Origin of the sequence: Borreliella japonica (assembly GCF_900099615.1) — a bacterium.
Classification (GTDB): Bacteria; Spirochaetota; Spirochaetia; order Borreliales; family Borreliaceae; genus Borreliella; species Borreliella japonica.
This window is the reverse complement of sequence record NZ_FMTE01000002.1, coordinates 289,415-404,757: the sequence shown is the minus strand read 5'-3', so window position 1 is coordinate 404,757 and position 115,343 is coordinate 289,415. Positions and strand designations below refer to the sequence as shown.

Below are 115,343 nucleotides of genomic sequence, written 5' to 3'. Positions count from 1 at the left end.
GAAGAAGAGGTGGTGGACATAAGAGAAGATATAGGTTAATTGATTTTAATCGAAGAGATAAATTTAGCATTCCCGCTCGAGTTGCTTCTATTGAATACGATCCTAATAGAAGTGCTAACATAGCGTTGCTTGTTTATAAAGATGGAGAAAAAAGATATATCATTTCTCCTAAAGGCATTAAGGTTGGAGATGTTTTGGAAAGTGGTCCGAATGCCCCAATTAAAATTGGCAATGCCTTGCCCCTTGAAAATATTCCTATTGGAAGAACTGTTCACAATATTGAACTTAATGTAGGAAAGGGTGGACAGCTTGTAAGAAGTGCTGGGGGATATGCTATGATACTTGCTTCTGATGGAAATTATGTCACTGTAAAATTGTCGTCTGGTGAGATGAGATTAATTTTTAAAAAATGTATTGCAACAATTGGTGAAATTGGAAATGAAGATTATGTAAATGTTTCTATAGGTAAAGCTGGCAAAAGTAGGTGGCTTGGTAGAAGACCTAAGGTTAGAGGTGTTGCTATGAATCCTGTTGACCATCCGCATGGTGGTGGTGAAGGAAAAACTTCTGGAGGTCGTCATCCCGTGTCTCCTTGGGGACAACCTACTAAAGGTTATAAAACTCGTAAGAAAAAGAGATATTCAGATAAATTTATTATTAAAAAAAGAAATAAGTAGGAGAATATAGTGGCAAGATCTATTAAAAAAGGACCTTTTATAGAAAAGAGTCTTTATCAAAAAGTTTTATCGTCTTTTGGAAGTGAAAAAAGGGTTGTTATTAAAACCTATTCCAGATCTTCAACAATAATTCCTGAAATGGTAAGTCTTACTATATCTGTATACAATGGGAAGACTTTTATACCTATTTATATTACTGAGGATCTTGTGGGGCATAAGCTTGGTGAGTTTTCACCTACAAGGATTTTTAGAGGACATGCCAAGTCAGATAAAAAGGGAAGGAAGTAAAGTAGTTATGTTATTAGATAGAAGATATACAGCAAAGGGCAAAAATTTACCCTCTTCTCCAAAAAAGGTTAGGCCAATAGCTGACAATATACGGGGAAAGTCTTATCTTAAAGCTATTGCAGTGCTTTGTTCTATGCCTAACAAAGGAGCTAAGCTTTTAGAAAAAGTTGTTAAATCAGCAGCATCAAATGCGATGTATCACAATAAAAATCTTTCCGAGGACATGATATTTGTTAAAATAGTTATGGTTGATGATGGACGTCGTCGTAAAAAGATTTGGCCTAGAGCTAGAGGTAGAGCTGATAGGCTTGTTAATAGAAATTGCCATATTTTTGTTGAAGTTGACGAAAAAAAAGGTATTAAAGGATAAAGCATGGGCCAAAAAGTACATCCATATAGCTTAAGGTTGAAAATTAATAAGGATTGGAAATCAAAGTGGTATTTTGATAAAAAATTGTATTCTACAATTCTTCATGAAGACTTTTTAATAAGACTAGAAATTATGAAGTTTCTTAAAGGGATCAAATTTGATATTTCTGATATAGAAATAATTAGAAATAATCCTCAAAAAGTAACAGTAGTAATTGTTACTCCAAGACCTGGCTCTGTAATAGGGCTTAAAGGTTCTAATCTTGAAAAGATTGGTCAATTGTTGACTAAAAAGATTTCTAAAAAGATTAGTATTAAAATTAAAGAGGTTAAAAGACCGGAGCTTGATGCTAAAATTATTGCTAATGGGATTGCAAAACAAGTAGAAAATAGAGTGTCTTATAGGAAAGTTCTAAAATCGTCTCTTTCTACTTCTATGTTGAAAGGTGCTCAAGGGCTAAAAATTAAAATTGCTGGTAGACTTGGTGGAGCTGAGATTGCAAGAAGCTTTGAAGTTAAGGAAGGTCGGGTTCCTTTGCATACTCTTAGAGCTAATATAGATTATGGGTTTTCTGAAGCTCAAACTACTTATGGCATTATTGGAGTTAAAGTTTGGTTGTTCAAAGGTGAAGTTTTAGGTAGACAAACCAATTCTGATGCTGGTCAGGTAATAAATAAAAAACCTTTTAGGGAAAGAGGTGGGACTGTTAAAAATTTTGATAAAATTTTAAATAACAGAGAGAAGGCCACTAATGAAAAACAAATTAGAACTTTAGATAAAAAAGATGGATTGTCTAAAGACGAAGTAGGTCTTTTAAATAAATTTAATTCGTCTTTCTCTAAAGAAAGGGTAGATTCTAATTAGCAGAATATTGGAGGATAATTAGATGTTAAGTCCAAAAAAGGTTAAATATAGAAAAAAGCAAAGGGGAAGATTATCTGGAGAGGCTCAAAAGGGTAATAAAATTTCTTTTGGTGAATATGGACTTGTTTCTTTGGAAACAAATTTTATTACTGCTCGACAAATTGAATCTGCTCGTATAGCAATGACTCGTAAAATAAAAAGAGGCGGGAGAGTTTGGATAAGAATATTTCCCGATATTCCTTATACCAAAAAACCGGCTGAAACTAGAATGGGTAAGGGCAAAGGGGGTGTTGATCATTGGAATGCTCCTGTTAAGCTTGGCACTGTTATGTTTGAAATGGCTGGAGTTGTGGAAGAGCTTGCTCAAGAGGCTATGTCACTTGCTAGTTCTAAGCTTCCAGTAAAAACCATGTTTGTTGTAAGGCGAGATTTGAGGTAATTATGTTAAAAAATTTTAAGAATTTTACTCTTGAGGATATGAAGGCTAAAAGGCTAGAATTAAAGAAGGAGTATTTAGATTTAAGATTCAAGTCTGTTGTTGGTCATGTTGAAAATCCTTTAAAGAAAAGAGAGATTAGACGTGATATTGCAAGACTTAATACAATGATTTGTGAATATGAATTAGGTATTAGAAAGGTTTGAATATGGCAAGAGAGAATAAAAAAGAATTAATTGGTAAAGTTGTTAGTGACAAAATGTCTAAGACTATAGTAGTAGAAATTGTTCAGAGAAAGATGCATCCAATCTATCGTAAGTATTTAAAGGTTATTAAGAAAGTTAAGGCGCATGATGACAAAGAAGTTTCAAAGGTTGGCGATAAGGTAAGAATTATTGAGGTTCGACCTATTAGTAAGGATAAAAGATGGTCTCTTGTTGAGGTTTTAGAAAAATTAAAATAGCTTTTATTTTTCTAAAGGAGGTTGATTATGATTCAGATGCAAACTTATTTAACAATTGCTGATAATACTGGTGGCAAGGTTGCTCAATGTATTAAGGTTCTTGGCGGTAGTAAAAGGCGTTATGCCAAAATTGGGGATATAATAACCATTGTAGTAAAACAAGCAATTCCTAATTCTTCTGTTAAAAAAGGAGATGTTTGTAAGGCTGTAATTGTTAGAACTTCTAAAGAAATAAGACGTAAGAATGGAACTTATGTTAGGTTTGATGATAATGCTTGTGTGATACTTGATGCTAATTTGAGCCCTAGGGGTAAAAGGGTATTTGGTCCTGTCGCAAGAGAACTTAGGGATGCTAATTTTATGAAGGTAGTATCATTGGCTTCAGAGGTGATATAGCAAAAGGGGGTTTCGTGAAGACAAAGTTGAAGATAGGTGATAGCGTAAAAATTCTTTCTGGAAAAGATAGGGGAAGGATAGGCAAGATTGCTAGTATAAATAGAAAAAAAAATAAAGTTATTGTTGAGTCTTGTAATATGGTTAAAAAAGTTATCAAAGCTAGGACGCCCCAAGAAAAAGGTAAAATAATAGATAAGGAGGCCGCTATAGATATTTCAAATGTGATGATATTTATCAAAGGAACTTCTTCAAGGTTAGGTATTAGATTTGAAAATAATGAAAAAATAAGATATCTTAAAAAAAATGGGCAGAGGATATAGAGTTTATGAATTATGTTCCTGAATTGAAGAAATATTATAAAGACATTGTCATAAAAGAGCTTGTTAAGGAATTTGAATATAAATCTATAATGCAAGTTCCCAGGCTTGAAAAAATAGTAATTTCCGCAGGTGTTGGTGAAGCTATCAAGAATAAGAAGTTGTTAGATTCTGCAGCTTTGGAGCTTGCTCAGATAACCGGTCAGAAAGCTGTAAAGACAAAAGCAAAAAAAGCAATAGCGGGGTTTAAAATTAGGCAAGGGCAAGAAATAGGTGCTAAAGTTACGCTTAGAGGCAATTTAATGTATGAATTTTTATATAAGCTTATTCATTTGGCATTGCCAAGGGTTAAGGATTTTAGGGGAATCAAAGGTGATGCTTTTGATGGTAATGGGAATTATTCTTTTGGTATAACAGAGCAAATAATATTTTCCGAGATAGATTATGATAAAATAGAGAGAATATCTGGTTTGAATGTTACAATTGTGACAACAGCTTCAAATGATAAAGAAAGCAAGGCTTTGCTTTTGAAATTTGGAATGCCATTTAATAATTAAAGGGATTTATAAGGTATATGGCTAAAAAATCAATGATTATCAGGGCTTTAAGGAAGCCTAAGTATAAAACAAGACGGAATAATAGATGTAAATTGTGTGGTCGTCCAAGAGGATATTTGAGAGATTTTTGTATGTGTCGAATATGTTTTAGGAAGTATGCGTCTGAAGGATTAATTCCTGGCGTTTCAAAATCAAGTTGGTAAGGGGATTTTATGGCGATTACTCATTCGGTAGGAGATATGCTAACTAAATTGAGGAATGCAAGTAGAGTTAAGCATGGATCTGTAGATTTAAAGATGTCTAATATGAATAAGTCAATATTAAACATTCTTAAAGAAGAGGGCTATATTAAGGATTTTAATTTTTTAGAAAAAGAAGGAATTGCTTTTATTAGGGTTTTGTTAAAGTATGACAATAAAAGAAATCCTGTTATAAACAAAATAGATGCCATTTCTACTCCTGGTAGAAAAATTTATTCTTCATATAAAAATATGCCAAGAATAAAGAATGGATATGGAATATTAATTGTATCTTCTTCTCAAGGTGTTATTACCGGCAAGAAAGCTAAAGATGAAAAAATAGGTGGTGAGTTGATTTGCTCAGTTTGGTAGTTTAATAGGGGGATATATGTCACGTATTGGAAGACTTCCAATAAAGATTCCAGATGCTGTTAAGATTGATGTTAAAGGCAATTTAGTAATAGTTGAAGGTATTAGGGGAAGATTAGTTCAAAATGTAAAAGACAGTGTTAATGTTAAAGTTGAGAATGACAGTATTATTATTGATCGGGTTTTTAATGATAAAAAAGCAAAAGCTTACCATGGTCTTTACAGAAGTTTGATTTTTAATATGGTAAAAGGAGTAACTGAAGGATTTTCCAAATCTCTTACTATAAATGGCATAGGGTATAGGGTAGAACAACAAGGTAATAGCCTTTTTTTAAGTCTTGGTTATTCAACCCAATTTGAATACGTTATTCCAGATGGTATTACTGTAAAGCTTGACGGTAATACTAAAATTTCTGTTGAAGGAATAGACAAGTTTAAAGTTGGTCAAGTTGCTGCTGAGATTAGAAGTTTAAAAAAACCAGAGCCATATAAAGGAAAGGGTATTAAGTATGATAATGAAGTTATTAGAAGAAAAGTTGGAAAATCTGGTGTAAAAAAATAAATTTTGGGTTAATAATTATGAAAAAAATAAAAGAAGCAGAGCAGAGAAAGCTTAGGCGTAAAAAAAGAATAAAGGATAAAATAGGGCGTGGGGTAGCTAGTAGGCCACGAATTACTGTATTTAAATCTAATAGGTATTTTTATGTGCAAGTTATAGATGATAGCAAGGGGCATACTGTTGCAAGTATTTCTACTATTGAAAAAAGTCTTAATTTAAGTAAAAATATTGATGATGTAAAAAAACTTGGAGAAGTTCTTGCCAAAAGGCTTAAGGAGAAAAGTATAAATAATCTTGTTTTTGACAGAAATGGTTATAGGTATCATGGACTTATAGCAAGTTTTGCAACTTCTTTGAGAGAGTTTGGTATTAATATTTAAGGGAGTGTATTTATGGTAGATGTTCAGGCTCAGAGAAAGCAGATAGAAAAATTAATATCACTCAACAGAGTTACTAAGGTTGTTAAGGGCGGGAGAAGATTTTCTTTTGCTGCTTTCATGGTTGTTGGAGATGGAGAAGGGCATGTTGGTTGGGGCTTTGGTAAAGCCAATGATGCTAGTGATGCAATAAAAAAAAGTTTAACAAGTGCCAGGAAAAATTTGAAATTTGTTCCTATTCGAAAAGGAACATTACCGCATGAGGTTATTGGTTGTTTTAAAAAAGCTAAAGTTTTAATCAAGCCAGCTACCCACGGTACTGGTGTTATTGCAGGGGGCCCTGTTCGTGCTGTGATGGAGGCTTTAGGGGTTCATGATATTTTGAGTAAATCTCTTGGTTCTAATAATTCTATGAATGTAGTAAAAGCAACTTTCAAGGCATTTGATTTAGTTTTGGATGGTGAAAAAGTAGCAGAGATGCGAGGGAAAACTTTGAAAACTTTATGGGGTTAGTATATGATTAAAAGGAAATTAAGGTTACAACTAAAGAAATCTAGGTTTAATGCTTCAAGGTCCAGGTCTAAAAATAAGTGTTTTATTAAAAGAATGGAAAAGAATAGGGAAATTATTTCTAAAAATAATATTAATGTGCAAGTTTTTCTTGTAAGAAGTCTTATTGGAAAATTAAATAAAAAGGTCAAAGTTTTAAAAGCATTGGGTTTGAATAAAATAGGCGATAAAAAGGTACATTTTTTAAATAAATCTATTAAAGGCATGCTTAACGAGACTATTAATATGATTTTATTAAGCGAGGTAAGTAATGTTTAACTTATTAAGACCTAAGGGGGCGAATAAGCGACGTAAGATTGTTGGCAGAGGTCCAGGTTCAGGACTTGGTAAGACTTCTGGGAGAGGGCAAAAGGGCCAAAAAGCAAGAAATACTTCGCCAAGACTTGGATTTGAAGGTGGGCAGACTCCTCTTTATAGAAGATTGCCGAGGAGAGGTTTCTCTAATAATAATTATAAATTAGAATATGCAATTGTTAATCTTGGAGATATAGATAAAAAATTTAAGGATGGACAGGTGGTCAACTATGATAGTTTGCTTGAAAATAAACTTATAAGAAAGAAAAATAAAAAAATTAAGATTTTGTCTAATGGCGAGCTTACAAAAAAAGTTTCCTTGGAGGTTTCTAAAATTTCTAAATCGGCCGAAAACCTTGCAATAAAGATTGGTTGTTCTATTAAATTAGTTTAAAGTGGAATAAAAATGAAAGAATTGTTTTTAAGTTTATTTACTGTTAAGGATTTGAGAAGTAAGTTTTTGTTTACTTTATTTATTCTTTTCCTTTTTAGAGTTGGTTCTTACTTGCCGATACCAGGAATAGATTCTGTAGCGCTTAAAAGTTATTTCAAGTCACAATCGGATTTTTCAATTGCTAATTATTTTGATTTTTTTTCAGGCGGAGCTTTTAGTAATTTTTCTATATTTATGCTTAGTATAGGGCCTTACATTTCAGCATCTATTATTGTTCAACTTCTTGTTTATTCTTTTCCTTCTTTGAAAAAAATGCAAGAAGGTGATGGTGGGAGACAAAAGACTAAAAAATATACTAAGTATTTAACAATAGTTGCAGCTGTAGTTCAAGGATATGCAACAAGTCTTTATGCTAAGAGTATTCCGGGTGCCGTTACTATTTCTTTTTATAGATATATATTTATTGCTATTTTAACAGTTACTACGGGAACATTTATTCTTTTGTGGTTTGGAGAGCAGATTAATCAAAGAGGTGTGGGCAATGGAACATCTTTGATAATTTTTTCTGGTATAGTGGTTAGACTTCAAGCAGCTTTGTTTAATTTATTCCAAAGTATGCAAGATCCTTCCCAAAATGTTAATCCTGTTTTTGTGATTCTTGTTATAAGTATATTTATTTTAGTTGTTATCTTAATTATATATGAATATAAAGCTCAAATGCGAATTGCTATTCATTACGCTAGGGCAAATTCTAATAGTACGGTTAGTTCATATTTGCCAATCAAGTTGAATCCATCGGGCGTTTTGCCTGTTATTTTTGCCTCTGTTTTAATTACTTTGCCCTTACAAATTTTAAGTGGTTTTGCGGAAACTTCTTCTATAGCTAGGCAAATTTTATCTTATTTAAGGCCTAACGGGTTTTATTATACTTTTTTGAATGTAATTTTGATAATCGGATTTACGTATTTTTACTCTAAGATTCAGCTAAGTCCTAAAGATATAAGTAATAACATTCGCAAGAACGGGGGTGCTATTCCTGGAATAAAGTCTGACGAGATGGAAAAATATTTAGATGAAATTATGAATAAAACTTTATTTTCAGGATCTATTTTTTTGTCAATTATTGCAATTATTCCATTTTTAGTGCAAAATATTTTTAGATTCCCGCATGATGTTTCTAGGATAATGGGGGGGTCTTCTTTACTTATTATGGTAGGAGTTGCGCTTGATACATTAATTCATATTGATGCTTATTTGAAAACTCAAGGATTTTCTCATAGAAGTAAAAAGAATTATGCATTTTTGCAAAAAATTTAGGAGTGTTTGACTATGAAAGTTAGGGCAAGTGTGAAGCCAATTTGTGAAAAATGTAAAGTTATAAAAAGAAAAGGTGTATTAAGAATTATTTGTGATAATTTAAAGCACAAGCAAAGGCAAAAGTAAAAATTAGAGGGAATAAAATAGATGGCTAGAATATCGGGAATAGATTTACCAGGTGGTAAACAATTAAAAATAGCGCTTACTTCTATTTATGGTATAGGTAGAACAAGAGCTTTGGAAGTTTGTAATAAGTCAAGTATTTCTCCAAGTAAAATTGCTAAAGATTTAGATAATGATGAGGTTAATCGACTTAGGAAGGTTATTGAGAGTGATTATGTTGTAGAGGGAAAGCTTAGAAGTGAGGTTGCTATGTCTATTAAAAGACTTATGGATATAGCATGTTATAGGGGTGTTAGACATAGAAAAGGCTTGCCTTTAAGGGGGCAGAGAACTAAAACAAATGCAAGAACTAGAAAAGGGAAAAGAAAGACTGTGGCTAATAAAAAAATAGCTAGCAAATAAAATTAGTTTTTAAGATTTGGAGGGCAAGTTGAACGCAAGGTTATCAACTAATAGTAAAAAAAAAATTAAAAGAAATATCGGAGAAGGAAACGTTTATATACAAGCTACTTTTAATAATACCATAGTTACTGTATCTGATATAAAGGGAAATGCTTTAGCTTGGGCAAGTGCTGGTGGGATGGGTTTTAAAGGAGCTAAAAAGTCGACCCCATATGCTGCTCAAGTGACAGCAGAATCTGCTTTAAATAAAGTGAGAGATTTTGGAATTAATTATGTTCATGTGTATATAAAAGGGCCAGGTATTGGCAGAGAATCTGCAATAAGAGCTATTGGTTCAACAGGGATGACTGTAAAATCAATTTCAGATATTACCCCCATTCCTCATAATGGATGCAGACCTAAGAAAACCAGACGAGTTTAGCTGGAAGGAGTTATGATGCCTTTAGAAAAATTTTTGAAAGATTTCACTATACCTGAGAGAATTGAATTTTTGAAAAGCCAAGATGATGGATCTTATGGTAAATTTACAATATATCCTTTTGAAAGAGGTTTTGGGGTTACTATAGGGAATACTTTAAGACGTGTTTTACTTTCTTCTATTGAAGGGTATGCGATTACTGCTATGAGAGTTCAATCTAATAATAAAGACTCTTCGTCAAAAGTTGTTTCAAGTGAATTTGATTTGATCCCCGGAGTTTCTGAAGATACTCTTGAGGTCATTGCTAATATTAAAAATATTCATTTGAAACTTGGAGAAGGAGAGCAAAGGAAGACAATAAGCTTCAGTGTTAGCGGCAAAGATACTAATGTTTTGAAAGCTTCTCATTTTGAAAGAGATGGGGTCGAGGTTTTTAATAAAGATTTAGTTATAGCCACTTTATCACATGATGTGAGTTTAGATCTTGAATTTCAAATTAATTATGGTAGAGGTTATGTGTCTTCTGAGCAAAATTCCAAGTATTTAGAAGAAGTTAATGTTATTGCTTTAGATTCTATATTTTCGCCTATAGAGAAAGTATCATATTCTGTAGAAGATACTAGAGTTGGGCAAAGGTCAGATTATGATAAGCTTGTGATGGAAATTTGGACTACAGGGGTGATTTCTGCCAAAGATGCAATAAAAAAGGCCGCATCAATAGTAAGAGAGTTTTTATTTCCTCTTGTAGATTTTGAAGATAATGTTAATATATCTTTTGAGAAATCAAAATCAGAAAGTTCTAATTTACTTGATATGGGTATTGAGAAATTGGATTTGTCAGTTAGATCTTTAAATTGTTTAGCCAAAGAAAATGTTAGAACTTTAGGGGAACTTATTAGTAAAAATGCAGAAGAGCTTTCTAAAGCGAGAAATTTTGGAAAAAAAAGTTTAGAAGAGATCATTGAAAAACTTGGTTCTTACCAATTGTTTTTAGGAATGTCCAAAGAGGATGCTTTATCTGTATTGAGTAAGAATGTTAAAATATCTGAATAAAAGGAGAGTTTGGGTTGCTTCATGAAAACGAAATTGGGTTTTAATAGGTTAAGTAGGAAATATAGTCATAGGAGAGCACTTTTAAAAAATATGGTGATTTCTTTTTTAAGGCATGAAAAAATTTCTTCTACTAAGGCAAAGTTGCTTGAAGTTAAAAGATTTGCTGAAAGATTAATTACAAAGGCAAAAGTTGATACTGTGCATAATAGGCGTGAATTATCAAAATTCATACATGATAAGTATATTTTAAATAAGCTGTTTACTAAAATTTCTCCGGTTTTCAGACAAAGAAGTGGTGGGTATACTCGAATGATTAAATTAGGGAAAAGATATGGAGATGCGGCTGAAATGGCTATCCTAGAATTGGTTGAAAAGCCTTTAGAAGTTGAGTAATTATAATTAGCACACTGTTTTAAAGATTAAAGTTAAATTGCTTTTAAACAGCATGGGAGTTAAATGATATGATGTATATTATTTTTTCTTCTATTTTTGCTGGCTTTATATTAGGATTTTTATTAAGAGTTTTTTTAGGTAGATTGTCTTTATTAGATTTAGAAAAAAATCTGACAAAAGTAAGGGTAGAATCACAATTAGAGATAGAAAATGAAAGAAGGCAAATTATTGCTAATGCAAAATCTCAAATGCTTAAAGAAAAAAACCAGCAAGATAGGGATATAAGAGATCGTAAAAATGAGATTGTTAATCTAGAAAAAAGATTATTACAAAGAGAAGAAACTTTAGATAAGAGGATATCTGCTCTTGATAAACAGCAGTCTAGAGTTGATTTTAAAATTAAAGAATTTGAACAAAAAGAAAGAGCAATAAGAGAAAAAGAGACCGATCTTGTTAAAAGATTGGAGAATATTTCTGGTCTTACAAGAGAAGATGCAAGAAAAATTGTAATTGAAAAAGTTGAGCATGAGTCTAGAAGAGATGCTCAAGTTATTATCAATAAAAGCGAACAAGAAGCCCAGTTATTAGCAGATAAAGTTGCAAAAGATATTTTAGTATCTACTATGCAGCGTATTGTTACAGAGGTAAGTTCAGAGTTTACAGTAGCTTCTGTTGAATTACCCAATGACGAGATGAAAGGAAGGATTATAGGTAAAGAAGGGCGCAATATTAGGGCTCTTGAGACTTTAATAGGAGCCGATATTATTATTGACGATACTCCTGAAGCTGTTGTTATATCTTGCTTTGATCCAATAAGAAAGGAGCTTGCCAAGAGAACTTTAGAAAGACTTGTTACAGATGGCAGAATTCATCCTGCTAGGATTGAAGAAGTTGTGTATAATGTTACCAATGAAATAAATAGCATTATTCAAGAAGAAGGTGAAAAAGTAGTTTTTGATCTTAATATACATGGTCTTGACAAGAGACTTATTAGAGGGCTAGGAAGACTTTATTTTAGAAGTAGTTATGGTCAAAATGTTTTAAGCCATTCTAAAGAAACGGCTATAATAGGAGAAATTTTAGCCAAAGAAATGAAATTAGATCCTATTGTGGTAAAAAGAGCATGTCTTTTGCATGATATTGGGAAAGGGATGGAAAGCATTTCTGAGAATAGTGAAGGACATGCTATTACTGGTGCTGAACTTGCTCAAAGTTGTGGAGAGAGCGAAATTGTTGTTAATGCTATTGCTGCTCATCATAATGAAGTTAAACCCGAGAGTCTTGAGGCTATTGTTGTTCAAATAGCAGATGCCATTTCGGCGTCTCGTCCTGGAGCACGGCGGGAAAGTTTAAACAACTATATAAATAGACTTAAAAGACTCGAAGACATTGCCTATAGTTTTGAAGGTGTTCAAAAATGTTATGCGATTCAAGCTGGCCGTGAAGTTAGAATTATTGTTGACAATGTCTTGGTTAATGATGAAAAATCAATTTTACTTGCAAGAGACATTGCTAAGAAGATAGAAGCTGAAATGAGATATCCTGGAAAAATTAAAGTTACAATTATTCGTGAAACCAGAGTTATTGAATATGCAAGATAGCGTTATTAAAACCTTGATAATCGGGGATATAATAGGCGAGGGTGGATTAAAAAAAGTTTTTTTTAATCTTAAAAGTATTAAGAATAAATATAAAATAGATTTAGTAATTGCTAATGGAGAAAATTCTTCAAATGGTTTTGGAATAACTCCTGAAATAGCAAATAATCTTTTTAGATCGGGTGTTAATGTTATTACCACTGGCAATCATGTATATTCTAATTGTAAAATAAATGACTATTTAAATAAGCAAATGTGTATTTTAAGACCTAATAATTTTTCAGATTTGTTAGATGGACATGGTTATTGTTTTTTAACTATTAGAGATGAAAAGGTTGTTGTAATTAATGTTCAAGGGGTTTTGAATATGAATTTTATTGTTAAGAATCCTTTTGATAATACAAAAAAATTGGTTAATATGCTGGGTAATAAGGTTAGAACCATTTTTGTAGATTTTCATGCTGAGAGTAATTATGAAAAAGAAAGTTTTGGATATTTTTTAAATGGTTTTGTAACAGGTGTAGTTGGTACTCATACTCATGTTATGACTAAAGATGAAAGAATATTGTCAAAAGGAACAGCTTATATTAGTGATGTTGGAATGACAGGTGGATTAAATTCTGTAATAGGATTTAATCCTGATATTTCTCTTAAAGGCTTGCTTGAATATGTCCCTTTGAGAGCTGAAGTTGTTGAAGATGACACAATTTTACAGGGAGTTATTATTACTTCTAATCTAAAGACAGGCCGTGCTTTAAAAATTGAAAGGATTCAAAAATAATTTATTAAATATACTTTGTAAAAGGTATCCAAAAAAAACCCGAAAAGAATTAATGGTTTTGATTTTAACAGGTAATGTATATGTAAATTCTCATAAAGAAAAAAATCCTAAAATGTTAATAAGCAAAACAAGTAAAATAGATTTGATTGAGAATGCTTGTCAAGTATTTGTATCAAGGGGAGGTTATAAGCTTCTAGAAGCTCTTAAAGATTTTGAAATTGAAGTTAAAAATAAAATTTGTGTTGATGTTGGTTCTTCTACTGGCGGTTTTACCGATTGTCTGTTGCAGTGCGGTGCCAATTTTGTTTATTCAATTGATGTAGGTATTAATCAACTTTCTTATAAATTGAGAATTGATCCAAGAGTTAAAGTTTTAGAGAGAACTAATATTTTTGATGTTGCAGGATTCAAAATTGTACCTAATTTTGCTGTTGTAGATGTTTCTTTTAGATCATCAATAAGTATTTGTGTGAATTTAATAGATAAACTTTCTGATAATTTTATTATAGTTTTGATCAAGCCTCAGTTTGAGTTTAAAAGTTTAAGTTTAAATATAAAAAATTTTAATGGTGTTGTGAACGGCAAGTATTTGAAGATGATTTTGCAAAGTGTAATTGAAAAGTTCTATAAAAATAAATTACAAGTTAAAAATATATTAAAGTTAAAAACCAAAGGTAAAAAAGGTAATCAAGAATTTATGTTTTTAGTTGTTAGGTCAAGCGTTTTAAATATTGCAAGCTCTATGCAATTGCTTAGCAATATTGAATTTTAATATTTGTCTAAAGTTTTTCTATTTAATATTCCGGAGAAGTTTAAGTTTAATTCTTCAAGTATTATTGGATTATTTTCTATTGTTAAAATTATTCCATCAATTCCTTTAATTTCAAGACATGTTAAGATTATTTGAGCGATTTGATTAATTATTCCTTCAATTCCGAAACTATTTTCATAAAACTCTTTAGATAAGTTTATTTTGGCAATTCCTTCTCTTAGACTTAAGCTTAACAGCTTAGTTTTTATAGGGATTAGACTTAAAAAATTATTTTTTAGCTCGTATTCATTTGGTCCTTTGATTAAAGATTTTAGTGTTTCTTCAAGAATATTTTTGTCGTAATAAATAGCCCTTTTTACAGTTTGTCTTAAAAAATAGCCTTCTGGGGTGACTTTTATAAAATAAAGTTTAATAAATTTTTTGTTTTTAAGGTTATTATTTCTTTGGTTTTGCTTGAGCTCTTCTTCAAGTTTTTTTATTTCTGGTGGTTGGATTAAAAAATTTTCATTTTTAAGCATTTTTATATTTGTATTTTTGTTGCTGTCTTTTTCTGCTTCAATTAACTTATTATCTTGTGTTTGGCTTGGTTCAAATAAACTATTATCGTAACTTTTTTCCTTGAAAATATGCATAATGAGTGAATTTTTGATTATTAATAGAGCACTAATTATTGTTAAAATAATAGCAATTAAAATTAAAAGTATGTCTGACTTGTTTGAGCTTGAACTTTTTTTTCTTTTCAATATAAACACTCATGTGCAATTGGCATAAATACTAATATTTGATATTATAATGGAAATATCGGAATAAATAAAGAGGTGTATTTGCTTTGTTTAATTATAAAAAGGTTCTTATTGTTGGTAGACCAAATGTTGGAAAATCTGCTTTATTTAATCGAATTTTAAATAGAAAAAGAAGTATCACTGAGAGTACTTACGGTGTTACTAGAGACTTAGTTGAAGAGGTTTGTAAGGTTGGTTCTTTTAATTTTAAATTAATTGATACTGGTGGATTTACGATCTTAAAAGATGAGATTAGTAAAATTGTTGTACAAAAAGTTTTAAGCTCTTTGGAAAAAGTTGATTTAATTTTATTAGTTTTAGATGTTAATGAAATTTTACTTGAAGATTATCAGGTTATTGAAAAACTGAGAAAATATAGTAGTAAGGTAATTTTAGTTTTAAACAAAGTAGATACTAAAGATAAGGAATTTTTAGCTCATAAATTTCATAATTTAGGGTTTAAGCGCTATTTCCTAGTTAGTGCAGTTCATTGTCGAGGCATTACTAAGCTTAGAGATTTTTTAAAAGTAGAAGTTGGTGAAGCTAATATTGAGGATGAAGTTAATATTAGAGTTGGGATTATAGGTAAGCCCAACTCAGGCAAGTCCACTCTTATTAATTATTTATCTGGAAATGAAATTTCCATTGTTTCAGATCAACCTGGTACTACTAGAGATTTTATTAAAACTAAATTAACCAGAAATGGGAAAGTTTTTGAGATTATTGATACAGCTGGGATAAGGCGAAGAGCAAGAGTAAATGAAATTGTTGAATATTATTCTGTTAACAGGGCCTTAAAAGTAATTGATATGGTGGATATTGTTTTTTTGTTGATTGATGTTAAAGAGGAATTAACTTCTCAGGATAAAAAGATTGCCCATTATGTTGTTAAAAAAGGGAAAGGAATTATTATTGTGTTTAGTAAATGGGATCTTGTGGGAGAATCTAAAGGTTATTTTGAAACCTTAAAGAGTCGCGTGAATTTTTTTTTCCCTGTTTTAAGTTTTGCTCCCATATTTAAAATCTCTGTTCATAAAAAGATAGGTTTAGATTCTCTTTTTAAAGAAGCTTTTAAGTTAAAAAATCAGCTTGAGCTTAAAACCAGTACTCCAGATCTAAATAAAATGTTAAATTTATGGATTAAAGATTATCATTTAAATATTTCTCATAAAATAAAATATATTACACAAGTTAGTACTAATCCTGTCAAGTTTATTCTTTTTGCAAATAAAATAAAGAATTTTCCGAATTCTTACTATAATTATTTACTAAATAATTTACGTAAAATTGGATATAAAAATATTCCAATTTTAGTAGAATTGAGGGAAAAAATAAGAGATTTAAAGTGAAATATATATTTTTATTCTTAATAATTAAGAGTCTAAATCTTTTTGCACTTGATGAGAGTTTTTTTTATGATTTTGATATAAGGACTAAGTATTTAAAATATTTTAATTCGAGCTATGTGCAAAAAAAAATAAGTCCAATTAAGCATTTTATTACAGAAAATTATTACATTGAAGTTTCAAGTGTAGTTTCTTCTGAGTATGTTTACTATTCTTTTTTTAATAAAAGAAAGAATGTGGATTATATTTTTCCAGGGTCTTATGTGATTAAAGTAGGCAAAGATGGTATTGAACAGATAAAAATATTTTTTATAAACAGAGGGGATACGTTTATTAGAATAAAGTCTGCAAAATTTTCTTCTAGTGCTGATTTTTATTTAGTAAATACTTTAATTTATAAAGATGTTAAATTGCCTTTTAAGATTGAAGACATTGCAGTAATTTCCCTTAGAAATATAATAAATTATATTTCTAAGGTTATTGATTTTAGATATTTTATTCCTGAATATTTTGATATTTATAAAAATATTTTTAATATGGTAATTGGTTTAAGAAAGGCTCTTGCATTTTTTCCCATTGCTGAGGTTGTTGATGGCGCAATGGATGAGTATGGCAAAATGGTGCATATAAAAACTGGCTTGTTGCAAAAGGATCCTGTGGGATTTAATTGTTCAGGATTTGTTAAATGGGTGGCGGATTCGATTTATAAATCAATGACGGGACGACTTTTAAGAATTAATGACCTTAAGCTTAGACATATTGGTGTTAGAGGTGGTGTTTTTACTAAAAACTACGAATTTAATAAGGATCCTTTTTTTGGCCTTGATTGGATTCGTAATATTGCCTATAGGATAAATAATATTAATATGGATTTAAATTTATCTAAAATTAAGGAAAATGATGTCAATAATATTAAGTTTTTCGATTATATTGACAATCGTGGCTATAAAATTGAAAATTTAGAGTTTATATTATACAGTCTGGCTTTAGATGAGCCTGGATATATTTATTTTGGATCTATTAGCACAGGTGTTAGCAATTCATCAAGTATGATGCTTCATAAACATGTTGTTTTATTTCTTCCATTTCTTGATGAAAATAGAATTTTTAGAGTTTCTGTTAACGAGGTTAATGCTGAAACTTCAATAAAGTCTCTTCAAAAAAGATATCCAAAATCTTATATTCATTTAGTTAGAGTTAAGATTCCTGAAAATTTACCGATAGTATTTATACCTATAAAGGCAAATAATCAATCGTCATGATTAAAGCTGTAATATTTGATTTAGATGGCACCTTGTATCCTGAAGTGGATAGAAATAAATTAATGTTTTTTGAATTTTTAACTAATGTCAAGTTTTTCTTGGCCTTTAAACAAATTAGGAAAAAAATACGAGTTTTACAAAACAATCAATTTTCACCTTCAAATAGGAATGAATTGTTTTCTATTCAGGTTGCAATGCTTTCTCAACATTTAAATCTTGATGAGAATCGGTGTGCTTTTTTATTAAATAAAATATATTATAGTCAGAGTTTTAGCAATAAGTTTAAGAAGCTAAAACCATATCTTGGAGTTCAAGATTTAATCTATTGGCTTAAATTTAGGGGAATAAAATTAGGTGTAATGTCAGACTTTCCTATTTTAGGTCGTGTCAAAAATTTACTGGGCATTCAAGACAGTTTTTGGGATATTCTTTATTCTTCAGAAGATACTGGATATTTAAAGCCACATAAAGCGCCTTTTTTAAAAGTTATTGAGGATTTGAATTTAAGTAGTGATAATATTTTGTATGTAGGGAATTCTTATGAATATGACATTTTAGGGGCTAAAAATGTTTCAATGAAAACAGCTTTTTTTTCAAAAAAGAATATAAATTGCAAGGAGATGATTGATTTTATTTTTCATGATTATAAAGATTTGAGAGAATATATACGTTTGAATATATAGAATATGGGTAAAATATTTTATGATAGATTTTGCGACTATTTTAGTTAACCTTTTTCTGGTTTCAATAGTTTTGTTTGTTTATAGGCAATATGACAAACGTTCTAGAGCGTTAGATAAAATTAAAAAGTTCATAGATCTTGCAAAGGTTAATCTTGAAGATTTTATTGAAGATAAGACAAAAGAGATTAATGATCTTGCTGTTGATATGGAAGCTTATCAAAGATCTAGTATAGAAATAATAAAAAAGATTGACGAAGTTCAGCAAAAGATTAAAAACAAAAGCAATGATTTTGCAGAGGTTGAAAAAAAGATAGCTTATCATGATTCGATGCTTAAAGATCTTGATGAAATGACCTTTAAAGTTCAAGAGAATATACAAAGATTGCAAGTTGATGGGAAGATAGTAGATAAACTTTCAAAAACTTTAAAAGGATTTAATACTCAAATTGATTTTGTTGAATCAAATTTGAATTCAGTGTTAGAAAAATTTGACAAAGCCAATAAAGAAAATCTTGAGTCTATTAAAATTGCTAGTTGGGAAAAATTTGATACTAATATTAAGAATCTTGTTTTTAAAATGGATAATTTGAATAAAGAGATTAATCTTTATTCAAAAGATTTAGAAAATATTGAAGAGAGAAAAAAGGATATTTTAGTTAAGGGTAATGAGAAATTAGATTTAGAATTTAACAATTTTCTTGAAAAAGTTGAATTTAATATTGGTAAATATAGTAAAGAAATAGAAAGTTCTTTTCATTTTTATGAAGACAAATATAAGTTAATAGAAGATTCTATAGAGCTTATTATGGAAAGCGTAAAGAATAAGATTAATGAGAAAGAAGATTTTATTTTAAATAGACTAAATGAAGAATTACAGAATAAGTTTAAGGATATCTTTACATACGTTGATGATCGTTCTAAGGGAATTCAAGATAAACTTGAGGATAAATTGGTTTTGGTGGACGATGAAATTTCTTCCATGAGTTCTTCTTTCAAGGACAATGTTTATTCAAGAATTAATTCGCTTGAGGAGTCAATACGAATAGAGATGGGAAAGTATGAGGAGCAGGTTGATGATGTTTTTGATAAATTTAGATCTCAAGTTGGATTGAATCTTAAAAATATTTATGAGGATTATGAAGATAAAATAAGTCAAGTTGATGAAAGTATAAGAGAAAGGGTAGAGCTTAGTTTATTAGATTTGAATTCTAAAATGGAAAGCGTTCAGGCAGGTACTATTGATTTAATGAAGAAGCTTGAAGATGATTCTAATGGATTGTATCTTGAATTTAAAAATAAGTTTGGTTTAGATATTGAAGTATTTAGTGAAAGTTTTAAAAATGATATTAATCAACTTAAAATGCAATCAGAATCTCAACTTTTAGATGTTGATTCAAATATTCAAGATAAGCTTATTAAGCTTAATGATAATTTGATTTCTAAATTTGAAGAAATTGATGGCAAGTTTAATAATAAATATTCAAATTTAAGTGATAATATAAATGCCAAGTACACGGCTCTTTTTGAATCTTTAGATTCAAAAAGTTTTAAATTCGAGGATCAAATAGAATCTAAATATAAAGGCCTTGCAGATAAATTAACAGCGAAAATGGATGAGTTTTCTTTAATTTATGGTGAAAAATTTGACACACTCTCTCAAGAGGTAATTAATAATTATCAAGAATTTCAAGATTTAAATAAAAAATTAGAAAATGAAATTGGATCTTTGTGTAATGTGTTTGAAAAAAAACAAGAAATTTTAAAGCGAGATTTTGACACTAGTTTAGTTGGCATTAAAGATGAAATTGGTAAAAATATAGTAGAGTTTAAGGATCGTTATTACGATGAGGTAAATATTTTTGTTAGTCAGCTAAAAGAAAATAAGCTTCAATATTCAAAGTGGCAAAGTGAAATGGATTCTAATTTAAAAAATATTGAATCTCAAATAAATAAAACAAATGAAGAATTTTTAAGTTTAATTCAGATTCAAAAAGACAAGGGAATAGAGCTTAGTGAGAGTGTTTTTAATGATCTTTCAGATCATATTCAAAAAAAAGCTATTGATATGCATGGTAGTTGGAAAGATGAGCTTATTGCCTTAAATAAATCGTTACTTGATATTAAGATTTCTAGTGAAGAATTACTTTCATCTGCTAGTTTAAAAATAGAAAATCTAGAAAAAGATGTTAACGATAGAATGGAATATGTTTTGTTAAAAACAGGTGATATTGAAAGTTTAGTGATAGAAAAATATAAAGAATTAAAAGATATGTCATACTCACAAAGTAATGAGGCTGTATTAGAAATTAAAGAATTTATTAATAGGCAAACAGAAATAATTAAAGATAAAAGTTTATTTATGCTTGAGGATTTGAACAAGAAATTTGATGATAAGAATACTTTTGTTATAAGCAAGATTGAAGAATGTGATTACAAATTAAAAGATTTCAAGATTGAATCAGAAGATATTTTAAATAATTTTAAATCTGATCTTAATGAATTTATTGAATCAAAACTACAAATTGTCTCTAATATAAAATCGGATAATCAAAAGCAAATTGATGATTTTTTAGATAGAATTTCTAAAGATATTTTAAGCAGGAAAGATTCAATTAACAATGAAGTAGACAGCAAGCTTAGTGATTGGCAAGGTAAATTGAACGAAATAACCGTTAAAATTGAGAATTTATTGTCTTCGGGCAAAGTGGATCTAGATTTAATAGATTCTGAGGTGACTACAAAAATCAAGGAGCTTAAATTTTCTATAGAAAGTCTTGAGAGTTATTATCTTGAGAAAATAGATGAGTTTAGGAATCAGGGTACTATATATTCTGATGAGCTTTTACAGGATATAATGAACCATTTTAATAAAGAGACTAGAGAACTTGAGGAAAATTTGTCAAAAAAGTTTGCTGTAGTTTTAAATAATTCAGAGGAATTTGTTAAAGAAGTTGATAGTTTGTTGCAGGATAAAAGAACCGATATTGCTTCTTTTCAGGCTAATATAGATATTACTCTTGATTCTCTTAGTGTAAAGTTTAATGATATAAACAAAGAAATTAATGAAAAATATAATGAGGTGATATCTAATTATAGAGGGTATTCAGAAAATATTTCTAGCAAACTTGAAAATGAAATAATGCATGAGATTGAAAATTTAAATAGAAGATTAACAGACAGAATGGATAGTCTTAGCAAGGGTATGGATGAAAATCTTCAAAAACTTAAAGAATCTTTTGATGTGTCAAAATATCAAGTTGAAAAATTTGAATTGAAAGTTAAAGATCTAACAGATGATGGAGAGACAAAAATTACTGAGTTTATTAAAGAAATTGAACAGTATTATAAATCTAGATTGGAGGAAGCAATTGACTATAGGAGAACGATTGACAGTGATATTATGCAGGCAAAAGAGAGATTTGGAGAGATAACAAATGATCTTAAAAATAATATTGAGAGTAAATCTGAGTTTTTAAATGATCTTTATAAGGAAAGATTTAAGCTTATTGAGAGTAATTTTGAAGAGAGATATTCTACGTTTTTAATTGAAAGTGAGGGGGCTATTTCAAAAATTAGAGATGAAATCTATAAAACACTTACAATCAATGATGAAAATTTGCAGATTAAGATTTCTGAAATGGATCATAATTTTGAGATGATAGAGCAAAGATCAAAAGATATTTTAGATTTTGAAAAAGAATTGCGAGATAAAATTAAAGATTGTTACGGTTTTGTAAATTCTCAATTTGGAGAGATTAAGGTAAGTGTTGAAGAAAATATAAAAGATCATTTTGAGGTTTGTATAAAAAAAGTAAATACTTTAATTAATGATGACATTGTGAAGTATGAAAATGAAATTCATAAAAGAATTGATTCTTTAGAATCAATTGAAAATACTTTTGATAGCATAGAGAAAAATTTGAATGCCAAAGTGAATGAATGTATTGATAAAATATCTAATGATTTTAATCTTAAATACATTGAACTTGAAGAAAGGTGCAATGAAGGGCAATTGGATTTGGAGAATAAAATTGACAACAAAATTAAAGCCATTGATAATTTAGCTTTAAGTCAATATGATAGTCTTGAGAAGAAGTATGCTGATATGTACAATGAGTTTTTAGAGAGATTGAATTCTTATATTGCAACTTTAAGTGAGGAGTTTAAGCATTCAAATAAGGAGATGATTTTTGAACTTGAATCTCAACTGAAAAATCTTAAAAATCTTGAATCTGATTTAAATAATGTTGAAAAGGATGTTATTAGATTAAAAGAAGAGTCTTATCAAAATGTTTCATCGCATCTTAAACTATTAGAAGAAGATTTTTTTAAAGATTTGAAAATTAGAGGCGAAGAGCTTAAATATTCTTTGGAAAACTTTATTGCTTCTTATAATGATAAAATTCAAAATTTAGAATATGATTTATCTAAAAATTTGGAAAACAAAACAGAACTTATTCAAAGCTTTCGAGTAGATATTGAAGAAAAAATGAAAAATGATAAAGAAAATTTTTATTTGGATTTTACTAAAGAATTTTTTTCTAAAAAAAAAGATATGGAGAGTGAGATAGCTTTAATGGAAACCAATATTACCGGGAGAGTAGATGAATTTATTGATTTTGTAAATAATAGGCAAAACATTATTGATTCTTGGTTTTTAAATATTAAAGATGATGTAAAAAATTGGCAAGAACAATCTTATAGTACAATAGAAGAGAGAATAAATCTTGCTGAGATTGGAATTAGATCGTTTGAGAATGATATTCTTAATCTTAAGGTTGGTTTAGAATCCTTTAAAGATGGTTTTGAGATTAGGGCTGAAGAGATTTTTGGCAATTTGCAAAGTGAGGCTAAAAAAATTGAACAATCAGTTCATCTTGACTTTAAAAATATTGGTAATTCATTAAATCTTAAGGTTTTAGATCTTGAAAAATTTGTTGATTTTAAAGTAGAAAAGATAGATGAAAGGGTTAATAAAAAAACCGAAGACATCTTAGTTCAAGCAGAAGTGAAATTTTTAACTCAGCAAAAGAATCTTGAAGATAGGATTTTTGAGCTTAATCAAAAGTTGGAGCATGAATTTACAACTTTGTCTTCTACTCTTGATAAAGTAAGGCGAGAAATGGTTGATGTGATTTCTAGTGATAAGGAAAGCTTTGAGGGTCAAATTGAATTAATGCATAAAAATATTTCAGAATTTTCTGAAAAAATTAGTTTATATAGAAATAATATTGAGACATCAATTGAGAATGAATATAATTCGTTTTCTAAGTCTATAAAATCAGAGTTTGATTTACTTGAGGATGAGCTTAAAAAAAGTTTAAAACATTCAACATTAGAGATTGAAACCGTAAAGAATAACTTGCAAGAACAAATTGATAAATTTGAGGTTGAATTCAAGAAAAATCATAAAGAATTATTGAGAGAGGTTGATGCTAATGTTTTAGAACTTGAATCTAAAGTATTAAATTGTGATAATAAATTTAATAAATTTATTAGCGACATTAAAGACAATTTGGTTGAATATAAGTTTGATTTGAGAAAAGAATTTGAAGATAGTTATGATAAAATAAATTTTCAAATTGAAAATTTTAAAAAACTGGATGCCGAGCTTGAAAAAAATAATTCAATATTTTTGGAGGCTTATTCTCTTAAGGACAAGTTGGAAAAATTATGGAAAACTTTAAAAAATGAGATAGATCTTGCTCAGGAATATAAAAGTAATTTTGAAAACGTTAACAAAGAATTTTATAATATTCAAAAAGAAACATTAGGCATTATTGAAACTTTTAATGAGTTAAAGTTAGAACAAGAATCTATTAAAGCTGTTAAGAATGATTTTAATAGATTTTTTGAATTTTACTCTTCATTTGATAGTAGATATAAGAGTTTAATCGAATCTTATGATGAAATGCAAATTTATAAAGCTAAAATAAAAGAGATATCTGATGAGCAGAGAAGTATTCTTGATAATTATGAAAGAATTAGCAATAAAGATAGTATATTAAAGAGCACTATAGAGTCCATTGATAAAAACTTTGATTTAATAAATGAAGTAGAGAAAAGATTTAATACTTTGAGTAAAGAGAGTTCTAAGTTTAAAGACAATCTCAAAGATATGGAAAATGTTGTTTCTAATCTTTTATCAAATAAAGGATTGTCAGAAGAAGTGTTTATTAATGCTCAGAATTTAAAGGTAATGCTCTTAGATATTGAAAATAGATTGAAAAATACTTTAACTATGAGAGAGAAGGTAGTAAAATCTGAGACAAGGTTAGAGAATTTAAATATTGCAGCAGAAGAAAGAATAAAAACTCTTGGCATTCTTGTTAAAACAGATTCTAAGTATCAAGATAATATTGGTCTTAATAATGAAACTGTTAGGAATTCTGTAATCAAATTAATGAGGCAAGGATGGAGTGCTGAAGAGATTTCTAGAGCTACTAAGTTATCTATTGGTGAAGTTGAGCTTATTTTAGAGCTTGGCATAAGTAACAAGGGTGATTAAAGGTTATATTTATGAAGGCAGATTTAAATTTAATAAAAACATTACATCCTCTTGAGATAAAGGTAATTTTAAATAATGAAGAAGGGGATAATATTTCTGCTTCAATTATTATTGAAAAATTAGGGTTTAATGAAGGTCAAGCAAATAAAACGATTGAATGGTTGAGTTCCAAAAAGATTATTGAAGAAATTTATAGGAAATTAAATGTATTTTATAAAGCAACAGAAAGAGGCCTTAGCGTTTTAAAAGCTGGATTTGTTGAGGAAAAAATAATAAATCTAGTATCTCAAAAGGCAGTGTTGGCTTCAAATTTAGCCTTAGAGCTTGATCTTGATGTTAAAGAAGTGAGAAAAGCATTTGGCAATTTATTAAAAGAGGGTATTATTTCTCTTGGTTTAAATAATCAGATTATTATAAATTGTTTAGACGGCTTGGAGGCTAATTATCAAAAAATACGTGTCTTGTTAGAAAGAGCAAAAAGTGCCGATCTTCTTAGAGAAAGCTTGACAACCGAAGAACTTTTATTAATATCAAATTTTGCTAAGAAAAAAGGAGCAGATTCTGTATTTTTTAAAATAATAGAAAAACTTGATTTAAGGTTTAGATTATCTGGTTTTGGGTTGGAAGTGAAAAATTTTTTAATGAAAAGTAAATTAACAGGAGATGAGCTTACTAAGCTTACTCCCGAAATTTTAAAAAATAAAACGTATGAGAATAAAAAATTTAGAGCTTACAATATTCATATTCCATCAGCTAAAACTTTTATTGGGCGGTTTAATTCTTATTTAGATTATATTTCTAAAATTAAAGACAAATTAGTAGGTCTTGGTTTTCAAGAGTTTGATGGTCCTTTAGTAGAAACAGAATTTTTCAACAACGATGCTCTTTTTATGCCTCAGTTTCATCCATCTCGTGACATTAAGGATGCCTATTACATTTCAGATCCCAGTATTCAAAAATCTTTGCCCGAACCTTATTTTTCTAATGTAAAATCAGTCCATGAAGCAGGATATTCAACAGGCTCAAGAGGTTGGAGATATAGCTTTAGCGAAGATCTTTCCAAGAGATTGGTTTTAAGAACTCAGGGCACCGTTCTTTCTGCAAAACAATTAATTAATGCCAAAAATCCAAGCAGGTATTTTGGAGTTATTAGATGTTTTAGATATGATCAAGTAGACGCAACTCACGGAGTTGATTTTTATCAAACTGAGGGGATTGTTATTGAGGATAGTGTTAGCATTAAAACTTTACTAGGCCTTCTTGAAATTTTTGCTAAAGAGCTTGCAGGCGCTACAGAAGTTAAATATGTTCCTGCATATTTTCCCTTTACCGAACCTTCGATTGAAATGCATATAAAACATCCTGTTCTTGGATGGTTTGAACTTGGAGGAAGTGGAATTTTTAGACCAGAAGTTACAAAGCCTTTAGGTATTGATCTTCCTGTTATTGCTTGGGGGATTGGAATAGATAGAATGGCTTTAATGCACTTGGGTTTAAATGATTTGAGAGATCTTTTTACTTATGATATTGGTGATGTTATTTTAAGGCGAGGAAAGATAAAATGCCAAAGGTAGAAATTTACAAAAATCTTTTTTTAGATAAAATAGGAAAAAATTTTACAAATTTAGAGATTTCAGAATTACTCGAACCATTTAAAGCGGAATTTGATGGGTTTGATGAAAGTTCAGGAAAAATCAAAATAGAATTTAATGATACAAATAGACCAGATTTGTGGTCTTATACCGGACTTGCGCGTCAAATAAAAACCTATTTTTTTGGAGAAATGCCCTGTTATGATTTTTTTTCAAAAAAAGGAGATTTTAAAAAGTTCTATGGTGAAATTTTAGTCGATACTAAAATGTCTCAAATTAGACCGTTTATTTTTGGATTTTTAGCAAAAGGATTGATTGCCAATGATAGAATGCTTGAGGCACTAATTCAATTTCAAGAAAAACTTTGTCAAAGTTATGGTCAAAAGAGAAAAAGAGTTGCAATGGGGATGTATAATTCTAATTTTATTGAATTTCCAATAAGTTATGTTGCTTCATCTCCTAATCATAAGTTTGTTCCCTTGGGAATGGATTGTGAGCTTTCTCTTTTAGAAATAAATGAAAAGCATCCCAAAGGATTGGAATATTCTTACATTATTAAAAATTTTGATAAGTATCCGCTATTATTAGATTGTAATAATAACGTAGTCTCTTACCCCCCAATAATTAATTCTAAGAATATTGGATCTTTAAAGGTTGGTGATACTGATTTATTTGTTGAGGTTACGGGTGTTGATTTTGAAGCAGCTTTGTTAGCGTTGTCTGTAGTAGCTTGTGATTTTTATGATATGGGTTTTGAAATTTTGCCTGTAAAAACTGTGTTTAGAGAGCCTTTCGGTTTAGATTTTGAAGAATTAGTATGCCCTTATTATTTTCAAGAGGAAGTAGAGTTTAATGTGAAAAATGTCAATAGACTGCTTGGAAGCAATTTAACATTAGAACGTATTTGCCTTAGTTTAAAAAAAATGGGAGTAAATTCTTATTCTAGGGATTTTAAAAATTATATTATTCCGCCTTTTTATAGAAACGACTTTCTTCATGAGGTTGACATAATTGAAGATGTAATGATAGGGGAAGGTCTTGCAAGTTTTTATCCAGAGCTTCCTAAGGCCTTTGCAGTGGGGAGGCTTAGCGATTTAGAAGAGTTTTCAAGAGATGTTAGAAATTTAATGGTGGGTATGGGATTTCAAGAGATGATTTATAATTACATGGGCTCTAAGAAAGATTTTATTGATAGAATGAATATTGATGATCAAAATTTTTTAAAAGTATCTAATCCAATGACAGAGAATTATGAATATATTAGGGCATCAATAATTCCTAATTTATTAAAATCAGAAAGTGTTAGTTCTAATTTTCCTTATCCGCATAAAATTTTTGAGGTTGGTAAAGTAGCTTTAAAGAATTTGGATACTATTGAAGGAACAAGTACTTTTACTAATTTAGCTTTTTTAATGGCTGGTAAAGAAATTTCTTTTAATGAAATTAATTCAATTGTTGCAACGCTTTTTTATTATTTAAATATTGAGATTAATTTAAGAGAATCAAAAACCACTTTTTATATTAATGGTAGGGGGGCGGATATTTTGATTGAAGGCTTTAATATAGGTAGTTTTGGGGAAATTTCGCCTTATGTTTTAAATAATTTTGGCATTCTTGTTCCATGTTCTGTTTTTGAAGTTAATGTCAATAAACTTATGAGTCGATTTTAAGTATTTAATATTGATTTTAGCAATGCTAAGATTTGTATTAAAATCTTTAAGAGAGGCTTGAAGTTTAGATATGTTAGAATTCGAAACCATTGATGTAAATCTGACCAAAAGAAAAAAATTATCTCAAAAAGAGATAGAATTTATTGAAGATGTGATAATTGTAGGATCTGGTCCTGCTGGATTAACGGCTGGGATTTATTCTGTTATGAGTAATTATAAGGCTACTATTTTAGAAGGTCCTGAACCCGGAGGACAGCTTACCACAACCACAGAAGTTTATAATTATCCCGGCTTTAAGAATGGAATAAGTGGCAGAGATTTGATGTTGAATATGAGAGAGCAAGTAGTAAATCTTGGAGCTAAAACTTTTTCCGAAACTGTTTTTTCTATAAAAAGAGAAAATAGCATTTTTTACCTTTATACAGAAAATTATATTTATAAAAGTAGAGCTGTTATTATTGCTGTGGGATCAAAACCCAAAAAACTTGAAACTCTTAAAAATTCAGATTTATTTTGGAATAGGGGTATTTCGGTTTGTGCTATTTGTGATGGACATCTTTTTAAAGGGAAAAGGGTTGCAGTAATTGGTGGAGGGAATACTTCTCTTTCAGAATCAATTTATTTAAGCAGATTAGCGGATAAGGTTTATATTATTGTAAGGAAAGATTATCTTAGAGCTATTGCTATGTTAAGAGATAGTGTTGCAAAGTTGCCGAATATTGAAATTTTGTATAATTCAGAAGCCATAGAAGTAAATGGCAAATCTTTTGTTTCTTTGGTTAAAATTTTTAATAAAAAAGATAATGTTGTTCATGAATTGGAAGTAAATGCTGTATTTATGGCTGTTGGCTATAAGCCGAATACAGAATTTTTAAAAGGATTTTTGGATTTAGATGAAGAAGGGTTTATTGTAACTAAAGATGTTGTTAAAACAAGTGTTGAAGGTGTTTTTTCGTGTGGAGATGTTAGTAATAAACTTTATGCTCAGGCCATTACTGCCGCTGCTGAAGGGTTTATTGCGTCTGTTGAGTTGGGAAATTTTTTAAAATAGTTTATTTAGATGTTTTTTTGCTTTTAAATAAAGTTTTTATTTACTTAATCTTTTAGAGTAAATTTAATTGTCTTTTGATTTCAAAGATTAAAATACCCGTGGATACAGAAACATTAAGCGAGTCTATTTTACCACTAGTCGGGATCCTTATTAAAAAATCAGAATTTTCTTTTATTAGCTTGTGCACGCCTTTTCCTTCATTTCCTAAAATGAGTGCAATTTTTTTGTCGTTTATTTTAATTTTGTTTATATCTTGTCCTTTAACGTCACCTGTGTATATCCAAAAGCCATGTTTTTTTAAAAAATTTATTGTGTTGTTTATATTAGTCACTGTTATTTTTTTTACATACTGACTTGCGCCAGAGCTAGTGCGCAAAACTGTCAAATTGTTTTTTGCGCTACGTTTTTGAGTAGTAATTACAAGATCTATACTAAACTGTTCTGCTGTTCTAAGAATTGCTCCAAAGTTTTGGGGGTCTTCTATTTCGTCTAGAAGTAAAATGAAAGCATTTTCTTTTTTTTTAAATGCTTCTAGCAAGTCTTCAAAATCTTTAGCTTGTGTTTTTACATTTTTAATTTTTTCAAGTTTTAATTTTAATGCAAATCCCCTGTGATCTTTGTTTTTAAGAATTTTGTCAAGTTCATTTATGCTTATTCTTATTATTTTTATATTGTGTGTTTTAGCCAGTTTTTCAATTTCTTTAGTTTTTGAACTTTTTTTTGATATATAAAGTTCAAATCCTTTATTGTTTTTTATACTTTCAATTATTGAATTGGCATGAGTTATGTACATATTATACTTTGAGTAAATCTATTTCATCACCATCTCTTAATTCTTTGCTCAAGTTTTCAAAAAGTTTGATAGCATTGGAATTTAAATTTTTAGGTGTTTTTATTTTGGTGATTAATATCAAATTTCCAAATTTTTCAGTTTGAAGAATTGGCATTCCTGCGTTTTTAATTAAAATTTGCTCTTCATTTTCTATTCCTTTTGGAATTTGTATTTTAATCTCTTTTGAAGCGATTGTTTTTATTATTACTTCTTTTCCAAGGGCTGCTTGAGTAAAGCTTACTGGAAGCATTGCGTAGAGATCTTTTCCATTTCTTTTAAATATTTTATGAGATCTTATCAATATTTTTACATAAAGATCACCATATTCTTGGTTGTCTGGATTAACATTCCCTTTGCCTTTCATTTTTATTTGTTGGTTATTATCAATACCTGAAGGAATGTTTAATTGAATAGCTTCTTGTTTTGCAATACTTCCTTTTCCCTTACAAGATTTACAAGGGTTTGATATTATTTTACCTGTGCCGTAGCATTTAGAACATGTTGTTGTAACTCTGAAGAATCCTCCGCCTTGTACTACTCTTCCGCTGCCGTTACACATGTTGCATATCGAAGGACTTGTACCTTTTTCGGATTTTTTTCCAATACAAGAATGGCAGAGTATTTGTCTTGTTATGTTTATATCATTTTTGTAACCAAAGTATGCATTTTCAAGAGATATTTCTATGTTATATCCTAAGTCTTCGCCTTTTGAATGTTTTCTATTTTTTTCTTGTCCTTTGTTCCCAGTGAAAAATGAATCAAAAATATCGCCAAAATCTTCAAAGATGTCTGAAAATCCACTAAATCCACTTGAAAATCCTTCAAATCCTCCTCCTTCAAAAGCGGAATGTCCAAATCTGTCGTATTTGGCTTTTTTATTATCATCTATTAAAATTTCATAAGCTTGAGTAGCTTCTTTAAAGATAGAAGCGGCCTCTTCATTTCCTTGATTTCTGTCAGGGTGATATTTAATTGCTAATTTTCTATAAGCTTTTTTTATTTCATCTTTTGAGGCTCCTTTTGAGAGCCCCAAAATTTCATAATAATCTTTTTTCACTATTTTTTATCCTCGTCAACAACTTCGTAATCAGCTTCTTTTCCCTCTTCGCTTGTATTGTTTTGAGTAGCATTTTCTTGTTGGTTGCTTGCATTTTGTTGGGAAGAATCTTTATACATCATTTCAGCTATCTTGTAAGAAGCTTTTTGAAGTTCTTCTGTTCTAGATTTTATAAGTGAAATGTCTTCTTTTTCAAGACTTTCTTTTAATTCTTTTATTTTATTTTCAATAGCTTCTTTGTCTTCGCTTGAAATTTTTTCAGAATATTCTTTTAATGATTTTTCTGTTTGATAAATTAAAGAATTAGCTGTATTTTTTGTTTCAATATTTTCTTTTAATTTTTTATCTTCTTCTGCATGAGCTTCTGCATCTTTTACCATGCGTTCTATTTCTGATTCAGAGAGCCCCGATGATGATTCAATTCTAATTTTTTGTTCTTTGCCTGTTCCTATATCTTTTGCAGACACATGAACTATTCCATTAGCATCAATGTCAAAACTAACTTCAATTTGAGGTACTCCTCTTGGTGCTGCTGGTATTCCATCAAGTATAAAATTACCAAGTATTCTATTTTGTGCTGCCATTTCACGTTCACCTTGAAGGACTTTGATATCAACAGAGGTTTGATTGTCAGCAGCTGTTGAGAATACTTGACTTTTTTTTGTAGGAATTGTAGTGTTTCGCTCAATAAGTTTGGTCATTACACCACCTAGTGTTTCTATTCCTAGTGAGAGCGGAGTAACGTCAAGAAGTACCATGTCTTTAGTTTCTCCGGTTAAAATACCACCCTGAATAGCAGCCCCAATTGCTACAGCTTCATCTGGATTTACTCCTTTGTTGGGATCTTGTCCGAATATATCTTTTACAATTTTTTGAATAGCAGGAATTCTTGTTGATCCGCCTACAAGTATTACTTCATTAATGTCAGAAGCTTTAAGCCCTGCATCTTTAATAGCTTTAAGGCATGGTTCTTTTGTTTTTTGAACTAAATGGTCTACCATTTGTTCGAATTTTGCTCTTGTTAGAGTGTATTGTAAGTGTTTTGGGCCGTTTGCATCTGCTGTAATAAATGGAAGATTTATAGAAGCCTCTTGAGAGCCTGATAGCTCTATTTTAGCTTTTTCAGCTGCCTCTTTGAGTCTTTGAAGGGCCATTTTGTCGTTTGACAAATCAATAGCGCTTTCTTTTTTGAATTCTGAAATTAAATGCTTTATTATCTCGTCGTCAAAATTGTCACCTCCAAGATGTGTGTCTCCATTGGTTGACTTTACTTCAAAAACACCATCTCCAAGCTCCAGTATTGAAATGTCAAATGTTCCTCCACCAAGGTCGTAAACAGCAACAATCTCTTCGTGTTTTTTTTCAATCCCATAAGCAAGAGCAGCGGCAGTTGGTTCGTTAACGATTCTTTTTACTTCAAGACCCGCTATTTTGCCAGCATCTTTTGTAGCTTGTCTTTGAGCATCGTTAAAGTAAGCAGGAACTGTAATTACAGCTTCTGTAACTTTTTCACCTAAGTAAGCTTCTGCTGTTTCTTTCATTTTTGTAAGAGTTGCTGCTGAGATCTCAGGTGGTGACATTTGCTTTTTTATATTGGAAATGTTTACTCTTGCATCGCCATTTAGTCCCTTTTCTATTTTATAAGGAACCATTTTTATTTCGCTTGCAACCTCTTCAAATCTTCTTCCCATGAATCTTTTAATAGAATAAATTGTGTTTTCAGGGTTTGTAACCATTTGGTTTTTTGCAACTTGTCCTACAAGCCTTTCGCCTTTATTTGTGTATGCAACAATAGACGGAGTAGTTCTTCCTCCTTCTGAATTTTGTATTACAACTGGTTTTCCATGCTCCATTATAGCTACGCATGAATTTGTTGTTCCCAGGTCGATACCTATTATTTTGCCCATATTATAAACCTCCTCTTTTCTAATTAATTTTTACTTTGAGCAACTTTAACTTTAGCTGTTCTTAATATTCTCTCGTTGTAGCAATATCCTTTTTGGTATACTTCTACTATTTCTGGATTTTTAAGATCTTCTTTCTCTTCAATGCTTATTGCTTCATGACGACTTGGATCAAAATTTTCTCCGCTTTCTCCAAATTTTTTTAAATTATATTTTTTATCAAAGATTGATAGTATTTCATTTTCAATCATGCTGATTCCTGTTAATAGGCTGTCAAAATCTTTAGATTTTTTTGAAGAGTTAATAGCCCGTTCTAGGTTATCAAGGAAATTAACGACATCTTTCATTATGGTTTCATTTGCAAATTTAACAAAATTGTCTTTTTCTTTTTCTAATCTTTTTCTGAAGTTTTCGAATTCTGCTTGTTTTCTTAAATACAAATCTTTAAGATTGGAGATTTCATTTTCAAGTTCGGTAATTTTTTTATCAGAATTTGCCAAATCCAAGTTTTCTTTTTTTTGAGATTTTGTATTTTTGTTATCTTGTTTGTTGGTTTTTTCGGTTTCGTTTTTACTTTCTTTTTTTTCCATGTTTCCTCCTTTGATAAAGCATTTTATCTTTAAAAAAAATATTTTACAAATTTTTTTCTTTCTTAAAATTTAGTAAAAATGACTCATTTTGATCATTTGCAAGATATATATTTTTCTTAAGCTTGCAGTAATAGTGTTGTATTGATACATATTGTTATTTAGCAAGATGTTGGTGTGTATTTTTTTGTCAAAATAAAAAATTTTAATTTTTTATTTATCAGAATATTTTTAATACCATTTTTAGATTTTGTTTGTTTTTAGTGCATTTATAGATACTCTTAATTTTTAAGGTATTATTAGAGTGTGGATGAGTATTAATTTTTGCAAAGTTATTAAATGTTTTGTTGTAATTTAATGTGTTATTGCTTATTATTTACCTATGAAAATAAGCATTGCTCAAACTAAATATAGATTTTTAGATTTTGATAAGTGTATTGCCGATTTTAAAATTAATTATGATGAAGCCTTGCTTAGGGGATCAGAAGTTTTAGTTTTTCCTTCTATGTTTTTAAGCAAAATTAAGTATAGCGATTTGTTTGAGTGTTCTAAATATTCTCAAAATATATGTAAGTTCATTGAATTTATGAGAGAACAGGTTAATGATAGTACTTTGATTGTTTTTGGCCATAGTGTTTACAAGGGCGGCAAATTTGTAGATGTTGTTTCTGTTATTAGTAATCATAAAGTGATTCTAAGTGTATCACAATGCAATTTACCCGGGTTTTTTAGTTATAAGAATAAAGTATTTGCTGTATTAAATTTTGAGGATGCTTTACTGTTTAAAGGATTGAATTCTAAATTTGGTGAGGATTTAAAGCAGGCTCAGTATTTAATAATACCGTCTAAATCTTATTTCACTAAGGACAAAAATAATCTTAGGTTAAAATTCTTTGAAAGAGTTGCTGTTGAGAACAACCTGAATGTTGTTTATTCAAATTTTTATGGAGCTGAAGATTCTGCAGTTTATGATGGGTGTAGCTTTTTTATTAATAATTTTGGTAAGGTAAAGCAAGCAAAAGGATTTGAATTTGATTTTATATCTAATGATGCATTTCAAGATTTAAAATTTGATACATGTAATGAGCTTTTTGAAAGAATTATTTTAGCAATATCTTTTGTTTTGAGAGAATATATTTATTTTTCGGGATTTTCTAAGGTGCATTTGGGGTTATCTGGGGGTATTGATTCTGCTCTTGTTGCGTGTCTTGCATGTTTTGCTTTGGGCGCTGAGAATGTTGTTGGAATTTCTATGCCTAGTAAATTTTCAGCATCAGATTCTATTTCTGATGCTAGAGAGCTTTCTAAAAAATTAGGTTTTAAATTGATTGAAATGCCAATAAAAGACTTGTTTGATGTAAGCAGTAGATTTTTTGAAGAGTACTTTGATGTTGAAGGTATTACTGGAGAAAATTTACAAGCTAGGTTAAGAGGGCTTATATTAATGTCTTATAGCAATTCTCAAAATTCTTTGCTTTTAAATACTGGCAATAAAAGTGAGATTGCAGTTGGTTATTGTACCCTTTATGGGGATACTTGTGGGGGACTTGCTTTGATAGGAGATCTTTTTAAGACGGAGGTTTATGATCTTGCTAAGTATATTAATGAAAAGTTTGATCAATACATTATTCCTGTTAATATTATTTTAAAGGAGCCTTCGGCTGAATTAAGGTTTAACCAAAAAGATAGTGATTATCTTCCAAAATATGAGGTTCTTGATGTTATTTTAAATAGATATTTGCTTGGTAATGAATCTGTAGATTCAATTTATCTTCATTTTGAAAAAGGTACGGTTGATAAAGTTTTAAATCTTTATTTTAAAAGTGAATATAAAAGAAGACAAGGAGTTCCTATAGTTAAAGTTTCTAAAAAAACCTTTGGCTTTGAACTTTCAATTCCTATTTTAAATAATATGGTTTGAAATTATGGGCGAGGTTTAATTTTTTAAATTCCTTTTTTTTAAATTTTATTAATAAAAAAAAGCTAGTTATAAGGATTAATAACAAAAGTATTTAAAACTATTATTTAAGAGCAGAAATTGTCTTAAGAGTAATATAATTAAATCTAGTTGGTATTATGTTTAAATTTTACTTGCCAAAAAATTGAAAAACAGCTTTTTTAAGTTCAAATTGAATTTTTACATCTTTAGATAAAGTAGATGAGAAATTTTTAGTTATTATTGTATAAATAATAACTAATTTGAAATTTATCTAATAGGCGAAATATCTATTTATGGCATGGATATGCTTTTTTGTTATTAGTGTGTCAATATTATTAATCTTTATGTTATGACAGCTAGTAAGAATATAAATCCTTTTGAAGTATTAAATTATGTTAATGAGTATTTATTTAATTTATAAGTGATATGTGTATTATATTGTGTTATGGGATTTTTAAATTTGAATCAGAGCATTGTTATTGAAATTGGTAACTATGTATGTTTATTAGGGAAAAGAGTTTGTGTTTGGTAAATTTTCTCAATTTTTGCTATTTATAGAGTTTATGAAATTGAGAAGAAAAAAATGTTAGTATAGATATTTATGATTTTTATATTCTCTTTAGCAAGAGCCATTATAATTTAGAGCATTTTGTTTTAGAGGTTCTTTATGAAAAAATTTTGAATTTGTCAAAGCATAATGCTTGTAGAGATGTTTTTTCAATTTTAGAATTTATTCTTAATAAAAGAGTAGAGACAAAAATGGATTGGGATTTTGAAAAAATTATATTTTTGTTAAATGAGTCAACTAGGCTTGCATTAAGTGGTTGTGCTAAATTAAGTTTAGATTTTAAACCTGATGGGTCTATTGTAACTCAGGTTGATAAGCAAATTGAGCAATTTTTATCTAAAGAAATCAAAAAGCCCGGTAATTTTGTGCTTGGAGAAGAGACAATATCTACTTATGAAGAAGAGTATATCAAAGATGCGCTATTGTCAGAGAGTACTTTTATTATTGATCCGATTGACGGAACTTCTTCTTTTGCTGCAGGTCTTCCTTCATATGGAATATCGCTGGCTTGTGCTAGTGGTGGCAAAATTATTGAAGGAGCTATTTCTCTTCCTTTAAGCGGAGAGTTTTTTATTACTTTTAAAGATAGTGTATTTTATGCTAAAAAAAACATTGGTAGCTATCCTTTAAGAAAAGATTTTAATAAGTTTATTTTTACTAATTCTGAATATTATAATAATCACAGTTTGCTTGCAATTTCAAAGCCTATTATAAGGTCATTTGATCTTAATATTTCTTCTCATGTTCATATTAATGGCTCTTGTGTTTATTCTTTTGCTAAACTTTTTACAGGTTCTTATAAGGCCTATTTTTCTTTTGTGGGACTTTGGGATATTGCAGCATGTTTGGCTATTGGAAATAAATTGGGCATGGTTGGTGAATTTTATTGTGGCAATAAAATGACATTAGATATCTTAGATTCAATGTATATTTTAGAGCCTAGTAACAATAAAAGATGGTCCTTGAAAGATTTTTTTATTTATTCAGATAATAAATCAACAATAGACATTGTAAGAAAAGTCGCTAATAAAAGATTTAATAAGTAAGATATTTGAAAATAATTATTTATTTTTTGCAGTTTTATTGGTGTTAGATTCAATGTAGAGTGTCTTGATTAGCTTGTTTAAGGTCCAGCTTGAAAATTTTATGTAAAGCATTTTAATTGGATTTTTTGTATTTTTTTTAAGCACTTTTAAAGATTCTATATTCATTAAAGCTATTATTTCTTTTAGTGTTTTTGGCAAATTATTGAAAATTTTGGAACCAACCCTATGTCCTTCTAGAATAAAATTTTGAAGAGTTATTTGATCTTTTTTTTGCAGGCGTCTCATATATAACTTTAAAATACGCTCTTGCGATTTCATAATTTCTGAATTAATTTGTTCTTGTTTTTTAGTAATTTTTTTCTTGTTTTCAATAACAGGTTTTTTAGGTAGAGACTTGTAGGGATTTGTTCCCGGAATATAATTTTTAGGAATTTTCATATTTTTTACTCCTATTCGACTAACCAATCAACTAACCTATAATGTTATTATTTTTTTTGTTTTTATGCAATCAATATTGATATTTTGATTTTTTATGATTAGAATCATCATATGAAAGGGTTTTTAAGGTCAGGAGCTTTTAATTTATTGCTTGGTGTTTTAATATTATTTGTTGTTATTTTTCTGCAATTTAGGAATTTAAACTTAAATGTATTTTTTTTAAAAGATATAAAATTAGAAGTAAATAATAAAGTTAAAAATAGTGAATATGTTTTAAATGATATTGTCGTTAATGTTAGGGGACTTAGGATACTTTTGTCCAAACTTAATCCACTTGTTGTTTTAGAAACAGGATTAAATCTGTTGCCTGTCTCTTATAAAGTGCAAGACTCAGGTATTTATGTTTATTTTGAGAAAAATATTTTTCTGGGATTTTTGCTTGATTCAGAAAATAATTTTAGTATTGAATCAAATCTCTCTAAGAGCTTTTTGCTAAGCTATGAAGTTGAAGACCGACATGAAGTTCTATTAGATAAGTCTTCTGTTTCAATAAGACAAGGAGAGAGTTTGGAATATAAAGTCTTTTTAGGAGAAAATGTAAAGATAAGAGAAAAAGATATTTTAATTTCTCCTCAAGCAACATTTAAAATTGGCAATGCTATTTATATTGATTCATTAAAGAAAAATATTTCAAATTCCAGTATAGAAAACAATCAAAGTAAGGTATTAGATCATTCTGTTATGTATTCAAAAATTAAAGAGGTGGATAATAAAACTTTTAATGATACTCTAAATAATTTTAGACAAAGTGCTTATGATTATTGGAACAATCCTGCTAATTTTAATGTTTCAAAGGGGGGTTGGCTTAAATATGATGCTTTTGACTTTGATGAAAATTTAATGGTTTGTTTTTTAGCAGAATCTTTAATGAGAGGAAATCACGAATCAATATTTTTAAAATTGGATTCTTTGTTGGTTAAAAATGAACATAAACTTACTTATTTAAGTTTATGTTATTATGCTAATTCAGATCAAATCGATAAATTTTTTTCTTATTTATCAAGAAATAAAACTTTTATTGATTCTCTTGAGAAAGAAAGACTTATAGTTTATTTAAAGGAAGATCCGTGTCTTTTGGAAAAAATTGCTTTATCTGAAAACGATTCTAAATTAAATGATGCTTTAAATCTTCTCAAAGATTCTAAAAAAATATTAAGTTCTAATTTTGATTTTAGTCAAACTTACAATATTCTTTCTAATTATCTTACTTTTCTTAAGATTAGCAATGATGATTTTGTTTATTTAAGTTTTAAAAAGGAGCTTTATAAATTTGTATTTACTTTATTTGGTGTTACAGATGAAGGAAGAGTGTATATTTTGAATAATAATATTAATTCATCTGATGTTGTTGAGCATGCGTTAAAGATTTCTGGGGTTCTTAAAAAAATAGCATCTTATTTGAGAGATGATTTAATATTAAAGCTTTCATTTAATTTGATTTATTATTTTTTAATAAGTGATTATGTCAAAGTAATTCCTTATGAAAGCTATTATTCTGATATTATTGATAATCAATATATGCCTCAATTTATCTTCATTTCTGGCCATGGATCTATCAGATGGATATATACTGCGTCTAGGATTTTAAATCGTGAAATTACCGATACCAAGGTTGTGGTTAATTTTGATCAAGAGATTAATTATTCAAGCTATATATTTTTTGGAAATATATTAAATCCAACTTTGGTTAGATTTAGAGAAATTGATTGGTTTACAGATTATAAGTTTTATATATATTCTAATGGTTGGAAGTATTACCCCTTGAGTAAAATTTTGGTTATCAAAGCAACGGCTAAACAAAATAAGACTTTTAATCTTTTGTTAAGATTTGACAAAATTGCTAAAAAAATAAATATTTATGAATAAGCTTTTATTATCAGAATTGATAATTGATATTGGAAATACTAGTATTGCTTTTGCCTTATTTGAAGATAATAAAGTTAATTTATTTATTAAAATGAAAACAAATCTTATGTTAAGTTATGATGAGGTTTATGGTTTTTTTGAAGAAAATTTTGATTTTAATGTAAATCAAATTTTTATAAGTAGTGTTGTTCCTGTTCTTAACGGAATATTTGAAAAGGTCGTTTTTTCTTTTTTTAAGATAAGATCCTTGTTTATTAGCTTTGATTTAAATTATAACTTAACATTTAATCCCTACAAAAGTGGTAAATTTTTATTAGGTTCAGACGTTTTTGCCAATCTTGTTGCGGCTATTGAAAATTATTCATTGGAAAATGTTTTGGTAGTGGATCTTGGAACAGCTTGTACCATTTTTGCCATTAGTAGGCATGATGGAATACTTGGTGGTCTTATTAATTCTGGTCCTTTGATAAATTTTAATTCTTTATTAGATAATGCCTATCTTTTGAAGAGGTTTCCCATTAGCACCCCAAGTAATCTTTTAGAGAAAACTACATCTGGAAGCGTAAACAGCGGTTTATTTTATCAATATAAGTATTTAATAGAAGGTGTTTATCGCGATATTAAAAGGATGTATAAAAAAGAATTCAATTTGATAATTACTGGGGGTAATGCGAGTCTACTTTTGCCATTAATTGAGATAGATTTTATTTTTAATATTTATTTAACTGTAGAGGGCATTAGAATTTTAGGAAATTCTAATGCCCTCTACAGTTAAATAAATATTAGTTTTTATAATTTTTCAAATTTTTTTGTTAAATAAATTTGAAAAATTATTTGTTAGATGATTAAAATCATCTAAGATTGATGTAATCTCTTTGTGTACTTTGTCATTAATTTCTACTTTAAATGAATTAAAGTTTGATTCTACATGATTTTCTTTGCTGAAGCCCACTATAAATCCGCTTAATTTTGTTTTTTTAAGCCATGAATATGTTAGTTCTAAAATTGTTAAATTATTTCTCTTTGCTATCTTTTCAAGTTTATTTATGGTTTTTAAAGTATAAGGCCAAATTTCTTTTTTAAAAAGTACCAATTTTTCTGTTATGTTATTATTAAATTTGTTTTTGTCTTTTATATTAGTTTTAGATAAAAGTCCTTGAGCAATTGTTGAATATGATATGGTAGCAATATTGTTGTCTTCGCAGTAAGGAATTACATCTTTTTCTTTATTTCTAAATAGGGGGTTGTATCCTATTTGGTTTACGTCAATTTTGCAAACTTTTTTTATGCTTTCCATGTGAGATATTTCAAAATTACTTACACCTACATATTTTATTTTTTCTTTTGCTCTCATTTCTTCAAGAAATGATGCGATTGGTCTTAGGTCAAAATCGTTTTTAGGCCAGTGTATATAGTAAATATCTATATAATCAGTTTTTAAATTTTGAAGACTTTCATTGAAGTTCTTTGCATATTCTGAAATTTCCATTGGATAGCATTTACTTGCAATTAAAATATTTTCTCTTATTGTTGGATTCTCCGATATTATTTCGCCAATTATTTTTTCTGAAATTCCATTCCCATAAGCTCTTGCAGTATCAATATTCCTAATCCCGTGATCATATGCTTTTTTTAATATTTTTTTGGCGGTTTCTTTTTCAACTTGTTTAAAATATCCTCCTCCAAATTGCCAAGACCCCAAAATTAATTTGCTATAAGCATTTATTTTGTCTTTAAGGTTGTTCACTGATTCTCCTTTTTATTTTATGATAAATTGGTATTTTTATTTTAATGATTTGAGTATCTTTTATTTTAAAGGTTTTGTACTCAAATTTTATAGTTTATCAATATTTTTTAGTAATTTTTCTTTATTAAAATCTCTATTTATTCCAAATCTGGTTAAAGAGAAATCGTATTTTACAGGATCTTCTTTATTTTCTTTTGAAAAATAGCTTGTAATTTTTATTGCTTTTTTAAGATTTACGTTTTTTATTTCTTTGATTTTAAATAGTTTTGAGGCAATGCTTGTCATATGTGTATCCATTGGTACTATAAGCTTATTGGGATTGAATTTGTTCCAAATGCCCAAATCGACATCATCTTTGCGTATCATCCATCTTAAGAATAAAAAAAGTCTTTTACAAGAACTTCCCTTTGAAGGTTTTGGAAGTAGTATCCCAAATTCTCTTCCGTTTATTTTTTCCATATGCTTTATTAATTTATCTATACTAAGTATAAAATTTTGGTTTTTGTAATAAATACTGTAAAGAAGATTTTCAAGTGTATGATACTGTTCTTTTATTATTTTTAAGGTGCATAGTAGTCTTACAATGTCTTCTTCTTTAAAAAATCTATAAACAAATCCTTTAAATATGTCTTTTAAGTCTTTTTCATTGACTAGCTTAAGGCTCTCGGAAGGGGATTTGCCAAGTGGTTTGAGTATTTTCTCTATTGCTTCTAAAATTTTTTCTACCCTTCCAAGTGACAATGAAGAACTAATTAGGCCTACAAGCTCAATGTCTTCTTTTTTTTCATACTTGTATAAAAATTCTAAAGGATCAGGATGTATAAATTTTTTTTTATTGTATTTTGAGTATATCTCTTCTAGAAAATAATATAGTGAGCTTTTAGCTTTTATTTGCATTATTATATTCTAATATTTCTAATAATATTTTTTTAAGCTTTTTATCGTAAAATTTGTCTTTTGCCCATTTTCCAGTCAAATCATATATTGTTGGAGCAGAACCTCTTTTAACAAGGTAAAATCTAGGGTCAACCACACTTGAGTTGATATTTTGTTTTGATGCATAAGCTTTTAAATGTTGAATATGAGCTTTAATTCCTTCTTTAATATTGGGAAAAGAATTTCCTTTTGTAAGATTATTAGTAGCGCCTATTCCTGAGAAATTGTGTTGTTCTTTTGATACTATCCCATTAAATTTTAGAGCCCCTGTTTCTAGTAGCATTTGAGCATATGCAATGTCGTAATTAATCCCTTCAATCAAAGATTCGTCTATATAGGTTTTAGCTATATTATTTACATAATCTTTGTCAAGATCTGGATTTATTTCTAGAGTATATTTTACAAGGTCTTCTAATTGAGCTTTTCCCCTACTTATTAAAAAGGGAATATACTTTTCTTTTTGTATTTTAGTACTTATTTCGATTACCTCTTCATTACTATGAGCTTTATTTGTTAGAAAGATATTGATCATTGCAAATAGCAAGAATTTTTTTATCATTATTATTTTTCCTCTTCAATAAATTTATTAATTTCAGCAACTATAGAGTTGAATTTTGATAGCATTGATTTTTTGTTTTTTAAAAAATTAAAACTTTTTAAATAGTTTCTGCTAAAAATAAGATCAGAAATTTCTGCAATATTACTTATGTTTATTAGCTTTATAGAATTTGTATTATTAACTCTTGTATGGAGCTCTTTTTCATTTTCTTTTAGAATTAGTTGTAAGTTTTTTAAATTTCTTATTGTTTGTGGTTTTCCCCCTATATTGATATATTTTGCTATGTTTGTGTTTTTTGTAATGATAAAATTAGCAATATTTGCTTGATTTCCTAGTGTAATTAACGTTAGTTTATTAAGGTTCATTTTAGAATTTAAAAATTTTAAATTTTGGCTTGATTTTGCTAGTTCAATAATGTTTTGAATATCATCTTCAGTAGATGTGATATCAGCTTTTTCATTAAAGATATTGACTGGTTCAATTAAATAGCTAATGCTTTTGTTGATTACATAGCTAAATATACTTTTATTGCTATTTTTAATAAAATCGTAACTTTTCATATGTTTGTATTTTGGTGAATACAAATAAACAATTTTTCCTTTCTTAACAAGCTTGCTAATTAGGGATTTGAACATTGAATCGTGAGAATAATAAGGAAGTATAATTAAGATAGAATCATATAGTTTTTGGTTATTACTAATAAAGGCTTCTTTGTATATATTATTCTGTTTTGGTAAATAGTTCATTTCATTTATGAAAAAAGGATTAAATTCATACAAAAGAAATGGATTTTGTTTTTTAAGGCCTAATGTTGAGCTTACAGGATACCAAATCGATAAGTTTAAATCATTTTTGTGATCTTTAATTCTTATGAATCCAATTTTATAGCTATTGCCTTCATCTTTGGGGTAATTTACAAAAAGTGCCAAGTATGAAAAAATGGTTGCAATAATAACGGTTAAAATAGTGGGCATTACAAGTATTGTTTTTAGCAAGATTGAAAGAAATATTCTTTTTGATTCCTTTATAAGCTTGCTCTTAGTTCTTCTTCTTCTATTTATTATTGTCTTTATGTTTTTAAAGAAGATGATTATCATAAAGATTAAGAATATACTGCCAATATATAGCATTAATGGATTGATTTCTGTAAAGTATAAAGTTATTACAAAAAACGCACCTGGGAATATTATGAAATAGTCTTCATAAGTAAATTCTTTTTTAAAGTTAAATAAATTTACTATTAAAAATATGCTAAAGCTGGTTAAGAAAATGAGTTCATAAATTTGCGTATCCATAAAAATAATTTTTCCTTAAATAATTATAAGCATAAAAGCATTTTTTCCAAAATAGTTTACAGAATTGCTTATTAAATAGTGTTAATTTAATTTTAGATGTAAGGCGAAGGCTCTTTGATTAAGAGAGTTTATTTTTGTTTAATATAAAATATTGTGTTAAAATAGAGTATGTTTACAGGCGAAAGGTAGTAACATATGGTCGGGACCTTTTTGGGAACTGGTGCTTCAAGTGGTGTTCCTATGTTGAATTGTAGCTGTAGAGTCTGTACTTCAAGTTTTAGCAAAAATAAAAGATTGAGAAGTTCTTTTTTTCTTAAGGTATCTTCTGATATTAAATTGTTGATTGATACAGGGCCTGATATTAGGCAACAACTTTTAAGAGAGAATGTAGATAAGCTTGATTTGGTGCTTTACACCCATGAACATTATGATCATATTATGGGTTTTGATGACATTAAGTTTTATACACGAGATGCTTCTTTAAATATTTATGCTAGAGATACTACTATGGTTCACATAGTGAATGCTTTTTCGCATAATTTTTCATCCAAACCCTCTGTAAGTGGAAAGGCAAATGTTATTCCCAATGTTATTAGAGATTTTGAGCCCATTTTTTTTAAAGATTTAAAGATAGTCCCAATTCCTTTGATTCACGGAGAGATAGTTAGTTTAGGTTATAGGATAGGAAATTTAGCTTATCTTACTGATGTTAAATTTATTCCTGAAGTGTCTTATGATTATTTAAAAAATTTAGATCTACTTATAATAGATGCTATGAGGATTAAGCCTCATCCTGCGCATCTAAATTTTTCAGAGGCTATTTGTGAGGTTAAAAAAATCAATCCTAAAATTTCTTACTTTACGCATATTGCACACGATATAATGCATGAGGAATTTGATTATTTAGAAAAAGATAATATCTATTTAGCTTATGATGGATTAAAGATTTATGTTTGATTTAAATTTAGAGAGGATTTATGAAATTAATTTCATGGAATGTAAATGGAATTAGATCTGTTTTAAAGAAAGGTTTTCTTGAGGTTGTAAGAGAATATACTCCAGATATTTTATGTGTTCAAGAAACCAGAGCTTTAAAAGATCAGTTGCCAAAGGATTTAATTCTTGAAAATTATTATTCTTACTTTTCAAAGTCAAAGATTAAAGGCTATAGTGGCGTTTGTATTTACTCCAAAGTTAAACCTATTGCTGTAAACTTACTTGGAAAAGAAATTTTTGACAATGAAGGTAGAGGCCTTATAGCATACTACGATAATTTTGTATTGATTAACGGTTATTTTCCTAATTCTCAAGCTTTAAGAAGAAGACTTGTTTATAAACTTGATTTTTTATCTTATGTTGAGAATCTTATGGATTCTTTTGTAAATGGCGGAAAAAATGTGGTAATTTGTGGTGATTTTAATATTGCCCATACCGAGATTGACCTTATAAATCCTGATTCTAATAGAGACTCTCCCGGATATTATATTGAAGAAACAACTTGGCTAGATAGTTTTTTGAACAAAGGATATGTGGATACATTTAGGATATTTAATAAGGAACCCGGTTGTTATACTTGGTGGAGCTATAGGACAAGGGCCAGGGAGAGAAATATGGGCTGGAGAATTGATTATTTTGTTGTTAATGAATTTTTTAAGAGAAATGTTAAAAAATCTCTAATTTTAGACAAAGTAATGGGAAGTGATCATTGTCCTGTTTTTTTAGAGTTGTCTGATGTAGTTAGTTAAAGGGAGGAAGCTAGATTGAAAAAAAACATTGCAATTTTTTATTTAATATTTAGTTTTACTTTTGGTTTTGGTATTGATTTAAATGATTTTAGTTTTTATCGTAGCCTTGAAAAGGAAGAATTGATGTTTCTTATTAATTTGCTAAAAAGAGAGCAACTTACTTTGGTAAATAGTTGTGCTTTAGAATATATTGAATTAGCTTATAAGGCGTTAAAGGAAAAAAATATAAATTCATTATTAAAGAATGACAAAGAATTAGCAGTAGATAATAATATTAGACATTCAATACAATCTAAGGTTTATAACAATGCAAGGCTAATCTTTAATGCTACAAAGGATTTAAATACTTTGGTTTATATTAGTAAGGATGGCTTTTTAAAGACTTTAGATGGAAGAAATGTAGGTGTTAAGGATAATAAATTTATTATTTTAGATTCTTTTTTGAATAACGACTTTTATGATAATGTGCCAAGAGAATATACTACTATTGAAATTTATAATAAAAGCATTTTAATGCCCAATTTAAATAAATTTCTTCTAGATAAGCGTTTAAATCCTTTCGTTTATCTAGAAGATTTAAATAAAAACGTTTACTTAAATGATATTCCAAAATTAAGCAAAGAAGAGTTGTTGTTTTTATTTTATGAACTATTTCCAGTTTCTAAGCTAAAGAGTTTAAAAGATTGGAATGATTTTGGATTTTCATCTATTTTCAAAGCGTTGAATAAAGTTTATTCTGAAAAAATAAATTCAAGAAGAGGGAGTGCAAATGAATTATCAAAGAATTAAAAATTATTGTAAATTTACAAGTGTTTTTCTATTTTTTTTGTTTTCTTGTGTTTCTAATGAGTTAAAGCTAGATAAAAGTTTGGTAAAGGGTAAACTTATTAATGGACTAAGGTATTATATTTATAAAAATCAAACCCCAAAGAATGCTGTTAATATGGGAATTGTTTTTAATGTAGGCTCTCTTAATGAAGAAGATAATGAGAGAGGCATGGCTCATTATCTTGAACATATGGCTTTTAATGGTACAAAAGATTATCCAGGGAATTCTATTGTTGATGTTCTTAAGAAATTTGGAATGCAATTTGGTGCTGATATTAATGCTGCTACTAGTTTTGATTTTACTTATTATAGACTTGATTTGTCAGATGCTAATAATAAAGATGAAATTGATGAATCTATAAATATTTTGAGAAACTGGGCTTCTCAAATCAGTTTTATGAAAGAAGAAATAGAGCTGGAGCGTAATATTATTATTGAGGAAAAAAAGCTTGGCGAAACTTATCCTAGAAGGATTTATGAAAAAATGTATAAGTTTTTAGCAAGTGGAAGTATTTATGAATTTAGAAATCCTATTGGACTTGAAGAGCAGATTTTATCTTTTCAGCCAGAAGATTTCAAGAAATTTTATCGAAAGTGGTATAGGCCAGAACTTGCAAGTGTTATTGTGGTAGGAGATATTGATCCTAGAGAAATTGAAGAGAAAATAAAGAAACAATTTATTTCTTGGAAAAATCCAACTGATAAAATTAAAGAGGTAAAAGCAAGTTTAGATGTAAAGTTTAAGGATAAGTTTTTACTTTTAGAAGATTTGGAAGTAGGAGAGCCTTGTTTGATGTTTTTCAAAAAGGAAATTGTTAACTTTGTTCAAACTAAAGCTGATGTTTTAGTCGATGTTAAAAGGTCTTTATTGGCTGCTCTTTTTGAAAATAGATTTTCTGAGTTAAAGACTGATGGGGTAAGGCATTTTAAAAATGTTTCAAATAAAGATTTTTTTTCATTTAAATCAGATAACAATAATATTCTTACAAGATCGATTTCCTTAAACTTTAATACAGCTTATTTGAAAGAAGGAATAGAAGATTTTTTTTATGAGCTTGAGAGAATAAGAAAATTTGGATTTACCCAGGGTGAGTTTGAAAAAGTTAGATCTCAATTTTTCAAATTTTTAGGGTTAAGGAAAAAGAATGTAAGTAAAACAAATTCACAGGCTATTTTTCAAGATTTAATAGAAATTGCTGTCAATAGTTCTAATAAATTCGATATGATTGAATATTGCGATCTTTATGGTCAATATTTGGAAAAAATTGATTTAAAAACAATAAACAATCTTGTAGGAAGAGAATTTGATGTGAAAAATTGTGCAATTTTTTATTCTTATTCTGGAGGAATACATCCTACTTTGGCTTTTGAAGATATTGATAATCTTCAAAAGATAGCTTTAAAAAGAAAGTTTAAGCCTTATGAGAATTCTTCAATTGAAGGTAAATTTTTTAAGAAGTCTTTAGATAATAAAGATATTGTTAGAGAAAATGAGTTTGAAAATGAAATTTCATCATTTGTTCTTGAAAATGGGGTTGAAGTTTATTTTAAATATAATGATCAAAAAAAGGATGTAATCGATTTTAGAGCAACTTCTTGGGGTGGTTTAATCAATGAAGATTTAAAACTTATTCCTGTTTTAACTTTTGCGCCCGGGGTAGTATCTGGTTCAGGGTATGGTGATTATTCTGCATTAGAGATTGAAAGATATTTATCAGATAAAGCTGTTTCTTTAAGCGTTAGTGTTGGAGCTCAAGAATCATATATTGTTGGAAGTTCAGATAAAAAAGATCTTGAAACTCTTTTTGAGCTTATATATTTTACTTTTAAGGAACCCAAGATTGATGATGTTTTTTTGCAAAATGCTATTAATAATATAAAAGAATTAATAAAGAGCAATGAAAATAGTTCCAATTATCATTTTAAAAAAGCTATTAGTAAATTTTTAAACAATAATGATCCTAGATTTGAAGATGCAAAAGATAGTGATTTACAGTATTTTACAAAAGAAAATATTTTGTCTTTTTATAAAAAAAGATTTACTTATGCAAACAATTTTAAGTTTGTCTTTGTTGGAGACTCGAATATTCAGACAATAAAAGATTATTCAAAGAAATATTTGGGTAATCTTGACTTTAAAAAAATAAGCGAGTATAAAGATTTAGATTATTCTTACAGTAAAAATTTTAATAAAATAGTTGTAAGGAAGGGAAAAAATTCAACTAGCTTTGCTTATGTGGTTTATCCTTTTAAATTTAATTATTTAGCAGAGACCTCATTAAATTTAAATGCTTTAGCTGATCTTTTAACAGATGGCCTTGTAAAGAATATTAGAGAAAAAATGTCTAGTGTTTATGCAATTCAAGCTTCTTTTGACGCTAATATAAGGAAAAATGTAGATTCTGATGGTATTTTGTCTATTTTTTTTACTACTGAGCCTAAAGAGTTGGATAATGTTTTAAATTCTATTAATCGCTATATGATTGAAAGGCAAAAAATAGATTTTGATGATAAAGATTTTTCTTATGTTAAGAAAAATTATATTAAAAATACAAAGATAAATTCAGAGAAGAATAGTTATTGGATTTCAAATATATTAGCATCATTATCCTGGTATGGGGTATTTAAAAATAATTTTGGTGTTAAGTTTATAGAGACGAATTTAAACAAAGATTTGATAAACGAATTTTTTAAGAAAATTAACCTTGGTGAAAGAGCAGAGATATTATTAATACCAGAATAGCTTATTCTTATTTAAAGGAGCATTTCCACTTTTTAGTTCTACTAGAAAGTGGAAATGTTGAATATAATTTTTTCTTAACAAGACATCCTCTAGGGGAATCGAACCCCTCTTGCCAGGATGAAAACCTGGAGTCCTGACCGATAGACGAAGAGGACAAAAAGTGAGCTCAGTAGGACTCGAACCTACGACAAACGCCTTAAAAGGGCGCTGCTCTACCACCTGAGCTATGAGCCCAAAAGTCATTTTATGACCATCGAAAGTAATAATATATTCAATTTCCAATAATGTCAAGTTAAATTGGCATAAAATTAACAATTTATACCAAAAAGGTACTTAACAATTTGAGCTGCACAGGACTTGAACCTGTAACCAACGGATTAAGAGTCCGATGCTCTACCACTTGAGCTAGCAGCCCGGTTTATTAATTTGCTAACAATAAGAATAAGTTTTTATAAATTGAATGTCAAGGTTTGCTGTTGCTTTTTTTTAATTTTTCTAGTAAGTCTTTTGCTTCTAGATTATTAGGAGAGATTGCAAGAAGTTTGATTAGCGCTTCTTCTGCTAATACTTTATTTTTTGCATTTATTCTTGATCTTGCCAATTTTATTAATAGATTTTGGTTATTAGGAGCAAATCGTAATGCATTTTCGTAGGCAAAATCTGCTTCATTGTATCTTTTTAGCTCATAGAAAGAATCTGCAATCAAATTATAAACTTTTATTATTCTTGCTCCTTTAGGATCAAGGCTGATATATTCTTGAAAGTATTTTAATGCATTTTCATAATTTTTTTGGAAAAAATAAGCTTCTCCTAGTGCCTGAATAATTCTTATGTCATATTTTTTAATACCAAGACCCATGATAGCCTCTTTTTCAGCTCTTTTATATTCGCCTATAGCTATTAAGCTCCATATCAATATTGTCCTAGCATCTAAGTTGTTAGGATTTAACCGAATTTCTTCTAGCGTGTTTAAAATAGCTTCTTTAAATTTTCCTTCTTTATACAAAAGAAGAGAGTCTTCTTTTTCTTTAATAATCTGTGATTGTCCGAATAATAAGCTTGAATTGGATAGCAGAATTAAAGTTATTTGTAATAGGAAAAAAAAATTCATTCTTCAAAATCCTCCATTTCGCAATTCCCTTTAAATATTGCTCCAGAATCAATAAAAAGTTCTTTGGTTTTAATGTTCCCTATTAATTTGCCGGTTTTGTAGATTTTAACTGTTTTTAAAGCTTCAACATTTCCTTTTATTTTGCCATGATTTAGCAAATATTGGCATTTTATTTCAGCTTCAACATTAGCCTTTTCCCTTAGATAAATTGAGCTTGATGAGTTTATTAAGCCTTTGAGCTTTCCTTCTATTATTATTGGTTTATTACTTTCAATATATCCTTCAAATTCAAATTTTTTTTTTATTACATTTTGAGTATTGCTTTCTTCGAATTCTAAGCTATCTATGCTCATTGAAACCTCTAAAAATGAATGCTTTAAATTAAAGCATTCATTTTTGATTGAATTTTTTATAAAAATGTTTTTATTATTATTTTAGTCGTTTCTTCTTTGGCCCAAAAATCTTAGAAGATATAAGAATAAATTTATAAAATCTAAATAAAGCTTAAGAGATGCTACAACTGCCATTCTATTTTTTACTTCAGTATCGTCTTGTAGCATTTTATCCATTTTAGCAATATTTTGAACGTCATAAGCTGTTAGTCCTGTAAATATTATTACGCCCAAGATAGATATAAGAAAATTAAGCCCTGAGCTTCTAAAAAACATATTAACAAGAGATGCAATAATAATTCCCCATAAGCCCATTATCAGATAGCTTCCCATTTTTGTTAGATCTGTTGTTGTTGTGTATCCATAAACAGACATTCCAAGAAATGTTCCAGCAGTAATTCCAAATGTGAATACTATTGATCCTTGTGTATAAATCATAAATACAGAAGATAATGTTACTCCTGTTAATGCTGAGTATAGCAAAAAAAGAGCTGTTGCGGTATTGCTTGATATTTTGTTAATAGCACCACTTATTGCATATACAAGCCCAAATTGTATAATTATCATAGCCATAAATGACATTGGATTTGAGAATACTATTGCTCTGATTGTTTGATTTTCTGAGGTTGCATATGCGAATATTGCTGAAATTAAAAGTCCAATTGACATAAGTCCGAAAACTTTGGCTAAAAATTTGTTTTTTATTAATATATCTTGTTTTTCTTGTACTAAATCGATCATAATAAAGCCTCCTTATTATTTATTATTAAGATTTGTTTTGATCGTTAAATTTCTTGCGAAGTTCATCAAATATAGCGCTTGGAACTTTTCCATATTTTAAAAATTCCATTGAGAATTCTGCTTTTCCTTGAGTAGAGGATCTAAGGACTGTTGAAAATCCGAACATCTCGCTTAAAGGCACTTCAGCTTCAACTTTTGAAAAACTTCCGTCTTCTAGCGAACCTGTTATTATTCCTCTTCTTTGATTTAAAAGTCCAAACATATTTCCTTGGAATTCAGTAGGTCCTTCAAGAGTAACCTTCATTATTGGTTCAAGGATCGTAGGTTTTGCTTTTTCGTAAGCCTCTCTAAAAGCACCAATTGCTGCTAATTGGAATGCAATATCAGATGAGTCAACAATGTGATATTGGCCATCATTGATTGTGATTTTTATATCAACTATTGGAAAGCCAATTAATGTTCCTCTTTCCATTGCTTTTTGGAATCCTTTGTCACATGATGGGATGTATTCTGTTGGAATTACTCCTCCTTTTATCAAATTAACAAATTCATATGTTTCTCCTTCTTTGTTAAGAGGTTCCATAAACCCGGCAACTCTTCCAAACTGACCAGCTCCTCCAGATTGCTTTTTGTGGGTATAGTTGAATTCAGCTTTTCCTGTAATCGTTTCCCTATAGGCTACTTGCGGCATTCCAGTTTCTACTTCTGCTTTGAACTCTCTTTTCATTCTTTCAATGTAAACTTCTAAGTGTAATTCTCCCATGCCTTGAATTATTGTTTCGTTTGATTCAATATCAACATAAGTTTTAAATGTTGGATCTTCTTTTGTAAATCTTCCAAGAGCTTTTGCCATATTGTCAGCAGATTTTTTGTCTTTCGGTTTTACAGAAAGAGAAATTACTGGGGCTGGAATAAACATCGATGTCATTGAATAGCTGATTGATGGATCACAAAATGTGTCTCCTGATGCACATTCTATTCCAAATAAAGCAACAATGTCACCACTTCCTCCAAATTCAATATCTTCTGTATTATTGGCATGCATTCTGATAAGTCTTCCAACTTTGAATTTTTTAGAAGTTCTTGAGTTGATAAGTTCTTGTCCTTTTTTTAAAGTTCCTTGATAGATTCTGACATAGGTTAATTGGCCGTATTGTCCGTCTTCAAGTTTAAATGCAAGAGCAACAGTTGGGAGGTCGTTGTCAATTTTAAGATCGATTTCTTTTTCATTGTTATTGAGGTCAAGAGCAGTATTTTTTATATCATGAGGGGATGGTAAAAATCTGGTTACAGCGTCTAAGAGTAATTGTACTCCCTTGTTTTTATAAGCAGATCCCATAAATACAGGACATAATTTTAAAGCCAATGTTCCGGTTCTAATTGCATTGTATATTATTTCAATAGGGACATCTTTTCCTTCCATGTGCAATTCCATAAGCTCATCATTAAAGTCGGCAAGATTATCAAGCATTATTTCTCGTTTATTTTTTGCCTCTTCTAAGAGATCTGAGGGCACTTCTTTTTCTATTATTTCTGTTCCATCTTTTCCTTCAAAATAGTAGGCTTTCATTAATATAAGGTCTGCAACCCCAATGTGTTTGTCTTCTAATCCAATTGGGATCTGCATTAAAACGGAATTTAAGTCAAGTTTAGACCTAAGTTGATCTTTTACGTTGTAGGGATTTGCTCCGGTTTTATCGCATTTATTTACAAATGCAAGGCGTGGCACGTTGTATCTTTTAAGTTGTCGATCAACAGTTATTGATTGGGATTGAACTCCAGCGACAGAGTCAAGAACTAATATTGCTCCGTCAAGCACTCTAAGAGATCTTTCAACTTCAATTGTAAAATCTACGTGACCGGGTGTATCAATAATATTTATTGGAAAATCTTTCCATTCAACGTGAGTTGCGGCTGACGCTATTGTGATTCCTCTTTCTCTTTCAAGTTCCATTGAGTCCATTGTTGCGCCAACTCCATCTTTGCCTTTTACTTCGTGAATTGCGTGGATTTTATTGCAATAAAAAAGAATGCGTTCTGTAAGAGTAGTTTTTCCTGAATCGATGTGAGCGCTAATACCTATGTTTCGTAATTTATTGTAGTCCATTAGACATTGTTCCTCCTGATGATATGTGAATAGAAGATTAACTATCTGAATAATTTTACAAAATTTTTTTTTAAAAATCTATCTCATAGAATTTTATGCTATGAGATAGATTGGATAGATTGGATAGATTGGATAGATTGGATAGATTGGAATTTAAACTATTTAATATGATGTTTATAGTTTGCTTGATTAAAGTTGCATTAATGTATATTCTTATATTAGGGAATATATCATTTAGTAGATTTTGATTTTATTGATTAAAACTTTTTATTTAGTGAATTAACTCTTACTTTATTATTATACTCCTAAGATAATTATTTGGAGGAATTTGAGTTGGAAACTTTAACAATATCTAATGAATTGAGCAAAATATCACAGGTAGGTTATGATTCTTCTGTGTCTGAGCTTTCCGTATTTTTTAAGGATGGAAGAGCTTATAAGTATTTTAAGATTGAACCAAGACATTTTAGTGTAATATCTAAACTTGTTGAGGACAAAAGATCAGTTGGTAAATATTTAACAGAAAATATATTTAACAAGTATGACCAAGAAAAGCTTTAATTTGTTTTTTTAGATAATATTAAAAGCCCTTTTGTTTTTTGTTTTCAAACAGGAGGGCTTATTTATGGATATCTTTTAGAGTGATAGATTTTATTCTATAATCATCAATATGATTTGTTTAATTTTAAAATTTAATAGCATTAAAGTTTTGTGTTTTGATTATTATTGGACTTAGCTCTATTTTATTACTTTCAATAATTTAAATAGTATCAAGGATTTAAGTAAATTTTTATGTATAAGTTGTTATTTATTGTTGTTTTTGTTTTGTCTTGCAGCTCTATTTTTAAGGAATATCAAAACATATCGGATGAATATTATAAGCTTGCTAAATTAAATGAAGAGCTTGGTAATGATGAAACTTCTGTTTTGCTTTATGAGAAATCTATTAAATTTAATATTAATGCTGGTGATGACTCAAGCTATAACTTTATCTTGGCTTGCATTAATTTGAAAAAATATGTAGAAGCTGAATTGAAACTTAATCCCATTATAAAAGAAGATCCAGAAAATATATTGTTAATTAATTTGAAGGGATATTTGCTCTTTAAGAAAAATGATTTAGATAATGCTTTGATTTATTATTTAAAAACTCTAGAATTTGCTCCTGCAAATAAAGAGGCTTTATTTAATATTTTTTATATTTACCATTTAAAGGGCGACAAAAAAAATTCAAAAAAATATATTTTAAAATATAAAGAGTTAAATCATCCCATACCAAGTGGTGCTGAAGAAATAGTTTCTTCAGCTGTTAATAGTTAAGTTTTTGTTTACTTTTTACTTTATAACAATTATTATATACTTTTTACTTTATAACAATTATTATATAATAAGGTGTGCAATATAAACCCTGTTTTATTTTTCATAAATTTTTGTAGGAGAGTTTGTATATGATGAGGCTTAAAATTTTAATTTTATGTTTGTTTGGTATTTTTGTAGTCAATGGTTTTGCAGATACTAATTTTGAATTCAATTTTGGGGGTGGAGCTTCTTTTCCTGTTAGTCCTTTTTCAAGTTTTTACAATGAGGCTTTAGAGATTAATGCAAAGCTTAAGCAAAATTTGCCTTCAAATTCATCATCCCCAACAGAGAAAGAAGATATAGTCCAAAGTTTTGCCGATTTGGCCAATATTGCTAAATCTGGAGTAAAATATGGGATTTATTCGCAATTTGGTGCTAAATTTGATGATTTTATTTCTGTTGGAGGAGAGCTTTTGTTTGACATGAATCTTGTTAAAGTAATAAAGCGTTCAGATGGAACTGCAAATGAAAATTTCTCATTTATTATGGGAATAACACCGAGATTTTATACAAAATTAGATTTTTTTGTTTTAGCCTTAGCGTTTTTCACAGGTCCTAAGATCAATATAGCTACCTCTGCTGCAGATTCTGTTTTAGCAGAATTGGGGACAATGGGTTGGGATATTGGTGCTAGACTTTCATTTTCTTTTTTAATTCTTGAAGGTTACTATGTTTGGAATATTAAGAATTCTAAATTTTCTGATTTCAAGTTTGGAATAGGCTTTGAATTTGGAATTGTGTAGTTTAGTCAATTTTGTTTTTAAGATTATACATAATATTTATTTTTGCTATTAATGGAATTTTTCGATTTTTCTTTTTAGTATTAAAGCTAAAATATTTTGTAATGACCTTGCTTTAAAAATTTTTGGTTATTTTTGTATGTATAAGCTATATTAATTGTCAAAAGAAAGAATGAGGAACTAGGTGAATTTACTTAAAAAAAAATCAATAGGAATTATTGCTTGTCCTGGGGGCAAGGTTTTTGCTAGTAAAATAATAAAAGAGCTTGAAAGAATATTTATAAATGTTGGAAATGATATTGTAGATAGTATATGTCAAGATTATAAAGCCCTAAAGGAAGAAATTTTTAGAATTGAAAAAGTTTTATCTCCTTTTTTAGAAGGTCTTAGTTTATCTAGTCTTAAAAGCAAAGAACCTTTAGAAATTCCTGTAAAGTTTGTTAAATTTGCCAATGGTGAATTTAAAACTGAAATTTTAAAGACAATTAGAAATAAGGATGTCTTTATTGTTCAAGATGTTTCCAATACTTATGAAGTTGAGATAAATAGTAGCGAAAAAATAATTATGACAGTTAATGATCATATAATGAATTTAATGACAACAATAGATGCTTGTATGCAGGCTAAAGCCAACTCTGTTAGTGTTATTATTCCGTCTTATCCTTATTCAAGGCAAGATAAAAAGCACTCAAGAGAATGTTTAACGGCAAGTCTCATTGGAAGATTTTTAGAAGAGTTGGGGATTAGGCATATTTTAACCTTAGACATTCATTCAAAGGCCATTGAGAACGTATTTAGGAAAGTTTATTTTGAAAATTTAAATGTTTCTTATGAAATCTTTAAGTCTCTTAGGGATTTGATCGACATTAGAGATTCTAATTTAGTTATTGTTTCACCCGATACAGGTGCTGTGAGTAGGAATAAATTTTTTGCATCAAGCCTTAAGAGTCCCCTTGCTTTGCTTTATAAGGAGAGAGATTATTCAAGAATTTCAAATGATGTTGCTGATTCAAATATTTCTGTAACTAAACTTTTAGGAGATGTTGAAGGTAAAAATGTTTTTATGAGTGATGATATGTTGGCTACTGGTGGTACTCTGATTAAGGCAATGAAATTGCTTAAAAGTATGGGTGCTAAAAAGATTATATGTGGGATTAGTTTACCGTTTTTCAATGGAGATGCTATTAAATATTTTGACAAAGCTTATGAGGAGGGGTATTTTTATAAAATAATTGGAACGAATGCCGTTTATCATAATGATGAATTAATAAATAAGCCTTGGTATCATGAAGCTAATGTTGCACATCTTTTTGCGAATGCAATATTTGCAATTTATAATAAAGTTGGTTTACAAAAAATTCTTGATAGAAGAGATGATATTCAAAAATTGATTAACAAAGATTAATTTATGAATGCTCTTAGTATTGATATTGGCACTAGTGTTTTAAAGGCGGCATTGGTTAATTCTGAAAATGGAGTTTTAAGTTATATTGATATTAGCTATTCAGATTATTTTGATATCGATTTCGAAAATTTTGATTTTAATGTCTGGCTTTTTTCTTTTAAAAAAGCCATAGCCAATTTTCAGTCTAGCAAAATAGATTGTATTTCTGTTAGTGGTATTTCACCATGTTTGATTGCTTTAAATTCAAATTTAATTCCTTTAGAGGTATTGCATTGGAATTCCCTTAAAATTAAGTCTGATTTTAAGGGAAAGTCTGTATTTTTGCCTTATGTACTTAGTGCAGTTGAAAGAGGAACTTATTCTAAGATAAGCTATTTTGTTTCTTGTTTTGAGTATTTTATTTATTTGCTTACAGGAAAGCTTTTTACAAGCTTTCCGAGTATAGAGTATATTCCTTTTATTTGGGATGATGTAGAAATAAAAAAATATGGGCTTGATAAGAGGAAATTCCCTCCGTTTATAAAAATGGGAGAAAATGTTGGCGTTGTAACCGATAAAGCGGGAGTTGAATTTGGGCTAAACAGCGGAATTAGTGTAATTAATGCGGGATCAGATTATTTGAATGTTTTGGTGGGAAGCGGTGCTTTTCAAGAGGGAATTGTGTCAAATAGAATGGGTACAAGCGAAGGGTTCAATTTTGTTTCAAGTACATATTTACCAGGATTTTCTTTGGAATATCCTTATTTTTTAGAAGGATATTTTATTGTTGGGAGAATTGTTCCTTTTGGATATTTGATTCAATTATTAAAAGACAGTTTTTATAAAAAAAGTTTGACTTTTGAGTTTCTTTTAAAAAATATTGTTAAAAGTGTTGCTTTAGATAATGTATACTTTTATCCAAGCAAAATCAGACTTTTTAATGATTTATTTATTTTAGATCCTTATCTGCGCAAAGATTTAGGTAAAGGAATTTTTGGTAGCATAAAAAATCCATTAGAGATCGGTTTGGCAATACTTGAGTTTGCATGTTTTGCTTTTTACAATAGATTGTTAGAGTTAAAAGCCTGTAAAAAAGAAGTTTTAAGTATCTTTGTTAGTGGATCCAATTCTGATAATTTGCTTTTAAATCAAATAAAAGCAAATATTCTTGGCAAAGATTTAAAGATTTTTGATTTTAAGCATTCAGAGATTATGGGGGGGGCAATTCAAGCATTCTATTCTTTAAGAGAATTTGCTAGTTTAAATGATTCTTTTTTGAAGCTTGCAAAGATTAAGCATGTTGTTTCGCCTATTGTTGAGATTCATGAAGAATATGTAGAAAAATATCAAAAATATATTAATAATTATACTCTATTTGTTAACGGGTAATATATAAGTTTCTTTAAATTCGCTTATTCCTGTTATTTTTTTTAAATCTGCTTTTGCTTCTGATTTTGTTTTATAAGGACCAGATCTTACTCTGTAAATATCTTTATTATCTACTGTTGCAGAATATATTTTGGCAACTATATTATATTTGAGTAATTTTTGAATATAATTATCTGCGTTGATTGGGTCCGAGAGTGATACAAATTGTATGTAATATTCTGTATTAGGGTCATATATGTTGTCAACATTCAAAGCTTTTTGGGCTATGGGTTGAGGTTTTTCAATAATTTTTGATTTCTGAGAAGTAGTAGGTACTTTTTGAGTTACAGGTTGAGGTTTTTCAATAATTTTTGTTTTCTGAGAAGTAGCAGGTACTTTTTGAGTTACAGGTTGAGGTTTTTCAATAATTTTTGTTTTCTGAGAAGTAGCAGGTACTTTTTGAGTTATATTTTTTTTTTCTTTATTTAAATCTTGTGTTAAATCTATGATTATTTCATTTGGAGTTTCAGATACCTTTAAAGATTTTTCATTTTGGCCAATGTTTTCTAAAGTTTTTTGATCTTTGGTTTCTTCTAAAACAATATTTTTCTCTGCAATTTCTGAGGCCAAATTTTTGTTTGGAAAGAAAATAATTGTTCCAAGAAATATTATGATACAAACTGCTGCAATTGAGGTTAGTGCTACAAAAAATCCTTTGTTATTGTCATTGTTTTCATTCAAATCTTTCATAGTTAATTATCTCCTGCATTTTTTTTTTAATTTCTTTTTCTAGATATGAATAATTCTTGTTATTAATTATATTGATTATTCTTAAGTTTATAATATTTTTTTTAAAAAAAATATCTTTTTGGATTTTGAGTATTTTATTGATTATGTTTGAGTCGATGCTTGGAATAGAATATGATAATCTATTCTTTATTATAGGAGTCTTTGCTTTGACCACAATTACATAGTCGCAAAGTTTTTCTAAATTTATTTTAAAAAGTAGAGCAGCATTGATTATTATTTTTGTAGATTGGTTTTGAATTAGGATTTTTTTTATTTTATTAAGTATGATTGGGTGTGATATGCTTTCAAGTTTTTTTAATTCTTCATTGTCATTAAATACACGATTTCTTATCAAGAGTTTATCTATTTCATTTTTAGTATTTAATATTTCTTTACCAAATATTTTAACTATTTCTTCTTTTTTTTCGTGTAAGACTGAATGTCCAAGCTTGTCTGCATTTATTTCGTAAAATCCATATTTATTGCTAATTATTTTAGAAACAGTATCTTTGCCAGATGCAATTCTACCTGTTATTCCAATGATTAATGGATTTCTCCCCATGATTTGCCCGTTTCAATATTTGCTCTTAAAGGTAGATTTAATGTATAAGCGGTTTCCATCATGATTTTTAATATTTTTTTCACTTCATTTTCTTCTTCAATAGGAGATTCAATGAGCATTTCATCGTGCACCTGTAGTAATATTTTAGATTCCAATTTTTTACTTTTAAATTCATTAAATACTTTGACCATTGCAATTTTCATGATATCAGCGGCACTTCCCTGAATTATGCTGTTTATTGCTATTCTTTCTGCGGCAGATCTTTCTAGATAATTATTGCTATTAATTTCTTTTATATATCTTCTTCGTTTTAAGATAGTCTCACTATATCCAACATTTCTTACGAAGTTTATTTGATTTATTATAAACTCTTTGATTTTTGGATAAGAATCAAAGTAAGAGTTTATAAATCCTTTTGCTTCTTCGATTGTAATTCCTAGTTCTTTTGCAAGTCTAAAATTCGACATTCTATAAATTATTCCGAAATTAATAGATTTTGCTATTCTTCTTAAGGTGGGAGTGATTTCTTTTTCTTCTATTTTGAAAAGCTTAGAAGCAGTTTCTGCATGAATGTCTTTATTGTCTTCAAATGCTTTAATAAGGGCTTCATCTTGTGATAAATGAGCAAGTATGGCAAGCTCAATCTGAGAATAATCAGCTGAAATGAAAATATTTCCATTTTCCGGTTTAAATGCTTTTCTTATTTTTCGACCCTTCTCCTCTTTTATTGGTATGTTTTGTAAGTTGGGATTTATGCTGGTGATTCTGCCAGTTGCTGTTTTTGTTTGTATGAAGCTTGTGTGTAGTCTGTTTGTTTTATAGTTTACTAGTTCTGCCAAATTATCTGTGTAAGTGCTTCTCAATTTTGCAATTTGTCTGTGTTTTATTAGGTTTTCAATTGATTCATGCTGCCCTCTAAGAGATTCAAGCACTTTTATATCAGTTGAATCTTTTTTCATTTTTTCTGGTAATTTTAGATTTAATTTTTCAAATAAAATTTCATGCATTTGTTTTGGAGAATTTAGATTAAAATCAATTCCTATGCTTTTTATTGTTTCTTTTTCGATTAGTTCCAATTCTTTTGCAAGTTCTTTTCCATATTCTTTTAAATATTCTTTATCAAGGTAAATGCCATTTTCTTCCATTTCTATAATTACATTGTTAAAAGGCATTTCTATTTCGTGCATCAACTCGCAGAGTTTGTCTTCTTTTAATTTTTCGGTAAATATATTGAATAATCTAAATGTAATATCAGCATCTTCAGCTGAATAGCTTGTTGCCATTTCTAAAGATATATTTGCAAAGTTATCATTTTTTTGTATTACATCTTCATATTTAATATTTTTATGCATTAAATATTTTTCTGCAAGAAAATCAAGCGATACTTTTGAGTTTGTGTCAATAAGGTATGCTGCAATCATTGTATCAAAATAAGGCGGTATAGGATTAAATCCATTATTTTTTAGTATTCTATAGTCAAATTTATAATTTTGACCAATTATTTTTGGGTTTGATTTAAAGAGACTGTTAAATTTTTGTATTATATAATTTTTTTCTATGTAAATTTTTCCTTTAGCTTCGATTGGAACATAGTAACCTTCAAATTCTTTAAATGAAATGGAAATTCCAATTAATTTTGCTGTGTAGATGTCAAGTGAAGATGTCTCTGTGTCTATTGATATGTATTTAGCCTTTTTAAGGCCTTCTATTAAATTGTCTAGTTCTTTTTTTGTTGTTATTGCGTGATATTTAACATTTTCTGTGTCAATTGTATTTAGGGTGTCTAAACTATTAGTAGCAGGGTCTTGATCAAATAGGCTTTTTTGGCCCACATGTTCTTTTTCTTGTTTTAAGATGTTATTTTTATAAGTTTTTATTAGAGTAATTGCTGAATGCTTTTCAAACAAAGATATTATCTCTTCACTAAAATTTTTTAAGGCGAAGTTTTCAATTTCTGGAATTTTCAAATTTTCTTCAAGACTTACAAGATCATAGCTTAAAAAAGCATTTTCTTTTTTTTTGATTAAAATTTCTTGATGTTTTTTATTTATTAGTTCTAAATTTGAATATATTCCTTTTAAGGTTTTAAATTCTTTTAATAAATTTGCTGCTCCTTTTGGGCCAATGCCTTTTATTCCAGGTATATTGTCAGACCTGTCTCCAACAATAGCTAAATAATCTTTTATTTGAAAGCTATTTATTCCAAATTTTTTTATTACGTACTCATTGTTCATTTCAACAAAGCTGTTGTTTTCAATTTTAAGTATCTTTATGCGTTCTGATATTGTTTGTAGCAAGTCTTTGTCGGGAGAAATAATGTAAGTTAAATAGTTGTTCTTTGCAGCTTTTTTTGCAAAACTAGCTAAAAGATCGTCAGCTTCATATCCCTCGAGCTCAAAGATTGGTATTTTTGCCTTTAAAAGGCCTTCTTTTATCCATCTGATTTGAGGTATTAAATCAGATGGAGGCTCGTCTCTTGTTGCTTTGTAGTTTGGATATTTTTGTTTTCTAAAAGTTGGTATTTCCGAGTCAAAAGTAACGATCAAATGTGTAGGATTTTTTTCTTTTATTATGAAAAATAATGTTTTAAAAAAGCCGATAAATGCATTTACATTTTCTCCTTGTCTGTTTAAAAGCGGATAATTTTTCATTACATGGTAATTTCTAAATATTATGTTTAGTGCGTCAATTAGGTAAAGTTCTTTCATATTTTGATATCTAACATCATGGGTGAATTGTTTGTTGTAATACTGTTTTGATGTTTTTTAATTTTTGGAATTTTTCTTTTTGCATTTATAATTCGTTGTAAGATTTTATAACAAATTTGATATTTAATATATATTTCTTCTTTTATCAGGTTAATTTCTTTAATTAAATGGTTGAAATCATCCAATTTTTGATTTTTAGATTTCAACCACGCATTTATTGTTTTATAATAGTTTTTGATTGATTCTAGGATTAAATCTTTTTTAGGATTGGTTACATTTAATATTCTTATTTCTTCTCTTTGCAATTCATCACTTTCTATTATTAATACCAACTTTAATTCTTTTAATTCTAATAATAAATTGCTCAAATATTTTTTTAAAATTTCATTAGCCGACAATATTGATTCCTAATTTATTGTGAGTAACATTATTTTCTTTTTTTCTAAGCTCTTTCCAGGTAAAGTTTAATATTTGCAACTGTTTTATAACATTGTCAATTTTGTGTACTTCTTTTTTAAAAAGAACATTTTCTAGCTCTTTATTTAGAAACGAATATATTGATAGTAAGTTTGTAGAGATATCCCCACCTTGTTCAAAATTTAAGGTTGACATTAATTCAGTAATGATTTCTTGTGCATGAAATATTTTTTCATTAGCTTTAATTTCATTTTTCCAATTTCTATCTTTTATAAGCTCTTTGGCAACTTTTAAATCCTGTATTGCTCTTTCATAAAGCATTATCAATATTGAGAGGGGGTTTGATGTTTTTATTTGTGTTTGTTTATATATTTTTTCTTTTGTTATCAAAATTTCCTCTAATCTAAAAGTTTAATTTGTTCTATTATTTGGTCTTTTTTAAAAGGTTTTGTAATGTATCCCCTAGCTCCAAGAGATAAAGCTTTTTGTATTAATTCTTGCTTTCCAATAGCTGTAACCATTAATATATTAACTTTTTTAAGCAATTTTTTATTAATTTCATACATTCTCTCAAGAGCTGTAATTCCATCCATTCCCATCATTGTTATATCTAGCGTTATTAAATCAATATTATTTTGTTTCTCAAATTCTTTAACAGCCTGAATCCCATCTTCGGCTTCTAAAAATTCTTTAAATCCTAACTGCTTTAAGATTTTTATTAGGTTTTTTCTCATAAAAAGTGAGTCATCAGCTATTAAAGCTTTTTTGCTTTCTTCCAAAATGCACTCCTTTATCCATTTTAGCATATTAAAATACTTTAACGACAATTAAAATATAATTCACATTTTTTATAATATTGTCTTTTGATTGGTATTTTTATTTAAAGATTATTTTAATTTGAAAATAAGTAAAAATAATGTTTTGTTTTTTTGATATTCTTTTGTATTTTGTATAATAAAAAAGTGGTTTTTGCTTGTGAATTTAGATTATTTGATAAAATAATAAAGAATATGTTAAATTTTATCCTATGAGCAGTAAAATACAGCAAGAAATTGAAGACTTGAAGAAATTGATCAGAAAGTGGGATAAAGAGTACTATGTCGATTCTTTGCCTAGTGTTGAAGATTTTGTGTATGACAAGCATATTTTAAGGCTTAAAGAACTAGAAAGTAAGTACCCCGAATATAAGACCTTAGATTCTCCCACTCTTAAATTTGGCAGCGATCTTTTGAATGATTTTAAAGAGGTTGAGCATTTTACTCCTATATTAAGTCTTGACAAGGTTTATGATCTTGATTTGCTAAAATCATGGATAGAAAAGATTGATTTTAACAATTCTTTTAATATTTCTGTTGAGCCAAAGATTGATGGTTGTTCTATTGTTCTTTATTATAAAGATGGTATTCTTGAAAAAGCTCTTACTAGGGGTAATGGAAAATTTGGTAATGACGTTACTAAAAACATTAAAACCATTAGGCATATTCCTTTATTGCTTGATGAAAAGGTTGATTTGGTATTAAGGGGTGAGGTTTACATTACTAAAGAAAATTTTTTTAAAATAAATGAATGCTTGGAAAAGCCTTATACTAATTCTAGAAATTTAGTTTCAGGGATACTTAGAAGGGTTAATAGCAAAGAGGTTGCTAATTTTCCCTTAAATATTTTCATCTATGATTTTTTGAATGCTGGATTAGAGTTTAAAACTAATAATTTGGCTATTGCAAGACTTGAGAAATTGGGCTTTAAGGTTTATCCTTTGATTAGGTTTTTTGATCAAAAAAGTTCAATTAGAGAAGTTTTAAATTACATAAAAGATATAATAAAAAATAGAAATTCTTTTGAGTATGAAATAGATGGGGTTGTTATTAAGGTTAGTGATTTTGTTTTAAGGGAAGAATTAGGGTACACTTCACATCATCCTAAATGGGCGATAGCTTACAAATTTGAAGCGCTTTCAGGTTTTAGTAAGGTAAATAGTATTGTTGTTCAAGTTGGTCGTAGTGGTAAAATTACTCCGGTTGCCAATATTGATAAAATTTTTGTTTCAGGGGCTTTTATTACTAACGCAACATTGCACAATCAGGATTATATAATGTCTATTGGTTTGAATGTTGGTGATGTCGTTAAGGTTTCAAGAAGGGGAGATGTAATTCCTGCTGTTGAAATGGTGATAAATAAATTTTCAAAAGGATTTTTTAAGGTTCCTGATAATTGTCCAGCTTGCAAAATGGTTGTAGAAAAAAAGGGGGCACATTTTTTTTGTGCAAATAATAATTGTCCTTCAGTGGTAGTTGAGAGAATAAAATATTTTTGTAGTAAAAATTGCATGGATATTGAAGGGTTTTCTGATAAGACCATTTCTTTTCTTTTCGAAAAAAAATTTATTTCTTCAGAAATTGACCTTTATACATTTGATTTTTATAAACTTCTTGAATTTAAAGGGTTTAAAGATAAAAAGATTAATAATTTAATAAATTCAATTGAAGCCAGCAAGAAAAAACCATTTAGTAAATTACTTCTTAGTATGGGAATTAAAGAGTTAGGAGAAAATACAATAAGGCTATTATTTTTCAATAATTTAAATTCATTTTCAAAGCTTTTTAGTCTTTGTCAAGATAGGGATTTTGCTTTTTCAACATTGTTGAAGATTAAAGGCATAGGAGAAAAAATTGCTTTAAGCATTATTGAAGCTTTTAATGATTCAATAATGCTTAATAAGTTTAAATTTTTTGAAGATTTAGAATTTAAAATGGAAGAGTGTATTGTGATTGATGATGAAAATAAGTTATTGGTTGGTAAAAAGTTTTGCATTACTGGAACTTTTAATGGTTATTCTAGGCCTATTGTTATTGACAAGTTGGAAAATAAAGGAGCAATTTTTAAAACTTGTGTGACTAAAGGTTTGGATTTCCTTGTTGTAGGAGAAAAAGCTGGATCAAAGCTTAAAAAAGCTTTGAATTTGAATATAAAAATTATGTCTTTTGAAGATATCAATAGTTACTTAGATTAAGTTTGATTTAAAAGGGTTTAATTTTTATTTAATTATTTTTATTTGCTTAAATCCAGGTTTTAGACTTTTATACATAATTCCTAGTTCGTGGATATTTTTAACTTCTATTAAGTTTCTAAAAAATTCCTCTTTATTTTTTAGAGTAGGGTTAATGAAATATTTTTCAAAGTTATATTTTGAAATTATTTCATGATTTTTTAGAGCTTCATTTAAATTATTAGTAGGATCTATTTCAATATAGTATGTGTTTTCTTTTTTAAATGCAAATTGATCTCCCTTTTGTTTAAATTCATAGTTATTAAGGTATATGTCGGGATAGATTTGAAAATCTGCTGTTTTGATCATAGTTGTTTTTGGGATGCTTTTAGTATTTTCTTTTAGGTCTTGACTTTCATTTTTTTCTGTAGGTTCTAAATATTCCCTTTCTAATTTATTATTTTCTTTTAAGTAGTCATTTTTGCTTGTAATACTTGGAATGAAAATTTCTTCGTTTAAAGATTTTTGAGAAATTTCTTTTTTTTTAAAATTGTTTAATTCTTTTTGAAGTTTTAAAATAGTCTCTTCATTTTCTTTTATTTTATCTTCTAATTCTTTAAGCTTGTGTTTATCGGTTCTTATTTTTTTTTGATTTTCTTTGTTTATCGCTTCATTTGCGCTAACTTTTTCTTTTAAGGCATTGATTATTTTTCCTATTGAAGATAAGCTTTCTTCAATTTCTTCTAAGTTTTTATCTGATGCATCTTTTTTTTTAAAGTTTCTTAATTCTCTTTGCAAGTCTAAAATGGTACTTTCATTATCATTGATTCTATCTTCAAGTTCATCGATTTTTTTTTCATTAATGGCATAATATTTTTCGTTATCAGGAAGGTTTTCTTTTAGATTATTTATTATTCTTTCATTAGAAGGGTAGTTGTCATCATTTATTTCTTCAACTTCATCACTATATTCATAAGTTTCTTCAAAATCATCATTATCGTCATTATCTTCTTCAATGTTTTCAATATTTATTTTTTCATAATCTTCATCTTCTTCAGGTTTGGAGTTCTTGTTAAGAAGCTTTTTTATTTCTGCTATTTCGTTTTTTAATTTATTGGTTAAAATTTCATATTTTTTTGCTTTTCTTTCGATTGACTCTATTTTTTTATTTTCATTTGCCGATGATTTTTGATTTTTGGTTTTTAGAAGCTTTTCTATATTTTTAATTTTATTTTCATAATTTTCAATTACAGATTTTAGATCATTTTCGTCTATTCTTTTTTTAAAAGGCTTTTTGTCTCTTATGCTTTCTGGTAATTTTAGATCTTTGCCCTTTTTGGGGTCTTTATAAGAAGCTATTTTTTTGTTTGAATCTTTTGAAGTATCTGTTTGATCGTTTTTGTTTCGAGTATCTTTAAATTCTTCACTTAAGTCTTCCAAGGGGATTTCAATACTAGAGTAGCTTATTGTATTATTAGCCCCAAATAATGATATACACGAAAGTATTATAAAATACTTAAAGTTTCGATTTTTTGTTTTACTCATAAAGTCCTTGTTTTTATTTAGAAAACATCTATAATTTATAATGTTATCATAGTTTGTCCATTTATCAAAAGTGATAAAAAATCACCGGAGGTGCTATTTTTATTGACAGGTGATACTAATTTCAAATTAGTATTAGTGAATTTCTTATTAAGTTAAGTTGTTTTAATATTGTTGTATATTTTGGTAAGGTAAGCTGTTTTTGAAGTTTTATTTTTCAATTTTTTTTATTTATGTGATGACGGTTCTTATTGATTATTTTTTTTGTTTAGTTGGAGTTTTCAAGTTTGACAAATGTGGATGCATATGAATTTTGGGCGTTGCCAGTTTGTTGTAATGTTAAAGATTCTTTTATTGAAGATTTTAGCTTTGCAGATGAGCATGAAAGTTCAGTTTTTAGTATCAGTTATAAAGACAATATAACTTTAAAGTTTAGAGATTTTGTTGATTCTAATGAATTTAATTTAAAGCTTTTTGATAATAAAATAAGCTTTGAAGGCCAAATTCCTTTAGTTTTGTATTCAGATAATTTGGATTATCTGCTAAAAGCAGAAAAAAATGTTCTTTTTAACCTAAGAATTGATGGTGGGAGTAATAATTACTCTTCTGGATTTGAAAATAAAGAATCTGGAACTTGCAATGTTTTGAATGCATGTTATGAATTTAGTGATTACAATAGTTTTCCAGACGACTTTATTTTAGTTAAAATATTTTTTGATTCTGAGAATTTAATTATTGATGCTAATATAGATAATATTTCTTTTTTAAAATTTTTTATTAGTGAAAATTTTGGCTTAAATAAAGACAAAATAAAAATCAATTCTCTTAATAACTACTGGTCTAGCTCTATTTTTCCTATTTCTTTTAATGCAATTTTACAAGGCATTGTGATTTCAAAAAAAATTAATAAAAGGGTTAATGTTATTTACTACAAAAGGCATTTTGGGATTTTAAATAATTTAAATTTAACTTTTTCGGTTTCTAATTGTTTATTGGCAGATAACAAGCTTTCAAAGATTATTTTAGAGATTACAATAAATAGACCTTTAAATTTTTTGTATAAGTTCTATTTTAAATTTATTAATAATATTTTTAAAAATTTGTTTTTTGATGGGTTTTTAGAAATTTTTTTTATTGAGAATAAAAGTGATTTCATATTTTTTTATGACAATCTTTTAGCATTTGAGACTTCTGTTTATAATTTTATTTATTCTAATTTTTATAATCTTGCTTTAGTGATGTCTTGTGAGCCAATAGGTTATTTGCTTACGCAGATTAAAGGCGATTACAGTAGTTTTTTCAAAATTTTTAAAAAATTAGATTTAAAGAATTCTTTAATAAAGAAATCTTCTGTTTTAAGCGCTAACAAGAATTATGATATTTTTGATACTAGTCGCAGGGGAGTTGGTTTTGCTTATTTGAATTCAAACACTTATTTTTTAAGTGGAGAACAATATGTTGTTGCTCTCTTATATAAGGATGTGTTAAATATATTTTTGCCCTATAGCATCATTGATAACAATTTAAGCAACTATTTAAAAAATAGTTTGGCTAAAACATTAGGCTTGGCCTATGACAGTATAAATTTTTTGATAGATGAGAGCATATTAGATTTTGATAATTTTTATAGTCTTCTTTTTAAAGATCCCTATTTAATTGAAAAAGCAATTTTAACCATTAAGGACAGTTTTTCTTCTTTGATAAGTATAGGATTTGTAAATGAATATCCTATTGTTTTTAAAGAAAAAATAACTACTGACTATTTTAATGATTGCATGCTTGGGTGTTCTGTTGAGCTTAAATTTGAATTTTATTCTCTTAGCGCTGTTTTTAGCAATGTAAGCTTTTTTGTAGAGAAAGGCAAATTTACTAAACTTAAGTTGAACAATAAAAGAATTCATACAATATTTGGGTTAGCGGTTGATTATGTATTTTGCAATGCTAATGTAAATTACGATATTAAAGATTGCTTAAGCTTAGAGTTTATTGAAGATGGCGAGTTTGTTTTTTCTTTTAGAAGTTTTTTTATTGTTTCTGTTTCTGCAATTCGAACTGCTCTGATTCAAATATTTGATTTTAATGCAAGTAGCACGCCTCTTGATTTTGAAGAAATTTTAAATAGCTGGAGTGTAAAAATTGATATTAATTAATTTTAGTCTAAACGGTGAGAGTATTTCAAAAAAGATTAGTCTTTCTTTGACGACCAGAAGTCTTTTGGATTCTATTTTTTTTGATAAGGGCGATAGTTTGGAGTATATTGTTAATAACAGATTTTTTTTAATTTTATTAGATTTTAGACTTGTTTATTCTAATTTAATTCCTGCTTTTATTTTAAATGGTCGCAGTGTAGTTACTCTTGAAGGACTTAAAAATAAAAGTTTTTATCATCACATGCAAAAAATTTTATTAGAAGACGATTTTAATTTTTGTAGCAATTGTTTTGAATCCAATGTTTTATTGTTTTATTACTTTTTGGAAAATAAGATTGTAAGTAAATCAGATATTTTAAGTTATAGAAATTCATTAAAATGTAATTGTATGGATGTTAATACTTTTTTATCTTTATATTTGAAAGCTGAAGAATTGTATAGAAAAAATGGTTGATGTTAAGGTTTATTATCCTGAAAGTTTTAATATACTGTCTAATTTATTTAACAAAAATTTAAATAATTACATTATTTATAATGAGTTAGATTTTAAAAAAAATCCTGATTTGTTTAATAGAGAAACTTCTATTGATAATTTTTTTCTTGTTGGTAATTTTGAAAAATTTAATAAGGTATCCTTAAGGGGCAATTTTCTTGAGATGGGACCGTGTGTTACTTATAACGAGATACTTCAGATTGGTAAGAAAAATATTCCAAGTTTGTTTTATGAATTTATTTTAAAATTTAATGATAAAATATATTTAAATAGTATTAATCTTGCAAATGGGTTTTATTATAAAAATACTATTTTCGATATTTATCCTTTATTGTTAAGCCTTGATGCGCAAATTGAGTTTAAAAATATTTTGACCAAAAAAACTTATGTTTTTAGTGCTTATAATTTAAATAGAGCCGAATATATTGCAAACCGAAATACCGTTCTTGTTACTAAATTTAAATTTCCAATGATGAATCTATGGAATAGAAGTTTTTATCATAAAGTATTTTTCAATACCATGTCTTTTGACATTCTAGAAGAAATGGATATTATCTTTATATGTATTCTTTTAAACATAAAAAGAGATGTTATAAATGATTTTTTGTTAAAAATATTTTATGATGACAAAGTGATCGTCATAAGGGATTTTCAGATTTTACTTTTAAACAAATCTTTGCCACTTTCATTTTCTGAGATAGAAAATTCTCTTAAAATGTTGGATAAAAATATAAGAGATTCTAAAAATTTTAATGTAGGAGAGAGAAATTTAAAGCTAATAAAGAATTTTTATTTAGATATATTAATGAGTTTTAATTTTTAATGGCTTGAATAAGTTTAATTACTATCTTTATTATGTTATATTTCTTATGTAAAGGAAATATGTAATTTATTTTTATGTATTATAATGTAAAAAGTTAATCAAAAAAAAATAATATTTATAATGAGGGGTTTCTGTACTTATGGTAAAAAAAGAAGCAATTATTAAGGCTGTAAACGGTTTACATGTTAGGCCTGCGTCAACTTTTGTAAAAAAGGCTAAAGAATATTCTAGTGAGATAACAATAGAGTCTGATGGAAAGTCTGTTAGCGGGAAAAGTTTGTTCAGGCTTCAAACTTTGGAATTGTCATCAGGTAAAAAACTTTTAATATGTGCTGAGGGTGAGGATGAAGAGATTGCTGCTTTAGAGCTTGCAGAGCTTATCGAATCTTTTAAGGAATGAATTTTAGAAGGATTTAAATTATGACTTTATCGGGTAAAAGAATATCCAAGGGGATAGGTATTGGAGAAGTTCTTTGTATTAGGAAAAATTTTGATAAAATTGTAAGTAGAGAAAAAATCAGCTTTTCTCAAGTTGATAGCGAGATATCAAAATTCAATAAAGCTAAGTCAAAAGCAATTGAAGCACTTAAGGATCTTGAGAGAAAAGCTGTGTTTCAATTTGGAGATGACAAGAAGGGTATTTTTGAAGGTCAGGTATTGATTGTTGAAGACGATGAATTTTCTGAGTTTGTTATTGAGCTTATTACAAAGGAAAATTATAGCGCTGCTTATTCTATTTATTTAGCGTTTGAAAATTTGGTTAAAAGTGTAGAAGATTATAAAGATCCTTATTTAAAAGAAAGAGCGTCTGATTATAAAGACATTAGGAATAGATTAATTTCTATTATTTTAGGCCAAGTAACCGATTTTTCTGAGATTAATAAAGACATTATTCTTGTTACCGAGGAATTAACCCCATCTGATACCATGCAATTTGACTTAAATTATGTTAAAGGGTTTTTAACTGCAGTTGGAGGAGAAACTTCCCATGCTGCTATTTTGGCAAGAACAATGGGGCTTCCAGCGCTTGTTATGACTTTGTTAGATATTGATGCGTTAAAGGATGGTGATAAGATAGTCATTGACGCAATATCTTCTATTGTTATTAAAAATCCCTCTTCTGATGAGCTTGATCTTTATGAAAGCAAGATTTTGCGTCAAGTAGAGATGGAAAAAGAGCTTTTTTCTTTAAAAGATAAAGATGCTGAAACGAAAGATGGCGTAAAAGTATTTTTAAAGGCAAATATTGGAACACCTGTTGATATTGCATATGTTAATAAATATGGTGTTGCTGGAATAGGTCTTTTTAGGACAGAATTTTTATATATGAAATCTTTACAACCTCCAACAGAAGATGAGCAGTTTGAAACTTATAAGAGAGTTATAGATACAATGGAAAAAAAAGGGGTTGTTACGATTCGTACTCTTGATGTTGGTGGGGATAAGGAAATTTCCTATCTTAATTTTAAGAAAGAGGAAAATCCCTTTTTGGGTTTTAGAGCACTTAGGATGTATAAGGAATATGAAGAATTGATCCAAGCGCAATTTAATGCTATTTTTAGGGCCAGTCATTATGGGAAGATAAGGGTAATGGTGCCTATGCTTACAATATATGAAGAGATTGAAACGATCGAACATTTTGTGAGTAATGCAAAAATCAGTTTGAAGTCTAGAGGTTTACCTTTTGATGAAAATTTGGAAGTGGGTTGTATGATAGAAGTTCCTTCTGCAGCTTTAATTTCCTCTAAACTTGCCAATAAATTGAATTTTTTTAGTATAGGGACTAACGATTTAACCCAATATGTTTTAGCTGTTGATCGTGGTAATCAAAAAATATCAAATTTATATGACAAATATAATCCTGCTGTGTTGAAATTAATCAAAAAGGTTCTTGATGATGGAGTTAGTTCTGGAATCGATGTGTCTGTTTGTGGCGAACTTGGAGGAGATGATGCTGGAGCTTTGCTTCTTGTAGGTCTTGGATTTAGATCTTTGAGTATGATTCCTAGTGCTACACTTAGAATTAAATATTTACTTAAAAAGTATACAATAATGGAATTGGAAGAATTGGCAAATAGAGTTTTAAACAGCAATTCTAAGCAAGAAACTTTAAGTTATTTTGATAAATTTATAGGAGATTAGTTATGGGGTTTTTAGATTTTTTTAAAAAAACCGCTACATTGGATTTGATTGCTCCGATTAGTGGAAAAGTTATGTCAATTGATAAGGTTCCTGATGAAGCATTTGCTGAAAAAATAGTTGGTGATGGAATTGCAATTCTTCCAACAAGTAATGAATTGCTGGCGCCTTGTGATGGGAAAATAGGTAAAATTTTTAAAACCAATCATGCTTTTAGCCTTGAAACTAAAGAGGGTGTTGAAATTTTTGTTCATTTTGGAATTAATACTCTTAATTTAAATGGCAAGGGCTTTACAAGAGTTGCTGAGGAAGGCATTAATGTTAAACAAGGTGAAGTTATTATTAGGCTCGATCTTGAATATTTAAAAGAGCATTCAGAATCCGTTATTACCCCAGTTGTTATTGCAAATTCTGATGAAGTTTCAAGCATAGAATATTCTTTTGGAAGACTCGAAAATGATACTGAATATATTTTGTTGTCTTCAACTGTTTTGACAGAAGAAATTAGACATAAAATATCTCAAACAAAGTCTGTTACAGCAGGAAAAGATTTAGTATTGCGAGTTAAAAAGTAGAAAGAGAGAGCTTTAAACCCTCTCTCTTTTGATTTCAATCATAACAAGTCTTTTTCTAGAAATTCGTTTATTATGTTTATGAATTTTCCTGGATTTTTGCTAGGCATTCCTGAAGTTAGAAGAGCTTCCTCAAAAAGAAGAATGCTTGTTTTTTCTAATTTTTCAGGCTCTAGATTTTTTAAATTTCGGACTATTTTGTTATTAGGGTTTAATTCAAGTATTGGTTTAATTTCTTTTACTTCTTGTCCCATTGACAGCATGATTTTTTGCATTTGGTAAGTTGGGTCATTGTTATCAACGATTATTGCTGAAGGCTCTTTTATTAATGTTGCCGAGAGATTAACTTCCTTTATGTGGTCCTTAAGGATTTCTTTTACTTTTGTAAGAATATCTTTAAACTCTTCTTCAATTTTTTTGAAATTTTCGTCCTTCAATTCATTACTAGTTTCATTTTTGTTTATTGCTTTTAGTTTTAATCCTTCGTATTCTGGAATTAGATTTAAAATAGCCTCATCAAGTTCATCATCCATGATTAGAATTTCAAATCCCTTTTCTTTATAAGCGCTTACTATTGGATTTTCTTTTAATATATTTTCTTTGCCACCCGTTATATAGTAAATGCTTTTTTGGTTTTCATTCATTCTTTCTTTGTATTCTTTGAAAGACACAAATCCATCTATACTTGAAGATTTAAATCTTATCAATGATATAAGCTTTTCTCTGTTTTCAAAGTCTGAATAAACACCTTCTTTAATGCATCTTCCAAATTCTTTAGAGAATTCTGAAAATTTTTCAGGATTTTTTTTGCTTAGCTTTTCAAGCTCGCTTAGTATTTTTTTTACAGAAGACGATTTTATTTTAGACAAAATTTTATTTTGTTGTAAAATTTCTCTGCTTACATTTAGAGGTAAATCTTGGCAGTCTATAATCCCTTTTATAAATCTTAGATAGTTTGGAAGCAAACTGCCTTCAGAATCTGTAATAAAAATTCTGTTTATAAATAGCTTTACCCCAGGTTTAGTGTTTGGGTAATATAAATCATAAGGAGCTTTACTTGGGATATAAAATAAGTTAGTATATTCCAAATTTCCTTCAGCTTTTGTATGAATATGCATTAATGGATTTTCATAATCAAAAGTTGTATTTTTATAAAATTCATTATATTCTTCTGCTTTAATTTCGTTTTTATTTTTTGTCCAAAGAGCAGTGGTTTCATTTATTTTTTCTTCTTTTTCTTCTACTCCTTCTTGTTTTCCATCCTTCATTATAGGTTCGCTATATTTTATATAAATGGGATAATTTATGTGATTTGAATATTTTTTGACAATTTCTTGAATTTTCCATTTATTGGTATAATCAAGTCCTTCTTTATTAAGATAAAGCTTTATTTCTGTTCCTGATTCTTCTTTTGTTGCTTTTTTTATTTCATATCCCGTTTTACCATCGCTAGACCAAACATAAGCATCGCTTTCTAGTGTTTTTTTTGATGTAACTTCTACTTTTTCTGAGACTATGAATGCACTGTAAAATCCAACTCCAAACTGGCCAATTAAACTTGCAGATTTTTTTTCATCTTGTTTTAAATTATTAATAAATTCTTTAGTTCCTGATTTTGCAATTACACCAAGATGATTAATCAAATCTTGTTCATTCATTCCAATTCCATTGTCCTTAATTAGAAGGCTTTTATCATCAAATGTTATTTCTATTTTTGGTTCTAGGGCAATGTTTTTGAATTTTTCATTTGTCAAGCTTAAAAACTTGAGTTTATCAATAGCGTCAGACGCATTTGATATCAATTCTCTTAAGAATATTTCCTTATGGGAGTAAAGAGAGTGTATGATTAAATAAAGCAAATCATTCACTTCTGTATCAAATTGTTTTTTCATGCAAATTTTCCTTTTCAATTTAATCTTTACTTTTTTTATAATATAACATAATCTAAAATAATAAATAAAGCAATTTGTTTAAAATAGAAAATTAGAATCAAGGAGAATGCAATGGATGTAGGAATTTATGGTCTTGGTGTTATGGGAGGTAATTTAGCTTTAAATATTGCTGATAACGGTTTTAATGTTTCTGTTTACAATAGAGATAGCGAAAAAACTGAGGTTTTTGTTAAACAAAATTCTAATAAAAAGATAAATGGCTTTAAAGATGTTGAGTCTTTTGTTAAAAGCTTGAAAACCCCAAGAAAAATCATTTTAATGGTGACAAGTTTGGCTGTAGAAAAGGTTGTTGAACAAATTTTGCCCTTTTTGAATAAATCGGACATAATTGTTGATGGTGGAAATTCTCATTATAAGAATACAATGAGATTGGAAAAAGAATTGTTTGCTAAGGACATTTATTTTGTAGGACTTGGAATTTCTGGAGGGGAGATGGGAGCAAGATTCGGGCCTGCTTTAATGTACGGAGGAAGTAAATCAGCTTATGAAATTCTTGAGCCTATGTTAAATAAAATTGCAGCTAAAACTAAAAATAATGATGTTTGTTCGACTTATATCGGAGAGAATGGCGCTGGACATTATGTTAAAATGATACATAATGGGGTAGAATATGCTGATATGCAACTTATCAGCGAGGTTTATTTTTTCATGAAAAAAGCTTTCAATTTAGATAATTCAAAAATTTCAGAAGTTTTTGAAAAGTGGAATGAAAGCGATCTTTCGGGGTATTTGCTAGAAATAACTTCTAAAATTCTTAGATATAAAGAAAATAATGAATATTTGGTTGATAAGATTTTAGATATTGCAAATCAAAAAGGCACTGGTGTTTGGACAGCTATTGATGCTCTTGAGTCTGGTATGCCTGTAAATTTAATTATTGAATCCGTTTTTTCAAGATTTATGTCAGGATTAAAACATGAAAGGATTATTGCTAGCGATTTGCTTAAAATGGATACTGTTTCTTTTGAGTTTGAGCTTAGTGATTGGATTTTAGATCTTTATTATGCTCTTTTAGTTTCAAAAATAGTAGCTTATGCTCAAGGCTTTATGATGCTTAAGACTGCATCTGCGAATTATGGTTGGGATTTAAATTTGGGTAAAATTTCTTTAGTTTGGAGAGAAGGCTGTATTATTCGCAGTAGTTTTTTAGATAAAATTAAATTAGCTTATGATAAAAATCCCCATCTTATTAATTTGCTTTTTGATGATTATTTTTTAGATTTATTAAAAAATAATCACAAATCTTTGAGAAGAATAATTTCAAAGGCTAGTGAAATTGGAATTTCTTTGCCCGCATTTTATGCCAGTCTTTCGTTTTTAGATTCTTATTCTACCAATTACCTGCCTTCTAACCTAATTCAAGCACAAAGAGACTTCTTTGGTGCCCATTCTTTTGAAAGATTAGACTCAAAACGAGGTGAATTTTTTCATAGTGCTTGGCAATAAATTTAATGCGTCAGTATTCGGATTTAGATATAGTATTTAGCGAATATTCCTCCAGCAAGGTTTGATTTTATGCCCGAGTAGGCTTTGTGAAGCGCAAGGGATCTTGTGTTTGAGATGAATTCTATTGATGGTGTTATTTTTATGCCTATTTCTAAGTTTTCTGTAATGTCGTAAAAAATAACAAATGGAATTCGTATTCCAAATCCCAATTCTATATTTATTAATTTAGATGTGTGAGATGATAGGCTTATATTTCCTCCTATCCCAACTCCTAAATTTAATTTTTTTATCAAAGATATTGTAAAAATGAAATCAAGCGCTGCTATTGCTAATAAATTAAAATCATAAAATTTTGATTCAAGTTTAAATCCCGATAAATTTATTCCATTGCTGCCACCATAGCCTATTTCAAAGTCAATAAAAGGAAATGACATTATTAAGTTAATAATTGGATTTCCAACACTTGCTCCAAAGCCAATACCCCTATTTAAATATGAATCTCTTGCAAAACCATTTGTAGATATATTTGTAATCATGATTAGTAATATGAATATTTTTCTCACTATTGTCTCCCAAATTTTGTCTTATTATTATAATATTCTATTTTTGAATTTTAAAATAATAAAAATAAGTTTTTGATTATCTTAAATTTGAGTTTAAGCTTTTTGAAGTGAGTTGATTTTTTAACAATTATTCTTTTTAAAAAAAAGAATACTTGTTAAGTAAACCAGAATCTTAGTCCCAATCCTGCAAATACTTCCCATCTAAATCCAACGCCGCCGCTCCAAATATTCATTCCAAGTCCTGGAGCTATTCGTAAAAATATGTCGAATCTTTTTCTAAATACTTCAAGATTTAAAGCCAAAGGCAATCTTGCTCCAATGCTCATTGGTCCAGAGCCCGATTGACTACCGCCAAATCTTGAAAACCATATTGTTCCATACCCCCCAGCTCCAACTGAAAAATTTAAAATATTAGCAGCCCCCGGGAATACATGTATGTAGAATATATAGTCCAGTGCTATAAACAGTGTTTTCCAATCTGAAAATAAATTATTCACTCCGCTGTAAAGACCAATATCAAGATCAAAGCTTCCAATATTAATCTGTAAAGCAATTGGTAATGGAAGTATAATTCCTGCTCCAAATTTACCCCTTGCAGATTCTTTTGAATTAGCAAATCCTGATATTGGGACTAATAAAACAATAATTAATACAATAATTATTGTTGTTCTTATTGTTTTACTATTTCCTAAGTGTAGCATTTTAGCCTCCTAAGTATAACATTCTAGCTTTCAAAATAATTTTAGTTCAATAATTTTTTTTATCTAAAAAGTGAAAACTATATCTTAAGAGAGCCTTTTATTCCGATAGAGAAGTTGCCTTTTATTGGGAACATTAAATTTCCGTTAGGTAATTGGCCAATAAAAATTGATGGTGTTGTTTTTATTATAATTTCAATAATATCATAATAAGCTTCATATATTATCCCTAAGGGCAAGCCTACTCCTATTTTATAGGTAACCCCAGAAAGAACGTTTGTTAAATTTGAGTTTGTAACTTTGCCTATTTCAAAAAATAGGCCAGATCCCAAGAAAAAGACAAAATTTGAATTTTTAATTCTTAAATTTAAGAACATATAATCAAAATATGTTTTAAATAGTAATACTGCTGGTGATTTTGGAAAAAATTCTGATACACTCAATATTGTTACCCCCATCCCAATATCAAAGTTATTAATACTGAATTCTATTGCAGTAGGGTAAGGCAGAATAAAGCCAAATTTTATCTTGGTTTTTGTTTTCAGATTGTCTATTTTTGGATTATTTGTGCTATTTTTAGATTTTTCATTTGTGAAAATAGTCTCAACATTGAAAAATAATGTAATAATTATTAGCAATCTTATTAGTTTGTTTCTACTTTGCATTGTTAACTTTTTTATGTTTAATATAAATTAAACTACAACTTTATATCTAAATTATAAGATAGAATTCCGCTAAAATTGTGTCTTTTTTGTTTATTAGAAATTAAATTTTATTAATTTCTAATTTGTAATTTCTAATTTGTATTTATGAATATATGAGGTAATATTAATCTTGATATTAGTATTCTATTTGCGATTTAGATTGCATTTAAAGGGGCGTTTTATGGGCGTGGATTCAGATATGCAAGATTCTTTAAGTCAGTATCTTTTATTTAGTTTAGACGAGCTTTATGCTATTGAGATTAAATATGTTGTTGAGGTTTTAGAATATACTAAGATATCAAAAATCCCAAGGACTCCCAGCTATATGGCAGGAATAATAAACAATAGGGGTAAAATTGTTCCAATAATTGATATTCGAAAGCAATTCGGAATGAGTGATCGCTTTGTTGATGAGGATGATAAAAAAAGAAATAAGGGAGTTAATATTTCAAATATTATTATATTGACTTTAGTTTACGAGGGAGATGAATTTAATCTTGGAATTTTGGTAGATTATGTTAATGAAGTTCTTGAATTAGATCCATTTAGTATTGATGATGCTCCCAAGATTGGATCAGGATTTAATTCAAAATTTATTTCAGGAATTGGTAAGAGCAATAATAAGTTTATTATTATTTTAGATGTAGAAAATTTATTTGACGTTAGAGAGCTTTCTAAATTTAGAAATACAACAATATATGATCCCGAATATCAGCAGCAATAGGAGTTTTTAGTCATGATTTATAGACCGGAAGGGGAGCTTGTAGTAAATAGTATTTTTAAGGTAAAAGAGGATTTGTTGCATATTTTTAAAGAAATGAAAGAAGGGGATACCCTTACCATTGATCTTTCAAATGTTGAAAAAATAGATATTACTTTTATACAAATTTTGTATGCATCTAATAAATATGCTAAGAATAGAAATTTATTTGTAAAAATTGAGTATCCATCTGATGAGGTTCTAAGTTCATTAATATATGGTGGGTTTTTGGTAGATATTGAAGATGTTGATAGCTTTGATTTGGGGCTTAATTTAGTTGGATTTTAGATTTAAGGAAAGCTTATGGATAGTAGTGATGTGATTGATAAATTTAAGAATTCCTTTAAGGAGGAATCAATAGAAAATATTTCAGATATTGAACAAGCACTTCTTAACCTTGAGGTAAGCTCAGATCAAGACATTATTAATTCTATTTTTAGAAATTTACATACTATAAAGGGAAGTTCTGGTATGTTTGGCTTTAATTTTACGGCATTGCTTGTTCATGAAATAGAAACAGTTCTTGATGTTGTAAAAGATGGTAGGGCTACTTTTAATCAAGCTGCTATTGATGCTACTTTGATGTCAGTTGATTTTATTAGGGAGCTTATTGAAGGTGATGAAGTAATTTCTGAGATTGACTTTAATAAGCGTAAGCAGTTTTTGATAGATGAAATTAAAAAGGTTCTTGAGACTTCTAGTGTTAAGAATGCTTATCAAAAAGCTTTAGAAAATGATTTTTCAAATTCCGGTAATAATTCTGTTTTAGAAGAGCTTGTTAAAGTAAATTCAGACAATAAATTTGATGATGAGGCTTTGAGGTCTGAATTTAAAAGTTACAAAATTATTTTTTCTCCTGCTAAGGGTATTTTGTTTCATGGGCACAAACCTATAAATTTATTGAACAAGTTGCTTGATTTGGGCAGTGGTTATGTTAGAGCTAAAGTAGATAGCATTCCTGATTTAGAGCTTATTTCTCCTGACAATGTTTATGTTGATTGGGAGATAAGACTAGATACAGAAGAGAGTAAAGAGAATATTCAAGACATTTTTGTATTTTTAGATTCTCAGTCAAAAATTGATATTCAAGAATTGGATAAATGTTTTGAGGCGGATAAAGGTGATAATGTAGAGCTTAAAAATTTTAATTTATTTGGCTTAGATAGAAGCACTAAAGATCCCGCTAATTCTTTATTTAAAGAATCGAAATTTGTTGGAAAATCCTTTTTAAATAGAGATAAAAATAAATCTAATGTTCAAGATGACACTGTTAGAAGTAAGGTTAATATTGCTAGTATTAAGGTGGATTCTAAAAAGCTTGACCATTTGGTAAATCTTGTTGGAGAACTTGTTACAATACAATCAAAACTTTCAAAAGAGGCTGAAAATAGGAATAGTAATATTTTAAATTCAATATCAGCAGAATTTTCTTTGCTGATTAATGAGCTTAGAGATTATACAACGGGGCTTAGAACAGTTCCTATTGAGATTTTGTTTGTAAAATTTCAAAGGATAGTAAAAGATTTATCTAGTAGTCTTGGTAAGTCGATTCTTTATCATGCTTCTGGAGGCGATACTGTTCTTGATAAAAGTATTATTGAAAAGCTTAATGAGCCCTTGGTTCATTTAATTCGCAATTCAATAGACCATGGAATTGAATCGTCTAAAGAGAGAGAAATGTTGGGAAAGGATCCTAAAGGTGTTATCAAGCTTTCAGCGTGTCAATCTGGAGATTCTGTTGTTGTTATTATTGAGGATGATGGAAGAGGCCTTGATAAGAATAAAATACTTGAAAAGGCCGTGGAGCGCAATATAATTTCTGACTCAGTTGCTAAAACCTTATCAGATATTGATGTTTATAATTTGATTTTTGAGCCTGGATTTTCAACTGCGAGTTCTGTTACTGATATATCAGGGCGTGGAGTTGGTATGGATGTTGTTAAAAAGCAGGTTGAATCCTTAAGAGGACATGTTGTGCTTGAAAGTGAGCTTGGCAAATATACTAGAACTAAATTAATTTTTCCGTTAACCTTGGCTATTATTGAAGGTTGGCTTGTTAGAGTAAAAGATGAGCATTTTATTATTCCTCTTTCTAATGTTGAGTCTTGTTTAGAATCTAATAAACTAATTTCTAAAATAGATGGGGTTGAGACCAAAAGCAATGTAATGAATTATAGAGGCAGCATGATTAGTTTTATTCGACTTAGAGAGTTTTTTCAGGTTTCTAACGAGAAGAGTTTTAGTGAGCAAGTTGTTGTTGTGAACACAAATAGTGGGAAAATGGGTATTGTTGTTGACGAGGTTTTAGGTCAACATCAAACTGTTATAAAAGCTTTGGGTAAAATTTATTCTCGAGTAGAAGGAGTTTCTGGGGCTACTATACTTGGTGATGGAAGTTTGGCTTTAGTTGTTGATATAGATGCAATAACTAAGCTTGTAAGATGAAAATCTAAAATATAGATTTTTGGTTTTAAAGGTTAAAAATATTAAAATATAATAATGAAGATATTAATAATTGATATTCAAGGTCTTATAAAGCAGGTTTTTGTTAGAGCTTTTTCTAAAGATAATGATGTTGAAATATTAAATGCTGGTTTTAATTCTTTAAATCTTATTAATGTATTTTTACAAAAGTTTCCAGACTTAGTTATTATTGATGAGAATACGGCAAGATCTAATTTTGGGAATTCCTTGAACAATGTTCTTAATAATATATCTCTTCCAGTTGTATTTATTGCACAAAATGAAATGTTTCCAAATTTTGGATGTCTTGAGCAAAGTAAGGAAAAGGTTAAATTAATAATAAATAAGCTTAATTTTAAGCTTACAATTGATTTATTTCGTAGCAAGTATTTAGCTTTAATAAAGCTGGAGTTGAAGAATCTAGGTAAAAATAAATTAATATCTTCTTATGAAGTTAAAAGGATTCATGCACCCGATTTTTCTAATCATTCTAAAGTAGAGTTGAGAGAAAACAGTTTAAATGATTCAAGCATAAGGAAAAGTTATAGAGTTTCTGATGTTATTAACTTTGCTCCCAAAAATGATCCGGATGTTATTATTAAGTATCAAGGTCTTCTTAATAAACACAAAACTGGCAAAATTATAGTTGTAGGCTCTTCTACAGGTGGTACAGAGGCATTAAGAATTTTTTTGAGCTCTTTTAAAAAGGATTCTCCTCCAATTATTATTGTTCAACATATGCCGGGAGGTTTTACAAGATCTTTTGCAAAAAACTTAAACAATGAGTTTAATGTTGATATTAAAGAAGCTGAAGATGGAGACATTCTTCGTCCAGGTCTTGTAATAATCGCTAATGGAAGTTATCATTTGATTGTAAAATATGGTAGTGGAAATTATTTTGTAAATTTATTAGATGGACCTCTTGTTAGTAGGCATAAGCCTTCTGTAAATGTACTTTTTAGGTCTGCTGCAATGTATGCAGGCTCTAATGCTATTGGTGTTATCCTTACAGGTATGGGAGATGACGGTGCTATTTGTATGCTTGAAATGAAAAAAAATGGTGCTTATACTATTGCCCAAGATCAAGAAACCTCTGTTGTTTTTGGTATGCCAATGGAAGCTATAAAAATAGGAGCTGTAGACAAAATTCTTCCTTTAAGCAAAATAGCCGATCATGTTCTGAGGAGATCTTAGTGATGGATAATAACAATAATGATTTTTTTGCCAGCGATTTTTTGGCAACCTTATTTTATAAACTTGAAGCTTTTGATGAGAGCGCAAGGCATATTTATTCAAATTTAAGCAAATCAATTCCTAAATTAATAGAAAAAATTTCTAAAGATTCTAAGGATTTATCTTTTAGTATTGACTTAATTTCTAATCTTGATCTTGATAATGATACTTCTTTGAATAATTTCATAGCTAAGATTATAGGAGCATTAGATGATTTTGTTGCTTACTTTAATTCTTCAACAACTTCTCTTGAATCCCAATTTAGCATAATACGCAGTAAGGTTAAAGATATAGAAATACTTGAGGATGTGATTGAAAGAATGAAAAAAAGCTCTCTTGATATGGAAATAATGTCTATTAATACGTTAACTGTTGCTATGAGAGCCGGTAAGGCTGGGGGAGCCTTTTCTTATATTACTAGTGAAATTAAGGTTTTAACCCAATCTATGATTAAGCAAGCGGATCAACTTACCAGCAAGGGGCGTGAAGTTAAAATTGGTCTAGATAGGGCTAAAAATCAAGTATATGAAAGCAATACGGCTGAGAATAAAATTCTTGAAGAATTTAGAGATAATTTAATGAAAAAAATAGATGCCTTTTCAGATGGAATAGGAAGTGTTATTGCCCTTTACGATGATATTTTAAAAGTTTTATTAGAATTTAAGTTTAAGCTTGTAAATTCTATTTCTTATCTTCAGTTTCAAGACAGGCTAACTCAATCTTTGCAACATTTAAATATTATGTATTCTAATATGGATGTTTTTAAATTTAGAGATACAAGCGAAATTCAGAAATTGAAAATTTTATCAGTTTTTACTGATACATCAAAAGTTATAGTAAAGGATGTTCTTGAAAAGCTTGAAAAAAATTATACTGTTTTTGAGAAATTTATTGATGCTTCTCTTAGTTGTATCCAAACTATTAATGATTTAAGGTCTGATAATTCTTTATACATAGATATTCCTAAAATAATAGAACAATTTTCTAGCATTTTGTCTGATCTGCTTAGAAGAATTGATGATGTTGAGAAGAATAATTCTAATTTTTTGAATTTATACTATGAACAGGTTAAACTTATAAAATCATTAGAATTAATGTTTTCAAATATTTCAGCCATTTCTGCCAGATTTCAAAATATTAATATAGCGTCAAAGATAGAAGTTGTTAAAAGATCGGAGCTTAAAGCTATGGAGGGTAATATTTCAGAAATGTCGAAAATTATCAAAGAAATTGATTCTAATATTACCAAGGGAATAGAATTTTTAGATCAAATAATCTTTTTTCTTGAAAAAGTTGTTAAGGATTATGACAATAGATTTTATCTTGAAAAAAATTATTTTAATAAATTTAAAAAATTATTTATGGAAATTAAAAATGATATTCTTGATATTAAGAGCATAGCTATTGACAATATTTTGTCTTATGAAGTTTTTTCAATTGAATTTATGGAAATATTTGAAGAAATGAAATTAGAAGTTTACAATGTTAGAAATTTAAAAAATTCTCTTTTGGATATAGACAACTTTTTAAGCAATATGGAAAGCAAAATAAATTTTAATCTTAATTTAGAATTATCTAAAGTTGGAATTCAATCTGTTGAAGTTGAAGATAAAGAGTTTGTAAATAGAATTGCTAATCGATTTACTTTATTTGTTCATAAAAAACACTTGTTGTCTTTGATAGAAGAAGTTAAGGATATTCATTCTTTTGATGAGGGTAGTGTAATTTTGTTTTAATTTTTATATACTTTTGGGAGGGTTTTAGGAGAAAATTAGATGAAAAAAAGAATTTTGGTTATTGATGATAATAGGGCAATAAGGCAAAGCGTTGCTTATATTTTAGAACAAAACGGTTTCGGAGTCTCAGAAGCAAAGGATGGTTTGGAAGGGGTTTTAAAATTTAAAGAAGCAGTTGGGCAAGGGGATAAAGATTTTGATCTTGTTATTACAGATATCAATATGCCTAATTTAGACGGCATTGGCGTTATTAAGCAGATAAGAGAATTTGGTAGCTTTGTTCCTATACTCGTTCTTACCACTGAATCTGAGCAATCTAAGGTTGATGAGGGCCGTAAAGCGGGTGCTACTGGTTGGCTTGTTAAGCCTTTTAATCCTGAAGCTTTAATGAAAACAATCTCAAAGATATTTTAAGTTTTTATTTGTAATTAAGTTGTAGACTTTAAAGTTTTTATTATATATTAAAATGATTTTTAATATGTTTTTTAAAAGAAGTAGTTATTGTATAACAATGCTTGGCAATTTTGAAGTTTTTAAAAAAAGTAATTAAAATACCGGTAGTCGGAGTCGAACCGACACGAAGTTGCCCTCATCAGATTTTGAGTCTGACGCGTCTACCAATTCCGCCATACCGGCATTAATTTTTATTTTACTATAACAGTGCCAAAAAAATCATTATTTTTGTTAAAAACTTTTTCTAAGTTTTTAATATTATTTCCATTTACTATGTAAAGGGTAAGTCCAAGTTTTGAAGAAAGTTTTGTTGCTATTGGGTCAAAAGGTAAATTTAAGCCCGGATTCCACTTTTGACCCACAATGGTTTGGAATTGGTTCCAATTTAATTTTTTAAAAGCTGTTGCGTTTTTAAATTTTTTTGGATCTTTATCATAAACTTGATTTACGGTTGTTATATTTATAATGTCTTTTTTATTAAATTTTTCTGCAAATTTTACGGCAATGTAATCTGTTGAAAATCCTGATTTCCAGCCGGAAGCAATTAGTATTTTTCCTTTAAAAGAAAAATTTTTTAATGGATTGGTGACAATTTTATCTTTACAAATGGGATTCATTACTTTGCACATAAATTCTGCGTTCAACTTTGTTGACATTATTCCAATCTCATCAAGCTCGTGGACTTTAAAATCAGGGTTGATTTTTTTATAGGCGTCTTGGTATTCTCTTGCAACTTTTCCTCCACCAACTATTAAAATGATTTTTCTTTTTTCATTTTCTAGCAACCATTTAAAAACAAAGTTTTTAAAGTTTTTAATGAATTCTATGTTGATTTGATTTGAATTTATTACTCCCCCCCCAAGACTTATTATTTCAAGCATTCAAGCTCCTTGTTTAAGTTAATGTTTTTTAAATTTTTTACTTTTAATAATATAGCAATTTCTGCTAAACTTTTCATTAAAAATAAGTTTAAAACAATACAAACTTGTTAATTATATATTACAATTTAATTGTTATGCAAAAAATTAAAAGAATTTGTTGTTAAGTGTTTTGGCTTTGTTTTTACTTAGCGGGTTTTATTTTGGAGGATATTGTGCATAAGTATAAAGTTTCTGTTATTATTTGTTTTTTTAATTCGGCTGAAACTCTTGATGCAATGATAAAGGACGCTGTTAATCAAACATTAAAAGATAAAGAAATTATATTAATTAACGATGGTTCTTATGATGGTAGCTTAGAGATAGCAGAAAAATATGCTAATAAGTATAGCTTTATTAAAATTTTTAGTCAAAAAAACATGGGGCTTCCTGCTTCTAGAGACAAGGGACTTTCTGAGGCTCAAGGAGAATATGTTATTTATTGGGATAGTGATGATTCTGTAGAGACCACTATGCTTGAGGTTTTATACAATAGAGCAAAGGCAGATAATTCTGATATTGTTTGTTCCCAGTTTTATGTTTATTTTCTTGCAATAAATGTAAAAAGAAAATCTCTGCTTCCTTTTCCTAATTACCCATTAACAGGTAAGGAGGCATTTAAAAATTTGCTTTTTACTGTTTATGCAACCTTTGGAAGGAAAAATTTTGTTGTTGGAACGTTATGGGATAAATTGATTAGACGAGAATTAATCTTAAAGAATAATATTCGCCAGCAAAATGTAGTATTTGAAGATATGGTTTTTGTTATGCAAATTTTTTTAAAAGCTTCTAAGGTTTCTTTTGTAAATAATTATTTTTATACTAATTTCCAAAGAATGGGAAGCATGAGCTCTTCTATTAGTGTTTTGCATAAAGCTAAATTATCTCTTAATACAATAGAAACTTTATTAAAAAAAGAAGGTGTTTTTAACGAATTTCAATATTTGTATAAAAGATTTTTCTTACAATTTTATTATTTTATTTCTTTTAAGCAAATTTATATTATTGGTTGGAATATTCCCAATAAGCTTGTTTACAGGGCTTACAAGGAAAAGCTTATTTCTGTTCTTGATGAGATTAAAGGATTATCTGAATTTCAGGATTGTTATGAATGTGCAAAAAATTTAGGATTTAACGAAATTCAAATTTTGCCTAGGATTATGATAAAAATTTGGAATTTTAGCTCAAGACTTTATGTAAATTTTTCTATATTTATTTATAATTTGTTCATAAAAAATTAAATTTATATTTTTTGTTTAATTAATTTTTTTGTATTTTGACCCTTAATATTAAGGAGTGTTTATGGCTATTGAAGCTGTCAATGTAAAATTTTCCTATAGGGGAAAAGAAGTTTACTCAGATTTAAATTTTAACATTGAAACCCCTCAAACCTATTTGCTTCTTGGTAAGAATGGAGTTGGAAAAACAACTTTACTTAAACTTGTAAGCGGACTTTTAGAGCCATTAAAAGGGAAGGTTTTATTCAACTCTTTAGCAACTTTTCCAAGAAACCCCTTGAATTTAGTGAATTTATTTTTTGTTCCTGAAGAATTTTCACTCCCTAGATTGTCTTTGGCTGAATACAGCAAATCTTTGTCTAGATTTTATCCAAATTTCAATAAGGCAGATTTTGAAAAATATTTATTGAATTTTAACCTTGATATTTCTCTTGATTTATCTTCAGCTTCTTTTGGACAAAAGAAAAAAAGTATTATTGCATTTTCTCTGGCTACAAATGTTTCTTGCTTATTGTTTGACGAGCCGACAAATAGTCTTGATATTGGTTCAAAAAATGTTTTTAGAAACATGTTTTCTGATTTAAATGATAGAATCATCTTTATTACAGGTCACAATGTAAGGGATTTGACAGGAGTTGTAGATTATTTAATTATTATTGGGGAAAAGTCAATTCTTTTTTCCAATTCAGTATCTTATATTAATAAAAATTATAGGATTAAAATTATTAGCGAATTAAATGGAAATGAATTGTATTATGAAAAAAATAAAGATGGGTTTAGGGCGCTTTATTTTGAGAGTAGCAATGGAGATGAAGTTGTTGATATTGAATTTTTCTTTTTGTATGTTACTGAAAATAAAAAGGAGAGGCAATAAAAGATGCTTAGTTTAAAAAGATTTTTGAATTTATTTTATTTTGATTTTGTTTATAATAAAAAATTCTATATTTTATTAATAATTCAAATTTTAGGAATGATATTTATATCTTATTTGCTTTTTAGATTTTATTTTAATTTTTCAGCAATAGATTTTTTAAGATTTTTTGTTCCCAAAATTTTTATTTTAACCTTGATTATGTCTATGTTTGCTATTTGTGATTATTACAAAGTAATTCACGATCCGTTTAGAAATATTCTTTATTTAACTTTGCCCGTTTCAACTTTTGAGCATTATTTTTTCAATTTAATTAAATATTTATTTGTGTTACCTTTGGTTTTAATCTTTTTTTATTATTTAGGGTTTAATATTTTTTTATTCCTAGATAATGCATTCTTTTTAAGAAGTGAAGGCGCTGTATTTTTAGAATTAAGATATCTTTCTGATTTTTTCTTTTTTCGTTATTTTAATTTTTTATCTATTTTTCCAATTTTCATATTTTTTAGAATAGCTTTTAAAACTCATCCTTTTGTTAAGGTTTTTATATTCTTTTTAGGTTTTATTGTTTTATTATTTTTTTTCACGTCTTTTCTTTATTTGGTTTTTAAATATTTGCCGTGTTCTTTGGATTTAGTTTTTTCTTTTGATAGATTTTTAGGTGACTTTTTCTTGAAAATAATTTACAATTTGGGATTTTTTTTATATTTAGCTTCATATTTTAAGATAGTAGAGCTTGGAAGTATTAGGATAAAAGGCAATTTGTTTGCTATTTTAGGATTTTTAGTTTCTTTGGCGATGTTTAATTATTATTACTTGACTAAAGGTTCATTATATTGCTTTGTTAATTATGATTAACAAAGCTAAAAGATTTATAACAAGGGCTTAAAAATAGCTTTGTAACTAGGCATTAATAATTTTTATTTTGGTTAAATATTTTTATTTGTTTTAGTGCAAGATAATTGTGTTTTATATGTGAGTTATGTTTTTTTCTTAAGTGCAAGCTTAATTGGTTTGAAATTTAAAGGTTTAATTTTGGGGTATACATGAAAAAAAAAGTAAAGATTTTAGTAATAACAGGGGGAGTGATCTCTGGAATTGGTAAAGGAGTTACATCGGCAAGTATTGCAAGGTTGTTTAGATATGATTTTAAGGTTACTCCAATTAAATGTGATGGATATTTAAATACTGATCCTGGGACTATTAATCCTGTTGAGCATGGAGAAGTTTTTGTGCTTGATGATGGAGGCGAGGTTGATATGGACTTTGGTCATTATGAGAGATTTTTAAATCTTAATGCTAAGTCTAGTTGGAATATTACAATGGGCAAAATATACAAAAATATACTTGAAAATGAGCGAAAGGGTAAATATTTAGGAAGAACAGTTCAGCTTATTCCTCATGTTACTGATGAGATCAAGTCTACAATTTTTCAGATTGCAAGTTCTGAGAATAGTGAAATGTTAATAATTGAAATTGGTGGAACTGTAGGAGATATGGAAAATATTTTATTTATTGAGACAGTAAGGCAAATAAGGCATGAGATTGGAAGCGACAATATTGCTTTTATTCATTTAACCTATGTGCCGAGTCCAGCTGGAATTAATGAGCAAAAATCTAAACCCACTCAGCAGAGTGTTAAAACTTTAAATAAAGCAGGCATTTTTCCTGATTTGATTATTGCCAGAAGCTCTCAAGTGTTGACGGATCAAATCAGAAAAAAAGTGGCAATGTTTTGTAATGTCGAGAGCACTTCTATTATTGATAATGTTGATGTTTCTACTATTTATGAAATTCCAATATCTTTTTACAAACAAGGTGTACATGAGATTTTAAGTTCTAGGTTGAATATTAAGGTTGACCCAAAAATAGAGGAGCTTTCAAAGCTTGTAGGCGTTATAAAATCTAATTTTTTTGTGCCTAAAAAAATTATTAATATTGGTATTTGTGGCAAATATTCTGAACTTGATGATTCTTATGCTTCAATTAGAGAGTCTTTGGTTCATGTTGCAGCTAATTTGGATTTACTTATTAAAAGCACCTTAATTGATTCTAATGATTTAAATGAAAGCTGTTTAAAAGATTTTGACGGTATTATTGTTCCCGGTGGTTTTGGAGGTAAAGGATATGAAGGTAAAATTATTGCTATTAAATATGCTCGTGAGAATAATATTCCCTTTCTTGGAATTTGTCTTGGTTTGCAGCTTGCTGTAATAGAATTTGCTCGTAATGTTTGTGGGATACTTGATGCTGATACGGAGGAAAATTTAGTAAAAGATAAACCTTTAAAAAGTCCTGTTATTCATTTACTTCCCGAGCAAAAGGGGATTAAAGATAAGGGCGCTACAATGAGACTTGGAGGGTATCCTGTGATTCTTAAGAAGAATACAATAGCTTTTAAGCTCTACGGTCAGGATAGGATAATTGAAAGATTTAGGCATAGGTATGAAGTTAATAATGATTATATAGAGTTATTTGAAAAAAATGGACTTATAGTGTCTGGCTTTTCGAGTGATTTTAAAATGGCAAAATTAATAGAAATTCCTAAAAATAAATTTTTTGTAGCTTGTCAATTTCATCCAGAGCTTATTACAAGAATAGAAAATCCAGCCAAGCTTTTTTTAGGGCTAATTAAAGCTTGTATTTGAGTGTTTAACCATCTGCTTAGTGAGTAGGCAGGTTTTCAAAATTAATGTTTGTAATGTTTTCAAATTGTAGTATTTTGTAGTTTAAAAATAATTTAGAAAGTATAGTTAGCAATATTATTATTAAAAGATCAAAAAAAGCATTAGCTATTGTCGAACTTAACAGCCTTTTTTCATAGATTATATCGTTTATTACTTTAGGAAGGCTAAATGCAAACCAAGTTATACTAGATATTAGTATTGCAGATAATATATTGTAGTTTAGGTTTGTTAAGTTTCCAAGAGCGTTATTAGTCATGCTTATTAAATTATTGAATAAATTGACAAAAATGTTGATCAAAAAACTTTGCAATAAATGATTGAAAGCTAAAACGACGATAACAATTATTTTGTATTGTTTGTTTTGAGTATTTAATGTGTTGACATTGCCAATTATTTTTTCTAATAATATTTTTCGAAATACTGCTTCTAATAGTATTTTAAATATAGTCATACTGACTATTAATATTAGATTAATATTTGAGAACATAAATTTGATTAACATAATTTTCTCCTTCGCTTTAAGCAATAATTTAATTATAATTAATAGATAATAAAATATTTTGATTTCTTTAATAGATTTGGATTTTATTATATGTGTATAATAGTTTTAATTTTTGGCAATTTTTATTAGGGGGATTAAATGAAAGAAGAAGACATTAGAAAAACAATTTTAATGAAAAGACTAGTTAAATATTTTTTTGATGAGCTTAAGTATAGAATGAAGATTTCTTGTCTTAGAATAAATAATAAAGAAATGAGCACTAAGTACATACTTCTCAATCTTTTTAGGAAAATTGCAAATCTTCCTTTTAATAAGCAATATGAGATAGAAGAGCAGTTTGCTCTTGAAGTTGGTGAGAGGGTTGTGCTTACGGATGCTGTTTTGATTAAAAGAATTGATCATGAAAGATGTGTTATTATTGGAATTATTGAAGCAAAAACCGATCAAGCTGACCTTGATTATGAATTTAATAGATTTTTTCTTCAGGACAAAAAAAACAATGTTCTTTTTTGGCAACCCAAAAAAGTTATTCTTAAGCAAGATGATAAATTATTTACAACAGAATCAGACGATATTTTTAATTTTGACAATGATTTTAACTTGCCAAAAGTTAAAGCCAAATTAGAAGAGTTTATTAATATTTTCTTATGTTTTTTTTCTTACAGAGATGCTCTTTTCGAGTATAATGAAGTTAGTGGGCGTTACTCTTGGGTGAAAAAGAAGTAAATAAAATTTAATATTAATTGTAAATTTAATTAAATAAGGAGAATGATTTGTATCTTTAGATGGTTTTAGGTTTTAAGATGAAAGCTTAAATTTATGTCAAAGCGTTAATTTTTACTATTTATTGCCTTTTAAATGTAAAAATATTTTTTTGTTGTTTGTAGATGTATTTAATTTGATATTAATGATATTAAAGTTGGGATAATGCGTCAAATTAAATGCTTGTGGTCTATTCAAAAAAATATTTTTATGGTAGAATCCCCTTATGAAAAAATTTTCGTTTTTAAAGAAAAAAAAAGAAAAATCTGTTGATTCAAACCTTTTAAATGTTGTCGGTAATGACAAAAAAGATTTGAGTATGTACGAATATAAAGCTCCTGTTAAGGAAATGCTAAAGGGATTTTATCATACCAAAGCTTCCATTGCTACTTTAAAAGTAGGATTTGAGACATTGCAAAGAATTTTGTTTTCTGGAATAGAAGATTTTGACCATATATTTTCTGCTCTTGTTAAGATGACAAATACTGCTCGTGATCAGATAAGCGTTATTTTTAGCGATCTTGGGAAGAGTAACAAGGAAAAACTAAATCAAATATCTTCTGTTATTATTGGAATTCAAGGAAGCCTAGAAACAATAAGTAATTTTCTGGGTGCTACTAATATGATTTCCCTTAATGCAAAGCTTGAGGCCGCAAGAGCTAAGGAATATGGTAAAGGATTTTCTGTTGTTGCAGATGAGATTAAGCGACTTTCTGATCAGGCAAAAGGTGTTATGAATATGATTTCTGTAAAGGAAATTGAGGAGGTTTCTAAAGATTTAATTTCTCATAACCTTAAGGATTTGCAGATTGATATTGATAAGTTCTTTGCTGAGATTCTCGAACAGCTTAATTATCTTGAGAGCATATTTAAACGCTTTTCAAGAAGCCAAGAAGAATTTTCTTCTTTGGTTGAAAATCTTGAGAGCATAGATGCTAATATGGCTTATTATTCAAGGAACTGTGATTCTTTGATTAGTTCTGATACTTTTGTGCTTTCTAACGACGAATTTTTAAAAGAACTAGAGTTTATTGTCTCAGATCAGCTTTCTTGGATTAATAATTTGAGATTGATTGTTGAAGGGCAAAGGCTAATATTTATTCAAACGGATGCTTCCAAGCATGGGTTTGGATTATTTTATAAAGGATTGTCCCCTAAAAATGATGTTGTTAAGCAGTTGTGGGAAGAAATATATATTCCTTATTTAAATATTAATAAGCTTGCAGCCGAAGTTTTAATTATATTTAGGGTAGAGAATAGTAATGACAGCGGTTTAAGGCAAGCTAAAGATTTTTTGTCTCAAGCTGAAAGTTTATCCGAAGAGATTGTCAGAAAACTTGAACACATTAAAAAAATGGTAATTGAATTGGATAATCAAGGAATTAGTATTTTTTCTTGATTCTTTTTATAAGAGTTGTTGCAATAATTTAAATTAGAGATTTAAAATTATTATGGCTTTTTAGATTTTTATTTATTTAGCTAGGGTTTGTTAAAAATCAAGTTTTATTTTGATAAAATAATTTTAGGTATGAGTTTTAGGGCTAAGTTTATTCATCTTCATGTTCATTCAGATTATTCTCTTTTGGATGGAGCTGCAAAAATATCAGACATTATATCAAAAGCAAAAAAATGCAATATGTCACATATTGCATTAACAGATCATGGCAATCTTTTTGGAGCTATTAAATTCTATAAAGAAGCTAAAAAAGCAGGTATTAAGCCGATAATTGGCATTGAAGCTTATATGGCAAAAACTTCTAAGTTTTTAAAAAAACATGATGATCTTGGAAAAATGTCTTACCATTTAATTTTGCTTGCTAAGAATGAACTGGGTTATAAAAACTTATTAAAGTTAACAAGTATTTCTTATCTTGAAGGGTTTTATTATCGTCCAAGGATAGATAAAGAGGATCTTGAAAAATATTCAGAAGGTTTAATTTGTACTTCAGCTTGTATTGGAGGACTCATTCCAAGACTTATTTTGGCCAATAGATTTGAAGATGCTAAGAATGAAATTCTTTGGTTTAAAAAAGTTTTTGGCAATGATTTTTATCTTGAGCTTCAAAGGCACGGCATTAAAGATCAAGATATTGTAAATGAAAGGCTGGTTGAGTATTCTAAGGAACTTGGAGTTTTTTTAACAGTAGCTAATGATTCTCATTATGTTAATAGAGAAGATGCAGTTGCTCAAGACATCATTGTTTGTATTGGTACTGGTGCTAAGAAAAGTGATGAGAATAGATTGAGAATGGAAACCAATGAATTTTATATTAAATCTCAAGAGGAAATGTGTGAACTTTTTAAGGATTTGCCTGAAGCTTTAGAAAATACTGTAAAGATTGCAGAGAAGTGTGATGATTTTAAAATAACTTTTCCAGGCCCTATTTTGCCCGATTATCAAATTCCTATTGAATTTAATACACTTGGTGAATATTTAGAATATCTTGCTTTTGAGGGGTTAAAATTTAGATATAAAACTTTGACAAGCAAAATTAAAGATAGAGCTTTTTATGAGTTGAGTGTGATAATTGGAATGGGTTTTGAAGGCTATTTTTTGATTGTTTGGGATTTTATTAAATTTGCTCATGATCACGATATTCCTGTTGGAGCTGGACGCGGTTCTGGTGCTGGTTCAATTGTAGCTTATGCTCTCAGGATTACCGATATTGACCCTTTAAAGTATAATTTGCTTTTTGAGAGATTTTTAAATCCCGAGCGTATTTCTATGCCTGATTTTGATATTGATTTTTGCTTTGAAGGCAGAGATGAGATTATAAAATATGTTACCAATAAATATGGGGAAGATAAGGTAGCCCAAATAATTACTTTTGGAACCTTGAAGCCCAAGGCTGTAGTTAAAGACGTAGCTAGAGTTTTAGATATTCCATTTGCCGAATCGAATGAACTTACTAAGCTTATTCCTGATGGTCCTAAAGTTTCTTTAAAAGAGGTTTTAAATGACAATTCTTTAAAAGAGTATTTTACTAGCAAACCCGTTTATAAAGAATTAATGAATGCTGCATTGGTTCTTGAAGGAATGAACAGACATGCTTCGACTCATGCTGCAGGAATTGTAATTTCTAGGACCCCTTTAACCGATTATGTGCCCCTTTATAAGGATTATAAGCAAGGATCTGTTTCTACTCAATACACGATGGATTTGCTTGAAGAATGTGGACTTGTTAAGATGGATTTTCTTGGCTTGAAAACATTAACTTTAATAAAAAATGCAGAAAATCTTATTAGAAGTGTAAATTCAGATTTTAAAATAAAAAATATTCCAGATAATGATATTAAGACTTTTAAGATGCTAGGAGAAGGAAAAAGTGCATCTGTTTTTCAATTTGAATCTGAAGGAATGCAGCAAATTCTAAAAGACACAAAGCCTGATAATATTGAGGATTTAATAGCCTTAAATGCTCTTTATAGGCCAGGTCCTATGCAGTTTATTCCTCAATTTATTGCTGCTAAAAAAGGTGTTAAGAGAATTAAGTATCCCCATCCAGATTTAAAGGAAGTTTTAAGGCCAACTTATGGAGTTATTGTTTATCAAGAACAAGTAATGGAAGTCGCAAAAATAATTGGGGGTTTTTCTCTTGGCAAAGCTGATATTCTAAGACGTGCTATGGGCAAAAAGAAAGAAGACGAGATGAATGAAATGAAGGTCGACTTTTTAAGAGGTGCTATTGAGAAAGGGTATGACAAAGAAATTGCTAGTGAAATTTTTGAACTTTTAAAGCCTTTTTCGGGCTATGGATTTAATAAATCGCATGCAGCAGCGTATTCTTTAATAGCATATCAAACTGCTTATCTTAAGGCTAATTACCCTGAGTATTTTATGGCTGCCAATTTGACAAATGAAATTAATAATAATGATAAGCTTTCTTATTACATTGAGGAGTCAAAAGCTATAGGTATAAACGTACTCAAGCCTGATATAAATCGATCATTTAGAGAATTTCGTGTAACTGACTCTGGAATTTCTTATGGGCTTAATGGTATTAAAAATCTTGGAGGAATTGTTGTTGATTTAATAATCGATGAGAGAGAAAAAAACGGTAAATATACTTCTTTTGAGGATTTTATCAGACGTGTAGATGATAAAGTAATTAATAAGAAATTTTTAGAATCTGCAATAAAATCTGGGCTTTTTGATAATTTGAATCAAAATAGAAAAACTTTATTTGAAAATCTCGATCGTTTGATTGAAGTTGTTTCAGAAGATAAAAATAATAAAAAACTTGGTCAAAATAGTTTATTTGATGTTCTTGGAAGTCAAGATCCAATTCAGAAAAGTTTTAATTATCAGGTTTTTAAAGAATATTCTTATTCTGAGCTTTTAGGATTTGAAAAAGAGCTTTTAGGATTTTATGTGTCAGGTCATCCTCTTGATCCTTATAAAAAGGCAATTGATAGCTTTTCCAATTTAAATGTTTTAAGAGATCTTGCCATCAAAAAAGACAGCATTGTACAATTTTCTGGCATTTTAAATTCAGTAAAAGTTATTCAAACTAAAAGAAATAATGCAAAAATGGCTTTTGGTATTATTGAAGATTTTAAAGGTGCAATAGATATTGTAGTTTTTACAGAAAGCTATGAAAGGTATAGGAATTTTCTATTTGAAGGTAATGTTATTGGAGTTATAGGTAGACTTACGTTTAACAGAGATAAATTTTCAATTGTAGTTGAAAAAGTTGTAAATATTGAGAGACTTTCTGAAGATAAAGTAAATAATATTCATATTAAATTTTTAAATAATAAATTAAATGATTTGCAATTACTTAATTCTTTGAAGGAAAGTATAAATAATTTTGAAGACAATTCTGGATTTTCAAATGTTTATTTTTATTTAAGAGAAAATGGTAAAAATTTAAAATTGAAAATGGATTCAATTTTAAATTTTAAACCAGATGAAGATAAGCTTGATAAGTTGAGAAGGTGCATGATAGTTGAAGATGTTTGGATTGATTAGGAGGTGCTGTGTTGGTTGTTTTAATAGAAACTTTAATGATATTTTTGCAGATTTATAGGGTTTTAATTTTAATTAGGATCATTCTTAGCTGGCTTGTATCTTCGGGAATTAATACTAATGTGTTTTTCAAATTTATACATGTTGTTACAGAGCCGGTTTTATCTTTTTTCAGAAAAATTCCTTTTTTTACATTTGGCATGTTTGATTTTTCTCCGATTGCAGCTTTAATAACTCTAACTATTTTTGAAAGAATGTTGGTTTATGGGAATTATAAGCTTTCTACATTTGTTATTTTATTTATTGTTGAAATTTGGGGAATATTTAGAAGTATTTTTATTGCTATAGTTTTCTTTTTGTTGTTGAGATTGTTATTATTGCTTTTGAATTTGTTTCAAGGTTCAGATTTTTTTAAAACAGTCGATTCATTTTTACTTCCTTTATCTACTAGGATAAGTGGTGTAATTACTGACAAGCATATGTCTTATACTTTACGCTTGCTTGTTGGAAGTGCTTTAATGATAGCATTTATAATCATTGTCGAACAAGTTGTATTTGCTATTAGAGTTTTAGGAACATATTTGCCTTTTTAGGAGATTAAAATGTTTTTGCATGAGTTTGAATATGAACTTAAAGGTATAGGTGGTCTTGGTGAGAAAGGGCTTGAAAGGTTAAAAAATCTACAAATTTTAAATATTAAAGATCTTATTGAATTTTTCCCTATAAAATATGAGGATCGTCAAAATATACAAACTTTTCCGGATTTTTCTAAGGTGAAAAGTTGTGATATGATGACGGTGTTCACTGTTGTTGGGCATAAAAAATTTGGAGATAGATCTAAAAAAAATTTAAAGTTAACGGTTAGAAGTGTAAATGACGAGCCTTTTGAGATTTTACTTTTTAATAGGGCTTTTTTAGAGAATGTTTTTAAAATAGATAAAAAATTCTATATTTATTCTAAATTTACTTATAACGATTATAGTGGTTTATGGAGTTGTTCTAATTTTGACAGTGAAGCTTTTAGCGATAATCCTGAAAGGTTTAAAAAAATTCTTCCGGTTTATTCCTTAACAGAGGGATTGACATCAAAGAAGATTTCATTATATGTAAAAGAAGTTCTTGAATATTTTTTTAAGTTTGGACAAACAGATATTCCTAAATTTCTAATAGAAAAGTATTCTTTGCTATCGTTAAGCGAGGCTTTAAAAGAGATTCACTTTCCAAGTTCATTAGAAATGCTTGAAAAAGCAAAAAAAACTTTAATTTACAGAGAAATTTTCTTGCTTCAGTTTTTTTCAAGGTACAGATCTTCTAAGGTTCTTTTCCGAGAAAAAAAACATTTATCAAAAGATTTACTTGAAAGAGTTGTATCAAGCTTGCCCTTTGAACTTACAGAAGATCAGAAAATTTCTGTTGATGAGATATTCTCTGATCTTAACTCTTCTAAGCCAATGAATAGATTGCTTCAAGGTGATGTTGGAAGTGGTAAAACCCTTGTTGCCTTGCTCTCAAGTCTTCCTTTAATTGAAGCTGGATATCAGGTAGCATTTATGGCTCCTACTGATCTTTTGGCTCGCCAGCATTATGATAATTTATCCAACATATTGTCATCTTTTAACATTTCAGTGACTCTTTTGACTGGTAGTTTGAAAAAGAGAGATAAGGATCAAGCGTTGGAAAGCATTAAAAGCGGAGCTTCAGGTTTAATAGTTGGAACACATGCTATTTTTTACGAAAGTACAGAATTTAAAAGATTAGCATATGTTATCATTGACGAACAGCATAAATTTGGAGTTATTCAAAGAGAAGAGCTTAAAAACAAAGGAGAAGGGGTAGACATGCTTTTAATGTCTGCAACACCTATTCCTAGGAGCTTTGCGCTAACACTTTTTGGTGATCTTGAAGTTTCGCTTATTAAAACCTTGCCTAAGGGCCGTATACCTGTTACTACTTATTTAGCAAAGCATGGCAATGAAGATAAAGTTTATGAGTTTTTAAGAAAAGAGCTCTTAAAAGGTCATCAGGTTTATTTTGTTTATCCATTAATTTCATCTTCAGAGAAATTTGAATTAAAAGATGTTAATAATATGTGTTTAAAATTGAAGGAAGTGTTTAGTGAATATGTTGTCGAGATGCTTCATTCTAAGTTGCCATCTGATTTAAAAGAAGAAATTATGAAAAATTTTTATTCTAAAAAAGTAGATATTTTGGTGGCTACTAGTGTTATTGAGGTTGGAATTGATTGTCCAAATGCAACTTGTATGGTTGTAGAGCATGCTGAGCGTTTTGGACTTTCTACTTTACACCAAATCAGAGGTCGTATTGGTAGAAGTAATTTAGAGTCTTTTTTCTTCTTACTTTATAAAGAGCCCTTGACAGGTGCTGGAAAATTTCGATTGAAAACCATAAAGGAAAATGTGGATGGATTTAAAATAGCAGAGGAAGATTTAAGGTTAAGAGGGCCTGGTAATTTATTTGGTCTTGAGCAAGCAGGATATTTAAAATTAAAAATAGCTAATTTTGTTGATGATAGAGATATCATAGTTTTGATTCGAGAAGAACTCGACTTATTTTTTTATGATAATTCTACTTACGATAAGCTTGATATTGATTTGCTAGATAATCTTTTTTGTTCTTATTTAAATGTTGGAAGAAGTATTTAGTTTGTGTATTTTTCAATTAGGCTAATAAGATTTGTTTTGTTATGATTCCAGAATTCAAGAAGCTTGTATTGTAGATTATTGAAATATTTTTTCTGAATAAAGCATGGTTTAGGTCCTATGTATAAGTAATGCCAAGGCTCCGCTTTATATCCAGTTTCCATTTCGTATCCTTTTGGGTATGAAAGAGAAAACCCATATTTAAGAGAATTTTCGTAAAGCCATTTTCCTTCTTTTGTGTTTAGTAGATTATCATCTATATTTATAAAATCTATTGCTGTTCCTAGGTGATGTTGAGAATGGCTTGGATTTGCTGATTGAGTTTCTGCAACTTTTCTGCCGTAAGTTTTTACATTGTAATCGAATAAAAATTTTTGGTATTCTTGTGTTCTGTGAGCGGATTTGATTTTAATTTCAATTCCATTTTTTTTCGCATCTTTTATTAGCCGAATTAAATCTTCGATTAAGATTCGTCTTACCTTAAGAGTCTTTGCTCCAAGATTCTTAAGGTCCTTAAAGTCATCAACATTTACCAGATCAGGTATTTTATAATCTGTAGGAATTGATATTTTTTTATTTATTAGAGTTAAAAGGTTGTTTTTTTCTGCATCTACTAAAGGCTTTATTTCTTTTAAGAATTGAATAGGATTTTTTTCAATGAAATTTTTGCGCGGTTCATTTATTGTTTTGGTAATCTTTAGTAGCATTTTTAAATCTTTTTTTGAAATACTGTTGGCTAATAAAGCTAGGTTAATAAATAGAAGTAATAAAACATAGATTGGTTTCATGTTATTTAATTATAATATATTTTAGTATAATAAATAGTTAATTCTAATTATGTATGTACATATATGTGTATATTTAGATTGGGTTTGATTTAGTTAAAAGTTATAAATAAAGGAGAGTGTGTATAGGAAATATGATCAAAAAGTTTAAAAATTATGATCAGATAATAAAAGAGTTATTTATTATAGCTATTCCCACAGCTTTTGAATCGCTTTTATTTCAAATGGTAACTTTTTTTGATAATTTTATGATCTCCTATTTAGGTTCTTTTCACCTTACAGGAGTTTCTTTAGCAAATAGAGTAACTTTTCTTTTTTTTATTATTGTGTTTGGACTTGGTACGGCTTTAAGCGCTTATGTGTCTCAAGCAATTGCAAAAAAGAAGTTTCTTCAAATAAGACAATCTTTTGCTTATATGTTATCAATTGGAACTACAATAGGAATAATTTTTTTTATATTTTCATTTTTTTTTCCAAAAAACATTATCAAACTATTCACAGCTAATCAGAACTCTTTAAATTTTGGATCAGAGTATTTAAAAATTATTTCATGGTCTTATGTGTTAATGGCATATTCTTTTTTATCGGCCATGGGATTTAAGAGTGCTAAAGAAGTAAAAATACCTTTATATGTTACTTCTATTGTTGTTGTAATAAATATTGTTTTTAATTATATTTTTATTTTTGGTTTTGGCATGGGAATAAAAGGTGCCGCATATGCTACTGTGCTTGCTAGAATTGTTGAGTTTGTTTTTTATTTTTCATATAGTCTGATAAATAGTAATTCATATTATCGTATTAATTTTGGCGATTTTTTTGCTTCAAAGATAGTTACTAGAGCTAATTTGAAACTGATTGTACCCGTTTTATCTCACGAGATTTTTTGGGTTTTGAGTATAACTATTTTGCATGCATTTTATGCTCGTGTTGGGAGCATTCAGTACGCTTCATTTGCTGTTGCATCAAATCTTTTCGACATTTGTTTTGTATTGCTTCACGGCATGGGACTTGCAACAGGTGTCGTTATTGGGCATTTAATGATTTATGATAAGAGGCATGTTAGGTCAGTTGGATTTTTTTTATCTTTTTTAGGATTTCTTTTAGGCATTTTTGTAGTTATTTTGCTTATTGGGATATCAAGCTTTGCGCCTTATATTTTTAGTAATTTAGATTCTCCTAAACTTGTTAGTGTGTTTATTTATGTTTTTGCGAGTATTGTAGTTTTTAAAGCTTTTACCGCACAAGTTCTTGTTGGAGTTTTTAGAGCCAGTGGTATAGCAAATGTTTGTTTTTTTATTGAATCAGGTGTAATTGTTTTTTATACGCTTCCAATTGCTTATTTATTAGTATTTCATACAAATTTAAGTTTGCCAATAGTGGTTTTTATTGTAAATGTGGAAGAGATCATTAAAAATATATTTATTATAATTGAGCTTTTTCATGATGATTGGATTCGAGAGATTGATTATGAAGAGCTTGATTGAGTGTGGGGTAGCGTGATATATTTGGTGTTAATAAAAATTTTAATGGTCTTGGTGAATCTAAAATCCATTCTTATTATGCCGATTTAAAAGCAATTCCTTTTGTTTTTTTGTAGTGTTTTAGTATTTGTCTTTGTGAAAATATTGATTTTTATTTGGAGAAGTTTATGTATTCATTAAGTGCGTCAAAAAAAGATAAAATTTATAAAGATCTTTTGAAGATTGCAATTCCAACTGCTATTGAGTTTTTTTTATTTAATTTTATTTCTCTTACAGATAATGCTATGGTTGCATATCTTGGTGACTATCCTGTTGCAGGAGTTTCTCTTGCAAATAAATTTTTTGAACTGTTTGTTACTATTGGATTTGCTATGGCAGGAGCTTACAATATAATCGCTACAAGGCAATACAATCGGGGCGATTTTAAGAGTTTTAGAAATACATTTTTTATTAGTATATTAACTATTATTTTATTTTCTTTCCCGTTTATATTGATTTCTAGAGTGAGTCCTTTTTTTTTACTTAGATTGATTTCCAATGATGTGCAGGCAGTTTATTATGGGGCTATTTATTTAAATATAGCTATTTATTCTTTCGTATTTGCAATCATAAAAGGCCTTGTTGCCAATGCTCTTAAAGTTGTTGAAATTGTTAAATTTCAAGTTTACATTTCCGTTTTTTCAGTGCTTTTAAATCTAATATTAAATTATATTTTTATTTTCGTTTTTCATATGGGGGTAGTTGGAGCTGCTATTGCAACAACAGTTATTCGCATTTTAGAGCTTATTGTCTATCTTATTTATACAGTATTTAACAAGAATTCAATTTTGCACCTTAAACTTGATGATTTAAATATTAATGTTAAGCTGCTTGTTCAACTAATTAAATTTTTTATTCCAATTCTTTTAAACGATTTTATTTGGTTTTTTGGTTATCTTGTGTTGACGTCAATTTTTATAGGAATCGACACTCATAAATATGCTGCTTACAGCATATCTTTTTCTGTTTATTTTATTATCTTTAATATAATTAATTCTTTTTGTATTTCTTTAAATATTATGATGGGTTATGAAATGCATAATAGCAAAAAAGAAATCATGAAAGTTGCAATCTATTTGGGTAAGATTGGCTTCAAACTTGCTTTTTTAACATCTTTTGCATTGTTTATGTTTTCATTTTTTGCTCCTTATATTTTTTATACATTAAAATATTCTCACCTTACAGGAACTATTTTAAGATATTCTTCTGTTTCTGCCTTTTTTATGGCTCTTGCTTTTCAGTATCTTTTTGGTTTTTTTCGTGCAGGAGCATCTCCAAGTTTTGGTGCTATTATGGAAGGTTCTGTAACTTTTGTTTATACTATTCCTATTGCTTTTGTTTTAGCAAATTATACAAATTTGCCTTTTGAAGTTATTGTTTTTATTCCAGCTCTTGAGGATGCAATCAAGCTTGCTATTTCGCTTCCTTATTTTTATAGCGAAAGGTGGATTAAATCTGTTAAAACAGGTTGGTAGGTTTGATATAATCTTATTGTGCGTTTAGACGAAATTAAAAATTTAAACTTTTTAGTCATGGGGTTAGGTCTTAATGGAGGAGGAGTAGCTCTTTCTAGATTTTTATTAAAGCATGGGGCAAGGTTAGTAATTACTGATCTTAAAAGTGAGGCAGAATTAGCTTTAAGTATTGATTCTTTAAGAGATTTTGATAATCAAATTAGGTATGTTTTAGGTAAACACAATGTAAGCGATTTTAAAAAAGCTGATATTGTTGTGAAAAATCCCAGTGTGAAGCCCAATAATAAATATTTAAAGTTTGCAAAACGAGTTGAAACGGATATTGGTTTATTTTTGATATTCAACAAGAATCCTATAATCGCAGTAACGGGTACTAAAGGTAAATCGACTCTTGTGTCTCTTTTGTATCAGACTTTGAAAAAAAAATATCCAAGTGTAAAGCTTGGGGGGAATATTGGCGTATCTCCTTTAAGTTTTTTTGATCAACTTGATGGAAAATCCCCTTTGATCTTAGAACTTTCTTCTTGGCAGTTGCAATCTTTAAGGAATTTTAATCCTATTCTTAGTATTATTACAAATGTTTACAACGATCACCAAAATTATTATTTAAACTTTAATGATTATATCATCGATAAGTCAAAAATTTTTGTAAATCAAACTTCAGGAATTGTGATTATTCAGGATAAGGCTTATTATAAATATTTTTCAAAATTTAAATCAAAAGCCAAAGTTATTTTATTTTCCGAATTTAATCCTCGCGACTTTGATCGAGATGTTTTTTATTGCAATGAAGGTGAAGTATATTTTAATTATAACTTGATTGGGCATTTTTCTGAGCCTCAAGTTGTTTTTATGATTCCTAAGCTGATTACTTTTTTTGTTTCTTATTATTTAAATATGGATCTTAATGATACGTTTCAGATTTTAAGTAATTTTAAAGGAATTGAGCATAGATTAGAGTTTGTTAAATTAGTTCAAAATGTAATGTTTTATAATGATACAGCTTCAACTATTCCTGATTCTACGGTTTTATCTGTTAGAAGTTTGAAAACAAATGTTAATTGTATTAACTTAATTGTTGGAGGAACTGATAAAGAGCTTGATTTTTCAAGTTTTTTTAAGATACTAAATCTAGTTAAAACTTGGATTTTGATAAAAGGTAGTGCAACTGTAAAAATTATTAAAATTTTGGAAAAAAGTGGCACACAATATTTTGTGTTTGATTCTTTAAGAAATGCGGTAAATTATGCTTTTAAGATTTCAAGTTCAGGCGATATTGTGTTATTTTCCCCTGCTAGTGCTTCTTTTGAACTTTTCAATAATGAGTTTGATAGAGGCTTGCAATTTAAAAATCTAGTTAATACGCTTGGTTAAATTTTTTTCCTTATCACTTTGTAATAAAAGTATCTAAGTTTTTCAAGATTTGCATAAACATTGTAAATGAAATTTTTGTAAACAAAATCATAACAGCCAATTCTGTGAATAATATCTCCCCCAAATCCCGTTTTAAAAGCAAAAAGACCAGATAGAGGATGTTTTTTATTTGCAATTGGGGGAATTCCTAATAAATCATATTCTTTTATTCCTAATTTTTTTAAAATTTTTATTGCTTTGAATTGCACTGCGTAATTGGGCATTAAATTTCTGTATTCTTTGCTGGAAGCCCCGTAAAGGTAAACCGCTTTTTCCTTGTAAATTCCCACTATTATGCCAGAAACAATTATGTTGTTGTAAAATGCAGCTATCAATTTTATTTGAGCATTTTTGTCTTGTTTAAATATTTCAATAAGGTTTTGTATGTATTCTTTTGAGTGGATAGCAAATTTATCTCTTTTGCTGGTTTCTTTATAGAGTTTGTAAAACGCATTTAAATGTTTAAATTTATCATCTGCTAGTATATCCAGATTTTTTTTTGTGCTGAGTTTTATGTTGTATCTTGTTTTTTTTTTCATGTTAAGCAAAATATTCTCAAGAGAATTATTTAAATTTAATATTGTTGTGTTTGAAGGCTGTATGTCATCAAACGATTTTCTTAGACATTTGATTTTAATTTTTATTGGAGAGTATTTTTCATTTAATGTTCTTTGATAGTAATACATTAAATCGAATCTTAAAAAAATTGTATTTTTATGTAGGTAGGGTTTTATTTTTATGCTAAATTCTTTAATATTTTTGCTGATTTTGTCAATATTAATGTTCTCAAGAGTTTTGTTTGAAAATTCTGGATGCGGAATGTATGCTAAGTAAAAACTTTTAAACAGTTTTCTTTGCATTACAATAATTTTACCAAGAGCATCACTTTCAAATGCTAAGGCTTTCCAATTGCTGTTTTTTGTTGTTTTTATTAATGTCCACAGTTCGCTTTGAAGATAATTTTCTTCTATTTCTTTTGCTTTTATTTTTTTTATAGTCATTAATAACTCTTAGCAAATCCTTCCGTTTGGAATATCTTTAGACAATATTTTGTTCTTAGAATGTTCTAATATTAAGTTTATTCCGTTTATTTTAAGCTCTCCGTTTTCTGTTACTATGTTAGCTTTTGAAAATTTATTTATGTCAATTTTAGGTGGGCAGATAAGATCTTTATTTTGATCGTTTTCAAGTATTATTCTCTCTCCAGCAACAGGATTTTTGATCGAATCTTCTACAATTATAACTTTAAAATTTTTATTTTTGTCCTCAGCAGCTATTAGCATTCCTTCAGATTTTATTCCTCTAAACTTTGCAGGCTTTAAATTGTCTACTATTATTATATGTTTGTCTAAAAGCTCTTCTTCTGTATAATGTCCTTCAAGACTACTTACTATTTGTTTGTCCTCATTAGCGCCATCACTTAGTTTTAATATGAATAAGTTTTTAGCTTCGAGATTTCTTTCTATTTTATGTATTTTCATGACTTTTAAGAGCACTTTTTCTCTAAATAAGTTTTCTGGTTGTTCTTTTTCTTCCATTTTTTTCTCTCCTGAATACTTTAGCTTTAAATTGTTGATTTTTTTTTGCTCTAGTTTATTGAATAATATTTCTGTGAACTCAATTTTTTTAACTCCAGATTTAGTTCCAAGAATTTTGATAGAAAATTGATAACTGTTGCCAAAGAATTGTTGTATTTTTTTGCTTGTTTCGGGAATGAATGGCATCATTAAAATAGATAAGTCTCTTATTAGGTATATTAAGTTTGAAATTAGTTCTTTTGTTTCTTGTGGAGAGTTGTCTTTTTTTTTCCACGGTTCGTTGTCTTGAAATATTTTGTTTCCAAGGGATGAAATTTTAAGTATTTCTTTGAGTGCAGATTTTAGTTCTGTCTTTTTAAAAAGATTTAGTATTTTATTATATTTGGGTGTTATTTGTTTCCAAAATTTATTTTGAGTTTCGATTGTTTCTATGACATCTCCAAAGAATTTTTTTTGAAATGTTAATACTCTGTTGACAAGGTTTGAAAAATTATCAATAAGCTCTGTATTTACTCTTTCCATGAGATCTTGCCACATAAATTGAAAATCAGATTTTTCAGGTCTGTTATAATAGATATAGAATCTCCACACATCAGAAGGGATTCCTGTGGTAATAGCATCGTTTCCAAAAATTCCTGTTCCTTCCGATTTTGAAAATTTAAGATTTTCGTAATTTAAGTACTCGCTTGATGAAAGTTGATTTAATATTGTCCAATTTTCTTCACTTCCAATTTCTATGCAAGGGAATATAATTGTATGAAACAATATATTGTCTTTTCCAATAAATTGTACAAGATTTACTTGATCATTGTTTTTCCACCAAGATTCCCAATTTTTAACAATGTTTTTGGTAATTGAAATATATCCTATTGGGGCATCAAACCAGACGTAAAATACTTTATTTTCGTAACCTTTTTTAGGCACAGGAATTCCCCATTTCAGGTCTCTTGTAATTGCTCTTTCTTTAAGGCCGTCTCTTAAAAAAGCGTTTGTCATTTTAAGTGCATTGGTATTCCAATTTTCATTAGCAGTCGAATTTTTTATCCATTTTTCAAGTTTTGTTTTTATCTTGGGAAGATCTATATAAAGATGTTTGGTTTTTTTTAAAATAGGTTTGTTTTTACAAATTATGCATTTTGGATTTATTAGGTCTATTGGATTTAAAAGCTTAGAACAGTTATCGCACTGATCTCCTTTGGCCGTGCTTTGGCACTCTGGACATTCTCCTATTACATATCTATCAGCTAAGAATATTGAATCTTTGTTGCAAAAAAATTGTTCAGTTTCTCGCTCTTTTATATAACCATTTTTTTCTAATTTTAGGAAAAAATTTTGTACAATTTCTTGATGTTGATTGTTGGTTGTGCGACCGAAAATATCAAATTCAATATTGAACCATTCGTAAATTGATTTATGTATTTCATAATATTTATTGCAAAGCTCTAAAGGGGTGGTTTTTTCAATTAAGGCTTTGGTTTCTGTGGCTGTTCCATATTCATCTGTTCCGCAGACATAAAGAGTTTCAATTCCGGACATTTTCGAATATCTTGCGAAAGCATCGGCCGATAATACTTGCACTAAATTTCCAAGATGAGGAATATTGTTGACATAAGGTAGAGCAGCTGTAACCAGATTCATTTTTTTCATTCAGTTTTCCCCTTTTTAAACTACTAATATTGTAATACGGATAGGATAATTTTTTTCAACATTTTTTATAAAAAATTTTTCAAAGGAAAAATCAATTTTGATTTTTCCTTTTGAGGTATACTGATAAGTATTCTTTTGTTATAAGGAGTGTGAGTTTATGAATTTTTTAATAAAATTTTTTTTATTTCTATTAGTTTTTTCAAACGGGTATGTTGTTTTTTCTAAAAACATTAATGTTTTAGTAGTAACCTCTATGGATTCTGAGTTTGAGCAGATAAATAAGCTTATGTCTAACAAGGAAGAAATAGTGCTTAAAGAGTATGGTCTTAATAAAAAGATTGTAAAGGGAAAGTTGTCTAATCGCAATGTTATGGTTATTGTTTGTGGGGTTGGCAAGGTTAATGCGGGTGTTTGGACTAGCTATATTTTGTCAAAATACAACAATATAAGTCATGTAATTAATTCTGGGATTGCTGGTGGCGTTGTTAGTGATAAATACAAAGATATTAAAGTGGGAGATGTGATAGTGTCTTCAGAGGTTGCGTATCATGATGTTGATCTAACTAAATTTGGACACAAAGTGGGTCAGCTTATGGGATTTCCTCAAAAATTTAGGGCCAATAAGAATTTATTTAATAAAGCTACAGAGGCTGTCAAATTAAAGATTGGAAGTGCTAATGCATATTCAGGATTAATAGTTTCAGGAGATCAGTTTATTGATCCAACTTATATGAATAAAATTATGAGAGATTTTAAAGATGTAATAGCTGTTGAGATGGAAGGTGCAGCAGTAGGGCATGTTTCGTATATGTTTAATGTACCTTTTATAGTTATTAGGTCCATATCTGACATTGTGAATAAAGAAGGAAATGAAGTTGAATATAGTAAATTTTTAAAATTAGCTGCTTTTAATTCAGCTAAAATTGTACAAGAAATTTTAAGAATTCTTTAAAAAATATTTAATTTTTACAATTGAAAATTATGAATGAGAAAAAAGACGGTTTTTGTATGAAAAATGTCTTTTTTCTAATGCATTTATAAATATTATGTTGTATCCTTTTTATAAGGTGTTTTGTTTAAAAGATTATGTTTTTAAGAAGGCAAAAGTCTTTGTAAAAGAGAATAAGTTTAAGGCTAGTGTAGTTTTCCCCGAAAGTAGTGACTCTAGGATTTTGAAGGCAACCGTTATTATTTTGCAAAAAAATCTTGCAAATTCAGTTATTTTGATAGGTAAAAAAGATTCTGTTATTAATTCTTTAAAAGAATTTTCTAATTGTAATAATATTTTAGAAAGAATAGAAGTTGTTGATCCTAATTCTTTTCCAGACATTGAAATGTATTTGGATGAATATTGGAGCTTACTAAAGCTAAAAGGTGCTACTAAACAAAGTTTAAGGGCGCAAGTTTTAGATGAAATTACTTTTGCTATGCTTATGGTAAGATTTGGTTATGTTAAGTCTTGTGTTTGTGGCGCTATTTCAACTTCTGCTAAGGTTTTATCTAATGCTTTGAGAATAATTCCTAGGGTAGATGATGTTAAGATTATATCATCTTTTATGATTATAGATACTTCAAATAATGTTCGAAATGTTGATTTTTGTTTTGGGCATAATGGAATTTTATTTTTTGCAGATTGTTCTGTAGTAGTCAATCCTAATTCTTTAGAGCTTGCAGAAATTGCACTGCAAAGTGCTAAATCTTTTAAGGATATTTTAAATGCAAAGCCCAAGGTTGCTCTTTTAAGTTTTTCAACAAAAGGATCTTCTAATGCTAGAGAAATTGAAAAAGTAAAGAATGCTTTAAATATTGTGAAGAATAAAGAGAGTGATTTACTTATTGATGGAGAGCTTCAACTTGATTCAGCAATAAGTAGAAATGTTGCAGAGAAAAAATGCAGGGAATCTTTGGTAGCTGGTTCTGCTAATGTTTTAATATTTCCTAATTTAGATGCTGGGAATATTGGTTATAAATTAGTAGAGAGATTTGCTTTTGCTAAGGCCTACGGTCCTTTTTTGCAAGGTTTTTCCAAGCCTATTAGTGATCTTTCAAGGGGTTGTTCTGTTGATGAAATTGTATTTGCAAGTGCTTTAATGATGAGCGTTTAGAGTGTTGGAAATTTGTATAAATTCTTCAACAGAAATGTTTTCAGGTCTTTTGTCTAAATATTCTTTTAAAAAATTTTCTCTTAGAATATCTTTATTTGTGATGAAATTAATAATAGTGTTTTTTAATTTCTTTCTTCTGCTTGAGAATACAGTTCTAATCAATTTGTTGAATTCTTTAAAGTCTTTTATATTGTTTTTTCTAGGAATTAATTTTAATGTTGTAGACTTAACTTTAGGTGCAGGATAAAAATTGTTCTCTCCTATGTCTATTATTTTCGCTATTGTGAAGTGTGATTGTACTAAGATTGTAAATGAAGAATAGTTTTTGCTATTTATTTTTGCAGTTATTCTGTCAGCCAATTCTTTTTGCACTGTGAATACCATTTCTTTTAAAAAATTTTCTTCAATTAGTTTAGATATTACTTTCGATGCAATATTATATGGTAAATTTGAAAATATTTTATCAATGTTTTTATTTTCGTTTGTGTATTTTTTTAAAAAGTCTCCTTGTATCAATTTAAAGTTTTTTAATTTTCCAAATTTTTCATTTAATATTTCCGAATATTTTAAGTCAATTTCAAATACGGTTAAAAGATTAGTTTTTTTTAATAAAATATCAGTCATTGCGCCAAGGCCTGGACCAATTTCCCACATTTTTTCATTTTCTTTTATATCTAAACTTTCTATTATTTTTTGCCTTATGTTTTCATTGATTAGATAGTTTTGTCCCCACAATTTTCTTGGAGCTATTTTTCTTTCTTTTAATGTTTGTTTTATGCTACTTATGCTGTTGTAGTTGATGTTCATAGATAAAAAAGATAGTAACATATTATTCTTCATATTTGCAGCTATTTTTAAATTATTTTGAATTTTTTTTAGTTTCGTTATTATAAATAATGTAAGTTATAAGAAGAATGCTTAATATTAAAAATATAGGTATTTGGTGGTTCTTAACTGTAAAGAATTTGCTAAAAAATGTTGCTGTAATTTTTATTGTTTGGAATATGTAGGCATTTATAAGATCAAGGAGAAAAAATAAATTCAAGTTTGAAAAGTAAGTTATTAAGCTTAATATTGTTATTGCTAAGAAAATCAATATTAATGGAATAATTATTAAGTTTGACAATACTGAGATTGGTGTTATATCAAAATTGTTAGCATAAATTACTGGCGAAGTGAATATTTGAATAAAAAATGTTGTAAACATTGATGATGTTAGTCTGTTAAGATTGTATCTATTTTTTAGATGAACCGATGCTGATATCCCTATTGTTGCAAGATAGGAGAGTTGAAATCCTATTGAATTTAGTGTTTCGGGGAATGCAATGGCATTTATTATAAAACTAATAGATATACAGCTTATTAAATTAATCTTGCCATAAATTAATCTGTATATTATAAGAGATTCTGTCATTAGAAATGCTCTTAGTGCTGAAGGTGTAAATCCAGTTAATATTAGATAATTTAGTAAAATTATGCTTAGTATTAAGTATTTTAATTTTTCATTTGTGACTATTAAAAGTAAATAGTAACTTATTAAGCTTATTAGATAAAAGTGAAGTCCAGACACTACCAAAATGTGGGCAATTCCTGCATTTTGAAATAATGTTTTTTCATACTTTGTTATTTCTGATTTGATATTCAAAATTATTGTTTTTGAAAAATGGGAATAACTAGGATTTAATGTGGTAAAAAAATTATTTAAAGTGTTTGTATATTTTTCTCTAAGCTTAGCAAAAAAGGGCCTTTTAATTATTTTTATTTTTTGGTTTTCAATTTTAATGGTATCTCCAATTTTGTAAATATTTTCAATATTTTTGAAGTTAAATTTGTGTGTATTTGCGTTATTGTCAATTACTTCAATAATAGTTTTTGAATCTTTTTTTAAATTTTTAATGTTTGTTATTTGATAAATATTTTTTTTCTCGGTTTTAAAATTTAATCTAGTTTGAAAGCTTAATAGCAATATTGTGCAAAAAATAAAACTAAGTGCTAAGTGTTTGTTATTTTTTATTATAAAAAATAATATTAGTATTGTGTTGAAATAAATCAAATTGAGTTTCAAATAGTAATGGATTGATAAATTGAGTGAAATAAGGACAAATATTAAAATCATTTAGAATATTATCATTTTTTATTTATAAATAATTATCTTTTAAATTTTAATTTGTTTTGATTAATCAATCAATAATCATTCATTGACAATTAATAATTATTTAATTACAATGCTTTATGCAATTGTTAAAAAATAAATATCCATTCAAGCTGGCCTTGCTTGATCTTTTTTTGGTCTACGTAGTTATTTATCTTGCATCTCCTTTTGAAAATGTTAATTCAGAATTTTGGAACGTTAATGAAAATCATTTTTATTTTTGGATTTCAAGATCTTTTTTAATTGTTTTTATAATTTATTTTTTTAAACTTACCAGTTCTTATGATGATTTTAGGGTAGAGTTTTTTATTCCTAAATTTAAATTCATTTTTATTTGGGAATCTGTTTTAATTTTTATTAAAACAATATTGATTGCAATGATATTCATTTTTTTAATAGCTTTTTTACTTGAATATCTGTTGCCAGAATCGGTATTTGCCTACTATTTTCAAAACAATGTTGGATTTAATTGGAAAATTAGCAGTAAAGCAGCATTGTTTTTAATGACTTTAACCTCTTTTTTTACAGGAGCTTTTGAAGAATTGTTTTATAGGGCTTTTGTTATTACCAAGTTTACACAAATGAGATTTCCTGTTGTAATTACTGTTTTTCTTAGCAGTATGTTTTTTGCTTATGGGCATTTGTATTATGGAATTTTAGGATTTTTGGTTGCCTTTATATTAGGGATATTTTTTGCTTTTATCTATTTAAGGTATAAAAATGTATATTATATGATTTTTATACATAGCTTTTATAATATTATTGTTAGCAGTCTGTTGCTTTTTTTAAATTAATTTAATTTTAAATCGATTTGAGGGGGATTTATGAGAGATACTGTGCCTAAGCGTTTTAAAGAGGTGGTAACTCTTTATAGTGAGCTTGATATTTTTATGTATAAGGAAGGGGAGTCTAAAAGTTTTAAGAAGCAAATATATGCTGATTTTTGGAATGAGGTAAAAAGAGTGGCTTCTGGGCTTTTGCATTGTGGCATTAAAAGGGGAGAAAAGGTTGTAATTATTTCTGATTCGAGAAGGGAGTGGATAATAATTGACATTGCTACTTTAGGTTTAGGCTGTATTGACGTTCCCAGGGGAAATGATTCTTCTGAGGATGAATTAACTTATATTATTAATCATTCTGAATCTACTTTTGTTTTTGTTGAAAGCAATAAGCAGCTCCAAAAAGTTTTATCCAAAAAACATGATCTTAGATTGGTGAGATGCATTGTTGTTATTGATGATGATAAATCTTATGAAGAAAAAATGGGAAATATTACTGTATTTTCTTATAAAAAATTACTAGAACTTGGAACTGAGTATTTAAGATCTAATCCAAAATCATTTGATATAGAGATTGAAAAAGGTTCTTCAAAAGATATTGCAACTATAATATATACTTCTGGTACAACAGGTATGCCAAAGGGAGTAATGTTAAGACATGAATCTTTTATTTTTCAATTAGATAGACTTTATGATTATCTTCCAGCAATTAAGCCTGGTAAGATAATGATTTCTATTCTGCCTCTTTGGCATTCTTTTGAGAGGGCTTGTGAATATATAGTCGCTTTAAAGGGTGTAGCAATTGCATATTCAAAACCCATAGGTCCTGTTTTGCTAAAAGATTTTTTACTTTTAAATCCTCAAATGATTATTTCTGTACCTAGAATTTGGGAAGGTATAAGAATGGGTATTATTAAGAAGGTGTCAGAATCTTTGATTAAGAAACTTGTGTTTGGAGGGTTTTTAAAAATTGGAATTGTTTATGCAAAGCTTAAAGAAAAATTTTTAGGTTTTTCACCTGTTTATAAAAAACCCAATTTATTTATTTTGCTTTTTTCAAAGTTATTTTTGTTTGTTGGGATTATCTTAATTTTTCCTGTTAAATTATTAGGTGATATTTTGGTATTTAAAAAAATAAAAAATGCCCTTGGGCAAAATTTTGAATTTGGAGTTTCTGGCGGTGGAGCGTTGGTTGATTATGTTGATTATTTTTTTAAGGCTGTAGGAATTAAGGTGCTTGAAGGTTATGGCCTTACTGAAACGGGTCCTATTTTGAGTGTTAGACGTCTTAAGGGTCCTGTGGCAAGAACTGTAGGCCCTATTTTGCCAGATGTTGAATACAAGGTAGTTGGAGTTGATGGGAGAGTTTTGCCTTGTGGAGAAAAAGGTGAGCTCTGGGTAAAGTCACCACAAATAATGAGCGGTTATTTTAAGGATAAGGCAAAGACGATTGAAGTTTTAACAGAAGATGGTTGGTTTAACACCGGGGACTTAGTTAGATTGACAATTAATAATGAAATTACAATTGTTGGTAGAAGTAAAGATACAATTGTTCTCAGGGGGGGAGAAAATATTGAGCCCGAGCCTCTTGAGAGAGTTTTGGGTAAATCTTTATTTATTGAAAATATTATGATTGTTGGTCAAGATCAAAAATTTTTGGGAGCTGTTATTGTGCCCAATTTTGACAATCTTGAAAAGTGGGCAAGCTCTAGTGGAGTATCTTTTTCTTCTAGGAGTGATTTATTAGCTAATGAGGATGTTAACAAGCTTTATTCTAAGCATATCTCAGATACTATTAATACTAAGTTAGGTTTTAAAAACTTTGAAAAAATAGTAGGCTTTGTTTTACTTCAGGATTCTT

108 protein-coding genes and 3 tRNA genes (2 of these 111 running past the window's edge) are annotated in these 115,343 nt (G+C 28.5%); 76 read left to right on the top strand and 35 right to left on the bottom strand.

All coding sequences use genetic code 11. The features are described from left to right. The 26 genes from rplB to BLO14_RS01740 form a co-directional block, all read left to right on the top strand. Positions 1-677, top strand: the 3' portion of a protein-coding gene (gene rplB, locus BLO14_RS01860) for a 50S ribosomal protein L2 (RefSeq protein ID WP_091972152.1). It extends 157 nt beyond the left edge of the window; only the last 677 of its 834 coding nucleotides appear in the window; the start codon falls outside the window, past its left edge; it ends in the stop codon at positions 675-677. A 9-nt stretch (positions 678-686) separates the two neighbouring features. Continuing rightward, on the top strand, positions 687-965 hold the full coding sequence (gene rpsS, locus BLO14_RS01855; RefSeq protein ID WP_002557073.1) for a 30S ribosomal protein S19: 279 nt from the start codon (positions 687-689) through the stop codon (positions 963-965). A 7-nt stretch (positions 966-972) separates the two neighbouring features. Then, positions 973-1,335: a 50S ribosomal protein L22 gene (gene rplV / locus BLO14_RS01850; RefSeq protein WP_091972150.1), complete on the top strand. Its 363-nt coding sequence runs from the start codon at positions 973-975 to the stop codon at positions 1,333-1,335. A gap of 3 nt (positions 1,336-1,338) precedes the next feature. Further along, positions 1,339-2,199, top strand: coding sequence for a 30S ribosomal protein S3 (gene rpsC, locus BLO14_RS01845; protein WP_091972147.1), 861 nt, complete (start codon positions 1,339-1,341; stop codon positions 2,197-2,199). Positions 2,200-2,221: 22 nt separating this feature from the next. After that, positions 2,222-2,638 carry a 50S ribosomal protein L16 gene (rplP, locus tag BLO14_RS01840; RefSeq protein ID WP_091972145.1) on the top strand — a complete coding sequence of 139 codons (417 nt, stop codon included), beginning with the start codon at positions 2,222-2,224 and terminating at the stop codon, positions 2,636-2,638. Positions 2,639-2,640: 2 nt separating this feature from the next. Continuing rightward, complete coding sequence (gene rpmC / locus BLO14_RS01835) at positions 2,641-2,841, top strand: 50S ribosomal protein L29 (protein WP_002557077.1); 201 nt, start codon at positions 2,641-2,643, stop codon at positions 2,839-2,841. 2 nt (positions 2,842-2,843) lie between these two features. Continuing rightward, entirely contained in the window at positions 2,844-3,098 is a 255-nt protein-coding gene (gene rpsQ / locus BLO14_RS01830) for a 30S ribosomal protein S17 (RefSeq protein ID WP_091972143.1), read from the top strand. 27 nt (positions 3,099-3,125) lie between these two features. Further along, positions 3,126-3,494 carry a 50S ribosomal protein L14 gene (gene rplN, locus BLO14_RS01825; protein WP_091972141.1) on the top strand — a complete coding sequence of 123 codons (369 nt, stop codon included), beginning with the start codon at positions 3,126-3,128 and terminating at the stop codon, positions 3,492-3,494. Between the two features lie 14 nt (positions 3,495-3,508). Then, positions 3,509-3,814, top strand: coding sequence for a 50S ribosomal protein L24 (gene rplX / locus BLO14_RS01820; protein ID WP_091972139.1), 306 nt, complete (start codon positions 3,509-3,511; stop codon positions 3,812-3,814). A gap of 5 nt (positions 3,815-3,819) precedes the next feature. Continuing rightward, complete coding sequence (gene rplE / locus BLO14_RS01815) at positions 3,820-4,368, top strand: 50S ribosomal protein L5 (RefSeq protein WP_091972134.1); 549 nt, start codon at positions 3,820-3,822, stop codon at positions 4,366-4,368. Positions 4,369-4,385: 17 nt separating this feature from the next. Next, on the top strand, positions 4,386-4,571 hold the full coding sequence (locus tag BLO14_RS01810; RefSeq protein ID WP_091972133.1) for a type Z 30S ribosomal protein S14: 186 nt from the start codon (positions 4,386-4,388) through the stop codon (positions 4,569-4,571). A gap of 9 nt (positions 4,572-4,580) precedes the next feature. After that, the gene (rpsH, locus tag BLO14_RS01805; protein WP_091972131.1) at positions 4,581-4,979 is read left to right on the top strand and encodes a 30S ribosomal protein S8; all 399 of its coding nucleotides are present in this window, start codon (positions 4,581-4,583) and stop codon (positions 4,977-4,979) included. Positions 4,980-4,995: 16 nt separating this feature from the next. Next, positions 4,996-5,538, top strand: coding sequence for a 50S ribosomal protein L6 (gene rplF / locus BLO14_RS01800; RefSeq protein WP_091972129.1), 543 nt, complete (start codon positions 4,996-4,998; stop codon positions 5,536-5,538). Positions 5,539-5,555: 17 nt separating this feature from the next. Then, complete coding sequence (gene rplR / locus BLO14_RS01795) at positions 5,556-5,915, top strand: 50S ribosomal protein L18 (protein WP_091972127.1); 360 nt, start codon at positions 5,556-5,558, stop codon at positions 5,913-5,915. A gap of 12 nt (positions 5,916-5,927) precedes the next feature. After that, on the top strand, positions 5,928-6,425 hold the full coding sequence (gene rpsE, locus BLO14_RS01790; RefSeq protein ID WP_091972125.1) for a 30S ribosomal protein S5: 498 nt from the start codon (positions 5,928-5,930) through the stop codon (positions 6,423-6,425). A 3-nt stretch (positions 6,426-6,428) separates the two neighbouring features. Continuing rightward, positions 6,429-6,740 carry a 50S ribosomal protein L30 gene (gene rpmD / locus BLO14_RS01785; protein WP_091972124.1) on the top strand — a complete coding sequence of 104 codons (312 nt, stop codon included), beginning with the start codon at positions 6,429-6,431 and terminating at the stop codon, positions 6,738-6,740. After that, a complete protein-coding gene (rplO, locus tag BLO14_RS01780; protein ID WP_091972122.1) occupies positions 6,733-7,170 on the top strand; it encodes a 50S ribosomal protein L15 in 438 nt (145 codons plus the stop codon). The genes rpmD and rplO overlap by 8 nt, the downstream gene beginning before the upstream one ends. 12 nt (positions 7,171-7,182) lie before the next feature. After that, positions 7,183-8,487 (top strand): preprotein translocase subunit SecY, encoded by a 1,305-nt coding sequence (secY, locus tag BLO14_RS01775; RefSeq protein WP_200780477.1) that lies wholly within the window; start codon positions 7,183-7,185, stop codon positions 8,485-8,487. A 12-nt stretch (positions 8,488-8,499) separates the two neighbouring features. Further along, positions 8,500-8,613 carry a 50S ribosomal protein L36 gene (gene rpmJ, locus BLO14_RS06090; protein ID WP_004790059.1) on the top strand — a complete coding sequence of 38 codons (114 nt, stop codon included), beginning with the start codon at positions 8,500-8,502 and terminating at the stop codon, positions 8,611-8,613. 21 nt (positions 8,614-8,634) lie between these two features. Next, positions 8,635-9,012, top strand: a complete 378-nt coding sequence (gene rpsM, locus BLO14_RS01770) for a 30S ribosomal protein S13 (protein WP_091972120.1) — start codon at positions 8,635-8,637, stop codon at positions 9,010-9,012. 28 nt (positions 9,013-9,040) lie between these two features. Continuing rightward, positions 9,041-9,433: a 30S ribosomal protein S11 gene (gene rpsK / locus BLO14_RS01765; protein WP_091972118.1), complete on the top strand. Its 393-nt coding sequence runs from the start codon at positions 9,041-9,043 to the stop codon at positions 9,431-9,433. A gap of 15 nt (positions 9,434-9,448) precedes the next feature. After that, entirely contained in the window at positions 9,449-10,483 is a 1,035-nt protein-coding gene (locus BLO14_RS01760) for a DNA-directed RNA polymerase subunit alpha (protein WP_091972116.1), read from the top strand. Positions 10,484-10,504: 21 nt separating this feature from the next. Beyond that, positions 10,505-10,876, top strand: a complete 372-nt coding sequence (gene rplQ / locus BLO14_RS01755; protein ID WP_091972114.1) for a 50S ribosomal protein L17 — start codon at positions 10,505-10,507, stop codon at positions 10,874-10,876. 68 nt (positions 10,877-10,944) lie between these two features. After that, a complete protein-coding gene (gene rny / locus BLO14_RS01750) occupies positions 10,945-12,477 on the top strand; it encodes a ribonuclease Y (RefSeq protein ID WP_091972111.1) in 1,533 nt (510 codons plus the stop codon). After that, positions 12,467-13,255, top strand: a complete 789-nt coding sequence (locus BLO14_RS01745) for a TIGR00282 family metallophosphoesterase (protein ID WP_091972302.1) — start codon at positions 12,467-12,469, stop codon at positions 13,253-13,255. Before rny ends, BLO14_RS01745 begins: the two co-directional genes overlap by 11 nt. Continuing rightward, entirely contained in the window at positions 13,236-14,027 is a 792-nt protein-coding gene (locus BLO14_RS01740) for a TlyA family RNA methyltransferase (RefSeq protein WP_091972110.1), read from the top strand. Before BLO14_RS01745 ends, BLO14_RS01740 begins: the two co-directional genes overlap by 20 nt. On the opposite strand, the gene BLO14_RS01735 is transcribed toward BLO14_RS01740, so the two are convergent. After that, positions 14,024-14,770, bottom strand: coding sequence for a GerMN domain-containing protein (locus BLO14_RS01735; protein WP_091972108.1), 747 nt, complete (start codon positions 14,768-14,770; stop codon positions 14,024-14,026). The two genes, BLO14_RS01740 and BLO14_RS01735, sit on opposite strands and share 4 nt — an antisense overlap. Before the next feature lie 86 nt (positions 14,771-14,856). On the opposite strand from BLO14_RS01735, the gene der reads away from it, so the two are divergent. The 7 genes from der to trxB all read left to right on the top strand — a co-directional run bounded on the left by der (position 14,857) and on the right by trxB (position 28,921). After that, positions 14,857-16,158: a ribosome biogenesis GTPase Der gene (gene der, locus BLO14_RS01730; RefSeq protein WP_091972106.1), complete on the top strand. Its 1,302-nt coding sequence runs from the start codon at positions 14,857-14,859 to the stop codon at positions 16,156-16,158. Further along, a complete protein-coding gene (locus tag BLO14_RS01725; RefSeq protein WP_091972104.1) occupies positions 16,155-17,417 on the top strand; it encodes a hypothetical protein in 1,263 nt (420 codons plus the stop codon). Before der ends, BLO14_RS01725 begins: the two co-directional genes overlap by 4 nt. Further along, the gene (locus tag BLO14_RS01720) at positions 17,414-18,100 is read left to right on the top strand and encodes an HAD family hydrolase (RefSeq protein ID WP_091972103.1); all 687 of its coding nucleotides are present in this window, start codon (positions 17,414-17,416) and stop codon (positions 18,098-18,100) included. The genes BLO14_RS01725 and BLO14_RS01720 overlap by 4 nt, the downstream gene beginning before the upstream one ends. A gap of 19 nt (positions 18,101-18,119) precedes the next feature. Further along, positions 18,120-24,608 (top strand): SpiroCoCo family coiled-coil protein, encoded by a 6,489-nt coding sequence (locus BLO14_RS01715; RefSeq protein WP_091972101.1) that lies wholly within the window; start codon positions 18,120-18,122, stop codon positions 24,606-24,608. An 11-nt stretch (positions 24,609-24,619) separates the two neighbouring features. Then, positions 24,620-26,182 (top strand): phenylalanine--tRNA ligase subunit alpha, encoded by a 1,563-nt coding sequence (gene pheS, locus BLO14_RS01710; RefSeq protein WP_091972099.1) that lies wholly within the window; start codon positions 24,620-24,622, stop codon positions 26,180-26,182. Further along, on the top strand, positions 26,170-27,870 hold the full coding sequence (pheT, locus tag BLO14_RS01705; protein ID WP_091972097.1) for a phenylalanine--tRNA ligase subunit beta: 1,701 nt from the start codon (positions 26,170-26,172) through the stop codon (positions 27,868-27,870). The genes pheS and pheT overlap by 13 nt, the downstream gene beginning before the upstream one ends. 70 nt (positions 27,871-27,940) lie before the next feature. After that, positions 27,941-28,921: a thioredoxin-disulfide reductase gene (gene trxB, locus BLO14_RS01700; protein WP_091972095.1), complete on the top strand. Its 981-nt coding sequence runs from the start codon at positions 27,941-27,943 to the stop codon at positions 28,919-28,921. Between the two features lie 52 nt (positions 28,922-28,973). On the opposite strand, the gene rlmB is transcribed toward trxB, so the two are convergent. From rlmB to grpE, 4 genes are read right to left on the bottom strand one after another with little or no spacing between them, the layout of a single operon-like run. Continuing rightward, complete coding sequence (rlmB, locus tag BLO14_RS01695) at positions 28,974-29,714, bottom strand: 23S rRNA (guanosine(2251)-2'-O)-methyltransferase RlmB (RefSeq protein WP_091972093.1); 741 nt, start codon at positions 29,712-29,714, stop codon at positions 28,974-28,976. Position 29,715: 1 nt separating this feature from the next. After that, entirely contained in the window at positions 29,716-30,810 is a 1,095-nt protein-coding gene (gene dnaJ / locus BLO14_RS01690) for a molecular chaperone DnaJ (protein ID WP_091972091.1), read from the bottom strand. After that, positions 30,810-32,717, bottom strand: coding sequence for a molecular chaperone DnaK (gene dnaK / locus BLO14_RS01685; protein ID WP_091972089.1), 1,908 nt, complete (start codon positions 32,715-32,717; stop codon positions 30,810-30,812). The genes dnaJ and dnaK overlap by 1 nt, the downstream gene beginning before the upstream one ends. Before the next feature lie 23 nt (positions 32,718-32,740). After that, a complete protein-coding gene (gene grpE, locus BLO14_RS01680; RefSeq protein ID WP_091972087.1) occupies positions 32,741-33,304 on the bottom strand; it encodes a nucleotide exchange factor GrpE in 564 nt (187 codons plus the stop codon). Positions 33,305-33,683: 379 nt separating this feature from the next. On the opposite strand from grpE, the gene nadE reads away from it, so the two are divergent. Beyond that, a complete protein-coding gene (gene nadE / locus BLO14_RS01675; RefSeq protein WP_091972085.1) occupies positions 33,684-35,222 on the top strand; it encodes an NAD(+) synthase in 1,539 nt (512 codons plus the stop codon). Positions 35,223-35,999: 777 nt separating this feature from the next. Further along, the gene (locus BLO14_RS01670) at positions 36,000-36,854 is read left to right on the top strand and encodes an inositol monophosphatase family protein (RefSeq protein ID WP_091972300.1); all 855 of its coding nucleotides are present in this window, start codon (positions 36,000-36,002) and stop codon (positions 36,852-36,854) included. 15 nt (positions 36,855-36,869) lie between these two features. Here the strand turns inward: BLO14_RS01670 and BLO14_RS01665 are convergent, their stop codons facing one another. Further along, on the bottom strand, positions 36,870-37,292 hold the full coding sequence (locus BLO14_RS01665) for a hypothetical protein (RefSeq protein WP_091972083.1): 423 nt from the start codon (positions 37,290-37,292) through the stop codon (positions 36,870-36,872). A gap of 111 nt (positions 37,293-37,403) precedes the next feature. Between BLO14_RS01665 and BLO14_RS01660 the strand changes: the two genes are divergently transcribed. Then, positions 37,404-39,218 (top strand): hypothetical protein, encoded by a 1,815-nt coding sequence (locus BLO14_RS01660; RefSeq protein ID WP_091972081.1) that lies wholly within the window; start codon positions 37,404-37,406, stop codon positions 39,216-39,218. Next, the gene (locus BLO14_RS01655; RefSeq protein ID WP_091972079.1) at positions 39,211-39,993 is read left to right on the top strand and encodes a type III pantothenate kinase; all 783 of its coding nucleotides are present in this window, start codon (positions 39,211-39,213) and stop codon (positions 39,991-39,993) included. Before BLO14_RS01660 ends, BLO14_RS01655 begins: the two co-directional genes overlap by 8 nt. Before the next feature lie 24 nt (positions 39,994-40,017). Here the strand turns inward: BLO14_RS01655 and BLO14_RS01650 are convergent, their stop codons facing one another. The 4 genes from BLO14_RS01650 to BLO14_RS01635 form a co-directional block, all read right to left on the bottom strand. Further along, the gene (locus BLO14_RS01650) at positions 40,018-40,965 is read right to left on the bottom strand and encodes an aldo/keto reductase (protein ID WP_091972077.1); all 948 of its coding nucleotides are present in this window, start codon (positions 40,963-40,965) and stop codon (positions 40,018-40,020) included. Between the two features lie 87 nt (positions 40,966-41,052). After that, on the bottom strand, positions 41,053-41,862 hold the full coding sequence (locus tag BLO14_RS01645; protein ID WP_091972075.1) for a TIGR02757 family protein: 810 nt from the start codon (positions 41,860-41,862) through the stop codon (positions 41,053-41,055). Then, complete coding sequence (locus BLO14_RS01640) at positions 41,846-42,460, bottom strand: glucosaminidase domain-containing protein (RefSeq protein ID WP_091972073.1); 615 nt, start codon at positions 42,458-42,460, stop codon at positions 41,846-41,848. The genes BLO14_RS01645 and BLO14_RS01640 overlap by 17 nt, the downstream gene beginning before the upstream one ends. Positions 42,461-42,462: 2 nt before the next feature. Continuing rightward, positions 42,463-43,755, bottom strand: coding sequence for a hypothetical protein (locus tag BLO14_RS01635; RefSeq protein ID WP_091972071.1), 1,293 nt, complete (start codon positions 43,753-43,755; stop codon positions 42,463-42,465). A gap of 195 nt (positions 43,756-43,950) precedes the next feature. Between BLO14_RS01635 and BLO14_RS01630 the strand changes: the two genes are divergently transcribed. The 4 genes from BLO14_RS01630 to BLO14_RS01615 are packed head-to-tail and all read left to right on the top strand — an operon-like array spanning position 43,951 to position 49,071. Beyond that, on the top strand, positions 43,951-44,712 hold the full coding sequence (locus BLO14_RS01630; protein ID WP_091972070.1) for an MBL fold metallo-hydrolase: 762 nt from the start codon (positions 43,951-43,953) through the stop codon (positions 44,710-44,712). 20 nt (positions 44,713-44,732) lie between these two features. After that, positions 44,733-45,500, top strand: a complete 768-nt coding sequence (gene xth, locus BLO14_RS01625) for an exodeoxyribonuclease III (RefSeq protein ID WP_091972068.1) — start codon at positions 44,733-44,735, stop codon at positions 45,498-45,500. 15 nt (positions 45,501-45,515) lie between these two features. Continuing rightward, a complete protein-coding gene (locus BLO14_RS01620) occupies positions 45,516-46,289 on the top strand; it encodes a hypothetical protein (RefSeq protein ID WP_091972066.1) in 774 nt (257 codons plus the stop codon). Then, the gene (locus tag BLO14_RS01615; protein WP_091972064.1) at positions 46,270-49,071 is read left to right on the top strand and encodes a M16 family metallopeptidase; all 2,802 of its coding nucleotides are present in this window, start codon (positions 46,270-46,272) and stop codon (positions 49,069-49,071) included. The genes BLO14_RS01620 and BLO14_RS01615 overlap by 20 nt, the downstream gene beginning before the upstream one ends. A 161-nt stretch (positions 49,072-49,232) precedes the next feature. On the opposite strand, the gene BLO14_RS01610 is transcribed toward BLO14_RS01615, so the two are convergent. From BLO14_RS01610 to fusA, 6 genes are all read right to left on the bottom strand, one after another. Next, a tRNA-Lys gene (locus BLO14_RS01610) sits at positions 49,233-49,305 on the bottom strand. Between the two features lie 108 nt (positions 49,306-49,413). Continuing rightward, positions 49,414-49,486, bottom strand: a tRNA-Lys gene (locus BLO14_RS01605). A 48-nt stretch (positions 49,487-49,534) separates the two neighbouring features. Further along, entirely contained in the window at positions 49,535-50,182 is a 648-nt protein-coding gene (locus BLO14_RS01600; protein ID WP_091972062.1) for a tetratricopeptide repeat protein, read from the bottom strand. Then, a complete protein-coding gene (locus BLO14_RS01595; RefSeq protein ID WP_091972060.1) occupies positions 50,179-50,535 on the bottom strand; it encodes a bactofilin family protein in 357 nt (118 codons plus the stop codon). The genes BLO14_RS01600 and BLO14_RS01595 overlap by 4 nt, the downstream gene beginning before the upstream one ends. Positions 50,536-50,616: 81 nt before the next feature. Beyond that, positions 50,617-51,315, bottom strand: coding sequence for a Bax inhibitor-1/YccA family protein (locus BLO14_RS01590; protein WP_091972058.1), 699 nt, complete (start codon positions 51,313-51,315; stop codon positions 50,617-50,619). A 25-nt stretch (positions 51,316-51,340) separates the two neighbouring features. Beyond that, positions 51,341-53,422 (bottom strand): elongation factor G, encoded by a 2,082-nt coding sequence (gene fusA / locus BLO14_RS01585; RefSeq protein WP_091972056.1) that lies wholly within the window; start codon positions 53,420-53,422, stop codon positions 51,341-51,343. Positions 53,423-53,755: 333 nt separating this feature from the next. Here fusA and BLO14_RS01580 point away from each other — a divergent pair, with 333 nt between their 5' ends. From BLO14_RS01580 to BLO14_RS01560, 5 genes are all read left to right on the top strand, one after another. After that, positions 53,756-53,983 (top strand): KTSC domain-containing protein, encoded by a 228-nt coding sequence (locus BLO14_RS01580; protein WP_091972054.1) that lies wholly within the window; start codon positions 53,756-53,758, stop codon positions 53,981-53,983. Positions 53,984-54,214: 231 nt separating this feature from the next. Beyond that, positions 54,215-54,742, top strand: a complete 528-nt coding sequence (locus BLO14_RS01575; RefSeq protein ID WP_091972052.1) for a tetratricopeptide repeat protein — start codon at positions 54,215-54,217, stop codon at positions 54,740-54,742. A 128-nt stretch (positions 54,743-54,870) separates the two neighbouring features. Continuing rightward, on the top strand, positions 54,871-55,524 hold the full coding sequence (locus tag BLO14_RS01570; RefSeq protein ID WP_091972050.1) for a hypothetical protein: 654 nt from the start codon (positions 54,871-54,873) through the stop codon (positions 55,522-55,524). A 181-nt stretch (positions 55,525-55,705) separates the two neighbouring features. Further along, the gene (locus tag BLO14_RS01565) at positions 55,706-56,926 is read left to right on the top strand and encodes a ribose-phosphate pyrophosphokinase (RefSeq protein ID WP_091972048.1); all 1,221 of its coding nucleotides are present in this window, start codon (positions 55,706-55,708) and stop codon (positions 56,924-56,926) included. Positions 56,927-56,929: 3 nt separating this feature from the next. Continuing rightward, positions 56,930-58,294, top strand: a complete 1,365-nt coding sequence (locus BLO14_RS01560) for an FGGY-family carbohydrate kinase (protein WP_091972046.1) — start codon at positions 56,930-56,932, stop codon at positions 58,292-58,294. Here the strand turns inward: BLO14_RS01560 and BLO14_RS01555 are convergent. Genes BLO14_RS01555 through BLO14_RS01530 form a run of 6 tightly spaced genes read right to left on the bottom strand, consistent with a single transcriptional unit; the run spans position 58,277 to position 63,528 of the window. Continuing rightward, on the bottom strand, positions 58,277-59,023 hold the full coding sequence (locus tag BLO14_RS01555) for an SPOR domain-containing protein (protein ID WP_091972044.1): 747 nt from the start codon (positions 59,021-59,023) through the stop codon (positions 58,277-58,279). The genes BLO14_RS01560 and BLO14_RS01555 overlap by 18 nt on opposite strands. After that, positions 59,007-59,624: a dephospho-CoA kinase gene (coaE, locus tag BLO14_RS01550; RefSeq protein WP_091972042.1), complete on the bottom strand. Its 618-nt coding sequence runs from the start codon at positions 59,622-59,624 to the stop codon at positions 59,007-59,009. The genes BLO14_RS01555 and coaE overlap by 17 nt, the downstream gene beginning before the upstream one ends. After that, positions 59,606-62,332, bottom strand: coding sequence for a DNA polymerase I (gene polA / locus BLO14_RS01545; protein ID WP_091972040.1), 2,727 nt, complete (start codon positions 62,330-62,332; stop codon positions 59,606-59,608). The genes coaE and polA overlap by 19 nt, the downstream gene beginning before the upstream one ends. After that, positions 62,329-62,730 carry a hypothetical protein gene (locus BLO14_RS01540; RefSeq protein WP_091972038.1) on the bottom strand — a complete coding sequence of 134 codons (402 nt, stop codon included), beginning with the start codon at positions 62,728-62,730 and terminating at the stop codon, positions 62,329-62,331. The genes polA and BLO14_RS01540 overlap by 4 nt, the downstream gene beginning before the upstream one ends. After that, the gene (fliS, locus tag BLO14_RS01535) at positions 62,720-63,139 is read right to left on the bottom strand and encodes a flagellar export chaperone FliS (RefSeq protein WP_091972036.1); all 420 of its coding nucleotides are present in this window, start codon (positions 63,137-63,139) and stop codon (positions 62,720-62,722) included. Before fliS ends, BLO14_RS01540 begins: the two co-directional genes overlap by 11 nt. A gap of 8 nt (positions 63,140-63,147) precedes the next feature. Continuing rightward, positions 63,148-63,528 (bottom strand): response regulator, encoded by a 381-nt coding sequence (locus tag BLO14_RS01530; RefSeq protein ID WP_091972034.1) that lies wholly within the window; start codon positions 63,526-63,528, stop codon positions 63,148-63,150. A 248-nt stretch (positions 63,529-63,776) separates the two neighbouring features. On the opposite strand from BLO14_RS01530, the gene ligA reads away from it, so the two are divergent. Next, positions 63,777-65,759, top strand: coding sequence for an NAD-dependent DNA ligase LigA (gene ligA, locus BLO14_RS01525; RefSeq protein WP_091972032.1), 1,983 nt, complete (start codon positions 63,777-63,779; stop codon positions 65,757-65,759). A 24-nt stretch (positions 65,760-65,783) separates the two neighbouring features. Here the strand turns inward: ligA and BLO14_RS01520 are convergent, their stop codons facing one another. After that, positions 65,784-67,280, bottom strand: coding sequence for a coiled-coil domain-containing protein (locus tag BLO14_RS01520; protein WP_091972030.1), 1,497 nt, complete (start codon positions 67,278-67,280; stop codon positions 65,784-65,786). A 284-nt stretch (positions 67,281-67,564) separates the two neighbouring features. On the opposite strand from BLO14_RS01520, the gene BLO14_RS01515 reads away from it, so the two are divergent. The 6 genes from BLO14_RS01515 (at position 67,565) to crr (ending at position 73,457) form a co-directional block, all read left to right on the top strand. Then, positions 67,565-69,427 carry a hypothetical protein gene (locus BLO14_RS01515; protein ID WP_091972028.1) on the top strand — a complete coding sequence of 621 codons (1,863 nt, stop codon included), beginning with the start codon at positions 67,565-67,567 and terminating at the stop codon, positions 69,425-69,427. Beyond that, positions 69,414-69,881 (top strand): hypothetical protein, encoded by a 468-nt coding sequence (locus BLO14_RS01510; RefSeq protein ID WP_091972026.1) that lies wholly within the window; start codon positions 69,414-69,416, stop codon positions 69,879-69,881. Before BLO14_RS01515 ends, BLO14_RS01510 begins: the two co-directional genes overlap by 14 nt. After that, positions 69,874-70,743 carry an FAD binding domain-containing protein gene (locus BLO14_RS01505; protein ID WP_091972024.1) on the top strand — a complete coding sequence of 290 codons (870 nt, stop codon included), beginning with the start codon at positions 69,874-69,876 and terminating at the stop codon, positions 70,741-70,743. Before BLO14_RS01510 ends, BLO14_RS01505 begins: the two co-directional genes overlap by 8 nt. A gap of 139 nt (positions 70,744-70,882) precedes the next feature. Beyond that, positions 70,883-71,143 (top strand): HPr family phosphocarrier protein, encoded by a 261-nt coding sequence (locus BLO14_RS01500; RefSeq protein WP_091972022.1) that lies wholly within the window; start codon positions 70,883-70,885, stop codon positions 71,141-71,143. Positions 71,144-71,163: 20 nt separating this feature from the next. Next, on the top strand, positions 71,164-72,885 hold the full coding sequence (gene ptsP / locus BLO14_RS01495) for a phosphoenolpyruvate--protein phosphotransferase (RefSeq protein ID WP_091972020.1): 1,722 nt from the start codon (positions 71,164-71,166) through the stop codon (positions 72,883-72,885). 2 nt (positions 72,886-72,887) lie between these two features. Beyond that, positions 72,888-73,457: a PTS glucose transporter subunit IIA gene (gene crr, locus BLO14_RS01490; RefSeq protein ID WP_091972019.1), complete on the top strand. Its 570-nt coding sequence runs from the start codon at positions 72,888-72,890 to the stop codon at positions 73,455-73,457. A gap of 38 nt (positions 73,458-73,495) precedes the next feature. Here the strand turns inward: crr and htpG are convergent, their stop codons facing one another. After that, entirely contained in the window at positions 73,496-75,346 is a 1,851-nt protein-coding gene (gene htpG, locus BLO14_RS01485) for a molecular chaperone HtpG (RefSeq protein ID WP_091972017.1), read from the bottom strand. 111 nt (positions 75,347-75,457) lie between these two features. Here htpG and gnd point away from each other — a divergent pair, with 111 nt between their 5' ends. Further along, on the top strand, positions 75,458-76,852 hold the full coding sequence (gene gnd / locus BLO14_RS01480) for a decarboxylating NADP(+)-dependent phosphogluconate dehydrogenase (protein WP_091972015.1): 1,395 nt from the start codon (positions 75,458-75,460) through the stop codon (positions 76,850-76,852). 23 nt (positions 76,853-76,875) lie between these two features. Here gnd and BLO14_RS01475 read toward each other — a convergent pair whose 3' ends face one another. From BLO14_RS01475 to BLO14_RS01465, 3 genes are all read right to left on the bottom strand, one after another. After that, positions 76,876-77,415: a DUF3996 domain-containing protein gene (locus tag BLO14_RS01475; RefSeq protein ID WP_091972013.1), complete on the bottom strand. Its 540-nt coding sequence runs from the start codon at positions 77,413-77,415 to the stop codon at positions 76,876-76,878. Between the two features lie 155 nt (positions 77,416-77,570). Then, the gene (locus BLO14_RS01470; RefSeq protein ID WP_091972299.1) at positions 77,571-78,089 is read right to left on the bottom strand and encodes a DUF3996 domain-containing protein; all 519 of its coding nucleotides are present in this window, start codon (positions 78,087-78,089) and stop codon (positions 77,571-77,573) included. Between the two features lie 104 nt (positions 78,090-78,193). Beyond that, a complete protein-coding gene (locus BLO14_RS01465) occupies positions 78,194-78,778 on the bottom strand; it encodes a BAPKO_0422 family outer member beta-barrel protein (RefSeq protein WP_091972011.1) in 585 nt (194 codons plus the stop codon). Positions 78,779-78,998: 220 nt separating this feature from the next. Between BLO14_RS01465 and BLO14_RS01460 the strand changes: the two genes are divergently transcribed. Genes BLO14_RS01460 through BLO14_RS01435 form a run of 6 tightly spaced genes read left to right on the top strand, consistent with a single transcriptional unit; the run spans position 78,999 to position 85,423 of the window. Further along, positions 78,999-79,541, top strand: a complete 543-nt coding sequence (locus BLO14_RS01460) for a chemotaxis protein CheW (RefSeq protein ID WP_091972009.1) — start codon at positions 78,999-79,001, stop codon at positions 79,539-79,541. A gap of 12 nt (positions 79,542-79,553) precedes the next feature. Continuing rightward, positions 79,554-79,865 (top strand): STAS domain-containing protein, encoded by a 312-nt coding sequence (locus tag BLO14_RS01455; RefSeq protein ID WP_091972007.1) that lies wholly within the window; start codon positions 79,554-79,556, stop codon positions 79,863-79,865. A gap of 15 nt (positions 79,866-79,880) precedes the next feature. Then, entirely contained in the window at positions 79,881-82,022 is a 2,142-nt protein-coding gene (locus BLO14_RS01450; protein WP_091972005.1) for a chemotaxis protein CheA, read from the top strand. Positions 82,023-82,076: 54 nt separating this feature from the next. Beyond that, the gene (locus tag BLO14_RS01445; RefSeq protein WP_091972003.1) at positions 82,077-83,234 is read left to right on the top strand and encodes a CheB methylesterase domain-containing protein; all 1,158 of its coding nucleotides are present in this window, start codon (positions 82,077-82,079) and stop codon (positions 83,232-83,234) included. Between the two features lie 2 nt (positions 83,235-83,236). After that, on the top strand, positions 83,237-85,009 hold the full coding sequence (locus BLO14_RS01440; protein ID WP_091972001.1) for a BB0569 family chemotaxis protein: 1,773 nt from the start codon (positions 83,237-83,239) through the stop codon (positions 85,007-85,009). A gap of 39 nt (positions 85,010-85,048) precedes the next feature. After that, positions 85,049-85,423 carry a response regulator gene (locus BLO14_RS01435; protein ID WP_002557158.1) on the top strand — a complete coding sequence of 125 codons (375 nt, stop codon included), beginning with the start codon at positions 85,049-85,051 and terminating at the stop codon, positions 85,421-85,423. Between the two features lie 138 nt (positions 85,424-85,561). Here BLO14_RS01435 and BLO14_RS01430 read toward each other — a convergent pair. Both BLO14_RS01430 and pyrH read right to left on the bottom strand, forming a co-directional pair. Continuing rightward, positions 85,562-85,645: transfer RNA gene (locus tag BLO14_RS01430), tRNA-Leu, on the bottom strand. 8 nt (positions 85,646-85,653) lie between these two features. Next, positions 85,654-86,343, bottom strand: a complete 690-nt coding sequence (pyrH, locus tag BLO14_RS01425; protein WP_091971999.1) for a UMP kinase — start codon at positions 86,341-86,343, stop codon at positions 85,654-85,656. 200 nt (positions 86,344-86,543) lie between these two features. Between pyrH and BLO14_RS01420 the strand changes: the two genes are divergently transcribed. The 4 genes from BLO14_RS01420 (at position 86,544) to pyrG (ending at position 91,136) form a co-directional block, all read left to right on the top strand. Beyond that, positions 86,544-87,620, top strand: coding sequence for a glycosyltransferase family 2 protein (locus tag BLO14_RS01420; protein ID WP_091971997.1), 1,077 nt, complete (start codon positions 86,544-86,546; stop codon positions 87,618-87,620). A gap of 61 nt (positions 87,621-87,681) precedes the next feature. Next, a complete protein-coding gene (locus BLO14_RS01415) occupies positions 87,682-88,491 on the top strand; it encodes an ATP-binding cassette domain-containing protein (protein WP_091971995.1) in 810 nt (269 codons plus the stop codon). A 3-nt stretch (positions 88,492-88,494) separates the two neighbouring features. Then, a complete protein-coding gene (locus BLO14_RS01410; RefSeq protein WP_091971994.1) occupies positions 88,495-89,346 on the top strand; it encodes a hypothetical protein in 852 nt (283 codons plus the stop codon). A 188-nt stretch (positions 89,347-89,534) separates the two neighbouring features. After that, positions 89,535-91,136, top strand: coding sequence for a glutamine hydrolyzing CTP synthase (gene pyrG / locus BLO14_RS01405; RefSeq protein WP_091971992.1), 1,602 nt, complete (start codon positions 89,535-89,537; stop codon positions 91,134-91,136). Between the two features lie 16 nt (positions 91,137-91,152). On the opposite strand, the gene BLO14_RS01400 is transcribed toward pyrG, so the two are convergent. Further along, complete coding sequence (locus tag BLO14_RS01400) at positions 91,153-91,677, bottom strand: DUF1761 domain-containing protein (RefSeq protein WP_091971990.1); 525 nt, start codon at positions 91,675-91,677, stop codon at positions 91,153-91,155. Positions 91,678-91,815: 138 nt separating this feature from the next. Here BLO14_RS01400 and BLO14_RS01395 point away from each other — a divergent pair, with 138 nt between their 5' ends. From BLO14_RS01395 to recG, 5 genes are all read left to right on the top strand, one after another. Continuing rightward, on the top strand, positions 91,816-92,403 hold the full coding sequence (locus BLO14_RS01395; RefSeq protein WP_091971988.1) for a hypothetical protein: 588 nt from the start codon (positions 91,816-91,818) through the stop codon (positions 92,401-92,403). A 262-nt stretch (positions 92,404-92,665) separates the two neighbouring features. Continuing rightward, the gene (locus BLO14_RS01390) at positions 92,666-93,838 is read left to right on the top strand and encodes a methyl-accepting chemotaxis protein (protein ID WP_091971986.1); all 1,173 of its coding nucleotides are present in this window, start codon (positions 92,666-92,668) and stop codon (positions 93,836-93,838) included. 87 nt (positions 93,839-93,925) lie between these two features. Continuing rightward, positions 93,926-97,411, top strand: coding sequence for a DNA polymerase III subunit alpha (gene dnaE / locus BLO14_RS01385; RefSeq protein ID WP_091971984.1), 3,486 nt, complete (start codon positions 93,926-93,928; stop codon positions 97,409-97,411). Positions 97,412-97,422: 11 nt separating this feature from the next. After that, complete coding sequence (locus BLO14_RS01380; RefSeq protein ID WP_091972297.1) at positions 97,423-98,001, top strand: YggT family protein; 579 nt, start codon at positions 97,423-97,425, stop codon at positions 97,999-98,001. A gap of 9 nt (positions 98,002-98,010) precedes the next feature. Beyond that, positions 98,011-100,071, top strand: a complete 2,061-nt coding sequence (gene recG, locus BLO14_RS01375; RefSeq protein WP_091971982.1) for an ATP-dependent DNA helicase RecG — start codon at positions 98,011-98,013, stop codon at positions 100,069-100,071. Here recG and BLO14_RS01370 read toward each other — a convergent pair. Next, positions 100,068-100,856, bottom strand: coding sequence for a M15 family metallopeptidase (locus BLO14_RS01370; protein WP_091971980.1), 789 nt, complete (start codon positions 100,854-100,856; stop codon positions 100,068-100,070). The two genes, recG and BLO14_RS01370, sit on opposite strands and share 4 nt — an antisense overlap. Before the next feature lie 131 nt (positions 100,857-100,987). On the opposite strand from BLO14_RS01370, the gene BLO14_RS01365 reads away from it, so the two are divergent. The 3 genes from BLO14_RS01365 to murD all read left to right on the top strand — a co-directional run bounded on the left by BLO14_RS01365 (position 100,988) and on the right by murD (position 105,222). Further along, complete coding sequence (locus tag BLO14_RS01365; RefSeq protein WP_091971978.1) at positions 100,988-102,337, top strand: MATE family efflux transporter; 1,350 nt, start codon at positions 100,988-100,990, stop codon at positions 102,335-102,337. Positions 102,338-102,501: 164 nt separating this feature from the next. Further along, positions 102,502-103,848, top strand: a complete 1,347-nt coding sequence (locus BLO14_RS01360; protein WP_091971976.1) for an MATE family efflux transporter — start codon at positions 102,502-102,504, stop codon at positions 103,846-103,848. 18 nt (positions 103,849-103,866) lie between these two features. Next, positions 103,867-105,222 carry a UDP-N-acetylmuramoyl-L-alanine--D-glutamate ligase gene (murD, locus tag BLO14_RS01355; protein ID WP_091971974.1) on the top strand — a complete coding sequence of 452 codons (1,356 nt, stop codon included), beginning with the start codon at positions 103,867-103,869 and terminating at the stop codon, positions 105,220-105,222. On the opposite strand, the gene BLO14_RS01350 is transcribed toward murD, so the two are convergent. Together BLO14_RS01350 and metG are read right to left on the bottom strand one after the other, a co-directional pair. Continuing rightward, positions 105,219-106,262 (bottom strand): lipid II:glycine glycyltransferase FemX, encoded by a 1,044-nt coding sequence (locus BLO14_RS01350; RefSeq protein ID WP_091971972.1) that lies wholly within the window; start codon positions 106,260-106,262, stop codon positions 105,219-105,221. The two genes, murD and BLO14_RS01350, sit on opposite strands and share 4 nt — an antisense overlap. A 9-nt stretch (positions 106,263-106,271) precedes the next feature. After that, a complete protein-coding gene (gene metG / locus BLO14_RS01345; RefSeq protein ID WP_091971970.1) occupies positions 106,272-108,446 on the bottom strand; it encodes a methionine--tRNA ligase in 2,175 nt (724 codons plus the stop codon). Positions 108,447-108,603: 157 nt separating this feature from the next. On the opposite strand from metG, the gene BLO14_RS01340 reads away from it, so the two are divergent. Next, on the top strand, positions 108,604-109,398 hold the full coding sequence (locus BLO14_RS01340) for a 5'-methylthioadenosine/adenosylhomocysteine nucleosidase (RefSeq protein WP_091971968.1): 795 nt from the start codon (positions 108,604-108,606) through the stop codon (positions 109,396-109,398). A gap of 94 nt (positions 109,399-109,492) precedes the next feature. Beyond that, positions 109,493-110,551 (top strand): phosphate acetyltransferase, encoded by a 1,059-nt coding sequence (gene pta, locus BLO14_RS01335; protein ID WP_091972295.1) that lies wholly within the window; start codon positions 109,493-109,495, stop codon positions 110,549-110,551. On the opposite strand, the gene rsmA is transcribed toward pta, so the two are convergent. Both rsmA and BLO14_RS01325 read right to left on the bottom strand, forming a co-directional pair. Further along, positions 110,534-111,379 (bottom strand): 16S rRNA (adenine(1518)-N(6)/adenine(1519)-N(6))-dimethyltransferase RsmA, encoded by an 846-nt coding sequence (rsmA, locus tag BLO14_RS01330; protein ID WP_091971966.1) that lies wholly within the window; start codon positions 111,377-111,379, stop codon positions 110,534-110,536. The two genes, pta and rsmA, sit on opposite strands and share 18 nt — an antisense overlap. 31 nt (positions 111,380-111,410) lie before the next feature. Beyond that, positions 111,411-112,667 carry a ComEC/Rec2 family competence protein gene (locus BLO14_RS01325; protein WP_091971964.1) on the bottom strand — a complete coding sequence of 419 codons (1,257 nt, stop codon included), beginning with the start codon at positions 112,665-112,667 and terminating at the stop codon, positions 111,411-111,413. Positions 112,668-112,783: 116 nt separating this feature from the next. On the opposite strand from BLO14_RS01325, the gene BLO14_RS01320 reads away from it, so the two are divergent. Together BLO14_RS01320 and BLO14_RS01315 are read left to right on the top strand one after the other, a co-directional pair. Then, entirely contained in the window at positions 112,784-113,497 is a 714-nt protein-coding gene (locus BLO14_RS01320) for a CPBP family intramembrane glutamic endopeptidase (protein ID WP_091971962.1), read from the top strand. 30 nt (positions 113,498-113,527) lie between these two features. Next, positions 113,528-115,343 carry the 5' portion of an AMP-binding protein gene (locus BLO14_RS01315; RefSeq protein WP_091971960.1) on the top strand. Its footprint extends 122 nt past the window's final position, so 1,816 of the gene's 1,938 nt are visible here — the first part of the coding sequence; it begins with the start codon at positions 113,528-113,530; the stop codon falls past the right edge of the window.

Excerpts from the sequence above, each read along its gene's own strand:
- BLO14_RS01520 (WP_091972030.1), bottom strand. The coding sequence starts at position 67,280 with ATGAGTAAAACAAAAAATCGAAACTTTAAGTATTTTATAATACTTTCG.
- rny (WP_091972111.1), top strand. The coding sequence starts at position 10,945 with ATGATGTATATTATTTTTTCTTCTATTTTTGCTGGCTTTATATTAGGA.
- rplE (WP_091972134.1), top strand. The coding sequence starts at position 3,820 with ATGAATTATGTTCCTGAATTGAAGAAATATTATAAAGACATTGTCATA.
- nadE (WP_091972085.1), top strand. The coding sequence starts at position 33,684 with ATGAAAATAAGCATTGCTCAAACTAAATATAGATTTTTAGATTTTGAT.
- BLO14_RS01600 (WP_091972062.1), bottom strand. The coding sequence starts at position 50,182 with ATGAATTTTTTTTTCCTATTACAAATAACTTTAATTCTGCTATCCAAT.
- BLO14_RS01450 (WP_091972005.1), top strand. The coding sequence starts at position 79,881 with ATGGATAGTAGTGATGTGATTGATAAATTTAAGAATTCCTTTAAGGAG.
- grpE (WP_091972087.1), bottom strand. The coding sequence starts at position 33,304 with ATGGAAAAAAAAGAAAGTAAAAACGAAACCGAAAAAACCAACAAACAA.
- BLO14_RS01660 (WP_091972081.1), top strand. The coding sequence starts at position 37,404 with ATGAAAGGGTTTTTAAGGTCAGGAGCTTTTAATTTATTGCTTGGTGTT.
- BLO14_RS01505 (WP_091972024.1), top strand. The coding sequence starts at position 69,874 with ATGGTTGATGTTAAGGTTTATTATCCTGAAAGTTTTAATATACTGTCT.
- recG (WP_091971982.1), top strand. The coding sequence starts at position 98,011 with ATGTTTTTGCATGAGTTTGAATATGAACTTAAAGGTATAGGTGGTCTT.
- rsmA (WP_091971966.1), bottom strand. The coding sequence starts at position 111,379 with ATGTTACTATCTTTTTTATCTATGAACATCAACTACAACAGCATAAGT.
- BLO14_RS01760 (WP_091972116.1), top strand. The coding sequence starts at position 9,449 with ATGCCTTTAGAAAAATTTTTGAAAGATTTCACTATACCTGAGAGAATT.
- rpmD (WP_091972124.1), top strand. The coding sequence starts at position 6,429 with ATGATTAAAAGGAAATTAAGGTTACAACTAAAGAAATCTAGGTTTAAT.
- BLO14_RS01575 (WP_091972052.1), top strand. The coding sequence starts at position 54,215 with ATGTATAAGTTGTTATTTATTGTTGTTTTTGTTTTGTCTTGCAGCTCT.
- rplF (WP_091972129.1), top strand. The coding sequence starts at position 4,996 with ATGTCACGTATTGGAAGACTTCCAATAAAGATTCCAGATGCTGTTAAG.
- rpsQ (WP_091972143.1), top strand. The coding sequence starts at position 2,844 with ATGGCAAGAGAGAATAAAAAAGAATTAATTGGTAAAGTTGTTAGTGAC.
- BLO14_RS01340 (WP_091971968.1), top strand. The coding sequence starts at position 108,604 with ATGAATTTTTTAATAAAATTTTTTTTATTTCTATTAGTTTTTTCAAAC.
- BLO14_RS01370 (WP_091971980.1), bottom strand. The coding sequence starts at position 100,856 with ATGAAACCAATCTATGTTTTATTACTTCTATTTATTAACCTAGCTTTA.
- trxB (WP_091972095.1), top strand. The coding sequence starts at position 27,941 with ATGTTAGAATTCGAAACCATTGATGTAAATCTGACCAAAAGAAAAAAA.
- BLO14_RS01590 (WP_091972058.1), bottom strand. The coding sequence starts at position 51,315 with ATGATCGATTTAGTACAAGAAAAACAAGATATATTAATAAAAAACAAA.
- dnaK (WP_091972089.1), bottom strand. The coding sequence starts at position 32,717 with ATGGGCAAAATAATAGGTATCGACCTGGGAACAACAAATTCATGCGTA.
- xth (WP_091972068.1), top strand. The coding sequence starts at position 44,733 with ATGAAATTAATTTCATGGAATGTAAATGGAATTAGATCTGTTTTAAAG.
- BLO14_RS01465 (WP_091972011.1), bottom strand. The coding sequence starts at position 78,778 with ATGCAAAGTAGAAACAAACTAATAAGATTGCTAATAATTATTACATTA.
- BLO14_RS01555 (WP_091972044.1), bottom strand. The coding sequence starts at position 59,023 with ATGAAAGATTTGAATGAAAACAATGACAATAACAAAGGATTTTTTGTA.
- metG (WP_091971970.1), bottom strand. The coding sequence starts at position 108,446 with ATGAAAAAAATGAATCTGGTTACAGCTGCTCTACCTTATGTCAACAAT.
- ligA (WP_091972032.1), top strand. The coding sequence starts at position 63,777 with ATGAGCAGTAAAATACAGCAAGAAATTGAAGACTTGAAGAAATTGATC.
- BLO14_RS01440 (WP_091972001.1), top strand. The coding sequence starts at position 83,237 with ATGGATAATAACAATAATGATTTTTTTGCCAGCGATTTTTTGGCAACC.
- pheS (WP_091972099.1), top strand. The coding sequence starts at position 24,620 with ATGAAGGCAGATTTAAATTTAATAAAAACATTACATCCTCTTGAGATA.
- BLO14_RS01745 (WP_091972302.1), top strand. The coding sequence starts at position 12,467 with ATGCAAGATAGCGTTATTAAAACCTTGATAATCGGGGATATAATAGGC.
- rpsH (WP_091972131.1), top strand. The coding sequence starts at position 4,581 with ATGGCGATTACTCATTCGGTAGGAGATATGCTAACTAAATTGAGGAAT.
- rpmJ (WP_004790059.1), top strand. The coding sequence starts at position 8,500 with ATGAAAGTTAGGGCAAGTGTGAAGCCAATTTGTGAAAAATGTAAAGTT.
- BLO14_RS01560 (WP_091972046.1), top strand. The coding sequence starts at position 56,930 with ATGAATGCTCTTAGTATTGATATTGGCACTAGTGTTTTAAAGGCGGCA.
- secY (WP_200780477.1), top strand. The coding sequence starts at position 7,183 with ATGAAAGAATTGTTTTTAAGTTTATTTACTGTTAAGGATTTGAGAAGT.
- BLO14_RS01595 (WP_091972060.1), bottom strand. The coding sequence starts at position 50,535 with ATGAGCATAGATAGCTTAGAATTCGAAGAAAGCAATACTCAAAATGTA.
- coaE (WP_091972042.1), bottom strand. The coding sequence starts at position 59,624 with ATGGGGAGAAATCCATTAATCATTGGAATAACAGGTAGAATTGCATCT.
- BLO14_RS01410 (WP_091971994.1), top strand. The coding sequence starts at position 88,495 with ATGCTTAGTTTAAAAAGATTTTTGAATTTATTTTATTTTGATTTTGTT.
- BLO14_RS01350 (WP_091971972.1), bottom strand. The coding sequence starts at position 106,262 with ATGACTATAAAAAAAATAAAAGCAAAAGAAATAGAAGAAAATTATCTT.
- rplQ (WP_091972114.1), top strand. The coding sequence starts at position 10,505 with ATGAAAACGAAATTGGGTTTTAATAGGTTAAGTAGGAAATATAGTCAT.
- crr (WP_091972019.1), top strand. The coding sequence starts at position 72,888 with ATGGGGTTTTTAGATTTTTTTAAAAAAACCGCTACATTGGATTTGATT.
- BLO14_RS01500 (WP_091972022.1), top strand. The coding sequence starts at position 70,883 with ATGGTAAAAAAAGAAGCAATTATTAAGGCTGTAAACGGTTTACATGTT.
- BLO14_RS01445 (WP_091972003.1), top strand. The coding sequence starts at position 82,077 with ATGAAGATATTAATAATTGATATTCAAGGTCTTATAAAGCAGGTTTTT.
- BLO14_RS01715 (WP_091972101.1), top strand. The coding sequence starts at position 18,120 with ATGATAGATTTTGCGACTATTTTAGTTAACCTTTTTCTGGTTTCAATA.
- BLO14_RS01630 (WP_091972070.1), top strand. The coding sequence starts at position 43,951 with ATGGTCGGGACCTTTTTGGGAACTGGTGCTTCAAGTGGTGTTCCTATG.
- BLO14_RS01810 (WP_091972133.1), top strand. The coding sequence starts at position 4,386 with ATGGCTAAAAAATCAATGATTATCAGGGCTTTAAGGAAGCCTAAGTAT.
- BLO14_RS01435 (WP_002557158.1), top strand. The coding sequence starts at position 85,049 with ATGAAAAAAAGAATTTTGGTTATTGATGATAATAGGGCAATAAGGCAA.
- rpsE (WP_091972125.1), top strand. The coding sequence starts at position 5,928 with ATGGTAGATGTTCAGGCTCAGAGAAAGCAGATAGAAAAATTAATATCA.
- fusA (WP_091972056.1), bottom strand. The coding sequence starts at position 53,422 with ATGGACTACAATAAATTACGAAACATAGGTATTAGCGCTCACATCGAT.
- rplO (WP_091972122.1), top strand. The coding sequence starts at position 6,733 with ATGTTTAACTTATTAAGACCTAAGGGGGCGAATAAGCGACGTAAGATT.
- htpG (WP_091972017.1), bottom strand. The coding sequence starts at position 75,346 with ATGAAAAAACAATTTGATACAGAAGTGAATGATTTGCTTTATTTAATC.
- BLO14_RS01615 (WP_091972064.1), top strand. The coding sequence starts at position 46,270 with ATGAATTATCAAAGAATTAAAAATTATTGTAAATTTACAAGTGTTTTT.
- BLO14_RS01670 (WP_091972300.1), top strand. The coding sequence starts at position 36,000 with ATGGATTGGGATTTTGAAAAAATTATATTTTTGTTAAATGAGTCAACT.
- BLO14_RS01645 (WP_091972075.1), bottom strand. The coding sequence starts at position 41,862 with ATGCAAATAAAAGCTAAAAGCTCACTATATTATTTTCTAGAAGAGATA.
- pta (WP_091972295.1), top strand. The coding sequence starts at position 109,493 with ATGTTGTATCCTTTTTATAAGGTGTTTTGTTTAAAAGATTATGTTTTT.
- BLO14_RS01360 (WP_091971976.1), top strand. The coding sequence starts at position 102,502 with ATGTATTCATTAAGTGCGTCAAAAAAAGATAAAATTTATAAAGATCTT.
- BLO14_RS01635 (WP_091972071.1), bottom strand. The coding sequence starts at position 43,755 with ATGGATACGCAAATTTATGAACTCATTTTCTTAACCAGCTTTAGCATA.
- BLO14_RS01390 (WP_091971986.1), top strand. The coding sequence starts at position 92,666 with ATGAAAAAATTTTCGTTTTTAAAGAAAAAAAAAGAAAAATCTGTTGAT.
- pheT (WP_091972097.1), top strand. The coding sequence starts at position 26,170 with ATGCCAAAGGTAGAAATTTACAAAAATCTTTTTTTAGATAAAATAGGA.
- BLO14_RS01395 (WP_091971988.1), top strand. The coding sequence starts at position 91,816 with ATGAAAGAAGAAGACATTAGAAAAACAATTTTAATGAAAAGACTAGTT.
- polA (WP_091972040.1), bottom strand. The coding sequence starts at position 62,332 with ATGAAAGAACTTTACCTAATTGACGCACTAAACATAATATTTAGAAAT.
- rplV (WP_091972150.1), top strand. The coding sequence starts at position 973 with ATGTTATTAGATAGAAGATATACAGCAAAGGGCAAAAATTTACCCTCT.
- pyrH (WP_091971999.1), bottom strand. The coding sequence starts at position 86,343 with ATGCTTGAAATAATAAGTCTTGGGGGGGGAGTAATAAATTCAAATCAA.
- BLO14_RS01655 (WP_091972079.1), top strand. The coding sequence starts at position 39,211 with ATGAATAAGCTTTTATTATCAGAATTGATAATTGATATTGGAAATACT.
- gnd (WP_091972015.1), top strand. The coding sequence starts at position 75,458 with ATGGATGTAGGAATTTATGGTCTTGGTGTTATGGGAGGTAATTTAGCT.
- rplN (WP_091972141.1), top strand. The coding sequence starts at position 3,126 with ATGATTCAGATGCAAACTTATTTAACAATTGCTGATAATACTGGTGGC.
- BLO14_RS01365 (WP_091971978.1), top strand. The coding sequence starts at position 100,988 with ATGATCAAAAAGTTTAAAAATTATGATCAGATAATAAAAGAGTTATTT.
- BLO14_RS01665 (WP_091972083.1), bottom strand. The coding sequence starts at position 37,292 with ATGAAAATTCCTAAAAATTATATTCCGGGAACAAATCCCTACAAGTCT.
- rlmB (WP_091972093.1), bottom strand. The coding sequence starts at position 29,714 with ATGTACATAACTCATGCCAATTCAATAATTGAAAGTATAAAAAACAAT.
- rpmC (WP_002557077.1), top strand. The coding sequence starts at position 2,641 with ATGTTAAAAAATTTTAAGAATTTTACTCTTGAGGATATGAAGGCTAAA.
- BLO14_RS01570 (WP_091972050.1), top strand. The coding sequence starts at position 54,871 with ATGATGAGGCTTAAAATTTTAATTTTATGTTTGTTTGGTATTTTTGTA.
- BLO14_RS01320 (WP_091971962.1), top strand. The coding sequence starts at position 112,784 with ATGCAATTGTTAAAAAATAAATATCCATTCAAGCTGGCCTTGCTTGAT.
- pyrG (WP_091971992.1), top strand. The coding sequence starts at position 89,535 with ATGAAAAAAAAAGTAAAGATTTTAGTAATAACAGGGGGAGTGATCTCT.
- rplP (WP_091972145.1), top strand. The coding sequence starts at position 2,222 with ATGTTAAGTCCAAAAAAGGTTAAATATAGAAAAAAGCAAAGGGGAAGA.
- BLO14_RS01720 (WP_091972103.1), top strand. The coding sequence starts at position 17,414 with ATGATTAAAGCTGTAATATTTGATTTAGATGGCACCTTGTATCCTGAA.
- ptsP (WP_091972020.1), top strand. The coding sequence starts at position 71,164 with ATGACTTTATCGGGTAAAAGAATATCCAAGGGGATAGGTATTGGAGAA.
- BLO14_RS01400 (WP_091971990.1), bottom strand. The coding sequence starts at position 91,677 with ATGTTAATCAAATTTATGTTCTCAAATATTAATCTAATATTAATAGTC.
- BLO14_RS01640 (WP_091972073.1), bottom strand. The coding sequence starts at position 42,460 with ATGATAAAAAAATTCTTGCTATTTGCAATGATCAATATCTTTCTAACA.
- BLO14_RS01455 (WP_091972007.1), top strand. The coding sequence starts at position 79,554 with ATGATTTATAGACCGGAAGGGGAGCTTGTAGTAAATAGTATTTTTAAG.
- BLO14_RS01460 (WP_091972009.1), top strand. The coding sequence starts at position 78,999 with ATGGGCGTGGATTCAGATATGCAAGATTCTTTAAGTCAGTATCTTTTA.
- BLO14_RS01325 (WP_091971964.1), bottom strand. The coding sequence starts at position 112,667 with ATGATTTTAATATTTGTCCTTATTTCACTCAATTTATCAATCCATTAC.
- rplR (WP_091972127.1), top strand. The coding sequence starts at position 5,556 with ATGAAAAAAATAAAAGAAGCAGAGCAGAGAAAGCTTAGGCGTAAAAAA.
- rpsC (WP_091972147.1), top strand. The coding sequence starts at position 1,339 with ATGGGCCAAAAAGTACATCCATATAGCTTAAGGTTGAAAATTAATAAG.
- BLO14_RS01415 (WP_091971995.1), top strand. The coding sequence starts at position 87,682 with ATGGCTATTGAAGCTGTCAATGTAAAATTTTCCTATAGGGGAAAAGAA.
- rpsM (WP_091972120.1), top strand. The coding sequence starts at position 8,635 with ATGGCTAGAATATCGGGAATAGATTTACCAGGTGGTAAACAATTAAAA.